This is a genomic window from Streptomyces sp. MAI_2237 (genome assembly GCF_054189285.1).
Window position 1 is genome coordinate 57,672 of the sequence record NZ_JAJPGQ010000004.1, and the last position, 113,634, is coordinate 171,305.

Annotated in this window: 104 protein-coding genes, 1 tRNA gene and 8 pseudogenes (1 of these 113 cut by a window edge); 51 read left to right on the forward strand and 62 right to left on the reverse strand. The window is 70.1% G+C overall.

Features of this window, described 5'->3' with window-relative positions; genetic code table 11:
- The 10 genes from LN251_RS27335 to LN251_RS27380 all read left to right on the forward strand — a co-directional run.
- Positions 1-242, forward strand: partial view of a hypothetical protein gene (locus tag LN251_RS27335; protein ID WP_458246853.1) — the 3' portion only. The gene continues 88 nt to the left of window position 1, outside the view; the window shows 242 of its 330 coding nt (coding positions 89-330); its start codon lies off the left edge, out of view; its stop codon occupies positions 240-242.
- Complete coding sequence (locus LN251_RS27340; RefSeq protein ID WP_458246854.1) at positions 239-1,867, forward strand: MmgE/PrpD family protein; 1,629 nt, start codon at positions 239-241, stop codon at positions 1,865-1,867. Before LN251_RS27335 ends, LN251_RS27340 begins: the two co-directional genes overlap by 4 nt.
- Positions 1,868-1,928: 61 nt before the next feature.
- Entirely contained in the window at positions 1,929-3,128 is a 1,200-nt protein-coding gene (locus LN251_RS27345; protein ID WP_458246855.1) for a cytochrome P450, read from the forward strand.
- Positions 3,129-3,135: 7 nt separating this feature from the next.
- On the forward strand, positions 3,136-3,807 hold the full coding sequence (locus LN251_RS27350; RefSeq protein WP_458246856.1) for an HAD family hydrolase: 672 nt from the start codon (positions 3,136-3,138) through the stop codon (positions 3,805-3,807).
- A gap of 139 nt (positions 3,808-3,946) precedes the next feature.
- Positions 3,947-5,407, forward strand: coding sequence for an MFS transporter (locus LN251_RS27355; protein ID WP_458246857.1), 1,461 nt, complete (start codon positions 3,947-3,949; stop codon positions 5,405-5,407).
- On the forward strand, positions 5,404-5,919 hold the full coding sequence (locus LN251_RS27360; RefSeq protein WP_458246858.1) for an SRPBCC family protein: 516 nt from the start codon (positions 5,404-5,406) through the stop codon (positions 5,917-5,919). Before LN251_RS27355 ends, LN251_RS27360 begins: the two co-directional genes overlap by 4 nt.
- A gap of 60 nt (positions 5,920-5,979) precedes the next feature.
- Positions 5,980-6,630, forward strand: coding sequence for a GDSL-type esterase/lipase family protein (locus LN251_RS27365; protein WP_458246859.1), 651 nt, complete (start codon positions 5,980-5,982; stop codon positions 6,628-6,630).
- An 88-nt stretch (positions 6,631-6,718) separates the two neighbouring features.
- The gene (locus LN251_RS27370; RefSeq protein WP_458246860.1) at positions 6,719-7,564 is read left to right on the forward strand and encodes a thiolase family protein; all 846 of its coding nucleotides are present in this window, start codon (positions 6,719-6,721) and stop codon (positions 7,562-7,564) included.
- Between the two features lie 127 nt (positions 7,565-7,691).
- Positions 7,692-9,275, forward strand: coding sequence for an acyl-CoA carboxylase subunit beta (locus LN251_RS27375; protein WP_458246861.1), 1,584 nt, complete (start codon positions 7,692-7,694; stop codon positions 9,273-9,275).
- Positions 9,276-9,638: 363 nt separating this feature from the next.
- Complete coding sequence (locus tag LN251_RS27380) at positions 9,639-10,403, forward strand: AfsR/SARP family transcriptional regulator (protein WP_458246862.1); 765 nt, start codon at positions 9,639-9,641, stop codon at positions 10,401-10,403.
- 36 nt (positions 10,404-10,439) lie between these two features.
- On the opposite strand, the gene LN251_RS27385 is transcribed toward LN251_RS27380, so the two are convergent.
- A complete protein-coding gene (locus LN251_RS27385) occupies positions 10,440-11,450 on the reverse strand; it encodes a bifunctional lysylphosphatidylglycerol flippase/synthetase MprF (RefSeq protein ID WP_458246863.1) in 1,011 nt (336 codons plus the stop codon).
- Positions 11,451-11,623: 173 nt separating this feature from the next.
- Between LN251_RS27385 and LN251_RS27390 the strand changes: the two genes are divergently transcribed.
- From LN251_RS27390 to LN251_RS27440, 11 genes are read left to right on the forward strand one after another with little or no spacing between them, the layout of a single operon-like run.
- Positions 11,624-13,312, forward strand: a complete 1,689-nt coding sequence (locus LN251_RS27390) for an aldehyde dehydrogenase family protein (protein ID WP_458246864.1) — start codon at positions 11,624-11,626, stop codon at positions 13,310-13,312.
- A gap of 40 nt (positions 13,313-13,352) precedes the next feature.
- The gene (locus LN251_RS27395; protein ID WP_458246865.1) at positions 13,353-14,489 is read left to right on the forward strand and encodes an acyl-CoA dehydrogenase family protein; all 1,137 of its coding nucleotides are present in this window, start codon (positions 13,353-13,355) and stop codon (positions 14,487-14,489) included.
- A gap of 8 nt (positions 14,490-14,497) precedes the next feature.
- On the forward strand, positions 14,498-15,796 hold the full coding sequence (locus tag LN251_RS27400) for an aspartate aminotransferase family protein (RefSeq protein WP_458246866.1): 1,299 nt from the start codon (positions 14,498-14,500) through the stop codon (positions 15,794-15,796).
- Positions 15,783-16,298, forward strand: coding sequence for a type II toxin-antitoxin system RatA family toxin (locus LN251_RS27405; RefSeq protein WP_458246867.1), 516 nt, complete (start codon positions 15,783-15,785; stop codon positions 16,296-16,298). Before LN251_RS27400 ends, LN251_RS27405 begins: the two co-directional genes overlap by 14 nt.
- The gene (locus LN251_RS27410) at positions 16,298-16,789 is read left to right on the forward strand and encodes a hypothetical protein (protein WP_458246868.1); all 492 of its coding nucleotides are present in this window, start codon (positions 16,298-16,300) and stop codon (positions 16,787-16,789) included. The genes LN251_RS27405 and LN251_RS27410 overlap by 1 nt, the downstream gene beginning before the upstream one ends.
- Entirely contained in the window at positions 16,780-17,349 is a 570-nt protein-coding gene (locus LN251_RS27415; RefSeq protein WP_458246869.1) for a flavin reductase family protein, read from the forward strand. The genes LN251_RS27410 and LN251_RS27415 overlap by 10 nt, the downstream gene beginning before the upstream one ends.
- Complete coding sequence (locus LN251_RS27420) at positions 17,346-18,329, forward strand: VlmB-like protein (RefSeq protein WP_458246870.1); 984 nt, start codon at positions 17,346-17,348, stop codon at positions 18,327-18,329. The genes LN251_RS27415 and LN251_RS27420 overlap by 4 nt, the downstream gene beginning before the upstream one ends.
- Positions 18,326-19,405, forward strand: a complete 1,080-nt coding sequence (locus LN251_RS27425; protein WP_458246871.1) for a fatty acid desaturase family protein — start codon at positions 18,326-18,328, stop codon at positions 19,403-19,405. Before LN251_RS27420 ends, LN251_RS27425 begins: the two co-directional genes overlap by 4 nt.
- Positions 19,402-20,406, forward strand: a complete 1,005-nt coding sequence (locus LN251_RS27430; RefSeq protein WP_458246872.1) for a beta-ketoacyl-ACP synthase III — start codon at positions 19,402-19,404, stop codon at positions 20,404-20,406. Before LN251_RS27425 ends, LN251_RS27430 begins: the two co-directional genes overlap by 4 nt.
- Positions 20,407-20,451: 45 nt before the next feature.
- Complete coding sequence (locus tag LN251_RS27435; RefSeq protein WP_404145393.1) at positions 20,452-20,694, forward strand: acyl carrier protein; 243 nt, start codon at positions 20,452-20,454, stop codon at positions 20,692-20,694.
- A complete protein-coding gene (locus tag LN251_RS27440; protein WP_458246873.1) occupies positions 20,691-21,929 on the forward strand; it encodes a beta-ketoacyl-[acyl-carrier-protein] synthase family protein in 1,239 nt (412 codons plus the stop codon). The genes LN251_RS27435 and LN251_RS27440 overlap by 4 nt, the downstream gene beginning before the upstream one ends.
- 69 nt (positions 21,930-21,998) lie before the next feature.
- On the opposite strand, the gene LN251_RS27445 is transcribed toward LN251_RS27440, so the two are convergent.
- The 4 genes from LN251_RS27445 to LN251_RS27460 form a co-directional block, all read right to left on the reverse strand.
- On the reverse strand, positions 21,999-23,114 hold the full coding sequence (locus LN251_RS27445) for a ferritin-like domain-containing protein (protein ID WP_458246874.1): 1,116 nt from the start codon (positions 23,112-23,114) through the stop codon (positions 21,999-22,001).
- Between the two features lie 40 nt (positions 23,115-23,154).
- Positions 23,155-24,093 (reverse strand): diacylglycerol/lipid kinase family protein, encoded by a 939-nt coding sequence (locus LN251_RS27450; RefSeq protein ID WP_458246875.1) that lies wholly within the window; start codon positions 24,091-24,093, stop codon positions 23,155-23,157.
- A gap of 88 nt (positions 24,094-24,181) precedes the next feature.
- Positions 24,182-24,272: transfer RNA gene (locus LN251_RS27455), tRNA-Arg, on the reverse strand.
- 592 nt (positions 24,273-24,864) lie between these two features.
- Entirely contained in the window at positions 24,865-25,989 is a 1,125-nt protein-coding gene (locus tag LN251_RS27460) for a S8 family peptidase (protein ID WP_458246876.1), read from the reverse strand.
- Between the two features lie 267 nt (positions 25,990-26,256).
- Between LN251_RS27460 and LN251_RS27465 the strand changes: the two genes are divergently transcribed.
- The gene (locus LN251_RS27465) at positions 26,257-27,000 is read left to right on the forward strand and encodes a hypothetical protein (protein ID WP_458246877.1); all 744 of its coding nucleotides are present in this window, start codon (positions 26,257-26,259) and stop codon (positions 26,998-27,000) included.
- Between the two features lie 1,063 nt (positions 27,001-28,063).
- Here the strand turns inward: LN251_RS27465 and LN251_RS27470 are convergent.
- From LN251_RS27470 to LN251_RS27490, 5 genes and pseudogenes are all read right to left on the reverse strand, one after another.
- Positions 28,064-28,261 carry a hypothetical protein gene (locus tag LN251_RS27470; protein WP_458246986.1) on the reverse strand — a complete coding sequence of 66 codons (198 nt, stop codon included), beginning with the start codon at positions 28,259-28,261 and terminating at the stop codon, positions 28,064-28,066.
- Between the two features lie 361 nt (positions 28,262-28,622).
- A pseudogene (locus LN251_RS27475) lies at positions 28,623-28,763 on the reverse strand (TetR/AcrR family transcriptional regulator); the annotation flags it as partial.
- A 40-nt stretch (positions 28,764-28,803) separates the two neighbouring features.
- Positions 28,804-29,490 carry a class E sortase gene (locus tag LN251_RS27480; protein ID WP_458246878.1) on the reverse strand — a complete coding sequence of 229 codons (687 nt, stop codon included), beginning with the start codon at positions 29,488-29,490 and terminating at the stop codon, positions 28,804-28,806.
- Positions 29,483-29,653 carry a hypothetical protein gene (locus tag LN251_RS27485; protein ID WP_458246879.1) on the reverse strand — a complete coding sequence of 57 codons (171 nt, stop codon included), beginning with the start codon at positions 29,651-29,653 and terminating at the stop codon, positions 29,483-29,485. The genes LN251_RS27480 and LN251_RS27485 overlap by 8 nt, the downstream gene beginning before the upstream one ends.
- 19 nt (positions 29,654-29,672) lie before the next feature.
- Positions 29,673-30,755 carry a glycosyltransferase gene (locus LN251_RS27490; protein ID WP_458246880.1) on the reverse strand — a complete coding sequence of 361 codons (1,083 nt, stop codon included), beginning with the start codon at positions 30,753-30,755 and terminating at the stop codon, positions 29,673-29,675.
- 563 nt (positions 30,756-31,318) lie between these two features.
- On the opposite strand from LN251_RS27490, the gene LN251_RS27495 reads away from it, so the two are divergent.
- Positions 31,319-31,669 (forward strand): DUF6233 domain-containing protein, encoded by a 351-nt coding sequence (locus tag LN251_RS27495; RefSeq protein WP_458246981.1) that lies wholly within the window; start codon positions 31,319-31,321, stop codon positions 31,667-31,669.
- A gap of 32 nt (positions 31,670-31,701) precedes the next feature.
- On the opposite strand, the pseudogene LN251_RS27500 reads toward LN251_RS27495, so the two are convergent.
- A pseudogene (locus LN251_RS27500) lies at positions 31,702-32,915 on the reverse strand (RNA-guided endonuclease InsQ/TnpB family protein).
- A gap of 38 nt (positions 32,916-32,953) precedes the next feature.
- Here LN251_RS27500 and tnpA point away from each other — a divergent pair.
- Positions 32,954-33,313: pseudogene (tnpA, locus tag LN251_RS27505) on the forward strand (IS200/IS605 family transposase); the annotation flags it as partial.
- Positions 33,314-33,533: 220 nt separating this feature from the next.
- Positions 33,534-33,941, forward strand: coding sequence for a hypothetical protein (locus tag LN251_RS27510; protein WP_458246982.1), 408 nt, complete (start codon positions 33,534-33,536; stop codon positions 33,939-33,941).
- 580 nt (positions 33,942-34,521) lie between these two features.
- Here LN251_RS27510 and LN251_RS27515 read toward each other — a convergent pair.
- The 8 genes and pseudogenes from LN251_RS27515 to LN251_RS27550 form a co-directional block, all read right to left on the reverse strand.
- Positions 34,522-35,121 carry a TetR/AcrR family transcriptional regulator gene (locus LN251_RS27515; protein ID WP_458246881.1) on the reverse strand — a complete coding sequence of 200 codons (600 nt, stop codon included), beginning with the start codon at positions 35,119-35,121 and terminating at the stop codon, positions 34,522-34,524.
- Between the two features lie 136 nt (positions 35,122-35,257).
- A complete protein-coding gene (locus LN251_RS27520) occupies positions 35,258-36,271 on the reverse strand; it encodes an NADP-dependent oxidoreductase (RefSeq protein WP_458246882.1) in 1,014 nt (337 codons plus the stop codon).
- Between the two features lie 74 nt (positions 36,272-36,345).
- Positions 36,346-37,245 (reverse strand): alpha/beta hydrolase, encoded by a 900-nt coding sequence (locus LN251_RS27525; protein WP_458246883.1) that lies wholly within the window; start codon positions 37,243-37,245, stop codon positions 36,346-36,348.
- A gap of 74 nt (positions 37,246-37,319) precedes the next feature.
- Entirely contained in the window at positions 37,320-38,135 is an 816-nt protein-coding gene (locus LN251_RS27530; protein ID WP_458246884.1) for an oxidoreductase, read from the reverse strand.
- A 355-nt stretch (positions 38,136-38,490) separates the two neighbouring features.
- Positions 38,491-39,730, reverse strand: a pseudogene (locus LN251_RS27535) (IS256 family transposase).
- Positions 39,731-39,936: 206 nt separating this feature from the next.
- Entirely contained in the window at positions 39,937-40,323 is a 387-nt protein-coding gene (locus LN251_RS27540) for a pyridoxamine 5'-phosphate oxidase family protein (RefSeq protein ID WP_458246885.1), read from the reverse strand.
- 324 nt (positions 40,324-40,647) lie between these two features.
- Positions 40,648-41,820, reverse strand: a complete 1,173-nt coding sequence (locus LN251_RS27545; RefSeq protein ID WP_458246983.1) for a PP2C family protein-serine/threonine phosphatase — start codon at positions 41,818-41,820, stop codon at positions 40,648-40,650.
- Positions 41,821-42,552: 732 nt separating this feature from the next.
- A pseudogene (locus LN251_RS27550) lies at positions 42,553-42,924 on the reverse strand (ATP-binding protein); the annotation flags it as partial.
- Between the two features lie 929 nt (positions 42,925-43,853).
- Here LN251_RS27550 and LN251_RS27555 point away from each other — a divergent pair.
- Entirely contained in the window at positions 43,854-44,318 is a 465-nt protein-coding gene (locus LN251_RS27555) for a DUF5994 family protein (RefSeq protein WP_458246886.1), read from the forward strand.
- 61 nt (positions 44,319-44,379) lie between these two features.
- Here the strand turns inward: LN251_RS27555 and LN251_RS27560 are convergent.
- Together LN251_RS27560 and LN251_RS27565 are read right to left on the reverse strand one after the other, a co-directional pair.
- Positions 44,380-44,901, reverse strand: a pseudogene (locus LN251_RS27560) (ATP-binding protein); the annotation flags it as partial.
- A 147-nt stretch (positions 44,902-45,048) separates the two neighbouring features.
- Positions 45,049-45,333, reverse strand: a complete 285-nt coding sequence (locus LN251_RS27565; RefSeq protein ID WP_458246887.1) for a hypothetical protein — start codon at positions 45,331-45,333, stop codon at positions 45,049-45,051.
- 423 nt (positions 45,334-45,756) lie between these two features.
- Between LN251_RS27565 and LN251_RS27570 the strand changes: the two genes are divergently transcribed.
- The 8 genes and pseudogenes from LN251_RS27570 (at position 45,757) to LN251_RS27605 (ending at position 52,579) form a co-directional block, all read left to right on the forward strand.
- Complete coding sequence (locus LN251_RS27570) at positions 45,757-47,373, forward strand: sulfatase-like hydrolase/transferase (RefSeq protein WP_458246888.1); 1,617 nt, start codon at positions 45,757-45,759, stop codon at positions 47,371-47,373.
- Positions 47,374-48,024: 651 nt separating this feature from the next.
- Positions 48,025-48,102: pseudogene (locus tag LN251_RS27575) on the forward strand (transposase); the annotation flags it as partial.
- A gap of 106 nt (positions 48,103-48,208) precedes the next feature.
- A pseudogene (locus LN251_RS27580) lies at positions 48,209-48,590 on the forward strand (DUF5994 family protein).
- Positions 48,591-48,970: 380 nt separating this feature from the next.
- Positions 48,971-49,174, forward strand: a complete 204-nt coding sequence (locus tag LN251_RS27585) for a cold-shock protein (RefSeq protein WP_014145516.1) — start codon at positions 48,971-48,973, stop codon at positions 49,172-49,174.
- Positions 49,175-49,524: 350 nt separating this feature from the next.
- Positions 49,525-51,018, forward strand: coding sequence for a DEAD/DEAH box helicase (locus tag LN251_RS27590; protein ID WP_458246889.1), 1,494 nt, complete (start codon positions 49,525-49,527; stop codon positions 51,016-51,018).
- Between the two features lie 45 nt (positions 51,019-51,063).
- Positions 51,064-51,468: a CBS domain-containing protein gene (locus tag LN251_RS27595; protein ID WP_458246890.1), complete on the forward strand. Its 405-nt coding sequence runs from the start codon at positions 51,064-51,066 to the stop codon at positions 51,466-51,468.
- A 49-nt stretch (positions 51,469-51,517) separates the two neighbouring features.
- Entirely contained in the window at positions 51,518-51,826 is a 309-nt protein-coding gene (locus LN251_RS27600; protein ID WP_458246891.1) for an SCO5918 family protein, read from the forward strand.
- Positions 51,827-52,375: 549 nt separating this feature from the next.
- Positions 52,376-52,579 (forward strand): cold-shock protein, encoded by a 204-nt coding sequence (locus LN251_RS27605; protein WP_055495910.1) that lies wholly within the window; start codon positions 52,376-52,378, stop codon positions 52,577-52,579.
- Between the two features lie 359 nt (positions 52,580-52,938).
- Here the strand turns inward: LN251_RS27605 and LN251_RS27610 are convergent, their stop codons facing one another.
- From LN251_RS27610 to LN251_RS27635, 6 genes are all read right to left on the reverse strand, one after another.
- On the reverse strand, positions 52,939-54,624 hold the full coding sequence (locus LN251_RS27610) for a ribonuclease J (protein ID WP_458246892.1): 1,686 nt from the start codon (positions 54,622-54,624) through the stop codon (positions 52,939-52,941).
- A 758-nt stretch (positions 54,625-55,382) separates the two neighbouring features.
- Entirely contained in the window at positions 55,383-55,604 is a 222-nt protein-coding gene (locus LN251_RS27615) for an acyl-CoA carboxylase subunit epsilon (RefSeq protein ID WP_458246893.1), read from the reverse strand.
- Positions 55,605-56,072: 468 nt separating this feature from the next.
- Positions 56,073-56,411, reverse strand: coding sequence for a MerR family transcriptional regulator (locus tag LN251_RS27620; RefSeq protein WP_458246894.1), 339 nt, complete (start codon positions 56,409-56,411; stop codon positions 56,073-56,075).
- Positions 56,412-57,230: 819 nt separating this feature from the next.
- Positions 57,231-57,812 carry an ArsR/SmtB family transcription factor gene (locus tag LN251_RS27625; RefSeq protein ID WP_458246895.1) on the reverse strand — a complete coding sequence of 194 codons (582 nt, stop codon included), beginning with the start codon at positions 57,810-57,812 and terminating at the stop codon, positions 57,231-57,233.
- A complete protein-coding gene (locus LN251_RS27630) occupies positions 57,809-58,144 on the reverse strand; it encodes a hypothetical protein (protein WP_458246896.1) in 336 nt (111 codons plus the stop codon). The genes LN251_RS27625 and LN251_RS27630 overlap by 4 nt, the downstream gene beginning before the upstream one ends.
- A gap of 496 nt (positions 58,145-58,640) precedes the next feature.
- Positions 58,641-59,075 carry a hypothetical protein gene (locus LN251_RS27635; RefSeq protein ID WP_458246897.1) on the reverse strand — a complete coding sequence of 145 codons (435 nt, stop codon included), beginning with the start codon at positions 59,073-59,075 and terminating at the stop codon, positions 58,641-58,643.
- A gap of 294 nt (positions 59,076-59,369) precedes the next feature.
- Here LN251_RS27635 and LN251_RS27640 point away from each other — a divergent pair, with 294 nt between their 5' ends.
- From LN251_RS27640 to LN251_RS27650, 3 genes are read left to right on the forward strand one after another with little or no spacing between them, the layout of a single operon-like run.
- Complete coding sequence (locus LN251_RS27640) at positions 59,370-59,696, forward strand: PadR family transcriptional regulator (RefSeq protein ID WP_458246898.1); 327 nt, start codon at positions 59,370-59,372, stop codon at positions 59,694-59,696.
- Entirely contained in the window at positions 59,693-60,049 is a 357-nt protein-coding gene (locus LN251_RS27645; protein ID WP_458246899.1) for a DUF1048 domain-containing protein, read from the forward strand. The genes LN251_RS27640 and LN251_RS27645 overlap by 4 nt, the downstream gene beginning before the upstream one ends.
- A gap of 1 nt (position 60,050) precedes the next feature.
- Positions 60,051-60,377, forward strand: coding sequence for a DUF1048 domain-containing protein (locus tag LN251_RS27650; protein ID WP_458246900.1), 327 nt, complete (start codon positions 60,051-60,053; stop codon positions 60,375-60,377).
- 261 nt (positions 60,378-60,638) lie between these two features.
- Here LN251_RS27650 and LN251_RS27655 read toward each other — a convergent pair whose 3' ends face one another.
- From LN251_RS27655 to LN251_RS27670, 4 genes are all read right to left on the reverse strand, one after another.
- Positions 60,639-61,310, reverse strand: coding sequence for an alpha/beta fold hydrolase (locus tag LN251_RS27655; protein WP_458246901.1), 672 nt, complete (start codon positions 61,308-61,310; stop codon positions 60,639-60,641).
- A 189-nt stretch (positions 61,311-61,499) separates the two neighbouring features.
- The gene (locus LN251_RS27660) at positions 61,500-63,140 is read right to left on the reverse strand and encodes a serine hydrolase domain-containing protein (RefSeq protein WP_458246902.1); all 1,641 of its coding nucleotides are present in this window, start codon (positions 63,138-63,140) and stop codon (positions 61,500-61,502) included.
- Complete coding sequence (locus LN251_RS27665) at positions 63,137-65,002, reverse strand: alpha/beta fold hydrolase (protein ID WP_458246903.1); 1,866 nt, start codon at positions 65,000-65,002, stop codon at positions 63,137-63,139. The genes LN251_RS27660 and LN251_RS27665 overlap by 4 nt, the downstream gene beginning before the upstream one ends.
- Before the next feature lie 834 nt (positions 65,003-65,836).
- Positions 65,837-65,971, reverse strand: coding sequence for a hypothetical protein (locus LN251_RS27670; protein WP_458246904.1), 135 nt, complete (start codon positions 65,969-65,971; stop codon positions 65,837-65,839).
- A gap of 94 nt (positions 65,972-66,065) precedes the next feature.
- On the opposite strand from LN251_RS27670, the gene LN251_RS27675 reads away from it, so the two are divergent.
- Complete coding sequence (locus LN251_RS27675; RefSeq protein ID WP_458246905.1) at positions 66,066-66,542, forward strand: hypothetical protein; 477 nt, start codon at positions 66,066-66,068, stop codon at positions 66,540-66,542.
- Between the two features lie 254 nt (positions 66,543-66,796).
- Here LN251_RS27675 and LN251_RS27680 read toward each other — a convergent pair whose 3' ends face one another.
- Together LN251_RS27680 and LN251_RS27685 are read right to left on the reverse strand one after the other, a co-directional pair.
- Positions 66,797-67,621, reverse strand: a complete 825-nt coding sequence (locus LN251_RS27680; RefSeq protein WP_458246984.1) for a helix-turn-helix domain-containing protein — start codon at positions 67,619-67,621, stop codon at positions 66,797-66,799.
- A 121-nt stretch (positions 67,622-67,742) separates the two neighbouring features.
- A complete protein-coding gene (locus tag LN251_RS27685; RefSeq protein WP_458246906.1) occupies positions 67,743-68,588 on the reverse strand; it encodes a hypothetical protein in 846 nt (281 codons plus the stop codon).
- A 230-nt stretch (positions 68,589-68,818) separates the two neighbouring features.
- Between LN251_RS27685 and LN251_RS27690 the strand changes: the two genes are divergently transcribed.
- On the forward strand, positions 68,819-69,031 hold the full coding sequence (locus LN251_RS27690; protein WP_450444371.1) for a hypothetical protein: 213 nt from the start codon (positions 68,819-68,821) through the stop codon (positions 69,029-69,031).
- A 993-nt stretch (positions 69,032-70,024) separates the two neighbouring features.
- On the opposite strand, the gene LN251_RS27695 is transcribed toward LN251_RS27690, so the two are convergent.
- The 6 genes from LN251_RS27695 to LN251_RS27720 form a co-directional block, all read right to left on the reverse strand.
- Positions 70,025-70,570 (reverse strand): hypothetical protein, encoded by a 546-nt coding sequence (locus tag LN251_RS27695; protein WP_458246907.1) that lies wholly within the window; start codon positions 70,568-70,570, stop codon positions 70,025-70,027.
- Between the two features lie 150 nt (positions 70,571-70,720).
- Positions 70,721-71,329: a hypothetical protein gene (locus LN251_RS27700; protein ID WP_458246908.1), complete on the reverse strand. Its 609-nt coding sequence runs from the start codon at positions 71,327-71,329 to the stop codon at positions 70,721-70,723.
- An 11-nt stretch (positions 71,330-71,340) separates the two neighbouring features.
- The gene (locus tag LN251_RS27705) at positions 71,341-72,576 is read right to left on the reverse strand and encodes a helix-turn-helix domain-containing protein (RefSeq protein WP_458246909.1); all 1,236 of its coding nucleotides are present in this window, start codon (positions 72,574-72,576) and stop codon (positions 71,341-71,343) included.
- Between the two features lie 653 nt (positions 72,577-73,229).
- Complete coding sequence (locus LN251_RS27710) at positions 73,230-74,228, reverse strand: hypothetical protein (protein ID WP_458246910.1); 999 nt, start codon at positions 74,226-74,228, stop codon at positions 73,230-73,232.
- Positions 74,225-74,800 (reverse strand): RNA polymerase sigma factor, encoded by a 576-nt coding sequence (locus LN251_RS27715; RefSeq protein WP_458246911.1) that lies wholly within the window; start codon positions 74,798-74,800, stop codon positions 74,225-74,227. Before LN251_RS27715 ends, LN251_RS27710 begins: the two co-directional genes overlap by 4 nt.
- 813 nt (positions 74,801-75,613) lie before the next feature.
- The gene (locus LN251_RS27720; protein ID WP_458246912.1) at positions 75,614-76,342 is read right to left on the reverse strand and encodes a Crp/Fnr family transcriptional regulator; all 729 of its coding nucleotides are present in this window, start codon (positions 76,340-76,342) and stop codon (positions 75,614-75,616) included.
- Between the two features lie 111 nt (positions 76,343-76,453).
- On the opposite strand from LN251_RS27720, the gene LN251_RS27725 reads away from it, so the two are divergent.
- From LN251_RS27725 to LN251_RS27760, 8 genes are all read left to right on the forward strand, one after another.
- Complete coding sequence (locus LN251_RS27725; RefSeq protein WP_458246913.1) at positions 76,454-77,170, forward strand: hypothetical protein; 717 nt, start codon at positions 76,454-76,456, stop codon at positions 77,168-77,170.
- A 94-nt stretch (positions 77,171-77,264) separates the two neighbouring features.
- Positions 77,265-78,020: an adenylate/guanylate cyclase gene (locus LN251_RS27730; protein WP_458246914.1), complete on the forward strand. Its 756-nt coding sequence runs from the start codon at positions 77,265-77,267 to the stop codon at positions 78,018-78,020.
- Positions 78,021-78,130: 110 nt separating this feature from the next.
- Positions 78,131-78,499: a molybdenum ABC transporter substrate-binding protein gene (locus LN251_RS27735; RefSeq protein WP_458246915.1), complete on the forward strand. Its 369-nt coding sequence runs from the start codon at positions 78,131-78,133 to the stop codon at positions 78,497-78,499.
- Positions 78,500-78,598: 99 nt separating this feature from the next.
- Positions 78,599-78,778, forward strand: coding sequence for a hypothetical protein (locus LN251_RS27740; protein WP_458246916.1), 180 nt, complete (start codon positions 78,599-78,601; stop codon positions 78,776-78,778).
- On the forward strand, positions 78,775-79,341 hold the full coding sequence (locus tag LN251_RS27745; RefSeq protein WP_458246917.1) for a hypothetical protein: 567 nt from the start codon (positions 78,775-78,777) through the stop codon (positions 79,339-79,341). Before LN251_RS27740 ends, LN251_RS27745 begins: the two co-directional genes overlap by 4 nt.
- Positions 79,342-79,458: 117 nt before the next feature.
- Positions 79,459-79,725, forward strand: a complete 267-nt coding sequence (locus LN251_RS27750; protein WP_458246918.1) for a hypothetical protein — start codon at positions 79,459-79,461, stop codon at positions 79,723-79,725.
- Positions 79,726-80,048: 323 nt separating this feature from the next.
- Positions 80,049-81,005, forward strand: a complete 957-nt coding sequence (locus LN251_RS27755) for a hypothetical protein (RefSeq protein ID WP_458246919.1) — start codon at positions 80,049-80,051, stop codon at positions 81,003-81,005.
- Positions 81,006-81,326: 321 nt separating this feature from the next.
- Positions 81,327-82,184, forward strand: a complete 858-nt coding sequence (locus LN251_RS27760; protein WP_458246985.1) for a helix-turn-helix domain-containing protein — start codon at positions 81,327-81,329, stop codon at positions 82,182-82,184.
- Between the two features lie 13 nt (positions 82,185-82,197).
- Here LN251_RS27760 and LN251_RS27765 read toward each other — a convergent pair whose 3' ends face one another.
- A complete protein-coding gene (locus LN251_RS27765; protein WP_458246920.1) occupies positions 82,198-82,539 on the reverse strand; it encodes a DUF397 domain-containing protein in 342 nt (113 codons plus the stop codon).
- A 670-nt stretch (positions 82,540-83,209) separates the two neighbouring features.
- Here LN251_RS27765 and LN251_RS27770 point away from each other — a divergent pair.
- A complete protein-coding gene (locus LN251_RS27770) occupies positions 83,210-83,446 on the forward strand; it encodes a hypothetical protein (protein ID WP_458246921.1) in 237 nt (78 codons plus the stop codon).
- 823 nt (positions 83,447-84,269) lie between these two features.
- Here LN251_RS27770 and LN251_RS27775 read toward each other — a convergent pair.
- From LN251_RS27775 to LN251_RS27795, 5 genes are all read right to left on the reverse strand, one after another.
- Positions 84,270-84,626, reverse strand: coding sequence for a DUF3099 domain-containing protein (locus LN251_RS27775; protein ID WP_458246922.1), 357 nt, complete (start codon positions 84,624-84,626; stop codon positions 84,270-84,272).
- A gap of 86 nt (positions 84,627-84,712) precedes the next feature.
- The gene (qcrB, locus tag LN251_RS27780) at positions 84,713-86,389 is read right to left on the reverse strand and encodes a cytochrome bc1 complex cytochrome b subunit (RefSeq protein WP_458246923.1); all 1,677 of its coding nucleotides are present in this window, start codon (positions 86,387-86,389) and stop codon (positions 84,713-84,715) included.
- A gap of 278 nt (positions 86,390-86,667) precedes the next feature.
- On the reverse strand, positions 86,668-88,179 hold the full coding sequence (locus LN251_RS27785) for an FAD-dependent oxidoreductase (RefSeq protein ID WP_458246924.1): 1,512 nt from the start codon (positions 88,177-88,179) through the stop codon (positions 86,668-86,670).
- Positions 88,180-88,626: 447 nt separating this feature from the next.
- A complete protein-coding gene (locus LN251_RS27790) occupies positions 88,627-89,196 on the reverse strand; it encodes an NADPH-dependent FMN reductase (RefSeq protein ID WP_458246925.1) in 570 nt (189 codons plus the stop codon).
- Positions 89,197-89,228: 32 nt separating this feature from the next.
- Positions 89,229-89,849, reverse strand: coding sequence for a cupin domain-containing protein (locus tag LN251_RS27795; RefSeq protein ID WP_458246926.1), 621 nt, complete (start codon positions 89,847-89,849; stop codon positions 89,229-89,231).
- A 404-nt stretch (positions 89,850-90,253) separates the two neighbouring features.
- Between LN251_RS27795 and LN251_RS27800 the strand changes: the two genes are divergently transcribed.
- The gene (locus LN251_RS27800; protein ID WP_458246927.1) at positions 90,254-90,496 is read left to right on the forward strand and encodes a DUF6059 family protein; all 243 of its coding nucleotides are present in this window, start codon (positions 90,254-90,256) and stop codon (positions 90,494-90,496) included.
- A 174-nt stretch (positions 90,497-90,670) separates the two neighbouring features.
- Here LN251_RS27800 and LN251_RS27805 read toward each other — a convergent pair whose 3' ends face one another.
- The 4 genes from LN251_RS27805 to LN251_RS27820 form a co-directional block, all read right to left on the reverse strand.
- Positions 90,671-91,087, reverse strand: a complete 417-nt coding sequence (locus LN251_RS27805; protein WP_458246928.1) for a HEAT repeat domain-containing protein — start codon at positions 91,085-91,087, stop codon at positions 90,671-90,673.
- A gap of 178 nt (positions 91,088-91,265) precedes the next feature.
- Complete coding sequence (locus LN251_RS27810) at positions 91,266-92,030, reverse strand: SDR family oxidoreductase (RefSeq protein ID WP_458246929.1); 765 nt, start codon at positions 92,028-92,030, stop codon at positions 91,266-91,268.
- A 64-nt stretch (positions 92,031-92,094) separates the two neighbouring features.
- The gene (locus tag LN251_RS27815) at positions 92,095-93,579 is read right to left on the reverse strand and encodes an FAD-dependent monooxygenase (protein WP_458246930.1); all 1,485 of its coding nucleotides are present in this window, start codon (positions 93,577-93,579) and stop codon (positions 92,095-92,097) included.
- A gap of 247 nt (positions 93,580-93,826) precedes the next feature.
- Complete coding sequence (locus tag LN251_RS27820) at positions 93,827-95,020, reverse strand: FAD-dependent monooxygenase (protein ID WP_458246931.1); 1,194 nt, start codon at positions 95,018-95,020, stop codon at positions 93,827-93,829.
- Positions 95,021-95,318: 298 nt separating this feature from the next.
- Here LN251_RS27820 and LN251_RS27825 point away from each other — a divergent pair, with 298 nt between their 5' ends.
- Positions 95,319-96,095 carry an alpha/beta fold hydrolase gene (locus tag LN251_RS27825; RefSeq protein ID WP_458246932.1) on the forward strand — a complete coding sequence of 259 codons (777 nt, stop codon included), beginning with the start codon at positions 95,319-95,321 and terminating at the stop codon, positions 96,093-96,095.
- Positions 96,096-96,243: 148 nt separating this feature from the next.
- Here LN251_RS27825 and LN251_RS27830 read toward each other — a convergent pair whose 3' ends face one another.
- From LN251_RS27830 to LN251_RS27850, 5 genes are all read right to left on the reverse strand, one after another.
- On the reverse strand, positions 96,244-96,993 hold the full coding sequence (locus tag LN251_RS27830) for an SDR family oxidoreductase (RefSeq protein ID WP_458246933.1): 750 nt from the start codon (positions 96,991-96,993) through the stop codon (positions 96,244-96,246).
- Positions 96,990-98,498: an FAD-dependent monooxygenase gene (locus LN251_RS27835; RefSeq protein ID WP_458246934.1), complete on the reverse strand. Its 1,509-nt coding sequence runs from the start codon at positions 98,496-98,498 to the stop codon at positions 96,990-96,992. The genes LN251_RS27830 and LN251_RS27835 overlap by 4 nt, the downstream gene beginning before the upstream one ends.
- Positions 98,495-100,003 (reverse strand): 3-carboxy-cis,cis-muconate cycloisomerase, encoded by a 1,509-nt coding sequence (gene pcaB / locus LN251_RS27840; RefSeq protein ID WP_458246935.1) that lies wholly within the window; start codon positions 100,001-100,003, stop codon positions 98,495-98,497. The genes LN251_RS27835 and pcaB overlap by 4 nt, the downstream gene beginning before the upstream one ends.
- The gene (locus tag LN251_RS27845) at positions 100,000-102,018 is read right to left on the reverse strand and encodes an FAD/NAD(P)-binding protein (protein ID WP_458246936.1); all 2,019 of its coding nucleotides are present in this window, start codon (positions 102,016-102,018) and stop codon (positions 100,000-100,002) included. The genes pcaB and LN251_RS27845 overlap by 4 nt, the downstream gene beginning before the upstream one ends.
- Positions 102,019-102,828: 810 nt before the next feature.
- Positions 102,829-104,298 carry an MDR family MFS transporter gene (locus LN251_RS27850; protein ID WP_458246937.1) on the reverse strand — a complete coding sequence of 490 codons (1,470 nt, stop codon included), beginning with the start codon at positions 104,296-104,298 and terminating at the stop codon, positions 102,829-102,831.
- Between the two features lie 438 nt (positions 104,299-104,736).
- Here LN251_RS27850 and LN251_RS27855 point away from each other — a divergent pair, with 438 nt between their 5' ends.
- Positions 104,737-105,789 (forward strand): transcriptional regulator, encoded by a 1,053-nt coding sequence (locus tag LN251_RS27855; RefSeq protein ID WP_458246938.1) that lies wholly within the window; start codon positions 104,737-104,739, stop codon positions 105,787-105,789.
- Positions 105,790-105,824: 35 nt separating this feature from the next.
- Here LN251_RS27855 and LN251_RS27860 read toward each other — a convergent pair whose 3' ends face one another.
- From LN251_RS27860 to LN251_RS27895, 8 genes are all read right to left on the reverse strand, one after another.
- Positions 105,825-106,292, reverse strand: a complete 468-nt coding sequence (locus LN251_RS27860; RefSeq protein ID WP_458246939.1) for a hypothetical protein — start codon at positions 106,290-106,292, stop codon at positions 105,825-105,827.
- A 78-nt stretch (positions 106,293-106,370) separates the two neighbouring features.
- On the reverse strand, positions 106,371-106,952 hold the full coding sequence (locus LN251_RS27865; RefSeq protein ID WP_458246940.1) for a hypothetical protein: 582 nt from the start codon (positions 106,950-106,952) through the stop codon (positions 106,371-106,373).
- Positions 106,953-107,023: 71 nt separating this feature from the next.
- Complete coding sequence (locus LN251_RS27870; protein WP_458246941.1) at positions 107,024-107,782, reverse strand: response regulator transcription factor; 759 nt, start codon at positions 107,780-107,782, stop codon at positions 107,024-107,026.
- 166 nt (positions 107,783-107,948) lie between these two features.
- Complete coding sequence (locus LN251_RS27875; RefSeq protein WP_458246942.1) at positions 107,949-108,353, reverse strand: GNAT family N-acetyltransferase; 405 nt, start codon at positions 108,351-108,353, stop codon at positions 107,949-107,951.
- Positions 108,337-109,623 (reverse strand): adenylosuccinate lyase, encoded by a 1,287-nt coding sequence (gene purB / locus LN251_RS27880; protein WP_458246943.1) that lies wholly within the window; start codon positions 109,621-109,623, stop codon positions 108,337-108,339. Before purB ends, LN251_RS27875 begins: the two co-directional genes overlap by 17 nt.
- A gap of 100 nt (positions 109,624-109,723) precedes the next feature.
- The gene (locus LN251_RS27885) at positions 109,724-111,223 is read right to left on the reverse strand and encodes a glutamine synthetase family protein (protein ID WP_458246944.1); all 1,500 of its coding nucleotides are present in this window, start codon (positions 111,221-111,223) and stop codon (positions 109,724-109,726) included.
- Between the two features lie 4 nt (positions 111,224-111,227).
- Positions 111,228-112,628: an amidase gene (locus tag LN251_RS27890; protein ID WP_458246945.1), complete on the reverse strand. Its 1,401-nt coding sequence runs from the start codon at positions 112,626-112,628 to the stop codon at positions 111,228-111,230.
- 57 nt (positions 112,629-112,685) lie between these two features.
- A complete protein-coding gene (locus tag LN251_RS27895; protein WP_458246946.1) occupies positions 112,686-113,552 on the reverse strand; it encodes a hypothetical protein in 867 nt (288 codons plus the stop codon).
- Positions 113,553-113,634 lie beyond the last annotated feature (82 nt).

Below are 113,634 nucleotides of genomic sequence, written 5' to 3' on the forward strand. Positions count from 1 at the left end.
GGGGCCCCGGCCGGGTGGCACCGCTGGAGGAGGCCTGCATCGCCTCCGTCGAGTGCGCGCTGCAGCTCGCAGCGGCCGCCGAGCACGCCGAGCGGACGCCGGACGACGAAGGGCTGGGCCGTCAGGCGCGCGAGGCGCTGGCCGCGGCGCGCGCCTCCGTCCTCGCCGCCACCTGTGCGGTGCGCTCCATCGAGGACCGCAGGCGCGGGCTTGCCGGTCGCCTTCCGGGGCGCGAGCGGTGAGCGCCACGAACCCGGTGGGCCCCGGCCGGAGCGAAGAAGCCCGCAACGATGAGGCCCTCGGCACACCGATCCCGGGCGCGGACGTCCCGAGCACCGATGGCACAGGCCTGCCGCTGGCCCGGCAACTGGCCGCCTGGGCCGCGGAACTGCGCCACAAGGACGTACCCGAGCGGATCCTGGACTACGCCACCAGCCAGGTCATGTCCCATCTCGCCGTCGTGCGGGCCAGCTTGAGCCATCCCCTGGGGCGCAAGCTGGTCCGCGCCTTCGGCGGCCCGCTGTCGAGCGACCCCTACCGGGCGGCGCAGGCGATGGCCGGCCTGTCCTCCTGCCTCTACTACGAGGACAGCATGTACGCCGGCCATGTCACGCATGCCTCCGTGGGCGTTCCGCTGGCCTTCCGCGCCGCCCAACAATTGGACGGCCGCGCTCTGTTGACCGCAGTCGTCGCCGCGAACGAGTGTGCCGCCCGGGTCACCGCCGCCGCCGTACTGGGCCCTTTGCGGGGCCAGGGGACCTCCTACACCCAGCTCGTCGGGGCGGTGGCGGCCCGGCTGCACGGAGCGGGTGAACCCGCCGAACGGTGGGCGGACGCCTGGGGGCTGGCCCTGGCCATGCCCCCGTGGCCGCTGCGGCGTGCGCTGGTGGGCAGCGACGCCAAGGTCCTCTCGGCGGCGGCTCCGGTGCGGACCGCCCTGGACGCCTGCGACGCCGCGGCCGCGGGGCTGCGGGGCGCGCACGACATCCTGGAGCACCCGGGGGGCCTGCTGGCCAAGTTCGCCCATGTGCCCTCGCCGGAGACCGTCACGGCCGGGCTGGGCAGCCGCTGGCACACCGAGACGCTGACGTTCAAGATGCACCCGGCCGGCGCCTACGTGGACGCGGCCGTCGACTGCGCCGCACAACTGCACGCCGAGCTCTCCGCCGAGGAGATCCGAGGGATCAGGGAGATCGTGGTCTCTGCCGCCCGGCTGACGCTGGTGATGGACCAGGAGGGCGCCCCCTACATGGACCGCGAGCGGTCGCCCATCATGGCGCTGAACGTCAGCGTCGCCTACAACGTGGCGACCGCCCTGGCCACCGGCTCCGTGCTGCCCGCCGATCTCGCCGAACCGGCGCTCGCGGACCCGCTGCGCTGGTCGCTGGCGGACCGCGTGCGGCTGGAGTACGACGCCGCGCTCAGCCGTCAGGTACTGCGCGCGACCGCGCCGCTCGGCGAGGCGCTGCGCCAGGCCGGGGAGCGGGGCCGGCAGTGGCTCGCGGACTTCATGGGCCCCGCTCTGGCAGCGACACCCGAGGTCGTGGGACCGCCCAGCGGCACGTTCCAGGACGCGGGCAAGGCGGTGGGCGCCCGGCTTGACATCACCCTGCACGACGGCCGGGTCCTGACCGCCTCGTGCGAGCGGCCGCGCGGCTCGGCCGGGCCCGCCACCAGGGCCACCCACCGCGACCTCGTCCGCGAGAAGCTCACGGCGTCGGGCTCCTCTACCGAGGTGGTCGACGCACTCGGCGACCTGGCCTGCCTGGACGCAGCAGAGCTCGACGCCCTCGTCGGCCAAGCACTGTCCGAACCGCTGCCCGCCTTCGGCGCGCTCGTCGAATCCGACCCGCGGCACGGTCCGTGAGCGACCGGGAGACGCCCGGGTCCCACCACGGACGCCGGGTCTCAACGAAGGAGTGAGCACGATGCCCGAGCACACGCCCAGGTTCACCTACCCCACCAAGCGCACCGATCCGCTCGTGCCCCCGGACGTGTACGCGCAGGCGCTGCGCGAGGAGCCGGTGTGCCCGATCACCCTCGCCACCGGCGACCCCGCCTGGTTCGTGGCGCGCCACGAGGACGTCCGTATCGCCCTGTCGGACCGGCGCTTCAGCCGGGAGGCGCTGTTTCGTCCGGGAGCCGCGCGGGCCCAGGTCGTCGAGCCGGATCCGAACAGCATGCTCACCATGGACCCGCCCCGGCACACCCGCCTGCGCAGGCTGGCCAACCGGGCGTTCACCGCGCAGCGGGTGGACCGGCTGCGCCCCTACATCGAGTCGGTCGCAGCTCAGCTCCTGGACGCCATGGAGGCAGGCCCGGCCGAGGCCGACCTCGCCGCGGTCTATGCACGCCCCCTGGCGCTGCGGGTGATCTGCCGGACCCTGGGGGTGCCGTTCGAGGACTACGACCGATTCGGCGCCTGGTCGGACCGGTTCATGTCGCTCACCAAGTACCCGCCCGAGGAGATCAACCGGGCGAACGCCGAGATGCGCGAGTACTTCGCGCATCTGATCGGCCTGCGGCGGGCGGACCCCGGCGACGACCTGATCAGCGCCCTGGTGGCCATCCACGACGAGGAGGGCGAGCCCACCGAGGAGGAGATCGTCGGCCTCGGCGCGCTGTTGCTGCTCGCCGGTCACGACACCACGGTCACCGTGCTGTGCGGAGGCACCGCGACCCTGCTGGGCAACCCTGATCAACTGGCCCTGCTGCGCGAGGATCCCGGGCTCTACCCGGACGCCGTCGAAGAGGTGATACGTCTCAACGGCCCCGGCGGCGGGACCTCGATCCGCATCACCACCAGCGACGTCAAGCTCGGGGGCACCGTCATCCCCGAGGGCTCCGCGGTGCTCGCCTCGGTCGGCACCGCCAGCCGTGACCCCGAGGTCTACCCCGATCCCGACCGCTGCATCATCCGGCGCGAGCACCGCACCCAGGTGGCCTTCGGACCGGGCCCGCACTTCTGCATCGGCGCGGGTCTGGCCCGGGCCGAACTCGCCATTGGGCTGCGCGCCTTGTTCGACCGGTTTCCCCGGCTGCGGCTCGCGGTGCCGACGCACCAGCTGCGCTGGAAGGACTTCGCGGCCCTCGGCGGCTGGGAAGAACTTCCCGTCGCGTGGGGCTGAGCCCTCCATGGCGTTGCCGGCGGCCGCGTTCTTCGACGTCGACGAGACGCTGATCGCGGTCAACAGCATGTACCGCTTCCTGCGCCACCACTTCCAGGTCCGCGGCCGGTCGCGTGCCGCCTTCGAGGAGGCGGTGCGCGGGCTGCGGGTCCTGGCTGAGCGCGGTGCGCCCCGTGCCGCCGTGGCCCGTGCCTACTACCGCCTCTACGCCGGACAGGACGCGCGCGAGCTCGCCGCCCAGGGCCGCGACTGGTTCGAGCGCGAACTGCGCTCCGGGGAGTTGTTCCTGACCGCCACGGTGGACGCGCTGCGCGCGCACCAGCGGCGGGGCGAGCGCGTCGTGCTGGTCTCGGGCTCCTTCGCCGCCTGCCTGGACCCCCTCGCCCAACGACTCGGCGTGGACGCCGTCCTGTCCGCCCGGCCCGGGACGGTCGGCACCATCCACACCGGCGCGGTGGACGCCACCATGATCGGTGAGGAGAAGGCCGTCGCGGTGCGCACCCTGCTCCGGGATCTGGGCCTGCGCGGCGAGCACTGCCACGCCTACGGCGACCACGCCTCCGACCTGCCGATGCTGCTCGCCGTCGGGCATCCGGTCGTGGTGGGGCCGGATGCCGTGCTGGCCCGGCACGCCGAGGCGGGCGCCTGGCGCCGGCTCCCCGGTGCCAGGCCGGCATGACCCGCGCGCGGCCGCCCACGGTCGTTTTCCGGACGTCGTGCCGCGCTCGGCCGACTACGTCGCAAACCTGCCAGCGCCGCACGGCGAAGTCTTGTGAGAGTAAGAGTCGTCCAGCGAAACGACGAAGGGCTGAACACTCATGGACCGGAGCCCGGATCCGGCCGCGACGCGGCCGAACTACCCGGTGGTGGTGACGCTCGCGGCGGGTGCCATCTTCCTCTCGATCCTCGACGCCACCGTGGCCAACCTCGCGGTGACGGACATGCACGGCAGCTTCCCCGACGCCTCGGTCACGGATTTGACCTGGGTCATCTCGCTGTATGCCATCGTGTTCGCCTCGTTCCTGGCGCCCGCGGGGCGCCTCGCGGACGTGCTGGGCCGACGTCGGCTCTACGTCGTCGGCATGGGGCTGTTCACCGCCACCTCCCTGCTGTGCGCGGTGGCCCCCGGCCTGCCCGTGCTCCTGCTCGCGCGGGCCCTGCAGGGCCTGGGCGCGGCGGCGATGATCCCCGCGTCGCTGGCCCTGGTCCTCGCCGACGTGGCGCCGCAGCGCAGGGCGGCCGCGATCGGGCTGTGGAGCGCAGCCGCGTCCGCCGCCGCGGCCGCCGGTCCGAGCCTCGGCGGAATCCTCATCGACACCGTCGGCTGGCGCTCGGTGTTCTTCATCAACGTTCCCCTCGGCATCGCGCTCCTGGTGGGCATCAGAGTGGTGCGCGCCTCCGTCCCGACCGCGACGGGACTGCCCGACGTGCTGGGGACCGTCCTGCTCGCCGCGGGCACCGCACTCGTCGTGCTCGGGGTCACCCAGGGCCCCGACTGGACCTGGGGCGACCCCCGGGTGCTGGGCTGCCTCGCGGGCGGCCTGATCCTGCTCGTCCTGACGCTGGCACGGGCCCGGCGCCACCCCCGGCCCGCCCTGCAGACCCGGCTGTGGGGCAGCAGGGTCTTCGCCCTGGCCAACCTCGTCTCGCTCTTCTTCGGCGCCGCCCTGTACGCGTGGCTGCTGATCGGGGCCCTGTTCCTGGTGGACGTCTGGGACTACTCCAGGATCGTGGCGGGCCTGTCCATGAGCCCGGGGGCGGTGCTCTCCGCCCTGGTGGCGGCTCAGGTCGGACGCTCCCTGAGCCGGCGCAGCCCCCATCTGGTGGTCCTGTTCGGCTCGTTGACCTGGGTGGCCGCCGGCCTGTGGCTGGCGCTGACGCTCTCCTCGCACGCCGCTTTGTGGAGCATGTGGGTCCCGGTCGGGCTGCTGGCCGGCGCCGGGATCGGCGCGGTCAGCACCGGGGTGTCCAGCGCCGCGGCGCTGTCGGTGGAGCCGGCCGACTTCGCGGGTGCCACCGGGCTGAACATGGCGGTACGCCAGATCGGCGGCGCCCTGGGCATCGCCGCGCTGGCGGCCATCTTGTCCGTGCCCGCCTCCAGCGAGGCGGCCCGCTACAGCCATGTGGTGTTCTTCAGCTGTGCCACGGCCACCGTTGCGGGCCTGCTCGGCCTGGGGCTGGCCGCACGAAACCGTCCGGCGCCGGCACGCACCGGGCAGGACGCCCGGCAGGCGGCCGCCGTCGCCGAGGCCGCCGGCGGGCCGGGAGCGGAGCTGTGACGCCGGACGCAGCAGTGCGGGCCCCACGCGAATGGGCGGTCCAGGAGAGCGTCGTCGTCCGTGCACCGGCCGCACGCGTCTACGCCACCGTGGCCCGCATCCGCGACATGGGCCGGTGGAGCCCCGAGTGCTGGGCCGTCCTGTCCCGGCACGCCACACCCCGCACGGGCGACCGCTTCTGGGGCTTCAACCGCCGCGGCGCCTGGGTGTGGTTCACCTCCTGCCGGGTCGTACGGGCCGAGCCGGACCGGGAGTTCGCTTTCAAGGTCACCTCCTTCGCCCTGCCCATCGCCCTGTGGCGCTATCGCGTCATCCCCCACCCTGACGGCGTCGAACTCGTCGAGCAGTGGGAGGACTTGCGGCGCGGCCGCGGTGCCAAGGCAGCCGAGTTCCTCGGCCAGGCCTTCACCGGGACACCTCCGCAGGAACGCGCCGGCGTCAACAGGGCCGGCATGCGCACCACTTTGCACCGCATCGCCCGCGCCGCCGAGGAGCGGGGAGGGCATCGGTGACACACCGCCCGAACCGGCTTCGAACAGGCCCTGGCAACCCCCCATTTCCAGGAGAGCACCGTGACCGGCACCTCCCAGAAAGCACCCCACGGACCGGATCAGCGCGGGAAGGACACGACGTCCCTGGACCGCGTCCCCTGGCGGCGGTTCATCGTGCTCGGTGACATCGGCGCGCGGGGCCTGGTCCCCGGCCGCGGCGCCGGCACACCGTGGGCGGACCGCGTGGCCGAGACACTGCGGTCGATCCGGCCCGACCTGGCCTACCTCAACCTCGGCCGAAGGGGCCACACGGTCGCACAGGTCCGCGCCCGCCAACTGGCCCAGGCGCTGGCCTTCCGCGGCGATCTGGCCGCCGTGGTGGCGGGCGGTCACGAGGCCTTGACGGACCCCTTCGACGTCGACGCGGTGGAGGCGGAGCTGCACCGGATCGTGGGCCCGCTGCGCGACTCCGGCGCCGATGTGATCACCATCGGCCTGTACGGTCCGCGTCTGCTGGCACCGGCGGCCGAGCAGCGCTGCGGCGGCCTTCAGCAGCGGCTGCGGCTGCTGGCCGAACGCACCGGTGAACTCGCCCTCAAACGAGGCGCGGTCCATGTCGATGTGGCCTCCGACCACAGCGGCCGGCGCACCGACGTCGACGACCGTGACGTCGCCGGCGCCGTCATCAGCCGTCTGGTGAGCCATCTCGCCTCGGGACGGGCCGCCGCCTAGGAACGGTGGTTTCCCGCCTCCCCGACGTCCGCGGCCGGAAGCGTCCGGTTCCGCGTCCCCTCCCCTCCCGGCCGAACGGTGGGCGCGCATGCACGAATCAGTGATCCTCGCGGGAGCGTGCACGCCCGGTGGAGATCTCTTCACCGGGCTGGGAACGGTGTGCACCAACGTCCTCGAGGCGATCGTCATCGAAAGTGCGCTCGACCGGGCGCAGGTGTGCATCGCCGACGTGGACTGTCTGATCACCGGACACACCCATGCACGCCGGACGGCCCATCGCGCCTGTCTTCCCGACCGCGTCCCGGTGATCTCGGTGAGCGCGACCGGCCCGTGCAGCCTGCACCCGATCGCACTCGCGGACCGGCTCATCCGCAGTGGGCAACGACAAGTCGTCGTCGTCAGCGGTGTGGACCTGGCCCTTGCCGGGCCGGATCGGGACGAGCACCCCACGCCGCAAAGGCGCGCGGCGGCCGGCGGACTCGTCCTGCCTCGGGACATCGCCCGGGCCCTGGGCCCGGGCGCCCTGTCCGGTCTCGGCGGCCGCGCGGACTGCGCGGCCGCCGTCGTCCTCATGCGCCGCTCCCGGGCCGAACGCCTCGGCCTGCCCTGGCTCGCCAGGGTGGTGAGCGCCCCCGGCACAACGGGCGGACCGAGTCCGTCGTCGTATCAGGACGCCGAGCGTGCCGTGAGCCGGGCCCTGCGCCGGGTGCCGGCGAAGCCCCCGAACCTCAGCCTGGTCCGGGTGGGAGCGCAGCCGGCCGACGGCCCGCAGCAGGAGGGGCCCGCCCCACGCCGTGTGTTCGACACCGCCGGAATGCGGACGGCTCTGCTGCTGGCGCGCGTCCTGGCTCGGCAGGGGCACGGCCTGATCGCCCTGGGCACCTGGGGAGACCATCCGGCCGAGGCGGTCGTCGTCTCCTCCGGTGCGCCCTAGGGGCCGGCGGCACGGCCCCCCTGGGCCGCACAGTGCGGTTTCCGTGCGCTGAAGCGCGCATTTCAGCGGGCTATCAGCCCACTCTGCGAGATTCCGGCCACTACTGCCGAAGGTCGGACGGATCCACATGGGAACCTCTGTTGATGAAGCCGTAGGGAACAGTGATTACAGCGGAAAGCTGTCCGAACTCCGCGACATACGGGACCGGTTGCTCAATGGCCCGGACGAACGGGCGACCCGGGCACAGCGGGCGAAGGGAAAGCTCACGGTGCGCGAGCGCCTCGACGCTTTCCTGGACCCTGGCTCCTTCACCGAGATCGACGCGCTGCGCAGACACCGCGCAACCGTCTTCGGAATGGCCGGCAAACGACCGCACACGGACGGCGTCATCACCGGCTGGGGCACGGTGCACGGCCGCAAGGTCTTCGTGTACGCCCACGACTTCCGCATCTTCGGCGGGGCCCTGGGCGAGGCCAACGCGGAGAAGATCCACAAGCTGATGGATCTGGCCGCAACCACCGGGGCTCCCCTGGTGAGTCTCAACGACGGCGCCGGAGCCCGGATCCAGGAAGGCGTCTCGGCGCTGGCCGGGTACGGAGGCATCTTCCGGCGCAACACCCGCAACTCGGGGGTCATCCCGCAGATCAGCGTGATGCTCGGCCCGTGCGCGGGCGGCGCCGCCTACTCCCCCGCGCTGACGGACTTCGTGTTCATGGTGCGCGGCACCTCACAGATGTTCATCACCGGGCCGGACGTCGTCGAGGCGGTGACCGGGGCCCGCGTGACCCATGACGAGCTCGGCGGCGCCCAGGTACACGCCGCGACCTCCGGGGTGGCCACGCTCTGCTACGACGACGAGGAGTCCTGCCTCGAGGACGTCCGCTTCCTGCTGACCATGCTCCCCTCCAACAACCAGGAGCCGCCCCCCTGGGCGCCGGCCGGTGACCCGCCGGGCCGCCGCACCGAGCGGCTGCTCGAACTCGTTCCCGTGGACCCGGGCCGCTCCTACGACATGCGCGCCGTGATCGGCGAGATCGTCGACGAGGGCGAGTACTTCGAGGTGCAGCCCGCCTGGGCCGGCAACGTCGTGTGCGCCCTGGCACGGCTGGACGGCCACGTCGTGGGCGTGGTCGGCAACCAGCCGGCCGTCCTGGCCGGCGTGCTGGACATCCACGCGAGCGAAAAGGCCGCCCGATTCGTGCAGTTCTGCGACGCCTTCAGCATTCCCCTGGTCACCCTCGTGGACGTACCGGGCTTCCTGCCGGGCCTGGACCAGGAACACCAGGGCATCATCCGGCACGGCGCGAAGCTGCTGTACGCCTACTGCAACGCCACCGTCCCCCGTGTCCAGGTGATCCTCCGCAAGGCGTACGGGGGTGCGTACATCGTGATGGACTCGCGGTCCATCGGCGCCGACATCTCGCTCGCCTGGCCGACGAACGAGATCGCGGTCATGGGCGCCGAGGGCGCGGTCAACGTGATCCATCGCCGCGAGATCGCCGACGCCGCGGATCCGGCAGCCGTGCGCGCCCAGAAAATCAAGGAATACCAGCGCGAACTCATGCACCCCTATTACGCCCCCGAGCGCGGTCTGGTCGACGACGTCATCGATCCCGCGGAAACCCGGTCCGCGCTGATCCGCTCACTGGACATGCTCAGGACCAAGCACGCACCGCTGCCTTCCCGCAAGCACGGAAATCCGCCGACCTGATCGCACGACATCCTCGGGAACCCCACGCCATGAACGGAATCAGACGATTTCAGACATCCGCATTCCGTCGACGGCGGTCACAGCCCTGCGGAGCACGAGGTTGACCTGCGCCGGTCCGCCAGACCCGCCGACAGGCCGAACGAGTCCGCAGATTCCCCGGAACCATTTCCCGCCATGATCGGCGCAACAGCGCGGAAACATTACCCGGACACGGTTGAATCGGGCACATTGATCACTTAGGCTCGCCAGGAGGCGAATTAATGTTCGAAGCCGCCGCTTTACACCGATGAAGGTCGAGGCAACCTCATCTTCACCCTTCGGTTGCCCTCCGCCGTCACATCGCAGATACGGGGGAACAGCAGAATGCAAGTAAAGCTGCTCGGGCCATTACAATTGATCGAGGAGGGTGTTTCCATAGAAATTCCGGGAGAAAAGCTCAGGGCCATCACGGCAGCCCTGGCCCTCACGCCCGGCACCCCGGTGCTCGCCGCGGACCTGCTGGACGAGCTCTGGGGGGACCGCCTGCCGAAAACGGCGGAGAACTCCCTGCAGTCCCACATCGCCCGACTGCGTCGCATCCTGGCGCGCCAGACCGGCAGGCCGAGCACGCGGGACCTCATCCGCACCACGCACTCCGGCTACGTACTCGACGTCGATCCCGAAGACGTCGACGCGCTCTGGTTCACGCACACCGTGGAAATGGCGAGCCAGTACGTCGGGAAAGATCCCGAGCGCGCCATCGAACTGCTCTCCGCGGCGTTCGCCGCCTGGCGGGGCCCGGCGTTGCTGGACGCGGGAAACGGCATGACGTGCCGCATCGCCTATGCGCGCCTGGAGGAGACCAAGCTCATCGGCCGGGAGTTGTTCATCGCCGCCCAGCTCAAACGCGGCCGGCATCAGCAGGTGATCCCGGAACTGGAACAGCTGCTGACCCAGCACCCGCTGCGGGAGCGTTTCGGCGAACAACTGATGACCGCCCTGTACCGGTCCGGCCGCCAGGCGGACGCCATCAGCGTCTACCGTCGCGTGCAGCACAACCTCTCCGCGGAACTGGGGATCGACCCGGGCCCCGGAATGCAGAGAAAGCTCAAGGAGGTGCTGCAGCAGGAGGAGAATCTCCTGAGGTGACAGGGCCGCCGCGGTGACGCCGTGGACGGTGCGGGCTCATACCGACTTGGTCACCCGCAGTATGTGCCATACCGCGGCCAGACTGGCACCGCCCTCGAAGGCCAGGTACTCGGGCAGCACCAGGTGCGGCCCCCACTTCTCCTTGTACGCCAGCTGACTGGCGGCCGGATAGACCGCCTCCCCCTTCTCGGCCAGGAGCCTGAGGAACTTGCCGGTCAGGGCGCTGCTCGGCGTCAGTTCATGGGAGGCGTCCAGGCCGGTGAACGGAGTGAAGCCGAAGTGCAGCCACTCGGCCTGCTCGCGCGAGAAGGTCTCCAGCGCGGTGGCGTTGACGGCCTCCATCACCCCCGGCGGCGCGTCGGGCAGACGCCGGCTCAAATCGTGCAGCCAGCCCGGTCGTGACCCGTAGGCCGGTGCGTAGGAGATGTAGGCCACCGGGCGGCCCTCGAGCGTGCCCAAAAACAGCCGTCGATACTGCTGTACCGGCCCGCCGATCTCGCCGATCAGGAACTCGATCTCCTTGACGTGCCGCCCCTTGCCACGCAGCCAGGCCGCGTCGATGTCCCGGACGCTCTCGCGGTGGTCTGCGTAGGCGACCTCCGCCACCTGAAGACCACCGCGCCGGGCCCGGGAGATCTTGTTGCGGAGCTTCATGAACCGCGAGCCGCGGAGCGTGAATTGTGGAAGGTGCACCGCGTAGGAGGACCCCACCTGGTTGAGGGTGAATCCGTTTGCCGCGTACAACTCGGCGTCCGAGCGCTGCAATTGGATGCCCACGATACGGCGCCTGCGGTCTCGGGCGTGCCGCTTGAATTCCTGGAGCACCGCCGCCTGCCGGTCGCGGGGGCCGAAGACACCGCCGAACTGGACGAAGAAACGGCCGGCTTCCCGGTAGGTGACGAGTTCGCCCCCGTCGCCGATGAACAACCGATTGCCGGCGTTCAGTGCAAGGAAGGAGCTGGGGTTCTCCGCGTACTTCTGCACGGCGGCCAGAGCTGCCTGCGCAGCCTCCTCGCCCTTCGGTGAATTGTCTGGCACCTGGCTCACCCTCCACCCCTCCCGTTCGCCCGACAAAACCTCGCACAAGGTAGGCGGGACCTGCCGCATCCCGCTGACGTCGAGGTATCAGCCGGCTTTCAGCCGCTTGTCAGAAAGCCCTGTGAGGATCGCCGACGCGGCCTTTTCGGCAGCTGGTCCGGTTGCACACCGAAGGAGTGAGCGTGGGCAGTACGCAGTTGTCCCGTACGTTTTCCCAGCGCCCGCATCAGCGCGGCACGCGCAGGGTTCCCGCACGGCTGCGCACTTATCAGTCCTATGTCGGTGGACAGGAAGTGCCCGGCGGGGACTGGGTCTATGTACTCGACGCCGATTCCCTGCTGGACGACGTGTTCGCGAATCTCACCCTCAAACGCAAACTCGAACAGGGACGCATCGCACCCGACGACCTGCCGGCCACCGTCGTCGGACGCGTCGCCAAGGCCGGCCGGGACACGGTGGAACAGGCGGTCGAGGCCGCCGCCGCGGCCGCCCCGGCATGGGGCGCCATGCCGGGGCACACCCGGATCGACACGGTGGGCCGGCTGCTGCACGCCCGGCTGTCCGAGCACGCCGAGGACATCGCCGCCATCCTGGTCGAGGAGGGACACCCGCTGGCCCTCGCCCGATGGCAGGTGTCCGGCATGCTGGAATGCTTCGGCGCGGAGTCGATCGGCTTCTACCGCGCCCAGATGCTCCAGGAGTTCCACCGCGGCGAACGCCGCCTTCAGGTGCGGCGCCAGCCCGACGGTGTGGTCTGCCTCAATCCGCCGCAGAACGCCCCCCTGTCCAGCGCCCTGCTCGGCGTGACGGCGCTCATGGGCGGCAACGCGCTGGTGGTACGCGCGCCGCGCAGCGCGCCGCTGGGGGTCATGTACGTCATGCAGGAGATCGTCGCGCCGGTGCTGGCGGAGGCCGGCGCCCCGCCGGGAACGCTCAACGTCGTCTGCGGCGACCCGGCCCCGATGCTGAACTGCTGGCTGGCGCACCCCGCGGTGAACGACATCATCTACTTCGGCAGCAGCGACAACGGGCTGAAGTTCGAGGCCCGTTGCATCGAGGCCGGCAAGAAGCCGATCCTCGAACTGGCGGGCAACGACGTCGTCACCGTGTGGAAGGACGCCGACGTCGAGCTCGCGGCGGAGGCCCTCACCGAGAGCTTCTACGGCTCCGGACAGCTCTGCATGATCCCCAACCAGGTGCTCGTGCACCCCGACGTCGCCGACGACCTCGTGCGCCGGCTCGTCCGGCAGATCGGCCACATCCGCCCGGGTCACCCGTGGGAACCGGACGTGCTGCTGACGCCGGTGCTGCGCAACGAGAAGTTCTTCTCCTGTCTGAAAGACGCGCGCGACAAGGGTGCCGAGGTGGTCTGCGGCGGCTCCGCGATGCAGCTGGACGAGACGCGGGACCCCAACGGCATCTTCCTCGAACCGACCGTCGTCGTGGTGCGGGGGGTCGAGGGGGCCCGCGAACTCGACGCCGTACGCCATGAGACCTTCTTCCCCCTGCTCCCCCTCATCGTCGCCGACCCCGCCCCGGACCGCGAACTCCTCGACACCTTCGTCGAGTTCGTCAACTCCAGCCACTACGGGCTGCGCAACTCGCTGTGGGCGCAGGACGACGGCGTCGTCGAGGAGTTCGTCACCCGGGTCCGCAGCGGCGGCCTGCTCAAGGTGAACGACTCACACATCGGCTTTTTGCCCTACCTGCCCACGCACGGCGGCACCGGCCTGACGGGCGGCGTCTTCGGCGAGGCCAACTACCCCATCCTGCGCACCTCCCACCTGCAGGGCGTGAGCATCAGCTCCGGCTCCAGGCCCCGGGACGCGGTGTTCGGCGCCTGGCAGAACCTCGTCGCCCAGCGCCCCTGACCGGTCGCGCACACACGGACGTTCACAAGGAGACGACCTCATGCGTTCGATGGACACCGACCGGCGCGTCTGCGAGGAGTTCCTGCCCGACCTGCTCGGCGAGCTGGAGAAGGTGCCGCTCGCCGACCTGGAAAAGCCGGGCAGCCCGGCCATCGACCTCTTCCGCTCCCACGCCGGAGCGGGACTGGTCATCCCCAAGACCTACTCGGGAAGTGGGGCCACGCCGCTTCAGGCGGTGGCCGTCACCCGCGCACTGGCCGCGGCGGCCCCCTCGCTGGCGGTGGCCACCACCATGCACCACTTCTCGGTGGCCACCCTCTTCTCGCTCGCCGACAGCCTGCAAAGCAGCGGCGTCGAATGGGCCCTGCTGGAGGGAATCGTCGAACAACGCCTCCTGGTCGCCTCGGGGTTCGCCGAGGGGCGTCCGGGCCGCGGCATCCTCAGCCCCACGGTCGAGGCCCGGCCGACGAAGAAGGGCTACCTCATCAACGGCTCCAAGAAGCCGTGCAGCCTGTCCCGTTCGATGGATCTGCTCACCGCCAGCGCCGCGCTGCCAGGCGACGGCGGCACCAGCGACATGGCCGTGCTGCTCGTGCCCCGCGAGGCCGAGGGGCTGACCGTGGAGCCGTTCTGGTCCAGCTGGGCCCTCGCCGGCGCGGAGAGCGACGAGGTCCGCCTTGCGGACGTCTTCGTCGACGAGCAGCAGGTGATGCGCACCGAACTCGGCGAGCAGGGCGAGCTGGACGAACTCCAGACGGTCGGCTTCATCTGGTTCGAACTGCTCATCACCGCCTCCTACGTCGGCATGGCGGGCGCGCTGGTGGAGCGGGTCCTGGCACGCGGCCGCGGGACGAACACCGAACGGGCCGAGCTGCTGACCCGGTACGAGACGGCCTCCCTGCTCACCGAAGGCACAGCGCGCATGATCACGGACGGGGCGGTCGGCAACGCCGGCCTCGGGCGGGCCCTGGTGGCCCGCTACGGGGCGCAGGACGCGATCCGCGCGACCGTGGGCCAGGCCGTGGAACTGCTCGGTGGTATGGCGTTCATCGGCTCCGGCGACATCGCCTACCTCGCGGCCGCCTCACACGGGCTGTCCTTCCACCCGCCGTCGCGTTCCAGCTTCACCGAGCCCTTCCTGGACCACGCCGACGGCCGGCCGCTGCGCCTGACATGAGGAGCGTCATGACCACTGTCACGCCGGCGCAGAGCCCCGGACGCGCGGAGATCGGCCACCTGTACCGGACCCGGCTGAGCAAGGGCCGCGCCACACTCGGCGAGCTGCTCGGCGGCGAGCTGGAGACGGAGTCGCAGGGCGCCTGGGTGAGCACCGCCTCCGGCCGGCGGCTGCTCAACTGCAGCGGCTACGGCGTGCTCCTGATGGGCGCCCGGCATCCCACCGTCGTACGCCATGTCACCGACCAGCTGCACCGCAACCCCGTCGCCACCCGTGTCCTGCTCGAACCCCAGGCGGCGCTGGCCGCCGACGCGCTGGTGGCCAAGGTCCCCCGGGGGCTGGAACGGGTCCACTTCGCCTGTTCCGGAGCCGAGGCCGTCGAGACCGCCATCAAGATCGCCCGCACGCTGGGCAAAGACCGCCTGATCTCCACCTACGGCGGCTACCACGGCAAGACCATGGGCGCGCTCAGCCTCACCGGCAAGGAACTCTTCCAACAGCCGTTCCGGCCGCTGCTGCCGCACACCACCCATGTCGCCTACGGCGACACCGAAGCCCTGGAGCAGCGGCTCGCCGCAGCGTCCGGCCGCGCCTGCGTGGTGATCGAGCCGGTCCAGGGCGAGGCCGGTGTGGTGCTCCCGCCGCCCGGCTATCTGCGCACGGTCCAGCGGCTGTGTCAGGCCCACGACGCGCTGTTCGTGCTGGACGAGATCCAGACCGGCCTGGGCCGGCTGGGCGCGTGGTGGGGCGCGGACCTGGAGCACGTGACGCCGGATGTGCTGCTGACGGGCAAGGGCCTGGGGGGCGGGATCATGCCCGTCTCGGCGGTCGTCGCCACACCGCAGGCGTTCACCGCCTTCGACAAGGACCCCTACCTGCACACCTCCACGTTCTCCGGGATGCCGCTGGCGATGGCCGCCGTACGCGGTGCCCTCACCGCGATCGAGGAGGAGGACCTGGTCGCCCGGGCCCGGGACCTCGGTACCCAACTCCTCGACGCGATCGGCCGCATCGCCAAGGAGCACTTCGGCGATCTCCTGCGGGAGGTACGCGGCTTAGGGCTGCTCCTGGGCATCGAGTTCGCCGAGCCCGGGCCGGCCGGAGACCTGCTGGTCGAGCTGATCCAGCAGGGTGTGGTCGCCAACCACTCACTCAACTCCCATCTCGTGCTGCGGCTCACCCCGCCCGCCGTCCTCAGCCCCTCGGACGTGACGTTCTTGCTCACCGCGTTCGACCGTGCCTGCCGTGCGCAGGCTGCTCGCTATGTCCCGACTCTCGAAGGTGGCGCATCCCATGCGCAGCGTTGACGTGACCATCAGCGTGCCCGGCATCGCCCCGGACGCGGTGTACGACCGGGTGCGGGAGTTCGCCCGGTATCCGGACCTCGCACCCGTGGTGCGCTCGGTCACCGTGCACGACATCAGTGACGCGGAGGAGACCAGCGACTGGGAGGTGTACTTCCGCAACGGCATCCTGCGCTGGACCGAGTCCGACCGCTTCGACCAATCCGCGCTCACCATCACCTTCGCCCAACTCGACGGCGACTTCGAGTCGTTCACCGGCACCTGGCGGATCTCCCGCTGGGGCGAGGAGGTACGCGTCGGCTTCGACGCGGAGTTCGACTTCGGGATCCCCAGCCTCGCCGGAATCCTGGACCCGGTCGCCGAGCGCGTCATCAGGGAGACGATCGCCCGCGTGGTCCTGGGCCTGTTTCCCGAGGGCTCGGTGGTGGGCGACGAGGTCCTCGCCCGCACCGTCGCCGAGCCCGCCCGTCCGGTGACGGCCGCCGCCGTGGCACAGGGGGTGTGATGGACACCAAGAACCTGTTCATGACGCCGGTGACGGCCCGTCTGGTGCGCGCCGAGTACGCGCTCGGTCTCCTCGTGGCCGTCGTCTTGTTCTTCGTGCACCTGGGCCAGGTGCGGTGGGTGCCCGCGGTGGCCCTGTTCCTCTACATCGACCTGATCGGCTACATCCCCGGGGCGATCCAGTACCACCGCCGCAAGGAGCAGCTCAGCAAGGTCTACTACGTCCTGTACAACGTGATGCACTCCATGGTCACGCAGGGTCTGGTGGCGCTCGCCTGGATCTGGCTGTGGGGTCCCGAGTGGGCCCTGCTCGCCCTGCCCATCCATCTCTTCGGCGACCGCGCGCTGTTCGGCAACTTCCTCAAGCCGTTCGGCGTGCACTTCGAACCGGAGCCGCATCAGGCCTACCGCCGCTTCCGCAGCGAGTACGAGGCGGCGGGCAGCGCCTGCGAACCGGACCCGCACAGCGTGGGCTCGCCGTCATGGCCGTAGCCACCCGTCGTCCCTGCACGGCCTCCCCCGCCGGCGTCGACGCCGAGACCGTAGGCGTGATGCGCCACTTCGCCACCGGGGTGACCGTCCTGACCTGCGGGCTGGGCGAGTCGGCGCAGGGCGTGACGGTCAGCACCTTCAGCACCGTTCCGGGCAAGCCCCCGATGGCCTGTGTGGCGTTGCGCAGCGGCAGCCGCGCTCTCGCCGCGATGGCGCAGAGCCCGACCTTCGTCGCCAACGGTCTCGCCGCCGAACAGGAGGCGCTGGCACGGCACTTCGCCCGCCGCGCCCGGCCCAGCGGGCTCGACCAGCTGCCGGCTCAGGCATGGCTCGACGTCCGCACGGACCAGGTGCCGCGGCTGCGCGGCGCGATCGCCTGGCTGGAGTGCCGACCCGAGCTGACCGTTCCGTTCAGCGATCACGAGCTGCTGATCGCCCGCGTCGTCTCGGCCGTCCACCGCGGCGGCACTCCGCTGATCAACTTCGACGGCCAGCTGCACTGCGGCCCTTTGACGCCCACCATCCGCCCAGGGGAACGGGACGGAAAGGACACCTCATGACGACACCGACACCACCGGCAGCGCCGCCCGCCGGCATCCCGGCCGAGGCGGACTGGGACCGTGCACCCTCCTTGCTGGACGGGGCCGAGAGCCTCGAGCTGACCCCGGCCGTATGCAATCTGCAGTACTGGCTCAACGCCGTGCCGCACGGCACGCTGCGCGGCCGGGTCCTCGGCCACGATCCCCACGTGGCGCCGCTCGAGGTGGTCACCAGGCCGGGACCGCTGAACAGCGCGCTCACCCAGGAGCTCGCCTACCGGTCCGTCGCCGAGGAGAAGGCCACCCGGGCCATCGGCTACCTGACGGCACTCGCCCCGGACAACGACACCATGGAGTTCTACGCCACCCAGCTCATCGACGAGGCCCGGCACGCCATGGTGTTCCGCAACCATCTGCTCCACCTCGGCATCGCCTCACACGAGTTGTTCGCCACGGTGGCCCGCCTGTCGGCCGACGACCGGGACCGCATCCTCGTCCCCCTGGAGGATCTGGGGCTGCGGGTGCTGCGCGACGAGCGCGACTTCATCGGCGGCGTCCTGGTCCTGACCGTTCTCGTCGAGGGCGTGCTGGCGCCGGCCGCCGAGCTCTCCGAGCGCAAGTGGCGCATCTTCGATCCCGCCGCCGCCGACATCGAACGAGGAGCGGGCATCGACGAGATCCGGCACCTGACGGTGGGCAGCGCCATCGTCCGCGACCACCTGCTGCGCCACCCCCAGGACAAAGGCCGGCTCCTGGAGCTGATGCAGGAGGGCTACGCCCTGTGGGAGAAACTGCCCACGACCGAGCAGCTGATGCGCCGTGAGGAGCTGTTCCAGCAGGGCGTCGAGGAACACCGGGACCTGCTGGGCGACTACGAAATCTGGCCCGGCCGGCGCCTGGCCGACACAAGCGCGCAGGAGCGACTGGAGACCGGGCACGCGTGGGCCGAGCGCATGCAGCGCACCAGGCTCGCCTACATGGGCCTTCAGGAGGCGATATGAGCGCCCTGGACAGGACCCCCCATTCCGCGGCGCCTCCCACAGGCGGCACCGCCGACCTGCAGGAACTGACCCAACTGGTGCGCCAGGCCGGCCACATGGACCCCCAGCCCCTCTACTACACGATCAAGATCCTCGCGAATCTGCTGCTCCTCGCCGCCGGCTGGACCCTGTTCGCGCTGGTCGGCGACAGCTGGTGGCAGCTGGCCGTGGCCGTCGGCCTCGCGGTGTGCTTCGGCCAGACGGACCTCATCGGGCACGACGCGGGCCACCGGCAGATCTTCCGCACCCGCCGGGCCGGTGACGTGATCGGCTACACGCACGGCAACCTGCTCACCGGAGTGAGTTTCGGCTGGTGGGTCGGCCACCACACCAAGCACCACAACTACCCCAACCACCTGTCGCTGGACCCGGACATCCTGCGCCGCCAGGTGATCTTCGATGCGGCGGACCGCACCAAGCGCACCGGATCGGCCGGCCGGTTCATCGTCCGCCACCAGGCGTGGATGTTCTACGTGCTGATCCTCATGGAGGGACTGCGCCTGCACGCCTCCGGCTACGTGGCGGCGCGCAAGGGCGCCCTCAAGCGGTACGTCCTGCTGGACCTGGGATTGCTGACGCTCCATCTGGCGGTCTACCTCACCGTGGTGTTCACCGTGCTCTCCCCCGGCATCGGAATCGCCTTCGTCGTCGTCCACCAGGCGCTCTTCGGCTTCTACATGGGTCTGATGTTCGCGCCCAACCACAAGGGACTTCCGGTGCGCGACGGCGAGCAGGAGGAACTGGACTGGCTCACCCGGCAGGTGATCACCTCGCGCAACCTGGTGCCCAACCGTCTCACGGACTTCTTCTTCGGCGGCCTCAACTACCAGATCGAGCACCACCTGTTCCCCTCCATGCCCCGGCGCAACCTGCGCCGCGCCCAGCCCCTGGTGAAGGACTACCTGGTGCGCAACGGGCTGCCGTACGCCGAGGAGCGGCTGCTGCGCTCCTACCTGGACGTCGCCGGCTATCTCGGCGAGGTCAGCGAGGAGGTCGCCGCGCTGGAACGCAACACCGCGGTCCAGGGGGCACGGTGAGCGCCGACGCCGCGGTGCTGTGCGGCCTGGGCACCTGGCTGCCGCCCCACGCGGTCACCAACGACGACCTGGCCCGCGAACTGGACACCTCGGACGAGTGGATCCGCAGCCGCACGGGCATCGGCGTCCGCCATGTCGCCGACCCGGCCACGGCCACCTCGGACCTGGCGGTGGAGGCGGGCCGGCGCGCGCTGAAGTCCGCCGGGTGCGAGGCCGTGGACGCCGTGCTGCTGGCCACCACGACACCGGACCACCCCTGCCCGGCCACCGCGCCCCTCGTGGCGGACCGGCTCGGCCTAGGCACGGTGGCCGCCTTCGACGTGGGCGCGGTCTGCACCGGCTTCCTGTACGCGCTGGCCGCGGGCGCCGGGCTGATCGCCGCCGGCACCGCAGGCAGCGTGCTGGTGATCGGCGCGGACATGTATTCCAGCATCCTGGACCCGGCCGACCGCTCCACCCGCGCCATCTTCGGCGACGGCGCCGGCGCCGTGGTGCTGCGCGCCGGATACGCGGACGAGCCGGGCGCCCTGACCGCGCCGGTGCTCGGCAGTGACGGCTCCGGCAGCGAACTCATCATCGTCCGCGCGGGCGGCTCCCGCGAGCCGCTGCACTCGCTCACCCGGGGACAGGGAGACCCGTACTTCCGGATGCAGGGCCAGAGCGTCTTTCGTAACGCCGTCGAGCGCATGGCCGACGCGTCGCTGACCGCGGCGCGGCGGGCCGGCTGGTCGGCGGGCGAGATCGACCGGCTCGTCGCGCACCAGGCCAACCTGCGCATCCTGCACGCCGTCGCGGACCGTATGCGGCTGCCGCGACAACGGTGCCCCGTCCATCTCGACCAAGTCGGCAACACCGCGGCCGCCTCCGTTCCCCTGGCCCTGGCGCACGCCGTGACGTCGGGCTGCCTGGAGCCCGGGCACCGCACCGTCCTCACGGCCTTCGGCGGTGGCCTCACCTGGGGTGCCTGTGCCGTCCGCTGGCCCGCGATCACCCCTGCGTGAGACCCCTCCCCTACCCACCCGCACCATCCGTGTGAGGAGCACACCATGAGCGACACCTACGACCGTCTTGTCGGCCTGCTGGCCAAGGGGTTCGGCATCGAGCCGGGCGAGGTCGCGCCGGAGAACACCTTCGAGGAGCTGGAACTGGACTCGCTGGCGCTGGTGGAGCTGACGCTCGCGGCGCAGGAGGAGTTCGGCATCACCCTCACCGACGACGATCTGCACGCCAAGAACACCCTGGCCGAGGCGGCCGGCGTCCTGGACGCCAAGCTGGTGGCGCTGCGATGACCTCGGCCGACGGCCGGTTCGACGCGGCGGTCACGGGCATCGGCATGGTAACCCCCGCGGGCCTGGGCACCCAGGCGTCCTGGGAGCGCATCACGGCGGCGGACGGCACGGCCGCCCGGCCCGTGCCCGCGCTCGCCGAGATCCGCGCGCGCATCGGCTGCTCGATCCCCGACTTCGACCCGGCCGCCGCGGTCGGCCGGCGCAAGGCCTGGCGCCTGGACCGCAGCAGTCAGCTCGCGCTCGCGGCGGCCGCCGAGGCCGTCGCCGACGCCGGACTCGATCCCGCGACCTGGGACGGCGCCCGGGTCGGTGTGGTGCTCGGCAGCGGCATCGGCGGAGCCGCGTCCTGGGAGAAGCAGCACCAGATCCTGCTCGACCACGGCTCGCAGAAGGTCTCCGCCCTGCTGATCCCGATGCTCGCGGTCAACATGGCGGCCGGCTACATCGCCATGGAGATCGGGGCCCGCGGGCCCAACTTCGTGACGGCCACGGCCTGCGCGTCCGGTGCCACAGCGGTGGGCCAGGCGCGCGAACTGCTGCGCAGCGGGCGCTGCGACGTGGTCGTCACGGGCGGCACCGAGGCCTGCCTGATCCCCTCGATCATCTCCGGCTTCCAGCAGATGGGCGCGCTCTCCGAACGCCAGGACGAACCCGCCGCGGCCTCACGGCCGTTCGACGTGGACCGGGACGGCTTCGTACCCGCCGAGGGCGCGGCCGTCCTGGTCCTGGAGCGGCCCGAGAGCGCGCGGGCCCGCGGCGCCCGTATCCGCGCCTGCGTCAGCGGATACGGCGCCTCGGCGGACGCCTACAACGCCACCGCCCCCGAACCCAGCGGCGCGGGTGCGGAGTTGGCGCTGCGGGCGGCTCTCGACGATGCGGGGCTCGCGCCGGAATCGGTCGACCACGTCAACGCGCACGGCACCTCCACCCCGCTCAACGACCTGATGGAGGCCAAACTGATCCGGCGGGTGCTCGGCGAACGCCCGTCGGTGACGTCGGTGAAGGGGGTCACGGGCCACTCGCTGGGAGCCGCCGGCGCGATCGAGGTGGCGGTCACCGCGCTCACGGTGGAGAACGGCCTCGTCCCGCCGACCGCGAACCTGACCAGCCAGGATCCGGAAATCGACCTGGACGTCGTCGCCAAGGCGCCGCGGCCCGCGGACGTGCGGGTTGCCGTCAGCAACTCCTTCGGATTCGGCGGGCAGAACGCGGTGGTGCTGCTGACCCGCCCCTGAGACGCGCGCACCCCATGCGGCTGGGCCGGACCCGATCGGGTCCGGCCCAGCCGTCGTCGCCTCGGGTGCTCAACCGTCGCCGGCCGTGTCCAGCCGTCCCTCGGCGATCGCGTCGTCGACCTCGCGGGTACGCGCCTGAAGCTCGCGGCGCTCGGTGTCCAGCGCCTCGGCCTGGGCCTCGTCGGCCTCCATGAGCTTGAGCAGGTCACGGTCCGCCATCTCAAGGACGCCCATGTCGGCGTAGGCCTGCTGGACCTTGGGACCCCACAGCCCGATGTCCTTGACGCAGGGCACGATCCGGGTGAAGAGCCGTGAGCGGAAGGCCTGCATGCGCGGGCCCCGGTTCATGTACTCCATGCACTCCTTCATGTCGAAGCCGAGCGTCTCCCAGACCTCCTGCATGCGCAGCCGGTCACGCATCAGGTAGCAGCCCTCGACGACGAAGTCCTCGCGGTCGGCGATCTCCCGGCTGGTCAGTTCCTTGTAGTAGTCCCGCAGCGCGAGCCGTCCGAAGGCCACGTGCCGTGCCTCGTCCTGCATGATGTAGGACAGGATCTGCTTCGGCAGCGGCTTGTCGGTCTTGTCGCGGAGAATGCCGAACGCCGCGAGCGCGAGACCTTCGATGAGGACCTGCATCCCGAGGTAGGGCATGTCCCAGCGGGAGTCGTTGAGTGCCTGCCCCAGCAGGGTCTTCAGGTGCGGGCTGATGGGATAGCTCATCCCGATCTTGTCGTGGACGAAGCGCGTGAACAGCTCCGCGTGCCGTGCCTCGTCCATGACCTGGGTCGCCGCGTAGAACTTGGAGTCGATGTCCGGCACCGACTCGACGATCCGTGCGGAGCAGATCATCGCCCCCTGCTCGCCGTGCAGGAACTGGCTGAACTCCCAGGCGGCCATGTGCTGGCGAAGCTCCTGCCGCTGACGGGCGTCGAGCCGTGCGTACTGCCGCGAGCCGTACAGCGCGAGGGTGTTCTCAGGGGTGCCGAGCACGTCGTACGGATCCACCTCCAGGGACCAGTCGATCCGCTTCGTGCTGTCCCACTGCTTGTCCTTGCCCTTCTGATACAGGCTCAGCAATCGCTCCCGATCCGTGTCGTACTCCCAGGTGAACGTGTTCCGCCCCTGCATCGGGAACGACCAGGACGTGCTGGTGTCCGTGTGCGGGATGCCGGCGGTACCGCTCATGAGCAGTCCCCTTTACGTGGTGTCGACGGTGACGGTGCGGTCAGGAAGGCCCGGGCGGGCAGAGGACCGGCAGCGCCGCCGGGACGACGTCGAGGACGTAGCGCGTCCGTCCGCGCAGAACCTCGCCGTCCCGCTCGAAGGTCAGCGCAGCGCCGTCGGTGCGTTCGATCTCGATGCGGCGGCCACGCCGGTAGAGCACCTCGGGCCGCTCGACGTGACGGCCCTCGCGGGTCAGCCCGGGCAGCGCCGCGGGGTCGAGGGCGCTGGTGACCACGCAGACGTCGAGCAGGCCGTCGTCCAGTACGGAGTGGGGCAGCACGAGAAAGCCGCCGCCCCGGTAGCGTCCTCCGCCGACGTTGGCCAGGATCACTCCGCCGTCATGGATGACCTCGCCGTCCACGGCGACGCGTGCGGGGTGCGGCGCGAAGTCCTTGAGCGTGCGGGCCACCGCCTCCTGGTAACGGGCGCGGCCGGTGAGCCGGGTGAGGCCGGCCGCCGCCTCCAGGGCCTCGGCGACGAGGCCGGAGCAGGCACCGAGCAGGACGGTCTCCTGGGTCTCCTCGATGCGTGCGGTGTCCAGCAGCCGCACGGGGGGCCGGTCGGGGCCGAAGGCCAGGGCGAGCGACTCGTGCCAGGAGCGGTCCTTCCACACCTCCTTGTAGAAGGAGTTGCCGGTGCCGGCCGGAATGCACAACAGGGCCGGGCCGCCGGGTCGCGGCTCAGCCCCGGTGGCGGTCAGGAGTCCGTGCGCCACTTCACTTGCGGTGCCGTCACCGCCGACCGCGATCACGGCGTCGACGCCGTCCTGTGCGGCCTTCGCGGCGAGCGTGCGGGCGTGCCCGGGATAGGCGGTGCGGACCACGCTCACGTCGGCGACCAGTGCGCGGCACGCGGCGGCGATGTCGGCGACGGCCATTGCCCCCGCGCCACCTGCCCTGTCGTTCGCCACGATCACTGCGGTGCCTGCCCAGTGGCTCATGCTTGCTTCCTTGTCCGAGTCAGGGATGGCCGAACGGGCGTTGCGGCATCGGGAGCCGTCCGGTGCCGGCGGGCATTGCGCTGCTGGGCGGAGAGAGCAGGATTCGAACCTGCGTGGGGCGTGAACCCCTGGCCGGAGACGAACTCCGGCCCCCATTGGGCCGCTATGGGAATCTCTCCTCGCCGGCCCTTCCGGCCGACAGCAAGACCATGGCAGTCCCCACTTGCAGCCCGCTGAGACGGCGGTCTCAGCGGGCTGCCCGGCTCACTTGATGTCCACCTCCGCCCGGTCAGTTCTTGAGCACCATCAAGCCGCAATCCCAGCCGATCCGCTCAGCGATCACCTCGCCGGCATCTCGGCCACTGCTCGACCGCGTCCACGATCGAGTCCTTCGGCGCCCGCTGGTACTTCGGCGGTGCGCGTCCGCGATTGCCCTGCGGACGGTGTTTTACGTGACACGGCCGGTCTGCTGGGTCTGGCCTCAGGGACAGCGGTGGTGCTCGGCGCTGCGCGCGTATGGTTCCTGCCGCTGGGGCGGACGCTCGGCGCGGTGGTCTTCTGCGGCACGGGTGCCGCGGGCGAGGCACTGACCTGGCAGACCCCGGCAGCCGGGAGCCGGCCCGCGGCCGTGGTCGCGGCGGTGCTCAGTGTCGTGGGTATCGCCGCGTGCCCGACCGCAGTCACGCGGACGCCCTCGCCCTCGATGTCGCGGCTGTCGAACGGCGGAAGGGAAACGGTTGGTGACCGTACGACCGGGTCGGCTCGGGCAGGTCACAGGCCACCGGTGTTGAGCAGCCGATTGGGAGTGTCGGAAGGGACCCCGCGCAGGACACCGCGGGTGGCTGTGTGGTCGAGCCAGACGTGGACCTCGTTGGCCGTGGCGTGGGGGTGTGCTGACAGGTACAGCGCGATCACGCCGGTCGCGTGCGGCGCCGCCCAGGACGTCGCACCGTCGTTCTCCGTGGTCGTACCGCCGCCGGCGAGGGCGGCGGTAACCTTCTGGCCGGGGGCGTACAGGTCCACGCACCGTCCGTAGCCCGATCCGTAGGAGCCGCTGTCGCGCCACGCGCGGTCGTTCGAAGTGGACGCCGCCACCACGATCGTGCCGGGGACGCCGGCCGGGGAGTGCTTGCAGGCGTCGTCATGGAAATTGCCGGCCGAGACTACCGTCGGAATCCCCGCGTCGACCATCTTCTTGACGGCGGACTCAAGGGCCGTTGACCGGTGGTCGAAGTTGAGCGACATGTTCACCACCGCAGGCTTCTGGGCATGCGCGGTGACCCACTTGACCGACTTCACCACGGCCGCTTCGGCCACGGCCGGTGAGCCGCCGCCCTCGCTCTCGCACAAGATGCCCTGGACTCGTACGAGTTCCGCCTTGGGCGCCACTCCGTACTTCGCCCCGCCGATGATGCCCGCGACGAACGTGCCATGGCCCATCCCACCTTCGCTGAAGCAGTCACCGGAGTCCTTCGGGCCCACGAAATCGGCGCCGAGGTGGGCGCGTCCGCCGAACTCCTTGTGGGCGATGTCCATCCCGGTGTCGATCACGTAGACGTGAACGCCCTTGCCCGTGGCGGTGGTGGTGAACTTCCCGTTCAGCGGCCTCGACCGCTGGTCCAAAATGTCGAGGTTCCACGGCACGTGCCGGGTGATGGGCGACGCCCCGGTCTGCGCGACCCCGGACAACGTCCCCACGCTGCCGGCAGCCGTCAGCGCCGAGCCGGACGACGACCCGTCCTCGGAAGGCGCCCAGGACTCGCCCCGACCGTGAGCGGGGAGCTTCCTGCCGCTGCCTGCGGCCACCGCGCCGGCCTCCCCGCCACAGGCCGAGGCCCCGAGCACCGTCAGCATGGCCACCGCCATGAGACCGGCCTTCGCAACGTTCCGCGTCACAACGTCCCCCCGAATCCCCGCTTCGCTCACAGTCAGCGCACAAGACGGTCGCAGAGTGCGGGCGGTTCCAGCGGGCGTGCGGGGGGTCGGTGACATCATCACTCACAGCCACATTGGCACCTGTGCTGATCGGCATGGTCGTTCGGCGCGAGGGGTCTCCGCTCATCTTCGATCTTCACTGTGCGAGGGGTCTCAACGTCTTCGTGAAGGACCCCGATAGGATGCGGCGCTCAATTCGACCGTGATCAAGCATGGAGGGGGCGCGGGATGCTATTGACGTGCCGGATTTGTCGTCAGCAGGGAGTTGCTTTCGACGGGATCAAAGGACTGTGTCCGGAGTGCCAGCACAGGAGCGACGCGGCGAAGCCGCCTCAGCGTCGCGGGCGCAACGACAAGGCGGCGTTGCTGGTCCAGTCCAAGGTGAGCCCCGGGCGGGTCTCGCTGTCGGGCCCACTGCTTGTGGTGCTGGCTGCAGCCACCGTTGCGATCGTCAGCGAAACGGTTCGATTTTTCGCCGAGCGTACGCGGGCCCATCAATGGGCCTTGGCCGCTGCTCACCGCAGCTTTGACCAGCAGGCTCTGCACAGCGCACTCCAGACGATCAACACCACGAACATGTTGCGCTTCGTCGCTTTCATGGCCGTTCTGTATGCCTACCAGCGGTGGGTGCGTGCCGGCCACGCGAACGCCATGACACGCAGCGACATCGGGCTGGGATGGCTGCGGGCCCTGCCCGGCGGCCGCGGAGTCGTCTGGATCTACGGCGCGTGGTTCCTGTCGGTTTTCGCCGCGCTCTACGTCTCGTTCGTGGTCAACTCCGACCTCCAAACGCCCGGCGATTACGAGACCGCAGCGGACGTCGACGCCGGCTACAGCCTGGTCCGCATAGTCCTGGCCCTTCTACTGAGCGTGTTCGTCGTGCGATTGACCCTTGGGCTGAACAAGCTGCTGGCCACGCCGCAGACGACGCACGTGACCGGCCGGCCCATCGAGCTGCAGACCAGCGACTGAGGAGTAACGTGCCATGTCTGGCGCGGGCGGCCGGGGAGCGCGGCGGTGTTCCGCCAAGGTGCAGTTCCACCACCCGCACCGCAGCTTCGTCTCTCGCACTCAGCCCGCCGAGCGACTGCCCTGTGCAGCGCACATCTGATCGGCCCACGCCGGCCCTGCGAAGGAGGCGGCAGTGGACTTGGGGAACTCCATGTCGGAGAGCTCTTCGTCGATCACGGCAGCGCCTTCGGCGCGCACCGCCACGCGAGTGTCCAGGGCCAGGGCGCACGGCGTTGATCAGGTCGTCGGCGCGGTCACCGGCAAAGTCACGCTGCGGGGTGGCCAGGTCGTTCGAGTGGACGACGGGCTCGTCGACCAGGCGACGCAGTCAAGGCCCCCTGAATGCAGAGGTCCTTGGCCCCCGCCGGGGGCCGGTGCAACCGATCAGGGACCTTTCGTGTTCGTCCGTGGCTTGCGACCATACGATCATCGTGCCCGGTCTCCGTGCACGATGCCGTTTCCCAGCGGGACTCCGGTCGAGAAGTCGCTGGCCAGGAGAAGCGAAGCGAGTTCTCCTGCCGGCATGCCGGGAACTGAGAGGTGCGCAGCGGTGCCGTAAGCATGCGTAGCGGCCTGGATTCCCCTTTCCCCGGCGATGGACCCCGCGCGACCGGTAGGCGACGTGGATCCTCACCAGCGCCGGAGACTTCCCCGCAGGACGGAGAAGCTGAGCCAGGAACGGCAGCCTTGATTAGGCGTCAGCTGCAGTGCTGCGCGGGGCCCGCGTCGAGCGCACTCGATACGGGCCCCACCCGCATGTTCGGCCCTCCGGTACGCCTCGTCCGCGAGCATGGAGCAATCCCGCGGGCGTGGGGACGACCTCGTCCACGTCAGCTCTTCCCGCAGCTCCTTCGAGCAACCCCCGCGGGCCGCCAGCGCAGCGGGCCACCAGCGTTTTGCCGTCTTCCATGATCGGAGTTACACCCGGCGTACCGGGACGTTCGCCGAGGTGCGGACGAGGCCCGAGCTGGAGAATGAGTCGCTTGAAGCAGCAGCACAGGCCCTGCACCAGGCACATGAGGCACTACAGGAAGCGGTCCAGCAGCGCGTCCAGTCCGGTGGCCAGAGCGTCGGGGCCACCCGGTTCCGCCAGGGCAGGGGCAGTCGTGCGGAGCGTGGACAGCTCCTGGAAGGGGATGCGGTAAAGACCGAGCCGGAATGCTGGGTCTGGTTCGTTGGGGTTGTCCACCATGGCCCGCAGTTCCACCGACACGTATCCCAAGACCCAGGCCCGTGAAGGCGCGCCAGATTCGGGCGGAGTGCGCCGGGCCATATCCGGCCTCCCGAAGCAGGGCGAGCACACGCTCGTGATCCCTGAGAATGGGCGGAGGCCTTCGGGCCAGCGGCACTCTTGTCATGCGGCTGAAGATGAGCAGCGTCCCCTCGGGATGGTCGAGGCACACCTGGTAGGTGGCGAGCGCAATCCGGTGCAGTTCGGCCCGCCACGCTGGACCGGAGCCGGCCGCAGGCCGCCCGGCCGCGAGATGATCCTCCAATTCCACGTAGAGGGCCTCCACCACGCCGTCCAGCAGCGCGTTCTTGCCGGGCGCGTAGTGGTACAACGACATTGCTTCCACGCCGAGTTCGGCGCCCAGGCGGCGCATGGTCAGCGCCGCCAGCCCTTCCCGGTCGACCAGGTCCAAAGCCGCGGTGAGCACCCGTTCGCGGCTCAGACGGCCCTGAGGGCCGTCCGCGGTGTCGCCCGTTTGCGGACCGTGTGTCATCACCTGCCTCCTCGCTCAGCGGCGGGCGCCATATCCGGGGTCAGGGTGTGTCGAGTTCGCCCCAGACGACGAACCGGTGGACGTAGGTCCCGTCCCAGCCACGGTCCGTGCAGGTGATCAGGGTGATGCGTGCCTTGTCGGGCCGGGCCTGCGGCCGACCCGGCACAGGAGCGACGACGCCGACGTCGGACGGCTCGACTACCTTGGTCCGGGTGACCCGGTAGGTGTACGTCCTCCCGTCCCGCTCGACCCCCAGCGTGTCCCCTTTACGCAGGTCAGGAAGACGGTAGAAAGGCTGCCCCCATCCGGTCCGGTGGCCCGCGACGGCGAAATTCCCCTTCTGCCCCGGGCCGGCGGTTCCCGGGAAGTGTCCGGGGCCCTTGCGCAGGTCCCCGGGAGAAACGCCCTCGACGACCACCGGGGCGAAGCCCGGGCCGAAGCGGGGCACGCGCAGCACCGCGAACGCCTCTCCGACGCGTGGGGTGGGCTGATGCGGCCGGTCCGCCGGCGCGGCGGAGGGCGGCTGCCCGAGTTGGTGCCGGAGCGACTGCTGCGTGTGGTGGTATGCGCCGTCGGCTTGCTTGTCCCGCAGGAGTGCCAGGCCCCCGAGGACTAGGCCCGTGAGGATGAGGCCGACGCCCAGCAGGCGGATCAGTAGTCTCGTGGAGGCTCTCGGGTCTCCGGTGGGGCGGGGGCCGTGGCCCCGCCCCGGCGTGGTGTCAGCCATCGTCGGTCTTGCGGGGGACCAGCCGCAGGGCGGCGCATCCCGCCGAGACGAGAACGAATGCGACGATCCAGAACCAGACGCTGCCGGGGCCTCCGGTGGTCGGCAGCAGGCCTGCCCCTCCCACCCCAGCGGCCGTGGTGCCGGCGCCTATGTAGTTCGCCATTGCTCTTCCCTTTCTGTAGTTACCAACTGCGGTCCCGGCGCAGCGCAGTGTCCACGAGCGCACGGATGTGGACCCCCTGGAGAAACAGGTCGTAGAACCACTCGGGAATGACCAGCACCGAGGCTATTGACGCCCGCCAGCCCCTGGATTTGACGGTGATCGCACGCTCGATGGCGTAGAACCCGCTGAAGGCGATCCAGAACGGGGCGATCCGTATCCCGGCGCCCATGGCGAGGAACCAGATGAGGGAGCCCACATAGACGGTTGACACTGACGCCCCGAGGAAGGCGACGATCTGGCGGACCCAGCCTTCTGCGGTGTGGCGAGTGAGGCCGTAGTCGATCAGATTTTCCAGCGCGCCCCGCTTCCAGCGCAGCCGCTGCCTGGCCAGGGATCTCCACGTCTCCATGACTTCGGTGGTCATGGTCGCGCGGGAGGGTGCCACGATGCGGTAGCGCAGGTGCTTGAGTGCCAGGGTGAGTTCGTTGTCCTCAGTAAGCGCCTTGGTGTCGTACACCCCGCCGGCAGAGGGCACCCGACCTGTCCTGCGAGCCCTGAGCACGTCCTTGAGGGCTCCGACCCGAAACAGGCACGCAGTACCCGTCAGGCACAGCACTTTGCCCCGTTTGCGGGCGGTGTCCCGGGCGTACCGGGCGAATTCGTTGCGCTGGAAGGCCCCGCACAGCCAGCCGCCGGGCCGTCCCCGGAAGTTCCCGCCGACGGCACCGTAGCCCTGGACCATCTTCCGGCAGGTCACTTCGATGAAGTGCGGATCGAGGTAGGTGTCGGCGTCCTGGATGAGGACCGCATCCTCGTCAGAGAGCAGCGGCAGCAGCCGGTCGAGTGCCCCGTTGAGGTTGCCGGCCTTCTTGTGCCGGTTGTCTACCGAGTGCCAGACCTCGGCCCCGGCCGTGAGGGCGATCCGCTCAAGCTCCGTTGTCCGCCCGGGTTCCTTGTGCGGATCGAGCGTCACGATGATGCGCTCGGCGCGGTACGTCTGCCGTTGCAGCGCCTGCAGCACCTGGGGAAGCGAGTCCACCTCCCGGTAGGCCGGAACCAGCACGACCACGCGGGGAGCTTCTTGGGCGGACGTCTCGTTCATGGCGTACTCCGCGGCCGGGGACCTCGCTTCTTCTTTTGTAAGTTTACGTTGTACGCGTATATGCGCAACTTGCGATTTAGGGGATCAAGAAGGCGACGGCTACGCTGACGCTGGGCCTCGGCGCCGGCCAGCCAGCGGCGGCCGCAGTGCTGGCCCTGTGACCGGCGAGCAGCCGCCCACTACCGCCGGCCGTCGGGCGCCGGCTACCGCCTCCGGCTGCGGATACGAAGCCACCACCGTGCACCTACGCTCAGCCCCGGGCGCCGGATACACCTCCCTCGACTCGGTCCCGGGCGCCGGATACACCTCCCTCGGACTCCTACGGCCCGGTGACCAGATGGACGTTCCCCACAGCCCAGCCAGACGGCTGGTGTCGTACCTTCCGGCCTGCAGGCTTGCCCCGGCTGGGCAGCAACGCGCCACTGGGGCATCTCCGGGTGGCTCAGGAAGGCGATCTTGTTGGTGTCCCAGCCCGGCAGGACACGGAGCAGGGTGAGGTAGTAGTCGCGGCTGGGTAGATTGCGGCCGCGCAGGGCCGCACTGATCCCTGACTCGGACAGGTGGTGACCGCGGGATGCGCGGGCGGCCATCTCGCCGTAGGCAAGCGGCGCCGCCCCGTCGACCGCGACGAAGCCCGCCGCCTGCTCACCGACGGCCTGCGCGCGTGCAGTCACTGCTGGCCCGAGGCCCGGCTGGACATCGGCTTACCGACGAGCCGCGCCGCCGTCGCACGTCTCGAACAGTCGTACTATCTCGCCCGCGATCCTCCCGTACGGGCGACTCGCTGCGCCTCCGGCCGCACCACGAGAAATGACGTCACCTGGACCGGCCTTGCTCGTCGTATGGAAGGAGTGACGGTGCGGGGTGGTGCTCGAAACTCAGGTGCGGACCGGTCTGGCACCTCGGCAGGGTGACTCCTCCCCCACCTAAAGGTGGGGGCTTCTCGCTATGCCAGGTTGGCGTTGCGACGGACCAGCCCGGCCCGTAGAACGTTCAGGGCGCCCACCGTGTCGGCGTGCGCCAGGTGGCCGCAGCCAACGCAGTGGAACGTCTCCTGCGTGGGCCGGTTCTCCGCGCTGACGTGCCCGCATTCGGGGCAGGTCCGGGAGGTGTTGCGGGGGTCCACGGCGATCACCGTTCGTCCGGCGCTTTCAGCCTTGGCGTGCAGGATCGTCAGGAACACCCCCATCCGGCATCTGAGATCGAGTGGTTGAGTCCGGCCTTCGCGGCGGACCCGTTGGGCAGGAAGCTGCCCGGCGTCTCGGGGTCCGGCTTCGGCACGGGGGCCCTGACCATGTTTCGGATCTTCAGATCCTCGTGCGCTATCAGGTCGTGGTCCCGGACCAGACCGAGCGCAATCTTGTGGGCGTGGTCCAGGCGCTGGCGGCGCACCTTGCGGTGAAGGTCGGCGACCCGCTGCACGGCCCGCTGATGATTCGCCGTCCGCTTGTCCCGGCGCACGCGCCCGAACCGGCTGAGCCTGTGCTGTGCAGGTTCGAGCTTGGCGGCTGCCTTCGAAGCATGGCGTGGGTTCTCGACGTGCTCACCGTCGGAGGTGGTGAGGAACGAGGCGATACCCATGTCGATGCCGACCACGGACCCTGTCGCGGGGAACGGTTCGGGCTGGGCCTGCTCAGCGGTCAGGACGACATACCAGCGCTTGCCTTCGCGCTTGACGGACACGGTCTTGACCGTGCCGACCACGGGCCGGTGCTGGTTGACCTTGACGTGCCCGACGCCCTGGAAGCGGACGCGGGTGACGGGATCGTGCGGGGTGGAGTCCCAGCGGCAGCCGTCCCCGTCTTTCGGGAAGTCCACCGTGTCGAACCAGTTCACGCCCCTCAATCGGGGATACCCCGGCTTGTCCCCGCACTTCACGCGGCGGAAGAACGCGGCGAACGCCTTGTCCAGGCGGCGCAAGGTCGCCTGCTGCGACGAGAACGACCACCGGCCCTGGCGCTCCGGGTCGAAGGCCCGGATGTCCTTGAGCTGCGCGGACTGCTGCCCGTACTTGATCGAGGACTTCGAGGCGTGCCGGTAGGCGTCACGGCGTTCCTGCAAGGCGCCGTTGTAGAGCGAGCAGTGCTCGCGCAGCATCTCGCCGAGCGCGGCTTGCTGGCCCACGGTGGGCCGCATGAGGAACTTGTACGCACGGATCAACCGACCCACCCCCTTCCCGATCAGCCTCCAAGACCCTACTGGCGTATGTCAGCGCGCTGGGTACCAAACCCCAACATCCGTACCGACGTGGCGCCTTCGACGACACGATGCCGGAGCGCTGCGCAGAGATCATGCGCGAGGTGTGCGGCAGCTTCAAGGCGGAGCTGAAGGATTACATACCTCTGCTGATCCATTACCCGCCGGAGATCGCCCTGTCCAAGCTGATCAACACTCTCAAGGGCGTCAGCTCCCGATACCTGCGGGCCGAGTACACCGGCCGCATCAACCGCATCGGCACGGGGTCAGTGTTCTGGCCCCGTTCCTACGTCGCAGCCTCGTGCGGCGGTGCACCGCGCACCGTGATCCGTCAGTACATCGAGCAGCAAAAACGTCCGCTCCAGAATGCACGTCAGAGCAGTCTCAGGATGCGTTTCCCTCCCCGGCTGAAGCCGGGGATACCCACGCAAGATCAGAGATGGTCACCCGGCCATGGCAGGGGCTTCGGCACGAGCCCGGGTTGTACTTGCGCTCCAGCTCCCGCATCGTCATGCCGGCCCGGAGCAACTGGACCTCCGCCAGGCCGTCCTGATCGGCCAGTCGCTGGGCGGTCATACCGCGATGCTGACCGCCGCCGGGCATCCCGACCTCGTGCGCGGGCTCGTCCTTGTGGAAGCCGGGCCGGGACGGGCAGATCCGGATGTTCCTGCTGAGGTCGGCCGATGGCTCGGTGCATGGCCGGTCCCCTTCCCGTCGCTAGAGGCCGCGGCAGCGTTCCTTGGCGGTGGCCCGGTCGGTGAGGGCTGGGCCGCCGGACTCGAGGAACGGGGCGGCGCATGGTGGCCGCGCTTCGACCGCGACGTGATGGTCGACTCCCTGACCGAGAACACCCAGCGTTCCTACTGGGACGAGTGGACAACCCTCACTGCCCGACGCTGGTCCTGCTCGGCCAGGCCGGCATCATCGCTCCGCAGGAGTGCAGCAGGAGCGTCGCAGAGGAAGTTAGCTTCGTCGACGGCGACCGTCTGATCACCCGGCTGTGCGGCCGCACCGTCTGGGCAGCGTGTCGCCGTTGTGCGCCAGCAGGCGGGCCGGACTCGCACGCGCCGCATCACCACCGCCACGTTCTACGCCTTCGTTGAGACCTCTTCAGCGTCTCCGAAACGAGAGTTGCACTGCCGCCCCGGCCAGACGGTCGACGCCATTTGGGCAGGTGCGGGAGGACCCGGCCGCCCAGGATCCGGACATGCTGGCCACTCTCGTAGCGTTTGCTGCTCGTGGCCCTGATCAAGCTGCCGGAGCACGCTGGGCAGCCGCACGCGGCTGCAGCGACGAGGCCTGGGCCACTGTGACGATCACCCTGGCCGGCCTCGGAGACAGCTTCGCCTGAAGTGGGTAGAGCGCCTCGGCGAAGCCGACCGCCGCGAGCTGTCCCCGTTGGACCCACGTCAACCCTACGGCCGCCTCGAGCTGGACATGAGCCACCGGCTCGACCTCCACCCGGCCACGGTTATCCCCAGCCAGCGGGTGGATGCTCGGCAGACGGCACCTTCCCGGGAGAGCACCGGGCAGTGATAGGAGGGCACCTCGTCCCCGTCGAACAGCACCTTCAGCCGCCAGTAGCCGGTGGTTGTGCGCTGAGCAGAGTGAGGGCGTTGCGGATGCCCTCTTCGAGGAGCTCGTCGGAGAGTCGCCGGTCGGCCAGGGCGCGGGAGAGCTGCAGCGTCCCGACCATCATGGCGTAGACGCTGAGGGTCTTCGTGCGCACCGAGCGCGGATCGGTGGGCGCCAGGCGAGCGGCGATACCGTCGATGACGGCGAGCACGCCGTCGGTGTACGCCTGCTTGGTCTCGTCCGCGCAGCGCCCTACCTCGTCGAGGAGTGCGGCGGAGGGGCAGCCGTCGTCGGGACTGTCGCGGTGCTGGGGCGACAGATACCACCGTACGATCTGCTCGATTCCGTCGATCCCGGGGGCCGCCTGCTCGATGACGTTCGCGTACTGCGTGCGCAACTGGTCTGCGACCGCGGCGGCCACGAGGTCGTCCTTGGATGCGAAGTGGGCGTAGAAGGCGCCGTTGGTCAGTCCGGCGTCCGCCATCAGCGTTGAGATGCCCGAGCCGTCGATACCGTCCTTCTTGAACCGGCGGCCGGCGGTCTCGATGATCCGCTGCCGGGTCGCCTGTTTGTGTTCTTTCCCGTAACGCGCCACGCGCTCGCTCCTTTGTGCGCGGGAAGGGTCGCCTGCCCTCCGCCGGCTTCGCCATCGTATGGGATTACGAACGAACTCCAATGGGATGCGGCCGGCATCCGGAGCATCGCCACGCCTTCTTTGCGGCCGGCCCGATTCAGTCGTTGCCGGGCGCCATCGAGATCACGACCTTTCCGGCCGTGGTACGCCCCTGCTCGACGTACGCCATCGCTTCGAGGGTCTGACCGAAGGGGAAAGTGCGGTCGATGACCGGGCGGAGCCGTCCGTTGTCGTACAGGGCACCGAGTTCGCGGAGCTGGGTGCCGCTGGCCTGCATGAAGAAGAACTCATAGCGCACGCCCAGGGCCTTGGCCTGCTTGCGCACCTTTCGGCTGAGCGCGTTCATGGCCATGCCCAGGAACGAGGGGGCGCCGAGTTGCCTGGCGAAACCGGCGTCCGGCGGGCCAGCGACGCCGAGGGCCAGACCGCCCGGCTTCAGCACGCTCAGCGACTTCTCGAGGTTCGCCCCGCCCAGGGAGTCCAGCACCAGGTCGTAGCCGGACAGCACCTTGGAGAAGTCCTCCTTGGTGTAGTCGACGACGATGTCGGCGCCGAGGGTGCTGACCAACTTCTGGGTGCGGGTGTTCGTGGTCGTCGCCACCGTGGCGCCCAGGTGTTTGGCGAGCTGGATGGCCGTCGATCCGAGGCCCCCGGCACCGGCGTGAATGAGCACCTTCTGACCCGGCATCACGTGGGCGCGGTCGACGAGGATCTGCCGGGAGGCCAGTGCCACCAGGGGCACCGCGGCCGCCTCGCCAGGGGTGAGGGACTGCGGCTTAGGTGCGACGTCGTCCTGGTCGATCGCGATGAACTCGGCGAAGCCTCCGATCCGCAGGTCGCGGGGACGTGCGTAGACCTCGTCGCCGACGGCCACGTCGCGCACGGCGGACCCGACCTGCGTCACGGTGCCGGCGATGTCGTGGCCGAGCACGAAGGGCAGCTTGTACTTCAGGAGTCGTTTGAACTCCCCGTTGCGGACCATCTTGTCCAGCGGGTTGATGCTGGCGGCGCTCACCCGGACCAGGACGTCGCTGTCCTTGACGGTGGGCTCGGGAACGTCTGTGGCGCGCAGGCCGTCCTTGCCGTACTTCTCGACGACGAATGCCTTCATGTCAGCCATCTCTTTGTGTGATCTTCTCGGTTGCCTTCTTGGCGGACGATGCGCATGTCCGGGCGGCTTCCACGTCAGCTGCCGAGGTGCCGGCGAAGCCACTGACCCATCTGCCCGATCGCCCGGTCCACCTCCGGCACGCGCCCCGCACCGAGGATGAACGAGTGCTGGCCCCCGGGCAGCGGGCGGACTTCGGAGGGGATCTTGAAGTCGGCGAGTCGGCGGCCGAAGTCGGCGCCCTCGCCGGCAAGCGTCTCGCACTCGCCGTAATGCAGGGATGTGGGCGGCAGGCCGGTCAGGTCGGCGTTCACGATGCTGATGTCGGGGTCGGCGAAGTCCACGCCGGGGTCCTGCAACCAAGCCGCTCGGAACTGCTCGAGGATGTCCCGGCTGAGCATCTTGTCGTGTTTCTCGTTGTCGTCCACCTTCGGGTTGCTGATGGTGAGGTCGGTCCACGGCGAGATGCTGACGATCGCCCCGGGGGTTGCCTCACCCTTGGCGAGCAGGCGCAGCGGCAGCGCGACCGCGAGGGTGCCTCCAATGGAATGGCCGGTACTGCCGATGTTCCGCGGCTCGTAGCCCTGCGCGAGGAGCCAGCGGTAGGCGGTCTGGGCGTCGTCGATCTGCGCCGGGTGGGGGTGCTCGGGTGCCAGGCGGAAACCCACGACGAGTGAGCGGGCTCCGGCTGCCTTGGCGATGTGGCCGGCGGCCTTGCGGTCCGACGCAATGGAGGCGGCGAAGTGGAAGTGGAGCAGCGCCTTGTCAGGGTCGGCGCCCTCAGGGATGACCCACAGGGCGGGGACGCCGTCGGCGTCCACGTCGGCGTAGGTGACGCCTTCCGGCTCGGTCGATGCCGAAGCATGTGTGTCGACGATGTCGCGGACGACGGCCAGATCGAGGCCCGGTGTCGACGCCTTCGCACGCACGCTTTCGAGGAAATGTGCGAACTGCTGTGCTTCCGTGCTGATTCCCATGGCGCTGCTCCTTGTCAGGTCAGAGCTGACCGCGCCTCTCGCGCGCCCTGCAGGTCGATGAGCCGGGTACGACGTCAGCCGGGCATCCGGTTGAACTTGCGGATCTGCTTGTCGAAGATCCCGGCGGGGACGAGACGTCGCGCGGTGGTGATGCGTGAGGCGAGCGGTCCGGCGGTGTAGCGCAGCTTCGGCTTCGCGGCGGTGGCTGCCGTGACGATCTCCTTGGCGACGACGGCGGGGTCGTCGCCGGCCTTCATCGCCTCAGCGACCACCTCGTCGAAGACACGCCGCCGCTCCGCATACAGCGGCAGCGGGGTGTCGGGCTGCGCGGCATTGGCATCGAAGGCGGTCCGGGTGTAGCCGGGCTCGACGAGCAGGACGCGGACGCCGTGCTCGCGGACTTCGTGGTCCAGGGACTCTGAGTAGCCCTCGATGGCGTGCTTCGCGGCGACGTAGAGGGCCATGTAGGGCTGTGGGATGACGCCGAGGACGGACGAGAGGTTGACGATACGTCCGTGGCGCTGGGCGCGCATGTGCGGCAGGACGGCCTTCGTCATGCGGACGAGACCGAAGAAGTTGAGGTTGAAGAGGCTCTGGGCCTGGGCGACGGAGTTCTCCTCGGCGGCGCCGGCCGAGCCCAGACCGGCGTTGTTCACGAGGACGTCGATCCGACCGAACCGTTCGATCACTTCCTGGACGGCGGCGGTGACGGATTCGTCACTGGTCACGTCGAGGTCGAGGAAGGTCACACCGGCCAGCAGGGTCAGTCCCGAGGTGTTCCGCCCGGTTCCGATCACCTCGAACCCGGCTGCGGCGAGGGCGCGAGCGGTTGTGTTACCGATCCCCGATGACGCCCCCGTCACGAGTGCTACCGGCCGTTGTGTCGCCATGACGGACTCCTCGAGCAATTGAATTACGATCGTTTACCTTACGGTCGTAATACTATGATGATGGTGAGGGGTATGGCAAGGAGTGCGGCCCCGGCGGCCACATGGCCGAGAACCTCCGGCTTGGCGTGGGTCGTCGACGACGGCCTGCAACGCCACTCCGAAGGCTCAGAGCGCCACGCCGTGACGCAGCCCGCGCGGCACGCACCATCCCGCCGTCCCGACTGTGGCAACTCAGTGATGTCGGCACCGTCGCCACTTGACTAGCCATTCGGCAGGTGCCGATAACCCCCTGCTCCAGCCAGGCGAAGCATCGACTCATTGGTCTTGCAGGGTCATGTCCCGCGGGGTGGTGTAGTCACGGCAGCTGTTTGGGTTCCGGTTGTGGGGTGATCTGCGGTTCGGGTTCGGTTGGTTTGGTGGTGAAGAGCTCGGCCGTGGAGGCTTCGGAGAGGTGGCGGCGGTCGAAGACCTGCCACTCGTCGTGGAGTTCGGCCAGCACCGCGGCGGCGAGCCGGTCCAGGGCGGCGGGGTTGGGGAAGACCTGGACGACGTCGGCCCGCCGTTTGATCTCCCGGTTCAGCCGCTCCAGCGGGTTGGTCGACCAGATCTTCTTCCAGTGCGCCGGCGGGAAGTCAGCGAACGCGGTGATGTCGGTGGCCGCGTTCAGCAGCATCGTCTTGACCTGCGGGAACTGTCGTCCGAGCATGTCGGCGACCACGTTTAGCTGGGTGCGCACTTGCTCTCCGGTGGTCTGCGCGAAGATGGTGCGGATGGTGGCGGCGACCATCTCCCCGGATCCCCTCTCGATCACCGAGAACACGTCCCGGACGAAGTGAACCCGGCACCTTTGCCAGGCCGCGCCGAGGAAGACGGTGCGGATCGCGGCCACCAGACCGCTGTGGCTGTCGGAGATGACCAGCTGGACGTTCTCCAGGCCACGGGCTCGTAAGGACCGCAGGAACTTCGTCCAAAACGGCTTCGACTCGCTGTCACCGACCATCAGCCCGAGGATCTCGCGGTGCCCGGTGGCGGAGATGCCGGTCGCGACGACCACGGCCTGGGAGACGATCCGGTGATTCACCCTCGCCTTGCAGTAGGTGGCGTCCAGGAAGACGTAGGGGAAGACGGTGTGATCCAGCGGCCGTTCCTTGAACGCGGTCAGTTCCTCGTCCAGCTCACCGCAGATCCGCGAGACCTCCGACTTGGAGATCCCGCTGTCCGCACCAAGAGCTTTGACCAGGTCATCGACCGAGCGCGTCGAGACACCGTGCACATATGCCTCCATCACCACGGCGAACAGCGCCCGATCGATCCGCCGCCGACGCTCCAGCAGGGACGGGAGGGCGCGCACCTTGGGGATCTTCAGGTCCAGGTCGCCGGCCTACGTGGTCAGCAGCCAGCCTCTCCCGGTGGCCGTTGCGCCAGGTCGTGCGCGTCTCGGAGTGCTCACGCGGCGCGGCACCGATCACCTCGGTCGCCTCCGCCTCGATCAGCTCCTGCAGGATGCGCTCGCACACCACCCTGATTGCTTCAACTCCATCGGCCCGACGTAGTGACTCCAGCAGCCGCATCAGCTCAGACTGGGACAAGGCCATCGCGTGCTCCTCCGGTTGAACTGGCCGTTCACCAGGGAGACTTGCGGGATGGCCTGCCCTTGTTCAGGGAGCATGCACCACCAGCAGGTGCACGCCCCGGGCAGACACCCGCGCGTTCCGGGACCCTACCGGCTACACCACCTCACGGGACGCGATCGACCTTCCTGCGCGATTCGCTGGGACGACGAGGGGAGAACCAGCGCTAGTCAGTGGGTGAGGCGGAAGCCGGTGACGAGATCAGACTGGATACGAACGATCTCATCGACATCCCGGTCCGTCCACGGCACCAGTAGCGCCCGGTAGCGAGCGGCCTCCCACTCCGCGGTGACCAGGCGGGCCCGGCCGGTGACCATCACGCTCCACCCGGTACGGGTGTACGGATCGAGGTCGTCGGCCTCATAGACCACGACCTCGTCCACAGTCGTGTGGCGGGCCAGCGCCGATCCGGGATGGGTGCGGATGACGACCGTGTCGCCATCGACGAGATGATTCACCGGACGGATGACCGGCAGCGCCTGCCGGGTGAAACCGACCCGCCCGAACGCAACACCGCCCAGCAGTTCCAGGCACTCCTCCCGGCCCAGTTCGATCATCCGAGCCGCGCGGACGGCGGCTGCGGGTTCGCTTTTCATGGCCGCTCCCTCAAGACCGCGGACATACCACTGAAGCTTCAAGGATGCCCGTCGCGGGTCGGCGCAAGGCAGGGCCCTTCGGGCCCGCCGGTTCGCCATCCGGCCGCCCACCGCGCCGCTGATGGTCCCGCCCCTCGATCTTCAGCGTCGATCCGCCTGCCTACCGCGCGGCCGACGGCACCGGATGGTCCTATCGATCGTGGTCAGAAGCCGGCGCCGTCGACGGACTGGTGCTCGTTGCCCGCCGCCCCGCTCCAAGTACCGTGCCGTCCACTTTGGTCATAGCTACCGCTTGGGACGTGCGGCCGAGGCTTGCCGAGTGTCCGCACCAGAGCTGACGTGTCGCTGGATCTCCTGAGGGCCGTGCCAGTCCAAGCACATCGCGGTGGCATCGTCTTCGAGCTGGCCACCGGCAGCGTCCAGGACTGCGGTCGTCAGCGTCAGCGCGGCCTCCCGCGGGTGCAGATCCCGGGTCTTCGCCAGCAGGGCGGGCAGGTCGATCTCCTCCCCGTGATGTTCGAGCATGCCGTCGGTCAGGATGAGTAGGCGGTCACCGGGGCGCAGATCGAGGTCCTGCACACGGTAGGAGTGGGGCACACCCACGGAAAGCCCGAAAGGGTGGTCCACCTCGCAGGGGATCGTCTCGGCAATCCCCTCACGCATACGCAGTGGCCACGGGTGACCGGCGTTGACGAGCTGGGCCCGCCCGGTGTGGAGGTCGATACGCAGCAACTGCCCGGTGGCGTGACCGCGGCCGTGGTCGGCCAGAGCCTGGTCGGCCTGGTGGGCCTGCTCGGCCAGGCTGGCTCCTGCCCGGCGGGCACCGCGCAGAGCTCCCACCAAAACCGTGGCTGCCAGGGCGGCGTCGATGTCGTGGCCCATGGGATCGGTCACCGACACGTGCAAGGTGTCGCGGTCGAGGGCGTAGTCGAAGGTGTCGCCGCTGAGGTCTTCGGAAGGCTCCAGGCTCCCGCACAGTGTGAACTGTGCAGCCTCGCATGACAGTGACGCAGGCAGCAGCTGGTACTGGATCTCGGCCGCCAGGGTGGGGGGCCTGGAGCGTTTGCCCCAGGCATACAGGTCGGTGAAGCGGCCGTTGGCGATCACGACGTAGGCCAGCACGTGGGCAGCTTCCCCAACCGCGTGAAGGACACCTTTGTCGGGAGCGGCCGGCAGGAGCACTTCCAGCAGCCCGATGGCATCACCCCGGTTGGTGACCGGCGCGATCACTCGCTGTCCCTGGGCAGTCACCTCCTGGTGCAGGCGCTGGGTTCGGATCACCTTTTCGTAGACGCTGCCCAGCATCGGGATTCGCTCCGCTTCACGCCCCCCGTCGGCGGCACCGGCGGTGGACAGTCGTGCCACCGCTTTCCCTGTCAGGTCCACGATGAGGAAGGAGACCTTTCGGGCCTTGAATCGCCGCCGCAGGTCCTCCGAGACCACATCGACAGCCTCCACCGGCGCTGCCCTCTCCGCTGCCGTCAGCAGCCAGGGAAGCTCACTACGCCCACCACTCACGATCGCACCTTCCACCGCCCCCTGCTATCAGCGTGGGCACCGTCACGGTGAGCGTCAATGCGTGGCTGTCAGCGTGTGTGAAGACGGTCGATATGAGGCAACTTCGGAGGCGGAGGCCTCACAACTGCTCTGGCACGAGGCTGTACGGGAGTCCGGCCGCATCCGCCCGCTGCGAGGCAGCAGAGCCGAGACTCTCACCGGCTCCGGTCGCTTCGACGGGCCAACGTCTCATGAGACACGGCACAGTCTGGAGGACGACGGCTTCAGCGCCCTGCTGTCGGTCCGTGCCGGCCGCGCAGCGTACTGCACTCGCGGCCCGACACGGACATGACACCAGCGCCCCCGAAATCCTGGCCGGCGCCTCTCCCCTGCCCGATCAGACACCCCTGGACGTTGAGTTGGTCGTGTGGTCGAGCGGACGGCTCACGGCGGCAGGCCGAAGCCGAACACGGCTGCCGACGCCGGACCGGGGCGTCAAGGTCTGTATCGGGCACCAGGCGCCCGCCCATCCAACTCCATGCTGGCAATTGCCCGCCGCCGCCTCATCGACCGCTGCGAAACCCGACGAATCCTGCTGCCCCCTAACGGCCGATTGGGAGCAGACCGCCTCTTGGGAGAGTCCCACCGCCGTCCGGCCTCCCGCAGCCCCCAGCCCACCTGGAGGCTGCGCTGTCAGGCGGACAGCTCGGTGTGGAGGCGGATCGTGGTACCCGCCTGGGGGGTGGAACGGATCTCGACGAGATCGCAGACCTGGTGCACCAGCCACAGTCCTCGTCCGCCGATCTGCGTGGAGTTGGGCCAGGAGCGGCCTGCGAGGGGATCGCTGATGTAGCCGGCGTCACGGAACTCGCACACTAGGCGGTTCTCCTCACCCCAGGTACGCAGCACACCCTGGCCGCCGCCGTGCTGGATGCTGTTGGTGGCCACCTCTGTCGCGGCGAGATTCAGTTCGCGCAGTCGCAGGCCGTTCAGCCCGAGCGCGTGGGCACAGCCTGTGATCTTCTCCCGCAGGGCGGGCAGGTCACCGCTGGTGTAGACGAACTCCCCCGTCCGCGACGAACGCACGGCTGCGGTCCCACACATCGTCCGCGGGACCCAACACCTGCAAGACGTGATCGCCAGTACCGACTTCATCGAGCGTCGTCAACACGCGCGTCGCTCTCATCACGTCCCCCCCTCGCATCCCGTAGGCCTACCCTATGAGCCAGCCCGTAATGGTCTTCTGGTTGCCTCGGGGACGGCCGCCGCATGGCTTGCTGATCTATCCAGCGACGAAGCCGCGGCCAGTCCAGCGTCCTGGCGACAGCGATGCCGTCCGACTGGCGGCCTGACATGCCTGGCGGTCATTCGGCCGTCAGATGCGCTGGACCCGTACGGTCCCCATAGGCATGCACCTGGCCAACATCGGCAGTCGCTCAGCGTTCCTCGTCATGGACGAGACCCTCCGGCCTACCTTCGTCGCCGGTGAACGCAGCTTGTTGAGCGGGTCTTTCCCGCAGGGCCGCTCGAGGAGGCGTACCTGGTTGATCTGCTGGTGGCCGTCGCCCATGACCTTGCGCGGCATCACCGCGGCCGGCCGCGGTGAGCGGTCCCCGACCACTGTTTGGCCGGTCGCGGAGGGGAGGCTGAAGCGGGGGGCCTGGGCACCGCTGGTCAGGGTCCGATCGGCCTGTCCGGAGTTCGGCGAGTTCCCGCCCGGCCCGCTGCATGATCTCCCGGACGTCGTCGGGGATCTGCTACTGGCGGGCTTCGTAGAAGGTGCGCAGTTCGGCGTCCCTGGTCAGGCGCTCAAAGGCTCTGGCCAGGGGCATTGCAACGCCCGTGGGCCCATGCGTGCGCGATTTCGGTGAGTTCGCCGGGAGTAGGCTTGTGGACACCGAGGGCATTGCGTGCGTCGGCGGCCATGTCGGTGCCGTTCTCGGTGAGCAACAATGCCGGGCCCGCCAGACTGGGCCCGGGGGCAGGTTCACGTCATGGAACCGACTGCCGATCGTTCCGCGCGTCCTTCCGCACTGCTGCCGGTGCGGCTTTCCCTGGCACCGTATGCAGTCGTCCCCGGCGGACTCGATGGAGCATGGTGGCCCTACTCTCACGATCTCGCCGAAGAGCTGCCCCTTCTGGTGGAAGCGATGGACGGGGTGGGCACCATCACCAGGGTTATTCTGGGGATCCAGCTGTGGCCCCGTATTCCGCACCGGGTCGCGGTCGGCAGGGGGTACGTGACCGCCGGGTGGTCCGTGACCGGCCAGGAGCAGAACGTGATCTTGCTCTGCTCCTATCGCGACGGGTTCCGCACCCTGCTCGTCATTCCGCCCACGACGTCAGCCGACGCCGCCGACTGGCTGATGAACACGCCCGTTCCGGTCGACGGCAGCCGCACCGCCACCGAACTGCTGGCGATCGCGGCAGCTCGGCCCGAAGCCACTGATCCGCTGTGATCGGGAAGCGGCCGCCAGACCGCCCCGTCTCCCGGGCGGGTGCGCCAGCGGACCGGCCTGTTCAGCCGGCCTCGGCCCGCTCTGCCTGCGCCTTGGTGTGAGCGAGGCGGCAGGACTCGGTACCGGTCTGGATGATGGCGCCGTTGAAGGTGAGCCGGTTGACAACGGCCGCGCAGAGCCGGGGATCCGTGAAGGTCTTCGTCCACCCGGAAAACGACTCGTTGGAGGCGATGGCCACGCTGTTCGTCTCCGCACGCTCCGTCAGAACCTGGAACAGCAACTCCGCGCCGCGGCGGTCAAGTTCCCCATAGCCCAGCTCATCGCTGCATAAAAGATCGACACGGCCGTAGCAGGCGATGGTCTTCGACAGCTGCTTCTCGTCCGCGGCCTCGACCAGCTCGTTGACGAGTTTCGTGGCCAGCGCGTAGCGGACCTTGAAGCCGTTTATCGCCGCCTCGGTGCCCAGCGCGATCAGGAGGTGGGACTTCCCGGTGCCGGAGTCGCCGATCAGGCAGAGCGGCTCACCGTTCTTGCCCCAGTCGCAGGTGACGAGAGTGTTGACGGTGGCCGGATCGATTCGAGGTAAGCCTCGCCGGAGCACAGGACAAACTCGCCTTGCTCGATGCCGAGCAAGGCCGCGCAGCAGACCGTCGACTTGGGAAATGCCCCCTTCGTCGGCCTCGCCGGAGACACTTCTACGGTCGACCACCCGTGACAGGGCGGGACTCCGTCAGCTCTCCGCTACGTGCCCGACCTCCCTGACGACCGCCCCGACCCCGGACACGGCGTGGTGGATGGCCCCGCCCGCGAGGATCAGGGCGCCGAACAGAATCCAGCCGCCCGGGCCGCTGATGACTTGAAGGTCCCAACCGGACGCCGCAGGGTTCTCCGTCGGCCCGCGCAGTATCTCCCTGGCGATGTGTGCCAGGCCGGCCGTGGCGCTGGCGGCTCCGGCAAGCACCAAGCCGGTGACACCGATGGCGAACCACTCCGCTGTCCCGGAGATCTCTCCCATCGTTCCCGCCTCCTCGCCAGCGCGGGAACCCGGCGCCAGGCCGCCGACCTCGCCCTTCGCCAAAGGCTCCGGACCTCTGCGCCAGTCGACACCGAGGAAATGCACCAGCGGCATGCGACGTCGCAATCGCCTCAATTGCTCACCGCGGCCTACCAGAGCCCGGCGGAGGAGCGCCGCCCGGCTGACGGTGAGCCCCACAAGCCTGCTGCTTCTGATCGGCGTGGAGGTCCCCTGCTCCGGACTCCGGGTGTGCAGTCAACCTGCGGTTGGGGTTCGACGCGCCGGGCGCGGTTCTCACCTGGATGGTCCCGCCCGGATGTGTCACGCACAGCAGCTCACACAGACCGCACCTAGAGTCAAAAACAACAGATCATGGCATTCGTCCGGATTCGGACGGTTCAGGTGTGAAGGGCGGGTAGCCCCGTGGTGCGTCGTCCCAACATCTTGCTGATCGTCACCGACGAGGAGCGTGCCGTCCTGCCCCGGGCGCAGGGGTACTCGCTGCCCGCCAGGGAGCGGATCGCCGCCCGCGGTGTCACCTTCGACCGCTACTTCACCGCCTCCGCGCAGTGCAGCTCGGCGCGGTCGGTCCTCTACACCGGCCAGCACCTGCCGCTGACCGAGATCTACGACAACGACAACATGCCCTACATCCGCCCGCTCGACCCGGGTCTGGGCACGCTGGGCACGATGCTGCGCTCGGCCGGCTACTACTGCACCTACCAGGGCAAGTGGCACCTGTCCAACGCCTACGTCTCCCCGCAGAACCCGGCCCCCACCACGAACGCCCTGGAGCCGTACGGGTTCAGCGAGTTCAACGACTGGGGCGACATCGACGGCGGCGCCTGGGCCGGGCTGAAGCTCGACCCGGTGATCGCCGGGCAGGCCGTGCACTGGTTGCGCGACCGCGCTCCGGTCGTCGCGGCGCAGCAGCCGTGGTTCATGGCGGTCAACTTCGTCAACCCGCACGACATCATGAGCTTCGACTACGGCGGCCGGCCGCAGGTGCAGCTGCCGCCGGTGCTGGCCCATGCGGTGCGGATGAAGGCCGCCGCCGACATTCCGGTCTACCGGCGCCGCTGGGACTTCGACCTGCCCGCCAGCCTGCACGACGACCTCTCCGGCGCAGCCCCGGCGATCACCGAGTACCAGCGCATGACCGACACCGTGTTCGGGCCGGTGGCCTCCGACGAGCACTGGTACGACGGCCTGAACTTCTACCTCAATGCCCTGCGCGACGTCGACCGCAGCATCGAGCACGTGCTGGACGCCCTCGACGCCTCCGGTCAGGCAGGCAACACCGTCGTGGTCTTCACCGCCGACCACGGCGAGATGGCCGGCTCCCACGGCCTGCGGCAGAAGGGCAGCCTGGTCTACGACGAGAATCTCCACGTCCCCCTCGTCATCGCCCACCCCGACCTGAGGGCCGGCGTGCGCACCGATGCCCTCGCCTCCGCGGTCGACCTCGCCCCCACCCTCCTGGCGTTCGCTGGTCTCGACCCGGCCGAGACCGCGACCCACCACCCCGCCCTGAAGGGCCGCTCCCTTGTCTCCGCACTGCACGGGGGGCAGGTGCGCGACGGCGTCCTGAGCGCCATCGAGTCAATCATGATGCTGGACGCCGACTTCTGGTTCGAGTTCGCCGACCCCGACGCCCCCCGGCGCATCGCCGCCGGCGAGCTGCGCCCGGACTGGACCAAGCGGGGCTTCCTGCGCGCCTGCAACGACCACCGCTACACCTTCGGCCGCTACTTCGCACCCCTGACCCCGAACCGGCCCCACTCCGTCGACGAGTTGTTCGCCCACAACGACGTCGTGCTCTACGACCGTCAAGAAGACCCCGCGCAGATGCGCAACCTGGCCGCCGACCCCGCACACCGCGACCTGGTCACCCGCTACAGCGCCATGCTGGAGCAGTTGATCGATGCGGAGATCGGCACCGACACGCGCGCCTGGGTCACCGAACGCCCACGCCTGCTGGGCTGGCCCACCTGGCACGGCGACACCGAACCGGCCGCCCACGCAGCCCCGAGGCGCTGACGGCAACGCACACCGCCCGGCCCGCCCACCCCGGCAGCGCCAGCAGCAGCCGACTCCTCCTCCGCTCCGGTGCTGGCGAGCTGGGCGAGGCGATCTCCTGGTTCCGTCGGGCCGCCGACGCCGGGGGCGCCGTAGCTCTGCATGGCCTCGCCAGGTGCCTCCTGGTCACCGGGAATCCGTGTGTGGTGGAGGAGGCGCTGACGCACTACCGCAGGGCGGCGAACCTCGGCCGGGTCGATGCGCGTTACAACCGCCGCACCTCAAGGGCGCGGGGGCCGAGCCGCGCTTCGAGAAGGCGGCCGCTGCGGGACACCGTGACGCCGCAGTCCATCTCGCCGGCATCCGGATCGAACGCGGCGACGCGACCCTCATCGTCTCCGAGCTGGTCATCAACGCCACGCGGCACGGCGGCAGCTGTCGTCTGTACCTGCACGTGTCCGGTACCCAGGTGAGCATCGAGAGGTACGACGGCAGCCTCGGCCGACCCGGTGTGCGGCCTCTGGCGACGTGGAGTGAGAGCGGGCGCGGGCCTGGCCGCGGTGCGGTGCCTGGGCACGCGCTTCGGCATCGATCCGGTCGACGGAGGGGGCGACAGAGCGCGTGCAGTGCCGGCCCTGTGAACGGACCGGACATCGCTCCCCCACCCGCTGCGTCCACCTGCTGGTGCACTATCCGCCGAAGGTCGCCCTGTCCAAGCTGATCAACTCCCTCAAGGGCGTTCTGAGACGCGTTCCCTTCCCCGGTTGAAGCCGGGGATACCCACGCAAGATCAGGGATGGAATACAGCACAACGCCCACCGAAGCCCCGCTCGTGGACGAGGGGCACGCCTATCGCATGCCCCTGCCCCGTCTGGCCCTCACCCCCGGCGCCGGCCACGGCCCGCTGGACGGCGCATGGTGGCCGCGCTGTGACGCGCTGGAACTGGAACTGCCATCGCTCGTCGCCGCGTTGGGGTACCACAGTACGCGTCACCGTGGACGCCGCCCAATGGCCCGACGTACCGCACAAGGTGATGGCACCCGGCCGAGTGATCACCGTGGAGCCGACGGGTTCTGCGGGTGAGGAGCATGTCGTCGTCCTGGATTGCCGTGCCGTCGGGCGCTGGGTGCTCCTGGTCGTTCCGCCGCGGTCATCCGTCGGCGCAGCCGCACGGTTGATGAACGCCGCTGCCGATCCTGCGCTCCGCCTCGGCGTGAGCGCGCTCCTGACCTCCTGAGGTGGCAGATATCTGTCATCTCGAAGGGAGAATTTAAGGCGGGCAGAGGAAATTCTCCCTTCCGCACCGGCAAAACGGAGTGCCGCAGCGCCCCGAGTGGGTCAAAATCTGTGTTCGCGAAGTGAGACTTTGCCGGACCGCGTGGTGAGGGTTTTTGTCGCACCGCGTCGAGCAGAATTGCGTTATGCGCACGGGCCGTTCCAGTGTGCTACTGTCAATGCGAGTTGCAGTTGTGGTTCCCGAAACTTCAGGTGCCCCTGCCCGGTTCTGCCGGGTGGGAGCACTTCTGTATTTCCGGTCATTTCCGGCGGGGTAATCATCGCGGCGACGCGGTGTCCGCGCAGTGCGGATTCCGATGTACTGCCCCAAGGAGATATGACATGGCTGCTGGTACCGTGAAGTGGTTCAACGCGGAAAAGGGCTTCGGCTTCATCGAGCAGGACGGTGGCGGCGCTGACGTGTTCGCCCACTACTCGAACATTGCCGCGCAGGGCTTCCGTGAGCTGCTCGAAGGCCAGAAGGTCACCTTCGACATCGCGCAGGGCCAGAAGGGCCCGACGGCCGAGAACATCGTTCTCGCCTGACGCTCACGCACAATCTGTAGCTGGGGCCCGCATCCTTCGGGGTGCGGGCCCCAGCTGCACGCGTCTCCTGAGCCGGTTTTATCCGCGGGAGACGCGGAGGAATCTGCAGTCGCAACACACGCGACAACGCGACTCCTCCTTCAGGCGCGCAGGCGCATCCTGCAAGCTGCACCGCAGTCGACGCCCGGAACTCAGGGCCTCCATTGCTTCCCCCCTTTCAGCATATGTGCCCCGGAGATTTCCGTCGGCCAGATCTGCTGTCTTTTGGCATCGGTCCATACTTGTAATTCTTCGTGCCGCTCACCGCAGCGGGAATTCCTTGATATGTGCCGCATCGAGGAAGGTTCCGCATGAACCGCACCCGCACGAACGACCGCTCCGCCCGCGCCCGTAGGGGCAGTGCCGACGCCGGAAAGGGTGGCAGCCGCTTTGCGACGCAGGCACCGCCCCGTTCCGGCGGGCCCGCCCGCTCTGGCGGTTCCGGCCGCCGGCCCGCCGCGGTGCGCGGTGAGTTCGCGCCGCCCAAGACGATCACCCCCGCACTGCCCTCCGTCGAGGCGTTCGCCGATCTCGGCATGCCCGCACAGCTCCTGGCCGAACTCGGCAAGCAGGGGGTGACCGTGCCGTTCCCGATCCAGGGAGCGACGCTACCGAACTCCCTGGCGGGCCGTGACGTCCTGGGCCGCGGGCGCACCGGTTCCGGCAAGACCCTCGCCTTCGGCCTGGCCGTGCTCGCCCGTACTGCCGGACGGCGTGCTGAGCCCCGCCAGCCGCTGGGGCTGATCCTGGTACCGACGCGTGAGTTGGCCCAGCAGGTGACTGATGCGCTCACGCCGTACGCCCGTTGTGTCGGGCTGCGGCTGGCCACGGTGGTGGGCGGGATGTCGATCGGCCGGCAGGCCAGCGCACTGCGCGGCGGGGCCGAGGTCGTCGTCGCGACGCCCGGACGCCTCAAGGACCTCATCGACCGCGGCGAGTGCAGGCTGAACCACGTGGACATCACGGTGCTGGACGAGGCCGACCAGATGGCCGACATGGGTTTCATGCCGCAAGTCACCGCACTGCTCGACCAGGTGCGTCCGAAGGGGCAGCGGATGCTGTTCTCCGCCACCTTGGACCGTAACGTCGACCTGCTGGTGCGCCGCTATCTGACCGACCCCGTCGTGCATTCGGTCGACCCGTCGGCCGGCGCGGTCACGACGATGGAACACCACGTCCTGCACGTCCATGGCGCCGACAAGCACGCCGCTACGACCGAGATCGCCGCCCGCGACGGCCGCGTGATCATGTTCCTGGACACCAAGCACGCCGTCGACCGGCTGACCCAGGATCTGCTCAACAGCGGGGTACGGGCCGCGGCACTGCACGGCGGCAAGTCGCAGCCGCAGCGCACCCGCACACTGGCGCAGTTCAAGACGGGACACGTCACCGTGCTGGTGGCGACCAATGTCGCGGCGCGCGGCATCCACGTCGACAACCTCGACCTGGTCGTCAACGTCGACCCGCCGACCGACCACAAGGACTACCTCCACCGCGGAGGCCGCACCGCCCGCGCCGGCGAGTCCGGCAGCGTCGTCACACTCGTCACACCGAACCAGCGCCGAGGCATGGTCCGCCTCATGTCGGACGCCGGAATCCGGCCGCAGACCACCCAGGTCCGTTCGGGAGACGAGGCCCTGAGCCGGATCACCGGAGCCCAGGCCCCGTCCGGCATCCCGGTCGTCATCACCGCACCGGTGGTCGAACGCCCCAAGCGCAGCGCTACCTCCCGAGGCCGACGCCGCCCCTCCTCCGCGACCCGGCGCACCCCCGCACGCCAGTCCGGCTTCGGCGCGGTGGCCTAGACCTTGGTGATCAGGAAGCCCGCCCATCTCTGCAGGAGGCACCCTTTGACGCTGGTTCAGACACAGTCCCTCCCGGCGGACGCCGACCCCGCGCACAGGACGGCGGTCGAGGTCATGGACGCGGCCGGACCGCAGGTCTGCGACGACATGAGCGTGGAGGTGGCGCTGGCCGTCATGGCCGCCGCCCGCACGGTCCGGCTGGTCGTCTGCGACCAGGACGGCGAGTGCACCGGTCTGGTCACCCATGCCGAACTCGCCGCCGTCCGTGACAGCTCCGACTACACGGACCGTGTTCGCCTGAGCGACATCCTCGGCGACCACGGTACGTTCGCCTCACCCGTGACCACGATGGCCGAAGCCGAGCAGGCGATGCGCGCCCGTCGTCTCGGTGCCCTGCCGGTGGTCGACGAGCAAGGCAGCGCTCTGGGCGTCCTCGCCCTCTCCCACTGAAGCTCCCACCCCCGGTCGGACCGTTCTCCCCTTCTTCCTGTGAGGCCACATGCGCTGCGTCATCGCCCGTTTCCCCTTCGAGCTCACCAAGGGCGGAGTGCTGGAATCGATGAAGGGCGTCAAGCCCGAACCGGTCACCGGCGAATCAGTGATCATCGGCCGTCGCCACTACCCCGTCAAGCAGGTCGGCCAGGTCATCACCCGCCAGGACCGCCGTGACTTCAGCGCCGCCGAAGTCCTGCGGGCCATGGCTCAGCTCGGCTTCACCTGCCGCGCCGTTCCCAAGGCAGCACCCCTGGGCATTCTCAGCCCGATGCAGCACGCCTCCGCGATGCTCGGCACCCCCGTGACGGTCTGACCGGGTAAACAGGCACGAGCCGACATCCGACCAGCAGTGTGGGCCCGACCGGTACGCCGGCCAGGCCCACACCGCGTGCAGCAGATTCTCGTCGCCGTCGCGCAGTGGCCGGAACAGCTGAAGTCACCCCTACTCCAGACGTCGACGTCCTCGATCGCAAACCCGTACATCCCACCCGCATCCGGGATCCCCAGGGTGCCCTGCAGGATCCAGGCGACAGGGAAGTGCAGGTACATGGAGGCCGACGGCCCATCCTGCTTCGCGAGCGAGCCGAAGACCCGGTCGCACTCCACCCGGGCGATGACACCAACGAGGAGTTCATATGCCCGTCGGCCTCGGCACAGCACGCACGGACTACACGGCGTGATCATTTCTGTGGTGACACGGCGTGCGGGCGTGTAGCGTCTGTGCCAGCTGTCGTGGTTCGGAATTCCCTCTTGCCCACGCCTGTGGTGTGGGCGTTTTGCTGTGCTGTGCCGCAGGAACCAGGGCGATCACCTCCGTCTGCCACATGGAGTGGGAGGCGTTCATCGACTGGAAGGCATGATCATGGCTACGGGAACTGTGAAGTGGTTCAACGCGGAGAAGGGCTTCGGCTTCATCGCTCAGGATGGCGGCGGCCCCGATGTCTTCGCGCACTACTCCGCGATCAACTCGACCGGCTTTCGTGAGCTCCAGGAGGGCCAGGCCGTGACCTTCGACGTCACGCAGGGCCAGAAGGGGCCGCAGGCCGAGAACATCAACCTGGTCTGACCTCGCAGACCTGCCCGCGGGATCGCGCACGCGGGCGTCCGGTGGCCGCCGCGCACGCAGGCCGGCCCGCCCGGACGAAGACGCCTGCTCTCGCGCCGACGTGAACAGGGTCAAGGGCCGCGCAGCCAATGCTGCGCGGCCCTGCTGTTGCGGCACGGGGCCGGTCACCCCGCGACGTGGGGCCCGGGCAGTTTCCCTGCGTCCCACCTGCGGTCCGCATCCAGAACGCGCCAGGGCGGTATCCCCGATCCCGGAGCCACAACTCCCCCTGACGAGACTCCCGTTGCCTCGCGGTTTCGCGACCACGATGGTGGCGGGGCCGCGGCCGGAAACCAGGGGTCGTGCTGCCGGGCCGGGGCTCAGGCGTCGATGATGACGGGGATGATGAGCGGCTTGCGGCGGTGTGTGCGGAACGCCCAGTTCGCCACGGCGCGGGCGACGAGTTGTTCGAGCTGGCGGGCGTCCCCGACGCCTTCCTCGGCGGCGGTGGCCAGGGTCTTCTCGATGACGGGGATGACCGGCTCGAAGGTGGCGTCGTCGTGGACGAAGCCCCGGGCGAGGAAGTCCGGGGCCTCGGCGAGGGCGCCGGTGTCCGCGTCGACGATCGCCACCACCGTGACCACGCCTTCGGCGGCGAGGGTGAGGCGGTCCTTGAGGGACGCCTCGGTGGCGCCGCCGACTTCCATGCCATCCACGTAGACGTTGCCGGCGGGGACCTTGCCGGTGATGGATGCGCGCCCGTCGACCAGGTCGACGACGACGCCGTCCTCGGCGATGACGACCCGTTCGGGATCGACGCCGGTCCGGATGGCGAGGTCGCCGTTGGCCCGCAGGTGGCGCCATTCGCCGTGCACGGGCATGACGTTGCGGGGTTTGACGATGTTGTAGCAGTAGACGAGTTCGCCGGCGCTGGCGTGCCCGGAGACGTGCACCTTGGCGTTGCCCTTGTGGACCACGTGGGCGCCCCACCGGGTGAGTCCGTTGATCACCCGGTAGATGGCGTTCTCGTTGCCGGGGATGAGGGAGCTGGCGAGCAGGACGGTGTCGCCCTTGCCGATGCGGATCATGTGGTCGCGGTTGGCCATCCGTGACAGCGCGGCCATCGGCTCGCCCTGGGAGCCGGTGCACACCAGGGTGACCTTGTGGTCCGGGAGTTTCTCCAGTTCCTTGGTGCTCACGACCAGGCCGGAGGGGACCTTCAGATAGCCGAGGTCACGGGCGATGCCCATGTTGCGGACCATCGACCGGCCGACGAAGGCGACCTTGCGGCCGTGCTGGTGGGCGGCGTCCAGGACCTGCTGGATGCGGTGCACATGGCTGGCGAAGCTGGAGACGATCACCCGGCGCGGCGCGGTGCGCATCACTTGCTCGATCGCCGGGTTCAACTCCCGCTCGGAGGTGGTGAAGCCGGGTACTTCGGCGTTGGTGGAGTCGGTGAGGAACAGGTCCACGCCCTCCTCGCCCAGGCGGGCGAAGGCACGCAGATCGGTGATGCGGTCGTCGAGAGGGAACTGGTCCATCTTGAAGTCGCCGGTGTGCAGCACCATCCCGGCCCGGGTGCGGATCGCGACCGCGAGACTGTCGGGGATGGAGTGGTTGACCGCCACGAACTCGCAGTCGAAGGGCCCGAAACCGCGCCGGTCTCCCTCGCGCACCCGCACCGTGCGCGGCCGGATGCCGTGCTCCTTGAGCTTGGCCTCCAAGAACGCCAGCGTCAGCTTGGACCCGATGACGGGGATGTCGCGCCGTTCGCGCAGGAGGTACGGCACGCCGCCGATGTGGTCCTCGTGGCCATGGGTGAGGACGATGCCCACGACGTCGTCCAGCCGGTCCCTGATCGAGGTGAAGTCCGGCAGGATCACGTCCACGCCGGGCTGGGTCTCCTCGGGGAACAGCACGCCGCAGTCGACGATGAGGAGCTTGCCGGCGTGCTCGAAGACGGTCATGTTGCGGCCGATCTCACCCAGGCCGCCCAGGGCAATGACCCGCAGCCCTCCTTCGGGAAGGGGTGGGGCGGCTTTCAGTTCGGGGTGCGGATGGCTCATACCCCTGACGGTACCCGGAGAGCGGGACAGGATGATCCATGGCCCGTGTGAGCCGACGACCGCTCGATATGACCCACCGGGTGAAGATCTACTGGTATCCGTCTCATCTGCCCCCTGCCCCAACTCAGGAAGGCAGCCGCGGCCCCGGACGCCAGGGGCGCTTTGCGGGGCGCGCGGGCCATGAGCACCTCGCCTATGAGCACAGAGAAAACGCAGGGCAAACCGACAGCCCGGCATGCGCTCACCTGCGGCACTCCCAGACAGAGGTATCGCACGTGGGCGGGCCAGCACCGCCCCGGTCCGCGCGGATGGCGGTCCTCTCACCGTCGATGAGACGGCCGGCCGCAGCAGCTACACCGACCGGCAGATCCACGCCCCGGCCTCGCACTGCCCGGCATCGAGTCGGCCTGAAGGACCGCGCAGCAGGTGACGGACAGCGGTGCCGATCAGGTTGTTCTAGCTCAACACGCTGATGTCGAGCAGCAGCCACTGCGACCAGCCCTCCCCCAGGCCGTCGCCGCTCGCCGGGTCGAGGTTCCAGGGCGGAAGCTTCGGACCAGTGGCCTGTCGTGGGTGCGGGGTCGGAGCTGTAGGCGGCCTACACCGCGGCGATCACTGTTCGAACGTATCGGTCTCGGCACCGTGCCACTCCTGGCGGCGGCACGGCGCCCCATGCCTGACTCTGCTGCACGCCCAAAGTCGGCTCACCACGACTCGCACCGGCCGCCGTGAGGATCCAAGCAGGGCCTGGCACAACGTCACGTGTTCGAAGGGCCTGCGCGGTGGCGCCACGAGCCGGGCGGCTGATACGGCCTCACACCATGAACCCACCGAGCGCGTCGGCGGCAGTCGAGAGCATTTCGCTCGTCAGTGGTGTTACTGATCGCCGTGATGACCGTCAGCAACGCCGCAAGTTCGTCGGCGTCGGGCGCCCCGCGCACTACGCGAATCAGCTCGGCCGATCCGGTTACGGTGAACATGCCCTCACCGTGCGCTCGAACGGACCCCCTTGCAGTCGCACCTACGCCGTCCGGGTGAAACAGCCCTGTTGTCCCAGCAGACACCCGCACTGTTCCGGCGTAGCAGACAGCTTCACACGGCGCTGGTTCAGGCGAGCACCCACCGCAACGGCCACCGTCACCGTGAGCACCGCCACCGGCAGCATCACCACGCGCAGCCGCTCCCACCCCGGCGCGGCCTCCCAGTGCCCACCAGCCGACCCGGCACGCACGCCGCCGTTACCGAACAGGACCTCGCACTGCCGGCAGGCCCCAGCTGTTCCCTCCAGCCAGTACGCGCCGCTCAGCTGAGCGAAGACCACATCGTCGCCCTCATGCCGTACCGCATCCACACCCGGTTAACGACCCGCTCCGCCGGCAGGCAACGCCGGACATGGTGGATGCGAAAAGCGGGGCTCACTGCCCCGCCCGCGGCCGGTGGCTGCCCGTTCAGGCCGAGGTCGGCTCCTCGCGGCCCTGTGCGCGTAGTTGTTCGTTGATGCGCTGGGCTTCCTCGAGTTGGTCTTCGAGGATGATGATGCGGCAGGCGGCCTCGATGGGAGTGCCTTGGTCGACGAGTTCGCGGGCGCGGGCGGCGATGCGCAGCTGGTAGCGGGAGTAGCGGCGGTGCCCGCCTTCGGAGCGCAAGGGGGTGATGAGGCGGTGTTCGCCCAGGGTGCGCAGGAAGGCGGGGGTGGTGCCGAGCATCTCGGCGGCTCGCCCCATGGTGTAGGCGGGGTAGTCGTCGTCGTCCAACGGGGTGACGGCGCGGGAACTGCCAGGGGGCATAGACCTCTTCTTTCAACGGACGCGTCGAGGGGCCCGGACGCCATAGCGGCGCCCGGGCCCCGAGCTTTCAACACCATCTACCGGCCTGCTGCGCCGGCCTTGTGTATCCGCAGGTTCCGCCTGGGAGGGCGGGGCTGCGGGGATCGCGGATGCGTGACCGGGGACCACCTTCCAATCCGGGGCCTGCGGTACCCGGGCGGGCTACTTCCTTGCCCGGGCGATCCTGATGGCGTCTCGCTCCTTACCTTCGGTTACTCGGCTGTACTGCTGGATACCACGGGTACTGCTCACGGGCCCCTCGCGGGGCCGTGTCCTTCTTGACCTGCCGGCACGGCAGTTCGTGTCTGCCGTGCCCTCTTCGACTTCCTGAGTACGAGCAGAACAGTACCCCCTGCGACACTCCAATGTCTACTGCCGCCATGAGAGGTTTTCTCCACGGCCGGCACTTGGACTTTTTACGCAGGTACATCCAGAAGAGTGTGGTCCCGGGTGAAGCCCGGGCCTGGTGATCGGGGTGAGCAAGGGCGATCACGGCTTCGGTCGTCGGCCTCCGACGGCCGTTGCCGGGCTCCTTGCGGGCACGTTTCCCCCAAGGTGTGGCGGTCGCGAACGGCGCTATGCAGCGGCGGCTGTTGCCCTGGGGGTGGCCGCCATCCGTAGGCCGACGTCCACGAGGGCCCAGCCGAGACGGGTACGGAGATCCCGCGGGGGGCGAGTCGCTGCGGCGAGACGGTGTTCATCGGCTTCGGCGCGGAGTTCGGTGGCGCGGGCATGGTGCAGGGCGAGGTGGTTGTCGGGGTGCATCGGGGTTCTGGCCTTTCACTCCGTCGTGAGGGGGAACGCGTGCGTGTGGATGCGTACCTGGGCGCTGTCGATGTCGTCGTCCGTGGCCCGGTCGCGGTAGGTGTCGATGAGGGCGTGCATCTTCTCGACGAGTTCCTGGGTCAGTTCGGGGGTCAGCCGCAGCGTCGCGCTGCTCATGTCCCAGGTGCGGTTCCATTCCTCCGGCCACGTCTGGCGGTTGCCGAGCCAGGTCGACAGGTCCCGCGTCTGGGTGGTGGCGACTTCGTGGAGGTACATGTCGGCGGCCCCACGCACGTCCGGGCTGGCGTCGGTGAGGAGTGCGTCGTCGAAGCGCAGGCCCCTGTGGGCCGCCTTCCACCACCGCTCCCGGCCCTTGCCGCGCTCGGGGGCGTCCTCGATGAAGCCGTGCAGGGCGAGCTGTCGCAGGTGATAGCTGGTCGCACCGCTTGATTCGCCCAGCTTGTCGGCGAGTTGGGACGCGGTGGCGGGGCCGCCGAAGCGCAGGGCGTCCAGCAGGCGCATGCGCAGCGGGTGTGCGAGGCCACGCAGGGATCGAGCATCGAGATTGCGGACCTGCGCATCGTGGGGCTCGTTCATGCCCGCAAAGATAGCGATGCAAAGGAAGCATTGCAACGTATTCTTTGCATCTTGTGCAGGGGTGATCGCGCCTCGGGGCGTTTTCGCTGGTTAGCCGGGCGCACGGTGCTGCCGGCAGCGCGCGTGGCGAGTTCGCCGGATCGTGTGAGGGAGGAAGCGTGCGCGGCGATCACGGTGGGACCGCGGTCGTCGGCCGGCGTGGCGACGGAGGCGAAGGAAGCGTGCGAAGTGATCACGGTGGGGCCGCGGTCGTCGGCGACGACCCGCGCACCGGCCGAGTGGCCCTGCGCGTGGCCGGTCTCGATCGTGGCTCCCAGGCCCAGGGCGAGCACAGTAGCGACGATTCCGACGAGACCAGCCGACCTGCACCCCATGACGTATCCCCTTTACGTGGTATCCCCGGTTTTTCCCGGTTCCTCTTCCCGACACCACGCACTCTCCCGACCCCCGTTCCCGGACCGTTCCCCCGGCGATACCGCCTCCCGGGCGGGGCCGGGAAGGCAGGCGGTATCGGCAGGTGGGAGGGGGTATGACGGCCCGCGAGGGCATGCTTGGCCGGCCCCGGGCGCAGGGGATGGACGGGGCCGACGGGGCGAGGCGGCGGGCGGTGGCGGGTATCCCGGTCCCGTGGCGGGGCGCGGACGGCCTTATGGGCACCCACCCCGATGGGAGCCCCACTCGATTGCGGCTGTGCGGGGATGCTGCCGGGCGCGGCGGGCGGGTCCGCAAAGCGGTACCCGATGCCCCCCGAGGTCCGATGCCCCGCCTCCGGGAGCAGGCTGCCCCGGCGTGCGGCACCGCTCCCCCGCCCCCGCTGGGCACGGGCCTTCAGTCCCGGCCCAGCACCGGCTCGCGGGCATACACCGTCTCGCCGGCACCCAGCCGACAACTGACCACGCGCGGACCGCGTTTGGTCAGCACGACGGTGGTCCAGGCGCGCCCGGAACCGACGTCCGCCAGGTCCAGCAGTGCCCGCACGGTCGAGCGCAGTGCCGCCACCTCGTCCTCGCTCGGCCGCTCCCGACCGGTCCGCAGCGAGCCGGGGCAGCGTCGCGGGACGATGTCCACGACCGTGTGCATGCTGCTGTCGCTCACCGTCTCGACGCTGAACTCGGGGCCCTCCCACGGCTCCTCGTCCGCGTACGGCACGGGCGGCGCGGCCCCGTCGCCCTCGGCCCACCGTTCGACGGCCGACAGGTCTTGCAGAATGCGGCGCAGCCCCTCGGCGACGTCGATCCGGTCCGGCGGATGGGGATGCTTCATCGGAGACTCCTCCTGGAGAGAACTACTCCAGCACCCTGGAGCCTGCCGTTCCCGTTCGCGTCCCGTCCGGCTCCTGTCCGAGCCGGCGCAGAAGAAGTCCGGCTTCCCCTCGCATTCCGGCCCGAGGCTCTCCCCATCGCCGGCAGTGAGTGGCCGCCGCTGCCGCGTCTTGCCCCTCACCGACGACCCCCTTTGCGCCTGGTGGAGACGCCGCCACCCTCAGGTACTCGGTGATACCGTATAGCGGTACTCGGTAGCACGTAGTACTTCCTGGGCGCTGAGGAGCATCCCGCAATGGACGACCTGACGGAGATGTTGAAGGGCACGCTCGAAGGATGCGTGCTCGAAATCATTGGCAGCGAGGAAACCTACGGTTACGCCATCACTCGCCGGCTCAACGATCTCGGCTTCACCGACGTCATCGAGGGGACGGTGTACACGATCTTGCTGCGGCTGGAGAGGAACGGGCTCGTGCAGGTGACGAGACGTCCCTCCGAGGTAGGTCCGCCGCGCAAGTTCTACACGCTCAACGAGGCCGGACGCGAGGAACTCGCACGGTTCTGGGCGAAATGGCAGTACCTCTCATCACGCATCACCAGGCTTAAGGAGGGCGGGAGATGAACTTCTGGGAGAAGGCCACAGGCAGCGACCTCACCAAAGACTGGAAGGCGTTCAGAGCCCGGGTTGAAGCTCTGCCGGACGACTACCGGGAGGCATGGGACCAGATCGTCGCTCACCTCTTCCCTTACGGGGACTTCACCGGCCGCAACCTGACACCGATCCTCGATTCCGCCCTCGGGCTGCTCGAAGTGTCGGCAGTCGACGGGCAAAGCATTCACGAGGTGCTCGGCGACGACATCCAGGGCTTCTGCACGGCGCTGGCCGGCGGGGCTGGGGCTCGCACTCATCGCGACCGGTGGCGCGAGCAGTTGAACAGGAACGTCGCAAGGAAACTGAACCGGCTGGGAGGCTGACGTGAGCATCCAAGACATCATCGAAGGCAAGAAACAGTGGCGAGCGCATGTTGCCCGAGTCAAGGCGCTGCCGCCGGACTACCAGATCGTCTACAAGGAGATGCAGAAGTACCTGTTCAAGGTCGGACCGGTCAGCCTGTCCGACGGGCCCCTCCTGCCTGAAATCGTCGACTTCTTCGAGGAGGGTGTCGCCGAGGGCAAGGGAGCTGTGGAACTCATCGGCACCGACGTCGCTGCGTTCTGCGACGACCTGATCAAGGACTCTCCCACCTACGCGGACGCCTACCAGGTATCCATCAGCGCAAAACCGGGCGCAGACGAGAAGTAACGTTTGCCGCCTCACGTCCTTCGGCGTCACCCGTCCGAGCGATACGTTCGCCTCGGCGCAGCGCAACGCGACGAGACAGCAGGCCATTTGGCTACCGGGAACTGCCGCAGCTCCTGTTCATGCCGGTTTCGCGCACCCGAAGAACTGGAGGATCCTCACCGCACCGGCCCCGCTGCGCCCTCCTCGTGCCGACGAACCTCGGCACCACCACTGCCCGTTCAACTGCACGGCAGATGAGGACGTTCGCGCACCGCGTCGTGGCTATTCGCCCAGCAGAAGGATCTCCAAGAACTCCTGCGGGGCATCCCTGCAGATGTCGTGGCCGCTGTCCAGGGTGTGGACGCGCCAGGTCGGGTCGTTGGACAGCCGGTCGCGCACGGCGGTGAAAGGCGTGCCGTCCCACCCGGACAGATACACGTAGTCCCGGGTCTTGACGTCACGCAGGCCGGCCCCGTCCAGCCGGATCCGCTGGAGGAAGGAAGCCAGGGGATGTGCGCTCACCCGCGGGTCGCTGCCGGGCCGCGGCTGGACCGTGTAGCCGTCCGCCGCCGCGGCGTCCAGGAACAGGCTGCGGTAGGCATCGGTGGTCAGGTCCCAACAGGACTGGCCGTCCTCGGGGACGTAGGCGTCGCAGTAGACCAGGCGGCGCACCACGCCGGAAGGGGCGCGGTCGGCGGCACCGGTGATCACCATGCCGCCGTAGCTGTGCCCGACGACAACGGCGTCGTCGGCCTCCTCGGCGGCGAGTACGGCGAGCACGTCGTCGATGTGGGTGTCGAGATTGACGTTGGCGGCGTACAGGTGGGCGCGGTCGCCGACACCAGTGGGGGTGACAGTCAGCGCCCGGTGTCCGGCGGTGCGCAGCCGGTCGGCCAGGCCGGAAAAGTACCAGCCGCCGCGCCAGCCGCCGGGAACGAGAACAAAGGTCGTCATGCAGGCATGAACGATGCCCACCGGACGCTGATTCCTTCACGGGCATGGGGAGTTGCGCGAGTCCTGCTCGTCCTGACGCGGAGCGGGGGTGCGTCGCCCGTCGTGCTTAAGGTCGCGCTCCAGGCGACTGTCGCCTTCGGCGCCCAGGGCGGGCGTGCCCTGGGCGCACCGTTGTGCTGGGCTTGAGGGTCATTGGGTCTGGTGGCGGTACAGCCGTCCGTGGTTGCGCCACCAGAGCACCGTTCCGTCGGGTCCGCGCACGAAGTTGGAGCGGGTGCCGATCGGTTGGCCCTCGGCGTCGAGGTCGAGTGCGAAGTCCCGCTTGTAGAAGGCGGCTCCCAGCTCGGTGCTCTGGTCCTTGACCGAGTCCTCTTCTTCTTGGGAGGCGGCGTCGTTCTGGCCGGCCGGGCCATGGGCGGTCTGGGTGGCGTGCAGCCGTCCGTTGCGACGGGTCAGTTCCATGACGACGTCCTCGACGGCGCCTTCTTCGTTGATCCGCTGGGCCATGTAGCGGCCCTCGTAGGGCTTGAGTTCCACGCTGTTCAAGGTCTCGGCTGTGGCGGGCAGGTTGGTGACACCGGCGTACCGGCTCAGGGCCCAGTCGTCGGTGAACAGCTCGTCCCTGAGCCGTGTGCCGCCTTCCGAGTTGGTCAGCAGGGTCAGGGCGAAGCCGCGGCTGGGCACCATCAGGAAGCCTGACATCTGGCCCGGCCAGGTCCCGCCGTGCTGCACGATGCGCCGCCCCTGGGCACTTGGGCGCAGCATCCAGGTGACGCCCATGCCGTCGAGCTCCACGACCAGCGTGCCGCCGGGGCCGGGCCTGGAGCGCATCTCTTCCAGGGATTGCCGGCTCAGCAGGCGTGTGCCGTCGGGGGCGGTGCCCTCTCCCAGGTGGAAGCGGGCCCAGCTCAGCTGGTCGCGCACGCTGGAGATCAGGCCGCCGGTCGGTGCGAGGCTGCGTGGCTGGGGCCAGAAGGACGGCTCCAGTACGGCTTTGCCGTCGACGACGTTGTGGGATGCCGCGACGTTGAAGCCCACGATCTCGTCGCTGGAGAAGCGGGTGTGGCCAAGCCCCAGCGGATCGATGACCAGGTCGCGCACGGCCGCCTCGTAGGTCTTGCCCGTCACCGCCTCGACGATCCGGCCGGCCACGCACAGTGCCGCGTTGTTGTAGGCGAACACCGTGCCGGGCTCGGTGAGTTGGGGAAGGCGTGCCATGGAGGCCACGAAGCGGGCCAGTGCGTCGTCGCCCTGGCCGAAGTCCTGGTAGTCGTCGCCCAGCCATCCGGCACTGTGGTTGAGCAGCTGGCGCACGGTGACCTGCGCCGAGGCGAAGGGGTCGGCCACCGCGAAGTCGGGGAGGTATCGGCGCACCGGGGCGTCCAGCTCGACCTTGCCCTGCTCGACCAGCCGCATCAGCGTCGTGCCGGTGAAGGTCTTGGTGGTCGAGCCGACCCGGAAGACGGTGTCGCCGTCGACCGGAACCGGATGGTCGACATTGGTGACGCCGTAACCCCTGATGTACTCCTGGCCGTTGAGGAGCACACCGACTGCCGCACCGGGGATCGCGTATGCCCGCATCGCCTCCTCGATCTTGGCGTCGAGGGCACTGAACAGGGGGTTTTTGGTGTCGCCCGTGCCGCCCCCCTGGGGAGCGGATCGCGGGGACGCGGCCGCCGGTGGCGCGGTTCCCAGCGAGACGGTCGCGCAGCCGACGGCGGCCGCGGTGCTCAGAAAGCCGCGGCGGGACCACCGTGGGTGCCCTGGACGTTCAGGCGAGGCGGCAAAGCGCTGGGGGCCGGAGCCGGCTGACAGCAGATCTTCCGTCACTTGCCGGCTCCCTCGCTGCCGATGGCGAACGGCGCCGGTTTCACGGTGTTCACGCAGCGGGTGTCGGGGTGCTCGGGGTCGTCGAAGAAGGAGGTGATCACCTTCGACCCGCAGGGGGTGTCGTACGCGCCGTGGGCGACACCGGCCAGCGTCACCACGGTGGAGCGGGAGAGGGTCCGGGCCACGTAGCGCCCCCACTGCGCCCCGGTCTGGGCGTCGAAACTCCCGGAGATGGCAAGGGTGGGAATGCTGCTCGAGGTGACCTCGCGCACGGAGTCGGGCGCCTTCGGCACGTTCCAGGCCTGACATGCCTGGCGCAGGAACGGCAGCTGGGGCGCCTGGGCCAGGACCGAGCGAGGGAGCTCGGGAAAGGCCTGCCGGCCCTTGGCGAGCTGCTCCTGGGGGCTCTCGAACGGAACCCATTCGCTGCACCACACGCTCAGCGAGAACCCGTGGGCGAACATCCCCTGCGAGCCGGGAAGCCAGGCGGACGCCCACTGCTGGGCGATGCGCTCGGGCCGGCCGTGGGCCAGCTCGTCCACGCCCACCGCGAAGGTCTCGGGGGCGTGACTGGCACGCACCATCCAGTTCAGCAGCGCTCCGCCGTCCAGGACCACCTTCACCCGCCCGACCTGCGGCACCGTCACCTGCGTGGTGACCGGATGGGCCTCCAGCTGACGCACCATGCGCAGGTAGGTGGCGCCGATGTCCGGGTAGTGCTGCCGGCAGGAGGGCTGCGCCGCGCAGGCGCTCACGATGTTGTCGAACGACTCCCTCATGCTGCTCCACGTCCACCCGGGCGTCGCCACGGACGGCGGTACGACGCCGTCGACCGTCACGGAGCGGACGCCTTGGGGGAACATGCGCATGTAGGTCAGGGCCAGTTGGGTGCCGTAGGAATGCGACAGGACGTTCCACTGCCCGATTCCCAGGGCCTTGCGCAGGTCGGCCGCGTCGGCGGCGTTCTCGCTGGTGTTGTAGGCGGCCAGGTCGATGCCCTGGGCCGCGAGGCGGTCGTGGCAGCGGGCCGCGGCCTGGGCGTAGAGGTTGCCGGTGGAGGGTGCGTCGTAGAGGAGGTGGACGCGTTCGCCGTAGAACCGGTCGATCTCCGGACACGTCAGCGGCCGCTCGGACGAGTACGTCCCGCGCTGGGACAGGACGATCAGATCGCGGTCGCGGTTCAGCCCCGCCTCGGTCAGTCCGGCGATGTCCGCCAGGGCGTCGGCGCCGGGCCCGCCGGTGAAGAACACGATCGGATCGGCGTGCGGCGCCGGGGATGCGGAGCGGACGCGTGCGACGGCCAGGCGCAGGGTGCGCAAGGACGGGTGGGCCCGGTTCTCCGGAACGACGAGGAAGCCGCAGCGGGTTTCCTTGAGCTCTCCGTACGTGGTCGGGCAGGCAGCGGGCACGAAATGTGACGGCTGCGCCCGTGCCGCCTGGGGTGGGGGCAGGGTGAGCGTGGTGCCGGGGAAGATCCAGTGGCCGCGGTCGCTGGAGGGGTATCCGTGCCGCAGGGCCTCGTGCTCGATGGTCTGCCGGTTGAGGGCGTAGACGCTGTCCCACCGCATGGCGTTGCCGAGGGTCTGCCGGGCTATGTCCCACAACGTGTTGCCGGAGGCAACGGTGTGCGTCCCGGCATTCCCGGCGCTCGCGTCCGCGGGCCCGGACTCACCGGCCGGTCGGCCCGGCGACAGGCCGGACTGCGGCCGGCTCGCCCGCGGGGAGGTGCCCTCCCCCGCTGCGGGTTTCTGCCGGACGGCGGCCGGGCCGGGCGCGCCGTGGGCCGGGGCCGCGCTGAGCATCGTCAGACCGGCCAGGAACATGGCGGCCGCGGCAGCGGTGCCGCGATTACGTATGGGCATGTCGTCCTTCCCAGGCGGTGCCGGCGGCTGTGCGCCGGCACCGCCGGACTCGTCACACAAGGGGCGGGGGCGTCAGAGGCCATCCTGCAAAGGGGCTTCGTGCCCCGCACCGCAGCAGGCCCAATGGGGTCAGTCACGCGGCCGCCGACCCGGACGGCGGGTGAGGGTCGTTTTCTGCCCGGGGACGGCCGCGGATGGAAAGGCTCTCCTGCCCGCTTCGCGGAAATCCCCCATTAGCACCATCGAGGCCACCGAGGTGTCGTGAATCGATCCCCGCCGTGTGCAGAGGGCTGCTCGTGGAGGAGCGCGGGTGCCGGGACTCTTGCAGAGCCCCGGCGTTCACCCCGGGGGTGAATGGGTCTCAGGCCTGCTCTGACGTGCACATGAGAGCGGACGTTTCCGCTGCTCGATGTACTGGCGGACGATCGCCGACGGTGCACCGCCGCACGACGCGGAGAGACGGCGTTGGCCAGATATGCGCAGGGGGCTGGGTCGCGGATGCACTGCTGGTGGCGCCCGGCTGGGCGCAGTCGGCCTGGATGAGGATCTGATCTGCCCGGCCAGGAAGCTCGGCTGCGGGTGCGGGGCGCGGTGCCGCACCTTCGCCACCTTGATCAGGAACCAGACATTCCGGCATCACGAACCCGCCAGACAGGAACGCGTTGTTCGCATTGGATCTCTTGACATGCGGGCTGCCCCGAGAGCAGCTCCACCTGGGCCAGGCCCTTGGGCGTCAGGTGCACGATCCGGGACCGCTTGTCCGTCGGGTCGGGGGAGCGGTCGATCCAGCATGGCCCGGCTGCGCGCCAGCTGGGGGTTCATGCGCATCGCGCATCACAGACGCGTCGTCGCCGTGGCCGTGACCACGGCGGCGGCGATGCTCACGCTCGTCGGCACACCGGCGCACGCGCAGCCGTCCTCCCCGGCCGCGCCGTCGCCGTCGCCGTCGCCGTCGAACAGCGACACCACGGAACTCGCTCCTCTCGGACCATCCGCGCACCTGGTGGTATGCGCACCGCACCTGACAGGCTGCTTCCCCCTCACAGGAAAACAGGAGTGTGCTGTGGAACGTCGACGCCTCTTGGCCGTGGCGGCCGCTCTGGTCGTCGCCTCCGGCTGCTCGTCCCAGGACGATGAGGCCACACCCTCACATCCGACATCCTCGTCCTCGAGTTCGGCATCCTCCGACGGGGCCCGCAAGGCCGTCGATGCCTATGTGGACGCCCTGAACTCCCGCAGCGCCGCCGATCTGATCGCCGTCGGCGGTGTCGAGGACGAGAAGTGGTCGAGGCAGGAGGCCGCGCAGATCCTCGCCGACCGGGGCGGGCGCGGATGGAAGGTCAAGGATGTCCGGATCGAGCACGACATGGGCCCGGACACCGGCTCGGCACGCCTCGTGGCCGAGGACCGGGCGGGCAAGCCGATGCGGGACACCTTCACCGTGATGCGGCAGAGGGGAACGTGGCACCTGGTGGTCTTCACTCACCAGCCGACCGAGCCGGGCAAGGAATCCGCCTCAACGGACAAGCCAAGTTCCTGACGGCGTCGTCGGGGCGGCGTGTGCCCGGCTCTCGGAACACACGCCGCCCCGTGGACATCGGCTGCCACTCGCGGCGCCTGACACCGCGCCGGCAGGCTCTCTTGGTCCATATGCCGAGGTGGGCCACGCCGGTGGGAGTGCCTGCCGGAGTTGCGGTGGAGCCCGGACTCCCGCGCACTCGTGCCCGGGCGCAAGATCCGCAACCGTCACGGCTCCGACCTGTCAGCCCGCTGAGCCCGGCACCGCGATGCGGACTACGAAAGGCGCAGACGTCCGCGCAACAGCTCCCGGCTCTCCTCGGGCCCCAGGCTCTGCTGCTGGAGTTCCTCCAACACTCGCACGTACTGGTGGACCTCCTCGCGTCTGTCCAGGATGAGCGCGCTGGTGAGCTGTTCGAGATAGACGACGTCCGAGAGGTCGTCCTCCGGGAATCCGAAGACGGTGAAGGCCCCGCTCTCCGCGCAGTGGCCGCCGGAGCTGAACGGCATGATCTGCAGCCGGACGTTGGGCCGTTCGGACAACTCGATCAGGTGCTGAAGCTGGCCGCGCATGACGTCACGGCCGCCGTAGGGGCGCAGCAGGGCAGCCTCGTCCAGGACGACATGGAGGTCAGGGGCGTTCTCCCGGAAGAGGATCTTCTGGCGTTCCAGGCGCAGCGCCACACGTCGGTCGATGTCGGCTGCTTCGGCGCCCTTCATGCCGCGGCTGATGACGCCGTGGATGTAGGCCTCGGTCTGCAATAGCCCGTGTACGAACTGCAGTTCATACGCGCCGATGAAGGACGCGGCGCCTTCCAGGCCGACGTAGGTGGCGAACCAGTTCGGCAGCACATCCGCGTAGCGGTGCCACCAGCCGGCCAGGTTCGCCTCGCGGGCCAGATCCACGAGTGCGGCGCGCTCGGCCTCGTCCGTGATGCCGTACAGCGTCAGCAGGTCTTCCACGTCGCGTGCCTTGAAGCTCACGCGGCCCATTTCCATCCGGCTGATCCTCGACTCGGACGCGCGGATCACATAGCCCGCCGCGTCGCGCGTGATCCCCCGGGCTTCCCTAAGCCGCCTCATGTGCGAGCCGAGGAGCATGCGCTGCGCCACCGAGCCGGTGACACGAGCCTGATCGCGGGTGGTGCGCGCACGCAGCCGCTGGGCGCCCGGACTGCCGAGGGAGGAGCCCTCCAACAGGGCGTCGAAATCGTGACCGTGGTCAACCATGTTGTCCACCGCCTTGGTGCCGTTGCGACTTCTTCCGCCACCTGTAGAGCAGTCCCTCGATGACGCGGACCGACTTCTCGTCGAGCAACTGCTGGATCTCTTCCTGCGTGTAGTCGTCCAGGGTCAGGGCCACGACGGTCCGCGTCCTGGGGTCGGCGATGTTGTTCAGCTCCTCACGGACCCACAGCCTGCCCAGGACCTCCTCGGCAGTGCCGCGCGGGCTGACCGGGTTCTCGTACACCGCTTGTTGCCGTTTCAGGGACCGGCGTTGCCGTTCGGCGTCTGCGCGGTGCCTGCGGAATTCGTTGGGGAAGCTGTACAAACACGCGCCCATGAAGTACGTCGTGATGCTGGCGCCGCCCTCGAAGCTCCAGCCGCCTTCGACGAGGGCCTTTTGCCGGAAGCGGGGTAACGCGCGGGCGACGGTCATGCTGGCCAGTTCCTCCCGCACCTCGCTGTGGGTAGCCAGCTCCTCCAGGTCGAGCTCATGCGGGTTGAGACCGAAGCCGCGGTGGGCGACAAGCTGGAAGATGAAGCCGGAATGCATCCATCCGCGCAGGACCGAGATGCCGTAGCGGACCAGCTCCTCCACGAAGAGGTCGTATCGCGACCCTTGGAAGTCGTCCTGCGCGAGCAGGAGGAGGAGCTGTTCGTCCTTCAGTCTCCTGTCGACGTTCTGCTGCAGCCGCCGGCTCTGCCGTCCGTGCCGCACGCTCATCCGACGCAGATCGTCCTGGGACACCGGCGCATCCAGATCGCCCCTCTGCGACCGGCCCGAAGGTTGTAGGTTCCGGGCGTGCGCGGCCGCGGACTGACCGCCCGCGACGTCGCCCTCCATTCCCTCTCCCCTTCGGTTGTCTGTGCCGACCCTCACGCTCTGGGGTCCCTGCGCCGCTCCCTTCTACGTGGCGCCGGACGCCGCACCCCACGGACATTCTCAAGATCTTTCCGCTGGCTGTGGACGCGAAAGAGCCCCGTGGGGCAGCGGGCCGGCGGGCACGTACGAGCCGACATCCGCAGCAGAGAACCCTGCGGAGATCTGCCGCACCAACACCACGGGAGAAATCGATGAGTTCAGGCCGCAGCACCCGTCCGGACCCGGCCGAGCCGGGGCCGTTCATCACCCTGCACACCGCTGTCGTGCTCCTGACCGCGGTCGTCATCGGCCTGGCCGTCGCAAGCCTGTCCCACCTCAACGGCGCCTCCCTGGCGGGTGCGGCCCTGGCAGGTCTGCTCAGCACCGGCGGCAGCGTCCCCGTGCTCCGTCACCTCATCAGATGACGTCAATCGGCTCCCCGCAAGGAACATGGTGTCTGCCGTGGGGTGCGTCTCCGGCCCACCGCCGTCCGTGACGCTGCGCAGTTGGCGTGGCGGCCGGCCTCCTGCCCTTGCAGGAGTCTCGCCGCGCTTCTCATCGGCGTCACGGATCGTGAACACCTGGGTGGCGCAGAGAGAAGGCAAGAATTGGCCTTCTTTCCTCGCCCGCGATACGGCAGCCATAACCGTCGCCATCGGCGTGATGCTCGAATCTTCATTGCCCTTGGACTCGGGGCTGACGGCACAGGGCAATCGGACAGGAGTTCTCTGGTCGAGCAACCTCATGATCGAGCTGATGCTGCACTTCCGGTTCGGCAACCCGCGGTTCAGAGCCATCCGCCCCCCCGACAGCTCGCGTCGATCAGATCTCGTCCATCAGGTCGCTGGCAATGGCGGGTGCGATTCGGGCGATCTCGTCGAGCAGCCGGGTCGGCTTGCCACTCAGAGACGGCGGCGAATCGGATCTCTGCCGGTGCCGGGGGCCCTGACGCTCTGCGCGTTGGCCTGTGTCTTGGCGTCAGGCATTTGCCGCCCCATCCGATCTTCTCCGTGGTGATCTTGCGCGGGCTGTCGCCGTGGCCGCCTCCAGCAAGTCAATCAGCTCATGCGGGGAGCGCGAGACTTTATTGACCCACTTCATCGTGCTGTACGACGTCGATGAAGAATTGATCTGCGCCACGAGGGGAGGGCTGGCACCCGATCTTAGAAGCCGTCATGGGAGAGGATCTGGTGTTCGTCCATGTGATCTGCCACGCTTCAATCTAACCGGCTGGCATGTAGGGGGAGATGTCCGTGCCGAAGGAACCCTCGTGCACTGCACGCGACCTGGACAAGGCCGCCCTGGAACTCTTGTGTGCTGCTCGGGACTTGCGCAAAGCCTGTCGGTACAACAAAGCGCAAGACGAGTTGGCCCGGCGTGCTAGGCGGGCACGCCGGCGACACACTGCCGTCAAGCCTCTACGGGACCGACTCGAGGAAGCCGCCAAGAGCCTCATGTGCTGCCTCGGCGTGCCCTCGGGCGGGTTTTCGGAAAACCAGGCTGCAACCAAGGAGGGTTTGAAAGAGGACCACTTGATCGGTGCCTGCCTTACCCTCGCCATCAGTCTCCGTTCCGGCGTGTGGCAGTTCGCCTATCCCCGAGACGACCCCGGCAAGCCTCGACAGGACGGTGAGCCCCTGGCGCCGAACGAGGACGTCACCGCCGCTCAACGCGAGCTCCGTGCATGGGGTTATATGGGCCATCACCTGGAGGACCTCGCCCTGCACGTGGTGACGGGCCACGCCGTCCCTGGCGTCGGTGCTCTGACCGGCATGCTGGCGGAAGGCATCGTCAAGAGCCGACAGGACGCCGTCGATTCCCTCGTCGCCACTGTTCGTCGAGGGTTTGGATTCGGGGATCTTGATTGCGGAGGCACCGATGTCGGCCCGCCCAAGCGAACCCCGCCCCTGAGCCCGCCCCAGAGGTTTCCGCCAGACCTTCAATAGGGGTGCCGGCTCCTGCATGTTCTCCCATTCCAGCCGTGCTGGCCCAGGGCCGGGCTGCCGCGCCGGTCCCGCTGGAGGACGCGGTCGCACTGTCCGGCTCCCTGGACCTGGTGCTCGACCAGCGAGAAGGTCCAGGAGGCCCGGCGGCGAACGCAAGGAACGCGCCCGTTAGGGGTGTCCGACCCGACCTAGCCGACCTGAAGCAAATTCCTGTGCCGTGTAGTCGTTGCCCCGGCCAGCCTCCATGATGGCGTCTGCGAAGCTGACCGCACGCTCGGCGGCGAGGCGGCCGTGGCGAACCATATGAGACAAGAACTTGTGCACGCTGAACGGCACGCACCCGTGGTGGCGGGACTCGACGCGGGCGTTGTGGTCCTCGCACAGGAAGTGCGGGGTTCCCCGTTGCATCCTTTCCGTCAGGGCCATGATCACGGATTCGGCCCAGTGCTCAAAGGGATCCTTCAAAGGCCGTCCACCGCGGACGATGTCTTGGATCTCCCGAACGCGTACGGCGGCGACCTTGTCGCTGGTGTCCAAGATCGTGCCAAGCCAGTCGAGTTGGCCCAGAGCAGCGGCAGCCAGGCTTTTGACGTCCGGCGCTCCTTCTTCGGCCAGGCGGTCCAGCTCGTCGTACACGACGTCGACGAGGATGTGATGCTGGGCTCCGATCTCCCCCTGGACTACGCTGCGCAGGTCGTCATGGACGGCCAGGGTGAGCAGGGCGGAGGTGTCGATGAACCAGACGGCGGGCTTTTCAGGCGTGGGCGGCCTCACCACGCCGGCCGGGTTCAGGCGAGCACCTCAGCTTCCGGCTGCATCACGTCATCCCACAGTGCGTCGTCGTCCTCACGCTGCAAGAGCGTAGCAACCACGCCCAGTCCTACCTGTTCGTTTCGGGCAGCCTCCACCGCGGCCCCCAGGAGGCGCTCGGGGGCACGGACAGTTCGCAACGGGCTGATTCCCGCCCCGGTGGGCGCCACAGAGGCGTGACGCTCCACCAGTTCGCTCACCACTTGCCGGCGCAGTTGCTGCCTCTGCTCGGCAGTGATCAGGCCGAGGTCCAGCAGTTGGTACAGCAGGGCGGAGAACGACACGCCGAACTGTTCCATCAGCGCGACCAGGCTGCGTTCGGTGACGCGTCCGGCACTCAGCCACGCAAGGGTTTCGCGAATGCCGTCCTCCGGCATCAGCAGGTGACCGGCAAAGGCGTTGACGCGCTTCTCCGCCAGGTCGTTGGCGTACATGTCGCGCTCGTCCTCATCGATCACATCCCGGGTGTCACCGAGGAGATGATGCCCCAACTCGTGCGCCAGAGTGAAACGCACGTGCCCTTGGGAGAAGTCGGTGGAGGCGACGATCAATTGCACACCTTCGCCGTGCACACACAGGCCGTCCGCTTCCTCACCCAGCGGGGATAGTGCGACATCGACGCCGAAGTGCCGCTCGACGAGGCCGGGCAGATCTCCCAGTTCGTAACAGCCCAGGCCGAGTTCTTGGCGTGCAAACTCAGCCAACCGCCTACCCTGGCGTTGCGCCTCTGCGTGGTTGCGGGGCGCGGGCAGACGATTGCGGGCAAACTCCAGTACGCGCTGCCCGGCCGCGGTCACCACGGACGAGCGCGTCTGTACGCGTTGGGCGAGGACGTCCTCGACCTCGAGCAGTTCCAGCGCCCGGCGCTTGGCATTGTTGTCCCCGTCCGGATCGCAGTCGGCCGCCAGCCGGTGAGCCATCGCCAGAGTCGGCCGAGACGGCTGGCCGAGCAGATGGGCCACGGTCACTCCCAGCGCCTGCGCAAATTTCGGCAGCTCACGGACACTGACCTTGCGCCGGCCGTTCTCGATCTTCGAGATCTGGTCCTTGCCCAGACCGACGAGACTGCCCAGGGCCTCCCCGGTCAGAGCCCGCCGTGAACGCGCATGGCTCACCCGTCGCCCCACATCGGCAGGATCTACGGAATTGGTGAGGCCAGAGTCCACAGGCAGCAGCGGGCCGAGGGCCGCTTCGCCGCTCAGGACATCTCCCATCGCGCGCCTCCTCTCACAGGCAGTCTCGCGGGTAGCTCCAGACCAGTATCCCGCCCCAGCCCCAGAATCGCAACTATTCCTACAGGCTAGTTGCTATGCAGGGTGGGGCTACCCGTACAGACACCGACCGATATCCAGGCATCCGGGATCCGAGAAGGCCAACTCCCTCATAATCCGATGCGGCAGAAGCGGTACGGTCGGCAAATTGCAGACCTTGGTGACTGGGCGCGATCGCATCCCGTCTCGGTTTGGGACCCTGCTGCTCTGACCCAGCAAGCCACCACGCCAGCCTGCTATGGCGTCTCGATCCGGCCCGGACGCGGCTTTCGACGCTGCGGCCGCGTGGCCTTGGGATCAGTCGACGAGACATGCGCCCGATTCGCAGGCCGACGCCCACGAGGGCGGAGCCGAGACGGGTGGGGAGATGCTGCATCGGGCTGTGGTCCATCGCTCCGTTATGAGGCGGAAGGCGTGGTGTGGATGCGTACCTGTGTGGTGTCGGCGCCGTTCTCGTCCGTGTCAGGGTCGCGGTAGGTGTCGATGAGCGCGTGCGGTGCACCCTGGAGATGAAGGGCTCCGCCGTATTAGGACCGCACATGCGAAGGAGACCCTCCCTGCGTGTCGACTCGATCATGCACACCGAGTTCCCGGTGCTACACCTCCGCATGGAGCACTGAGCCGGATCCTTCCGCGGCAACGACGAGAATCCCCTCTTCCTCGTCACAGGGCAGTGAGGCGCGGCGCATGCGAATCTCCCACTGTGGTGGCCACAGCGTGGTGGCGTCCCAGAGGATGCCTTCCAGGAGCAGTCCGTCGAGCTGGGCACCGGTGAGGTCCGCGCCGATGAAGTCGTTGCTGGCCTGTTCGACCTCCGCGACGGCCCTCGCCAGTGCGTCCGCCTCCTCGCAGCTGCGGGCCAGATCGTCGATGAGGTCCTGGGTGACTGCGTTGACGCCGAACAGGTAGGAGCGGCCGGCCGTTTCGAGCGCGGCGACGGTGGGGGCCACCTCTTCGTCGAGGAGCTCGCGGATGCTGTGGAGTTCACCGGCCAGTCGTTCCGCCGGCCCGGCAAGGACTGCCTCGACAGCACCGAGGTAGTCCATCTGGGCGGCGCCGCTGGCAGGCCGTGGGGGTTGGGGCAGCTGGGACATGCCCTCCAGCTGTGTGCGCAGCTGGTCCAGTACGACGTCGGCGGAGCCCAGTGGCTGGGTCGCATCGCTCAGGAGGTCACACAGATCTTGGACCATGCGCACGGCGGCACGCAGGGCTTTGGCCAGGTCCTGCGGCCAGTAACGCTGCACCAGGCGCAGGGCTTCCTCGCGGTATTTGACGCGGATGGCGGCAGGGCGGCGGGGCAGCGTTACTCGCCCGGCCGGGTGAGGCTGCGGTGAGCTGTTGCGCTGGTTGAGGGCGTCGCGGGCGTCTTGGGACAAGCGGCGATCGACGGCGGAGCCCAGGTTGCGGTGGGTTGCGGCCAGGAGACGGTCCAGTGTGAGGTCTGGGGTGCGCAACTCGGGCGGGCCGCCCTGGGCGTTGATGCGGTCGTTGATGGCGACGCCCAGCTGGTCATGGACGGCCGCCAGCAGGTGATCGAGCGCGATGTGGCGGGGGTCGCCGGGCTCGTTCGCCGTGCGGGACTCGCGGCCCGTCATGTCTGCCCCCTCCCCTCGGCGGCGTGGCCTTGCAGGCGCAGGCCTTGTTTGAGGGCGGCTCGAGCGCGGGCGAGGTTCTGGCGTACGGCGGTCTGGGTCGTGCCCATGGCGCGTGCGCTCTCTTGGGTGGTGAAGCCGTCCAGATGCCAGGCCATCGCGGCGCGTTGTTTGGCCGGGAGTTGGAGCAGTAAGGAGATCACCAGGCGCTCCTCTTCTCCGAGTTCGGCGGCGTGAGCCGGGGTCTGCCAGCGCAGGCTCAGCTGCGGCTCGGGCAGGTCCGCACAGCTCTCTTCGAGTTTGACCTGCTGGCTCACCCAGGATCGCCAGGCGACCTTGCGGAGCCAGGCGCGGGGGTGGGCGATGGCCACGCCCGGGGCGCACATCTGCGTGAAGGCGTCCTGCGCGGCGTCCTGAGCCTCGTTCCAGGACGCTCCCTGCAGCAGAAGGAACCGGACGAGTGCCGGATACTGCTGGTCGTGCAATGCCCCGGCAAGCTGGATTCCGGGCTGCGGTTCAGTGGTTGCTTCCAGAGGCTCGGCAAGGCCGACGTCAACGCTGAGGGCGTCCTCCACGGCCCTCACCCCCCATCCGGGCGGCCGGCCCCAGCTGGAGACGCCGGCCGCGTCGGAGGGCCGATTCCTGCCCCGTCAGGCAGCGGAGCCTGTCGGTCCGTGCCGTCTCGGTGATGAGGGCTATCTCCACCGAGGTGGTCAACTGCCGCGACGCGATCTTCACGACGGCGTTCACGACGCTGACGGCCACGGTCACCACCGCTCCGGCAATCACAGGCTCCATGCCGCACCCTTTCCACGGGAGATGCGTGTCGGTTGATCCTCACGCACCACAACAGTGCTGATTCTTCCCGGAGTTGTGACATTCGCCTGGTCACGAAGGTGCGAACGAGACGACACGCCACAACGCCGGCCTGCACGCCCACGAACGCACGCGTACCTCGCATCAGCAATCCGGGGTACCGCACGGGAGGCCCGATCTGTGGGTGGTTCTCCTGCGTCGACCGGTCCTCGGGGACCCACTTCGGTCGTCGGGCGGGCAGGAGGGGTCGTGACATCGGCAGGGTGGCGGTCAGGGGACCGTGTTGCCCCCCGGGGGGAGGATTTCGCTGGGTCTCCAGCAGGATCGGGTGGCGGGCTCAGGTGGTGTTCGGGGCAGTGCGGGGCGGGCGCCGCGCTGTTGGCGCCCGCCCGCCTGCGCCACAACCACCGCCACACGCGGGATGACGACTCCGCCCACCAGCGCCGACGGCATCTGCCGCGGGGAGCCCGGTCCGCCGCCGTCCGTGAAGCTGCGGCGGTCGCGGCGCCCGGCGCCCACTTGGCGCTCCGTCCATCGTCCCGGCGTGAACGCGGGCGGGACGGCGACGCACGTCACGGCATGTCCGTCGGAGTCTCCCGGGTGTCCGTGGGGGTGTCCTGGATGTCTGTGCCGAACGCGTGCCGGCGCAGTCCCTCGGCGTCGATGACGACGATGCGGGACCTCGCCGGGGAGTCGTCGAGGAAGCCCCGTGCCTGCAGCTCCCTGACCCGCCGGCCGGCCGCCTCTCGGCCCATGCCCAGCCAGTCGCCGAGATCCTCCTGCGTCACCTCCCGGATCTCGATACCCAGCTGGGTGCTCACTCCCTCCGCCTCCGCCAGCCGCAGCAGCAGCCGGCTGAGCCTGAGCCGGGCGGGGGCGCCCGCGATCACGATCCGGTGGTGGTCGGACTCCTTGAGCCGCGTGCACACCGTCAAAAACACCTTCCGCAGGATGCCCGGATGCTCCGTGAGCAGTCCCTCGAACGCCTCGCGCCCGTACCAGCGGACGTAGGTCTGCGTCAGTGCCGTGACGGTCGCGTTGCGCGGGCCGCGGTCCAGTAAGCCCATCTCGCCGACGAGTTCACCGCCCCGGCGGGTGGCCAGATAGGTCGTACGGTCACTCTCCCCGTGCCACAGCACCCGGCATCTGCCGCTGATGATCAGGGCGGCCCGGTCGGCGGCGTCGCTCTGCCTGAAGACGGTCTCACCGGGTTCGAGCGGGAGCCGCGGGAGCCGCCCGACCCGCTCCATGGCCTTGCGCTCGTCGGCGTCGAGGGTTTCCCAGAAGGTCTTGTACGTCACCCGAGACAGCGTCTCGAAACAGGGCCGCGCAACGAGGCACTTGCATCCTTTTGATCAACTTGATGCTGCTCTTATGTGGCCTGTAGGCACATGAGTAGACAGGTATGACAGATGCCCGGATACCAGGGGTCGTCGCAAGGCCGGAACCCGTTGCAGGGACAGGACGCGCACGGCGGACAGAACCAGGTGAACATCCAGTCGGGACGCGACACCAGCATCCGGCGGGGTGCGGTCGTCGCCGGCCGCGACGCGCATGTCGGTGACGTCGTGGCCGGTGACAAGATCACGATCGTCCAGAAGGCCAGGCAATGGGCCATCGCCAATCCCCTGCTGGCGGGTGGCGTGGCGGTCGTCGTCCTGTCCGGCTCGATCTGGACCGGGGTCTCCCTCGGCTCCGACTCCGGCGTCGACACATCCGTGGTGACCGAGCCGGGTCTCAGCGGCGCCCTCCACACGGTCGAGCAGATCCGCGTCGCCGAGCGCCTCGCAGACGCCCCGTCCTGGTGCATGCTCGCGCAGCCCGGTGACAGCACCTGCGAGACGACGATGACCTCGTCGTTCGCCACGAAGGCTCCGTCGTACCGGGACCGTGTCGACCAGGTCGGGATCGGCGCGCCCGAGACGAACGGCACGGGCGCCCAGGTCATGTTGAGCTGGCAGGGCCGCAAGCAGGGCACGGTGCGTCTCGTCCAATCCGGCGGGCGCTGGCAGCTCAACTCCACCGACTACGGGCTGCTGAAGCTCTGCGGCGCCGGGGTCTTCCTGTCGCTGGTCGACGCGCGCAGCCAGGAACTGAAGTGCGGCATGTTCCAGATCCCGACGACCTAGCCCCCGCCGCCCCTGCATCCGCTCCCCTCACGCCCCCGGTCCTCCGCCTTGCCCGTGGCCTCGCCTCCGGGCGGGCCCAGCCACCGAAAGTGACATGCCTGTGAGCAGCCACGCCCAGCAGTCCCATCTGCTCTTCGCCGACATCAAGGGGTTCAGCTCGCGCAGCGACCGCGAGCAGTTGCGCAGCCGGGAGGACCTCTACGCCGAACTGCGCTCGGCGTTCGGCGACGAACTGTGGGACCTGTGCCCGCACGAGGACCGCGGCGACGGTGTGCTGATCGTCATGCCGCCGGCCCTGCCGGTGGAGACCCTGTTCACCACTGTGCTTCCGCGGCTGGAGCACGCGCTGGGTTCCCGGCGGCGCAGCGACCCGCTGCTGCGGCTGCGGATCGCCGTGCACGCCGGCGCGGTGCACCGCGACAGCCACGGCTTCGCCGGGAACGCGGTCAACTACGTCTTCCGGCTGTGCGACGGGGAGCCGTTGCGGCAGGCGCTGGACGGGGCCACGAGCGACACCGCACTGCTGGTGTCCGAGGCGGTCCACGACTCGGCGGTGCGCGCGGGGCTTCCGGGCGTGGAACCCACGACGTTCCACGCCGTCGCCTTCCAGGTCAAGGAGACCCGTGTCAGGGGCTGGCTCCACGTGGCCGGGGACAACGCCTGCGCGATGCGGATCGCGCGGGAGTCGGCGGCCGCGACAAACGAGGAGCGCGCCGAGGACCGGCGCGGCGGGGTGTCCGTCAACGCGGGCCGCAACGTGCACATGAACGGCGCGGTCGTGGCGGCGGGCGACGCCCACGTGAGCCTGCCGTCCGAACCGCGTTCCCGCTGGTGGCGCGGCGGCCGGTAAAGCCCCGGACCGGCCGGGCCCGGAGCGCGCACGGCAAGAACCGCCAGACCAGCAGGACCAGCAGGGCTGGTCCAGCAACAGGAAAAACGACAACGGAACGGAGACAAGGAATGACCCACCATGTCCTGGCCGCACGGCGTATCGCGGTGGCCGTGGCGGCCGTCGGGCTGTTCATGCTGACCGCCACCGCGTGCGCCACGGGGCCGACGTCCAAGAAGGAGGTCTGCGACCAGTACGACTCCCTGAGCGAGCGGATGGGGATCGGGCGCGTGTTCGGCAACCCGGTGTTCTCGGCCGCGGGCGACCTCGCGGACGTGGCCGACCGCTACGAGGGCCCGGAGGACCTGTCCTCCGACGCGAAGCAACTGCAGAGCATCTCGGACTCCGACTCCACCAACGGCCTGGAGCTGAGCAACGCCACCACGAACATCGCCACGCTCTGCGGCCACCCGCTCGGGATGGGCACGTCCTTCCCGTGACCGGTCACGGACCGGCCGGTGAGACGCGAGGACCGGCAAGGCGGGCACCGTGCCGCTGCCGGAAGAGATCGAACAACGACGACGAGGACGGGGAATCGGTTGAGTGTCGACAAGGTACTGATGGGGGCGGGCACCGCCCTGTTCGTGGTCATGGCCGCGATGCTGAAGGTGGGCACGACCGACCTCGGTCTGTTCATCACCTACGGGGTGCTCGCCATGGTCGGCGCCGGCACCGCGGCCGCGGGCAGGAAGATGCGCGACCAGAGCCGCGGCCGGTGAACGGGACGTCGCCCGGCGAGCCGGGAGGGATCCCCGGGCCGCTGCTCGGCGTCCTGGCGCTGGCAGCACTGATCGCTCTGGCCGTCCTGTGGGGGAAACTCACGGCCTACACCCGGGCGAAGGCCAAGCAGCACGTGTTCGCCCGGCGCGACCACCGCGACGGACAGCGACTGGTCGCCGAGGAGGTGCACTTCACCGTCGCGGCCGGCGTGCCGGAGATCCAGCAGGCGGTCCTGTCGTCCGTACGACTCGCTCCGGGGTGCCCGGCCCTGCTGGCCGACGCCTACGTCCTGGAGACGACGGACACCGAGATCGTCGTTGCGTACGGCAGCGCCCTGTCCCGCCGCAACTTCACCGCGTCCCTCGCACTGCGCCCGGCCGGAGCCGCCGGCACGGACGCGGTCTGGGGCATCCGCACCTGGACCCTGTCGGACGGTGTCACCGACGGCGTGAGCGTCATGCGCCGCCTGCGGGAGGACGTCGAGATGGCCCTGCGCGCCCTCGACCCGGCCCTCCACCACACCATCCACCACCGGCACGCCCGGACGCAGTCCGGAACCTGACGCGGACCCGGACTCGCCGGGCTCTTCCGGCGCCGCCGACCGGGCCGGCTGCGCCCCGTGGACCCCGCCCGATAATCCCGGCGGGGTCCCGCACCCTGTCCATAGAATCCCGCCCCGATGAAGAGACGCGTGCAGTTCACCGAGCAGGTCGTGCGATTCCGTGACTACATGCCGGCCGAGGACCGGGAGAAGTTCCTCCGGCTCGTCGACAGGATCGCCGCCGACCCGGAGGACGCCGACACCCATCTCGCCTACACCAGCGACACCGTGACACGCGCGGCCTGGGAAGACCGGGTGATGGTCCACTACGTCGTGACGACGTTCTTCGTGGTCTTCATCGAGGTGGACATCTACGACGCGTCTCGCGGCTTCAACGAAATATGAACGAACACAGGCACCAACGCCCCGCGCCACGCACGGCTTGCTTCCGCTCCGAGAGCCTCACCTGGCACGCACAGGGCACGGTGCCGCAAGGCCCCTGCTCCCGGGTGATCACCGTGCCACATGCTGTCCGGCATGCCGTTGACCTCCGTCAGACCTCACTCTCCAACCCGACTGTGGCGATACGGACGGCTGTTGGCCGGACCGGCATCGCGCCGGCCGTCGAGCCGTCCGGGTGTTGCACCGGAGCGCGCCGCCCGCGGCGGGGACGGGGCATCCCTGTGTAACCCCCCACATTGACGGACGATAGGCACTGGATATCAGTCATGCTGTATGCGACGCCGTCCCTCCCGGCATTCGATGCGCGCGTGCTCGAAGAGATCGCCTCCATGCGCCGCGACCTGCGGCACGTCGTCCAGCAGCCTGAAGGGGACGGCCGCCCTCAGACGGTCGCTGACCGCATCGGCCATCGCAGCGTCCAACACCATCGAGGGCTACCCGGCAACGGGCGTATGTCACGCAGCCTGCGGACTCTCCTCATCGCCCGCCAGGGGGTGCTGGCCCCGGAGTTCTCCTCCGTCGAGGAATGGCTGGGAATGCCCGGTCACACCTGGGAGTACTACCAGGTGCTGCGCGAGGTGGGAGAACCCGTCTACTCTCCCGACCGCGACACCCTGCCCTGGGTCCGCTTCAACCTGCGCGCCTACCACGAGCAGTCCCAGCGCGTGCGGCACCGCGTCAAGCGCTCCACCGACGTCTGGCTCGCACTCGCCGAGCACACCGAACGCCTCCACCTCGCCGAACGGCAACTCACCGCCCTGCACGAAGTCGCCATGACCGGCCGGGTGCGCCGATTCCGCTACGTGAAAGCCGAAGCCCTGAGCAACCAGCAAGCCGTTCGCGACATCCAAACCCTCACCCGCACCGGCCTGTTGCCCCCCGTCGGCAACACCAAAGCCCGCCATTGCACCGTCGGCCCCGCCTTCCCCTCCGACGTCTTGGCAGCCGCCCAGCGCCGCCACACCATCACCAACCCCTACCAGGACGCAGGACAGCAACGCCCACCTCAACCCCGCCCACCACTCCGGCGCCCGCCCGCCTCGAGCCTCATGCCCCGGGCTCTGCCCACAACTAGGCGTCCGCGACCTGATGACCGCTCGTCCGCCCCGACAAGCTCGCAGGGCTGCATCGGTCGCGGAGAGCATCGCACGGCCCGAACAAGCCAGGAGGGCCGACGAGGGCTGACGCACCAGCAGCAGAAGTCGCACAACCACTCACGTTGAACTGCTGACGCAGGACGCTGGCGTCGTTCCGGTCAGAGTGTCCTCGCGTGCAGCACGTGTCTTGCCCTCCGGGACCGGGGGAAGGACTCTGCTACCTAGCACGACATCGTGTGGACGTCGGCCATGGTGAATCCCGTAAGCCAGCACTTGGGTGGGTGTCAGCTCAGTACGCTCGCTTCAGGCAGGCTGCGCGGTGCCATCAAGCACTGTGTGGGGAAGCTGTGTGCCGCCCGCCATCGACGGCATGCGTCTCACGAACGTCGTTCTCAGGGGCGTGCTGCTCGGGCGCGGGGGCTCACAAGGGGGGCGAGGGCTGTGACGATGTCAGAGAACCCGATGTTTCTTCGGCAGCGGCTGCGGGATCGGCTCAAGAAGGCCCGCGAAGCGGCCGGCCTGACGCAGCAGCAGGTCGCCGACGGTTTCAGTTGGTCGCCCTCGAAGGTCATCCGTATCGAGAACGGGAGGATCGGCGTCAGCGTCACCGACGCGATGGCGATGGCGGACGCCTACGGGCTGTCCCCCGAGGAACGGCAGGCGATCACTGCGCTGGCCCGGGCCGCTCGCCAGTTGCCGTGGTTCGCGCCCTACCGGGGCGTGATGACGCCGGAGCTGGAGGCCTACATCGCGTATGAGGAGTCCGCGCGGATCGTGCGGGCCTTCGAGCGCAACGCCATGCCGGGGCTGATGCAGACGGAAGAGTACGCCCGGGCGCTGCTGCAGACGATCGAGGGTGACCGTTCCGAGGAGACCGAGCGACGTGTCGAGTTGCGGATCCGCCGCCAGCAGATCTTGTCGGTCCAGGAGGCGCAGTTCTTCTTCATCCTGGATGAGTCGGTGCTGCGCCGCACCATCGGCGGCCGGGAGGTCATGCGGCAGCAGTGCGAAACCCTGCTCCGCATCAGCGAGTTACCGAATGTGATGGTCTATTACGTCCCGTTCAGCGCCGGCGCCTATCCCCTGTTCCGCACTCCGTACCAGGTATTCACCTTCGACGACAGCGATCTGGTGGCCTACCTGGAGACCACTGACGGCGAAGCGCTTTTGAATGAACGCTCACCGGGCCCGAACCGGAGAGGTATGGGCCCGGCCGACTACCTAGATGCTTTCCTCGAGGTGGAGCGTGGGGGATTCGCCAGGCCAATTTCTGAAGAAGTGCTCCTCGGCCAGGACAGCAACTAACGGTCGAAGTGCGTCAGATTTCGGTAATCGAATCTTCCGCTCGCAGCGATGCCGTGAAGCTCGTCCATGCAGTCGCACCGAAACCCAGTTGAGGCATGCGGTGGTCCTTCGAATCGCGCACGCTCAACCTCTCCCTCAAGGAGACCTCGACACAGGCACCCGACTCGCTGTGGGAACTCTTAACCCAGACGCCATTACTGTGGAGCACGTTTATCCCTTTTTCCGAGGAGCGACGGGGGTCATTATGGCGATCAGCCCGTCGCGGTGTGGCAACGTCAGCAAAACGACACCGGAGTGTCGCCCGAATGTTGGCGTGAGCACTGCACGCCCGAGACAAGATGTACGGGGGGTGCACGGCTGGACACGAGATGTGAGGCCGCTTTCCTGTGCGGGAGACTCGAATGAAGTCTCAGGCGCACAGCGCCCCGCGCGCGCCTGCGTGCGCGTTGGCGCTTCACGTTGGTTGGTCGGTGCGCCGGGTGGGCAGCATGGTGAAGCGTGCTCCCGGCGGGACCCCTTGCCAGCCGACCGAAGTGATCCCGTCCAAAATCCGCGAAGCAGGTCGGCAGGTGACCGACCGCAGCCACCAAGAATGCTTCAGCAGGAAACTCCATGCGCCGGTTTGCCACATGGCAGATTGGGGGACAACCTCCACAAGAACGGTCGCCGCACCGTCGGCCCTCATGGGTGGTGCGGAAGGGCGAGAGAAGCACTGGTGGAACTCCCTGTGGCAGCAGGCCGCCAAAAACCAAATAATCTGTTATGGCCCCGCATGCGTGCATGCGGGGCCATACGTGCATATGTAGCACACTTCGCGGCCCGCGATGAACAGCCCGCTCGAACGCCCGACCTATTCAACGAACACCCGTGCCCGGAGAGGCCCTCCGCAAGGTACGCAGCGTAGACCGGAATGGATTCATTCGCAGGCGGAAGGGAAATTAAAAGAGTGAGCCGGCTGCCACCGGTGCTTCTCACTCCTCGGGAGGAAAACTCCTGTTTTCCTCCCCGACCGCCCGGAGACCTTCATGAGCCAGTCTTCGCCTCCCGAGCCCCCTCCCACAACCTCCGACCTTGCTGCCCGTGAACCCGAGCGCCCCTCGTGGCCGCTGACGGCCCTGGCACTGATCATCGTCATCAGTGCCCTCACCTCCGCGGTCCTCACCATGGTCCTGGTAACCGATCACGCCGCTGCGGCCACCACCGCCGGACTCATCGGCACCACCGGAATCACCACGGCGGCCACCCTGCTGCGCCGCGCCTGAACCACCCGCGCCCGGGCCAAGCATCTCCCGGCGGGCTCGGGCGCCGGTGCGCTCCACGATCTAGCCGACGCATTTCATGGTTGCCTCATCCGCAACAGCGTTGGCCCCACGGGGCAGTGGCCTGGCGAAACGGACTTCACTGGCGGCTCGTCTCGGCGGCAATTCCGTTCTGGGTGGGTGTGGTTGACGCCAGCAGGCAGGACAGTGCGTTCTCGGGCGGGGTGACCAACGACTGGTTCACCTTGGCCTCGGCAGGCAGGCAGGCAGAGGGCACCATCGCGCGAACTTCGCCGACGCCCAGCCGGCACCGGCGTCCTCAACGGTCGGATTGGAAGTGTCGGAAGCGGGGCATCCGCGCGAAGAGTGGAACAGGTGACCGGCCTGCCGATGACGGCGCCAGGTCATCCCATGAGGCTCCGCGGCATCCCCCCGCCGCAGAGCCTCAGCACCGGCGGTCCTTGCGGCACATGGCACGAGAGGCTCCCCCACCTCGCCCCAACCGCAAGGGCCGCCGCCATAAGGTTCCGGAGCCGCCCCTGGAGCGACCTTGCCCGAAGGCCTGAGGGTGGTGGTGAGTTGTTCGAGGACTCGGTGTCCGTGAAGCGGCCCGCCTGACGCAGCAGTAGATCGTCGAAGGGGTCAGTGGATCGCCCTCGAAGGCTGTCCGTATCGAGAATGCAACGATCGTCGCCACTTGCGTGCTGGTGGGTGACGGCCGCTCGTGGGCTGTTGCCTGGCGCGTGGTAGGAGATCGCTGCGCCGGCCCGGGATCGCTCATGCCACCGGCGGGCGGGAGGAATCCTGAGCACAGGTGGGATGGCGGTCAGGGGGCCGTCGTTTGATCCGAAGGAAAGATCTTTGTGGGTTCCAGCAGGATGCGGGCGGTGGGCTCAGGTGGTGTTCGCGTCAATGTCGGTCGGGCTCCGCGCTGTTGGCGCCAGCCGGCCTGGGCCGCTACCACCGCCACGTAGGGGATGACGACTCCGCCCACCAGGGCCGAGACGGCCAGGATTCGCCAGCGGTCCCAGGTCAGGGCCATCGCGAGCACGCAGAGGGTGCGCACCACCATCGCTGTGACATAACGCCGTTGACGGGCGCGTACGTCTTCGGACAGGCCTGTGCGTGCGCTCGTGATGCTCTGCGGTCCGGATGCGGTGCGGGCTGGTGCGGTTCGGGTCATGAGACCTCCGTCGGCGTGCGGCGGCAGCGGCGCGGGTGACCCGGGGGGTCGGTCACCCGCGCCGCCTCACTGGGCCGTTGGCCGGGTCAGTGCAGTTCCGCCTCTGCGTCCGGGGCCTCGACGGGCGTGCCGTTGGCGGGGGTGGTGTGGTGGTTCAGGGCCTGGTGCATCTGCTGCGGTGTCGGCTTGGCGATCTGGTCGCCGTACAGCCAGCGCTGCAGCCGGTGGCGCAGCAGCTGCTTGCGCAGGTCGGGGTTGGGCACTCCCCCGCGTGCGGCGGGGGGAGCAGGCAGGGCCTGCTGGGGCTCGCGGGAGAGCAGGGTGTATTCGCTGTCGCGGTCGAGGCGTTCGTGGACCTCGACGAACTCGCCGTGCGGCAGCCGGCGGATGCGTCCGGTCTCGCGGCCGTGCAGGAGTTTGTCGCGGTCGCGCAGTTGCAGGCCGAGACAGATCCGCTTGGTGACAATGTAGGTCACCACCGGGACGACGAAGATGCCGGCCCGGACGACATAGGTGATCTGGTTGACCGACAGGTGGAAGAACTCGGCCAGGACGTCGTTGGCGCCGCCGAAGAACAGCACCAGGTACAGGGCGATGAAGGCGCAGCCGAAGGCGGTGCGGGCGGGCTGTTCGCGCGGGCGGTCCAGCAGGTGGTGTTCGCGCCGGTCGCCGGTGACCCAGGCCTCGATGAACGGCCAGGCGCCCATCAGCAGGAGCATGATCGTGGGCAGGATGACGGCGGGGACGATGACGCCGAGGTTGACGGTGTGGCCGGCGGCGGAGACTTCCCACGGCGGCATGGCCCGCAGGGCGCCTTCGAGGAAGCCCATGTACCAGTCGGGCTGGGAGCCTTGGGAGATTTGGTCGGGGCGGTAGGGGCCGTAGGTCCACACGGGGTTGATCTGGGCGATGGCGGCCATCGCGGCGAGGACGCCGAAGACCATGAAGAAGAAGCCGCCGGCCTTGGCCGTGTAGACGGGCACCAGGGGCTGGCCGACGACGTTCTTCTCGGAGCGGCCGGCTCCGCGGAACTGGGTGTGCTTGTGGTAGAAGACCAGGATCAGGTGGACGGTGACCAGAGCCACCAGCACGCCCGGGATCAGCAGGATGTGGATGCTGTAGAAGCGGGAGACGATGTCGGTGCCGGGGTATTCGCCGCCGAACAGGTACATCTGCAGGTAGGTGCCGACCAGGGGGATGGCGAGGGTGACGCCCTCGGCGATGCGCAGGCCGGTGCCGGAGAGCAGGTCGTCGGGCAGTGAGTAGCCGACGAAGCCTTCCAGGATGGCCAGGATCAGGGTCACGTAGCCGATCAGCCAGTTCATCTCGCGCGGCTTGCGGAAGGAGCCGGTGAAGAAGTGCCGCAGGGTGTGCGCGCTCAGCGCGGCGACCATGGTCAGGGCCGACCAGTGGTGCAGCTGGCGGATGAACAGGCCGCCGCGGACCTCGAAGCTGATCTTGACGGTGGAGGCGTAGGCGTCCGACATCCGTACGCCCTGCAGCGGGGCGTAGGGGCCGTGGTAGATGGTCTCGGTCATGTCCGGCTTGAAGAACAGAGTGAGCCAGACGCCGGTGATGAGCAGGATGATGAAACTGTAGAGGGCGATCTCGCCGAACATGAACGACCAGTGTTCGGGAAAGACCTTGCGGGTCAGCTTGCCCCATTTGTAGAGCGCGAGCCGGCCGTCCATCCAGTCGGCTATGCGCTCGCCCTGCGACGCCTTGTCGCGTGCCGTCGGTGACGCTTTCTCGGTGGTGCTCATCGCCGCGCGCTCTCCCCTCGCGTGCCCGGAAGCAGCTGGAACGGTATCGACGTGGGGCACGGCCGGACAACCGCGTTCGAGTCGGAGTCCGGTCTGAACTCGAGTGTTTCTCGAGCGAGTTGCGAGTCGTTTTCGAGCGCCCCGGCGCATTTCATGGGTAACAACCCTTTTCCTCGGGCCGAATTAATAGTGAGCGACCGCTTTTTGTGTCTCAAGTCGCCTGGCATGGAGGCTTGTTGCTCCATTCTTTTCATGCCTGGCAGAGTAATGCCCGGCATTTAGCGGCCCGTAAGGGGAGGTGCCGTTCGGCGCGGAAGGGCGGGCGCCGGGCCGGGGCGCCCGCCGGGGCCGGTGCCGGATGTGGTCGGGGCGGCGGGCTGGTGCCGGGGATCGGCGCCGGTGGTGGCGGGCTGGGGCGTGGGGGTGCGCGGGGTGCGGAGCTTGCCGCGCAGTCCGCGGGCCGGTAGCGCGGCGGGCGGGGCCGGGGCCCTCTGGAGGCGTTCGAGCAGAACGGTGGCGGCGCGGGGGTCTGTGGTCGCGGCCGTGGCCAGGCGGGCGGCGTGGCGCCGGCCGAGGCGGGCGCGCAGCCCCGTGGCCGCGTCCTGGTCGTGCAGGGCCCAGCTCGCGCTGCGTGCGGCCGACTGCCAGGCGGGGGCCAGGCGGTGGGCCAGGGCCCGGCGCAGCCGGTGGCCGACCCCGACGGCGGTGCCGTGGGCGGTCAGCAGCTGGTCCAGGACGAGGGCGCTGTGCACGGCGAGGGTCATGCCGTGTCCGTGCGCGGGGTCCAGGCAGACGTAGGCGTCGCCGATGACGAGGAACTGATCGGGCCAGCGGCGCAGCCGCTCGTAGTGGCGCCAGCGGTTCTCCACCTGGTGGCAGGCGTAGACGGGGCCGAGGGGGGTGGCGGCCCGGAGGGTGTCGTGCAGCAGGGAGTCGCGCAGGGTGCCCGCGGCGCGCAGCAGTTCGTCATGCCCGGTGGGCGGTGGCGTGCCGTCGCCGGCGGACAGGGTCACGCTCCAGCGGCCGCCCTCGATGGGGTGGAGCATGCCCTGGCGCCCATCGCCGGGCGCCGGCATGATCAGCAGGCTGTTCCAGTCGGCGATGTGTCCCACGGGCGGGGCCAGGACGGTGGAGGCGTAGGTGGTGCGGGTGCCGGACACCGTCTCCCAGGGCGGCTGGTAGCCCAGTTCGGCCAGCCAGCGAGGAGCGTGCGAGCCGCGCCCGGAGGCGTCCACCACGAAGTCGGCGGGGATCAGGCGCGGCGACGCGGCCACCTTCTGGTATGCCGTGCGGGGGCGGGTCCAGACGCCGACGACGGTGTCCTGCGCTCCGGGCTCCAGCGACAGGACGTCGTGCTCATGGAGGAAGGACACCTTCGCATCCGCCCGCAGCCGGTCGCGGACCACGGCGTCGATCAGGTCGCGGCCGGCGCTCAGTAAGGACAGGTCGCTGTCGAAGCGGGCCAGCCAGCCGCCGGGGCCGAGCACCAGCATGTCCTTGGACATCCGTACGTGGACCGCCCCGGCGTCGGTCAAGTCGCGGCCGATGCCGGGGAAAAGCTCTTCCAAACCCTGCAGGGCGGCGGTGGCCAGGGTGTGCGTGTGCCGTGCCTGGGGCAGGTGGCGGCGCCGGCCGGGGCCGCGGGGCAGGCGGTCGCGCTCGATGACGGTGACCCGGTCCATGAGGTTGGCCAGAGCCCGCGCCGCGGTGAGCCCGGCCAGACCGGAGCCGATCACCACGGCGTGGCCGTGGCCCCCGCCCCGGCGCCGTGCCGCCTCGTCCACGCTCATCTGGCCTGCCTCTCGGTGAGTGGTGGGTGCATCATGCGGCGCACGGTCAGGGGCGGGGCAGGGGCTTTCCGCGCCGGCGGTGGGGCACCGGGTGTGCGGCTCCTGCCATGAACCGGGCCGGGGACCGGCCGGGCTACGCCGTAGCGGGCCGCAACGGGCCTGGTGAGGGCGGACGAACGGCGTCGGCGTGCGGGGCCGGAGGCGGTCACGGGTGGGGGGCCGGCCGGAGGCCGGGCCTCGAGTGAGCGTCCAGGGGCCTGCGATGGGGGGTCAGGCGGGAATCGAGCGTCCGCTCGACACGGTGAGACATCCCGCGAGCCGGCCCGGGCCGGTCGTGCGCTGCGTCGAGCTCAGTGACGGTTCGGGCAAGCCTCTCCCGGCTCCGGCTCCGGACGACGGTGGCGTGCCGACAGACATGACCGCAGCCACAGCGGTCGCGGGCGGGTGCTAGGCGCGGACCGTCTTCAACGCGCGGGCCCAGGACTCCAGTTGGTCGAAGAGGACGGGCACGGACTCCTCGTGCTGCTCCCCCGGCTTGAACACCGACCAGTGCTCGAAGTCGGTGAACATCGAGAACGACAGCTGCTGGCGGACGTGGGCCATCTGCAGCTCGCTGGCGATCCCCCGCAGGTGCTCGATGGCACGCGCGCCGCCGAGGGTGCCGTAGGAGACGAAGGCCGCGGCCTTGTTGTGCCACTCCACGCACAGGTAGTCCAGGGCGTTCTTCAGCGCGGCGGGCACCGAGTGGTTGTACTCGGGGGTGACGAAGACGTAGCCGTCGTAGGCGGCTATCGTCCGGGCCCAGGCCGTGCTGTGGTCGTTCTGGTACTGGCCGCGGGCGCGGGCCGGCGGGACGGGCTCGTCCAGGAGCGGCAGCGGATGGTCGGCGAGGTCGATCAGTTCGTACTCGGCGCTGGTGCGGGCGCCGGCGCGGGCCATGACCCAGTCGGCGACGGGCTTGCCGTTGCGGCCGGGGCGGGTGCTGCCGAGGATGACGGCGATCTTCAGGTCGCTCACGGGGTGCTCCTTGAGGGTGGGGGCGGGGACGGTCATCCGTTGCGGGAGGCGGTGGCGGCCTCGTCCTTGTTGTCGTAGAAGCCGTCCTCGTGGATGGGCTGGACCTCCACCGGGCGGCCGTTGGCCTTCAGCCACTCCTCGCGCAGGCGGGCAGCCTCGTCGTCGGCCTGCGCGGCCGGCACCAGACGGCCGTCGGGGGTCAGGCGCACCGGCTTGTCGCCGGCCGGACGCCAGTCGAACCGGGCGGCGATCTTGAACAGGTCCTCCTGGGTCAGCGGGCCCCCGTTGTCCTTCTCGGCCTGCAGCGCGGTGGGGTGGTAGTTCTCGTAGCCGCCGGGCATGTGCAGGGTCAAAAAGTGCGCGCCCTCACCGGGCGGGGTGGCCCAGGTGTGGCGGGTGCCGCTGGTGATGTGGGCCATGGAGCTCGGGCCGAGTTCGACGACCTCGTCGTCGAGCTGCACGATGAGCTTGCCGGAGACGACGAAGTAGGTCTCCGTGGACTCCGCGTGGGTGTGCAGCGGGGGCCCGGACCAGGCGGGTCCCTGATGGGTCTCCACCAGTGACGCCGCTCCGTCGGTCATCGTGGTCGACAGGACGATCTCGAAGCCGCGGCGGCCCTCGGGCCGGTCTCCGGGGTGGACGATGTGCGTCATGGAGTCCTCTCTCGGTTCGCATGGCACGGTGTCCTCGATCTAACCGGCGGGCCAGGTGTCCGAGTGCGGGGGCGCGGGCGCAGTTGAACAGCGCCGGATGCCACTACCGTCCGCGCGCGGCCGGGCCCGGGAACCCGCCGGGTGCGGGCGGCCCGGGGCGCGGGGGCGGGGTGCCGGCGCCGGGCGGCGGGGTGTGGCCGAGGCGCCGGCGGTGGGGGTCGGGGAGGCGGGCACGCCGGGTCCTGAGCAGGTGTCAGGTGTGCATCCGGTGCGGGTCCGGTGGGAATGAGGCGGGGCGCGGGGCGTGCTGCGGTGGTTCTCGAGCGGATCTGCGGTGATCCTCGGCCGGGGCGCCGGAAGGTGGCGGGGACGGCTGTCGCCGCGACGACTGGAGGAGGTTGGCCGTGTGGAAGCTGCTGCGCCCACGCCGTGTGCTGCGTGAGATCTACCGGGTCCTGGTGGTGTACGGCACCCTCCACACCGGTCCCGAGCCCGGTGCGACGGTGGGCGCCCTGCGGCATGCCACCCCAACGCGGCCGATCGGCCCGCTGACCGGCCCGGCCGCGGGCCACCCCGAGCGGCTGTGCACGGAGGTGCCGCTGACGGCGCAGGAGCTCGAGCTGGCAAGGGAGTTGGGGCCGCGCTGAGGCAGGAACGGTACCGAGGCGGGGAGTTGGGTCGTACCGGGGCGGTACGGCCGTGCTCCGTGGGGTCCTGCGTCCGGGCGGCGGTGGCCGGTTGCGAGCCGGTGGTCGCGACGCGCCCCGTCTCCCTTGGTCGACGACCTGCATGAACCGGCCCGCAGGCAGGACGATGTCAGGTCAACGCCTTGTGTCGTCTGTCCATGTCGCGATGGCTGCGGCGCCCCGGCGAACCGCCTCGTCCGGGTCGCGGGCGAGCGTCCCGCAGGCCGCTGCGATGTCCGGCGGAGCGTCCGGTCCCGCGAGGGCGTCGTGCACGCCGGTCTGCAGCCAGTCAACGTGGTTGTCGTCGGCGTCATCGACCGCGAGAGCGATGAGCCGTACGGCGGCCGCCGTTCCCACCCTGGCCAGGGCCTGTGCCGTCTGCCGGGTCACGGCCGTGTCCTCGCCGTCCAGCAGCAGCCCCAGCAGTGCTCGCGCGGCCTGGGGAACCTCGGTGAAGGCGGCAAGGTCACGCCCGGCACGGACGCGGTGCGTCCAGGAAGCAGACGACGCCTCGGTCAGGGCCGCCTCCAACCTGCTCGTCATGTGGGGCATGCCCCGACCGTCTCATGCCCCACGAAGAAGACCGCACTTGGGGTCCCGGGGGCTGCGCCCGGTCCGTCTGCCGTTTCTCCGGTGCGCCGGAGAAGACGGTGTGTCGGTGTGCCTGGGTGGTGAACGCCGCTGCCGGGGCCCCTGGTTGGGTGTCCCGGCAGCGGCGGCGTGGTGGGGGTCAGGCCGCGGTGCGTTCGCGGACGTACTCTTCCCAGGTGCGCTTGCCGACGTCGTTGCCCTTCAGGGCGAGGTTGTCGCCGGCGCGGTAGGCCTTGCCGGCCTTGCCGGGCATGCGCATCGGCAGCATCGGGCGGCTCTTGCCGTGGGCCGCGAGGTAGCTGCGCAGCAGGTCCCCGAGCGGGTAGATCTTCGGGCCTGCCAGGTCGGGCACGCGGCCGACCGGCTCGCCCAGGGTCAGCTCGGCCAGGCGGGCGGCCACCTCGCGGGAGTCGACCGGCTGGAACTGCAGGCCGCCGGGGACCGGGATGATCGGCATCTTGGACATCTTCTGCGCCATCATCCACACGATGTCGTGGAACTGGGCGGCGCGCAGCATGGACCAGGGGATGCCGGCCCCGGTGATGATCTTCTCGGCTTCGAGCTGGGTCTTGAACCAGCCCAGCGGCATGGTGTCGGTGCCGATGACGGAGATGTAGACGATGTGCTGGACACCGGCCTTCTTCGCGGCGGTCACCAGGGTGCGGGCCACCTTGTCGTCGCCCTTGTTGGCGCCGGCGAGGTGCAGCACGGTGTGGACGCCGTGCAGGGCCTGGTCGATGCCCTGGCCGGTGAACAGGTCGACGGCGAAGTACTCGATGCCGTTGGCGGATTCACGGGGCTTGCGTGCCAGGATGCGTACGTCGCGGCCGGCCTGCTGCAGCAGGGGAACGACGTGGCTCCCCAGCGTGCCTGTGCCACCCGTGACCAGAATGGGTGCGGTCATCGCTCCCTGTTCTCCTCTTCGCTTTGGGGGTCTCGGACTCTTCCGAGGTCTTGGGGCTGGGACGCTAGAGGCCGGCGGCCACGCGGGCCGGTCCGAACCACACATCGAGCGCGTCGGTCAGGTCGCCGCTGCCGGGCGCCGCCCAGGCGACGTAGCCGTCGGGGCGGACCAGGACGGCCTCCAGCGGGTGCGGCGGGGCCTGGGCGGTGTGGGGTGCCCAGGTGCCGTGGACGGTGTCGACGCGGTCCGCCCAGCCGGCCGCGAGGGTGCGCGGCTCTTCCAGGCCGTCGGTGGTGATGAGCAATCCCCGGCCCTGGCGCAGCAGTTCGGCGATGCGGGTGCGTTCGCCGCCGGGCAGGTCGAGGGTGAGGTCGGGTGACAGGCGCCGGCCGAGCAGCGGGTGGTCGCCGGTGCAGGTGGCGTAGTGGACGCCGAGGCCGCTGACCATGCCGGCGAAGTGCTCGGCGGCGTTTTCGTCGTCCATCAGTTCGCGCAGGACGGCGCGCAGCGGGTCCATCTCCTGGCCGCTGAGGTACAAGGTGGTGGCGGCGTGGGTGTTGCGCAGCAACTGCTCGCCCAGGGGGTGGCGTTCGCTGTGGTAGGTGTCCAGGAGACTGTCGGGTGCGCGTCCGGTGGCGACCGCGGCGAGTTTCCAGCCCAGGTTGGCCGCGTCCTGGATGCCGGTGCTCAGTCCCCAGCCGGCCAGCGGCGGGGTGGGGTGTGCGGCGTCTCCGGCGAGTAGGATCCGGCCCTTGCGGTAGGTGGTGGCCAGGCCGGCGCCGTTGCCGAAGGCGGCCACCCAGCGGGCGCTGCCGTGGTGGATGGACTCGCCGGTCATGCGCTGCCAGGCGTCGGCGACGTCACTGAAGGTGGCGCCGGCGGGGTGCGGGGGCAGGCTCTTGTCGTGGATGAGGACCCGGTAGTAGCCGTCGCCGAGGTCGGTGGCCAGGATCATGTTGCCGCCGGGCACGTGCTCGCCGGTGGGCCGCTGGCGCAGCTCGATGCCCGTCACGTCGGCCATATACATGCCGCGTTCGGATTCCCAGCCCGGGGCCGGGATGCCGGCCAGGGTGCGGATGGTGCTCTCGGGTCCGTCGCAGCCCACCAGGTAGGCGGCGCTGTCGCGGTGGCGGCCCTGGGGGCCGTCGAGGATCAGTTCGACGCCGTCGGCGCTCTCGGTGAAGGCGACGGCGTGGTGGCCGCGGCGGACGGGGACGCCGAGTTCGGCCAGCCAGTCGGTGAGCATCGACTCGGTGCGTGACTGCGGCAGGCCGAGCACGCCGTGGTGGCTCTCGGCGAACCTGCTCAGGTCGTAGCCGACGCCGCCGAAGTGGCCGCGCTGGCCCTGGCGGAACTGGCCGAGCCGGGTCAGCAGGCCGCGCTGGTCGAAGATCTCGGCGACCCGCTTGGTGAAGCCCAGGGCGCGGGATTCGCCGGACGCCTCGGGCAGCCGGTCGTAGACGGTGACGTCGGCGCCGCCGAGTCTGATCTCACCCGCGAGCAGCAATCCGACGGGACCCGCCCCGACCACTATGACGCGAGTTTCCACTTACGTTCTCCCTACGAAACGTCGGAGACAAATCCGCTCACGACGTCGAGCGCCGATGCGCACCATCATGGCACGAACACTCCTGGTGCAATAGCCGCGCGAGCGGACTGTCACGGAATTCTACAAGCAGATCGAGTGCACTGAAGGGCCGTCCTCGAGTGCGTCTCGAGTGATATTCGAGTGACTTTCGAGTGGTATCCGATCGGTATTCGGCCATCGAATTCCGGGAGGCCGGAATTTGGGGGGGTCAGGCGGCGTTCTCGCCCGTCTGTGCCGCGGTGGGGACGGGGGCGTCCCAGTCGATGCGGTAGGTGAACTGCCAGTCCAGCGGCTCGGGCTTCAGGTCGCGCCCGTCGCGGCCGGGTGCGCCGGCCTTGCTGGCGTTGGTGCGGGCGGCCAGGGCGATGATGCGCTCCACGCGGGCCCGGCGCAGCGACTCGTACGCCGCGAACGCCTGACGGTGGGGCAGGTCGCGCAGGCAGCGCGCCAGTTGGACGGAGCTTTCGATGGCTTGGGAGGCGCCCTGGCCGGAGCTCGGGGAGGCGGCGTGCACGGCGTCGCCGACCAGGACCATCCGGCCGCGGCTCCACACGGGCACCGGCGGCATGGTCTCCAGCGGGCCGGTGATCAGCAGGTCGGCCGGGTCGGTGCGGGCCAGCAGGTCGGCGGCCGGGTCGCAGTGGCCGGTGAACGCGCGGCGCAGCGTCTCCAGCCACTGCCGGGGCGGGGTCTTGCGTGCTTCGGCCAGTGTCAGCGGCTGGGGGTGGGGCAGGTTGACGAACCAGCCGCCGGAGCCGTCGGCGTGCACCAGGTGGCCGAAGGAGCCGCCGGGGCCGTAGCCGACGTGGAGTTTTCCGTCCGTGGCGGGCAGGGCGGTGTCGGCCAGCGGGGCGGCGAATCCGAGCAGGCCGGCGTAGTGCGGGCGGGGTGCGTCCGGGTCGATGAGGGTGCGCACGGTGGAGCGGATGCCGTCGGTGCCGATGAGGATGTCGGCGCGGGCGGTGGTGCCGTCGGCGAAGCGGGCGGTGACACCGTCGCCGGTGTCCTCGGCCGCCACCAGCCGCTTGCCGGGCACGGTGCGCACGCCGCGGGCGCTCGCCTCCTCCTGCAGGGCCCGGTTGAGGTCGCCGCGCCAGACGAACCGGGACGGCGGCAGATCTTCGGGCAGGGTGATCTCGCCGAGGGGGGTGCCGTCGGCGGTGCGCAGGACGGTGCCCCGCATGGGGGTGCCGACACGGCGGACGACGTCGCCGGCGCCGATGGCGTCCAGTGCGCGCACGCCGTTGGGGGCGAGGCTCAGGCCGCCGCCGATGCCGTCGGCCGTCAGCTGGTAGGCCTCGTGGACGGTGGCCTGGATGCCGGCGCGTTGCAGGGCCATGGCCACGGTCGAACCGGCGATGCCGCCGCCGATGACCAGCGCGGTGCGGGTGTGGGAGGTCATAACTCCTGCCTTGGTTGATCGGGGACCGTCGACACGGCCCGCTCCGGGTCACTCGGAGAAATCGGGTCCGCGCATTTGCGCCGGTCCCCGCTTTTGCGGCCAGGGTAAAGGAGCCGGAACACGCCGACAACGGCCGCTCGAGCACGCCGGGTGTTCGACTGCGGAAATACCGAGGTTGCACATTTTCGCGGCCGGGTTCCATCGTTCAAGTTTTCCGCGTTGACCGCCCGCCGAATGCTTGAGTACTTTCCGGTCAGGATTGGCGGGAATTTCCCGACGGGTGGGACAGGAGAGTGTGATGCACAAGGTCGTATCGCGGGACGGCACCACCATCGCCTACGAAAAGGCCGGGCAGGGGCCCCCGATCGTGCTGCTCGGCGGCGGCTTTCGTGACCACACGGCCTTCGACACGCTCGTCCCGCACCTGGCCGATCACCTGACCGTCTACGCCTACGACCGGCGCGGGCGCGGCCAGAGCGGCGACTCCCCCGCCTACGCGGTGCAGCGCGAGATCGAGGACATGGAGGCGGTGATCGCCGACGCCGGCGGCCGGGCCGCGGTGTTCGGCGGCTCCAGCGGGGCGATCCTGGCGCTGCGGGCGGCCCTGGCGGGCGCGCCGATCAGCAAACTGGCGCTGCTCGAGCCGCCCTACCGGGTGCCGGGCTTCCGTACCCCGCCCGCGGACTTCGCCGAGCGCCTGGACGCGCTACTCGCCGAGGGCCGGCGCGGGGAGGCGGTGGAGTACTTCCTGGCCCAGAACGTCGGCTTCCCGCAGGCATGGATCAAGGAGTGGAAGGACAGCCCGCTGTGGCCGTCGAACGAGGCTCTCGCCCACACCCTGCCCTACGACACCGCCGTCATGGGCGATGGCCGGGTGCCGGTGGAAGAGCTGGCCGGCCTGCCGCTGGAGACGCTGGTCGTCAACAGTGACCACACCGGGGACTGGCTGCTGGCGGCCGCGAAGGCGACGGCGGCGGCCCTGCCCGGCGGGCGGCGCCTGGAACTGCCCGGGGTGTGGCACCGGGTGCTGCCGGAGGTGCTGGCGCCGGCGCTGGTGGACTTCGTCACCGGCTGAGACGACGGACCGGGGGGCGCCCCACCCGCGCAGGTCTCCCCCACCCAAGCCCTCTGGGGGCGCGAGCCGTTCGGCTTGCGCCCCCAGAGGGCTTCGCCACGCGCCCGAACCCGGCCCCGGGCGTCCGGGGCCCGGGTTCGGGTTGGGGTTACCAGGGGACGGGGCCGGTTTCGTCCTGTGAGGTGCCGGTGGGGCCGTCGGGGCCGAGCAGGGCCAGGCGGACGGCGGTGGCGGCGCCCTGGGCGGGTGTCTGATGGCCGCGGTGGCCGTTGATGTCGGTCGCGGTGAAGCCGGGATTGGCCGCGTTCACCTTGATCGGGGTGTCCCGCAGTTCCCTGGCGTAGGCGAGGGTCAGCGCGTTCAGGGCCGTCTTGGAGGACTGGTAGGTGACCAGGTTGTAGGCGCCGAAGCCGCCGTCCAGGTCGGCGTTGAGGGTCAGCGAACCCACCGTGGAGGACACGTTGACGATCCGGCCGGCCCGCGAGCGGCGCAGAAGCGGCAGCACGGCGTTGGTCACCGTCAGCACACCGAAGACGTTCGTGGCGTACACCTCGTGCAGGTGCTCGGCACTGGCGGTGCTGGGCTGGCCGGTGAAGGCTCCGGTGATGCCGGCGTTGTTGACGAGGATGTCCAGGCGGCCGTAGCGCTCGTCGATCAGGGCGGCGGCGTCCTTGACGCAGCCGGGATCGGTGACGTCGAGCAGCAGCGGGTGGGCGTCGAGGCCTTCGGCGGCGAGCAGGGCGGCGGCCGCCGTCCCGCGGCGGCTGTCGCGGGCGCCGAGGAGCACGGTCAGCCCGCGGGCGCCGAGCTGACGTGCCGTCTCCAGGCCAAGTCCCTTGTTGGCGCCGGTGATCAGCGCGATCCCGTCCCCGGGCGAGTGCGGGGTGGGCTCGGTCATGCTGCAATCACCGCCTCGCCGAACCAGCGGGCCAGCGCCTCGTCGAGGCCTGCGGGACCGTGGCCGGCCGGGGCGACCCAGGCGATGTAGCCGTCCGGGCGGACCAGGAGGGCGGCGGCGCCCTCGAACGGGTCCTCGCCGTCGGCGGTGTGCGGCGCGGCGGACACCACCTCCACCCGGTCCTGCCAGGGGGCGGCCGCCTGCCGTGTCCGGGCATCACCCGTCAGGTCCAGGACCACGCCGCGGGCGGCGTGCAGCAGCTGCAGGGTGCTGGTCTTGCCGCGCTCGCCGCCCTCGTCGACCAGGTCGACGCCCGGCAGGCGGCGTCCCAGCAGCGGGTGGTCGGCGCCGTCGGGCATGTCGTAGCGGATGTCCAGGCCGGTGACCATGCCGATCAGGTGCCGGCGGACCTCGGGCAGCACCGTCAGCTCGGCGAACAGCTCCCGCAGCGGCTGCATGGGCTCACCGGTCAGGTACAGGCTGCGCTGGGTCAGGGTGTTGACCAGGACCCGGGCGCCCACCGGGTGGCGTTCGTCGTGGTAGCTGTCCAGCAGGGCTTCGCCGGCCAGGCCCTGCACCGCCAGGGCCAGTTTCCAGCCGAGGTTGACCGCGTCCTGCACGCCCGCGCTCATCCCCTGCCCGCCGATGGGCAGGTGGATGTGGGCGGCATCTCCGGCCAGGAAGATACGGCCCTTGCGGTACTGCGCGGCCTGCCGGGTGGCGTCGGTGAACCGGCCGATCCAGCGGGGGGTGCCGGCGCTGATGTCCTCACCCGTCAGCCGCAGCCAGGCGGCGGCGACCTCCTCGAACGAGGGCGGGGCATAGCCGGGGCGGGGGGTGACGGCGGCGTCGTAGTAGGTGACGCGGAAGATGTCCTCGCCCTGCTGGAAGGCCAGGACCATGCCGCCGGCGACGCGTTCGCCGTTGGGCCGGGGCCGCACGGTGGTGACGCCCACGACCTCGGCGAAGGACATCTCGATGGTGGCGTCGTGGCCGGGGAAGTCGATGCCGGCCTTCTTGCGGACGGTGCTGCGTCCGCCGTCGCAGCCCACCAGGTAGGAGCCGCGCAGCCGGTCGGCCCCCGCCGGGCCGTGCACCGTCACCTCGACGTGGTCGTCGCCCGTCTGAAGGTCCGTCACCTCCCAGCCGCGGCGCACCTCGACGCCGAGTTCCTCGGCCCAGTCGTTCAGGACGGCCACCGTCAGCGACTGCGGCACACCCTTGGCGCCGTAGGAACCGCCGGGCACCTCCCGGTAGTCCAGGGGGACGCCGCCGAAGTGGCCGATGGGGATGGTGTCGAAGCCGCCGAACCGGCGCAGCAGGCCCCGCTGGTCGAAGGTCTCGATGGTGCGGGCGGTGAAGCCCAGCGCCCGGGACTGGTCCGTCGGCTCCGTCGACTTCTCCAGCACCACGCAGGTGACGCCGGCCAGCCGCAGTTCGCAGGCCAGCATCAGCCCGACGGGGCCGGCTCCGACCACGATGACGTCCGTGTCCACGCCGCTCATTTCGCTCCCAGGTCAGGGTGGGTGGGGGTGGCCCGCTGGCCGGCCAGGGCCCGGTCGACCAGTGCGCCGGCCGCGCCGGTGCAGCCGGCCGGGTCCAGCAGGGCGGCGAGCTCGCCGGGGGCGAACAGCCCCCGCAATCGAGGTAGTTCTTCCAGCACTTCGGCCAGCGGCCGCGCGGTGCGAGCGGCGTGCAGTGACGCCTGGGTGAGCAGGTCTTTGGCCGGCGTCCGGCCCAGCCGCAGGGCCAGGACGGCGCACAGCCGCTCGGAGGCGATCTGGCCGCCGGTCGCCGCCAGGTTGGCTCGCATGCGGTCCGTGTGGACGGTGAGATCGCCGATCAGTTCGGCGGCGGTGCGCGCGGCGCCGCCGGTCAGCCTCAGGCACTCGCGCAGCGGCAGCCACTCGGTGTGCCACACGCCGGCCGACCGCTCGTCCTCGCTCACCAGACACTGCGTCAGCACCTGTGCCAGGGCGGGCACTTGCAGCGACGCGGAGCGGATCAGAGTGGCCAGGACGGGGTTGCGTTTGTGCGGCATCGCCGAGGACACCCCACGGCCGGCGACCTGTCCCTCGGCCGCCTCGCCGATCTCGGTGCGGGCCAGCACCAGCACATCGGCGGCGATCTTGCCGAGCGCGCCGGTGGTGTGGGCCAGGGCGGCGCCCAGGTCGGCGATCGGGGTGCGCAGCGCATGCCAAGGCAGCACCGGCTCGGCCAGCTGCGTCTCCCGGGCGAACGCGGCGGTCAACTCCGCGACCAGGGTGGGGGCGTCGGTGTCGGCGCCGGCGTAGTGGAGGTAGCCGGCCAGGGTGCCGGCGGAGCCGCCCAGGGACACCGGGAGCCGGTCGGTGACCTGTTGCAGGCGGGTGAGGCAGTCCCGGACGAGGTGATGCCAGCCGGCCGCCTTCAGTCCGAACGTGGTGGGGACGGCGTGCAGGGCGAGGGTGCGACCGGCCATCACCGTGTCGCGGTGCGCGGCCGCCAGGTCGGCGAGCAGCTCCGCGGTCCGGCGCAGGTCACCGATGATGATGTCCAGGGCCCGCCGGGCCACCAGCATCGCGCCGGTGTCGAGGATGTCCTGGCTGGTGGAGCCGCGGTGGACGTACTCGGCGGCGTGTGGGGCGTCGGCGGCCACCACCGCCGTCAGCATCCTGATCATGCCGACGACCGGGTTGGCGGTCTCGCGGGCGGCTCTGGCCAGTTCCACCAGGTCCAGGTGTTCGGCGCGGGCGGCGGCGGTGATCGCGGCGGCGGCCGCCGCGGGCACGGTGCCGCAGTGCGCCTGCGCCCGGGCCAGGGCCGCCTCCGCGTCCAGCATCGCCTGCAGCCAGGCGCTGTCGCTGACCGCGGCCTCCACGGCGGTGCCCGCCCGCACCGGCGAGAGCAGACCGCTGTCGAGACCGGCACCCGCGCCGGAAGCCGGAACGGACGCGGCGGCGGGGGCGGATGCGGGTGTGGTGCTTCGGACGGCGGCCGGGGCGGCGGTGGGGCGGGGGGTGGTCGTCATGCCGCTGCCCTCGTCACGGTCGTCCCGTCCCGGCCGGGACGCTGCGAGGTCACGGGCGTGGACGCCGGTGCGGCGGCGGTGGCGGGCAGGGCCAGGGCCAGGGCCGCGGCCGCGATCGCGTCGGAGTCCTCCAGGGTCACCGAGCCGACGCCGGGCCGGATACCGGCCGCGGTCACCCAGTGCACGGACTCGGTGGGCACGCCGTAGGCGAAGCGCCGCGGGTGCGGCTCGCCGCCGGCGTCCAGCAGCTGGTAGGGGCGCCCGGCGACGGCGAGACCGCCGGTCTCGTAGGCTGCGCCGTCTTGTGCGGGGATGGTGTGGGGGCGGCACTGGCCGGTGCGCAGCAGATGGCGCAGCAGCGGGTCCGCGGTGCGCCGCAGGTCGATCTCCGGCAGCCGGCTGTCGATCAGGACGCTCGCGCGGACCAGGACGCCGGGGATGGTGCTGGTGGCGGTGAAGCGGGCGCCGTCGGGGCCGTCTTCCTCGGTGCCGATCCGCGTCCCCGGGCCCAGGATTTCCAAGATGCCCGCGTCCATCAGCGCGGCCATCTCCTCGATGCGCGAGGCCGGCGGCCCGATCGACAAGAACGCGTTCAACGGCGTGTACCAGCCGTCCAGTTCCTCACGGTGGGAGTCGCCGTCCAGGCCGCAGTGGTCAACGGCCAGGCGCACCTCGTTGCGCAGGTCCCGCAGCACGTCCAGGGCCGCTTTGAGCGGGCCGGAGACATTGCCCTGCCGGGCCTGGCGGACGTCGTCGTCGAGGTGGCCGCGCAGCCAGGTGCGGAAGTCGGCCAGGTCCCTGAAGATCCGGCCGGCATGGGGCCGGGCGATGCGGTCCCAGTCCCAGCGTGCGCCCGCCTCCACCGAGGCCTCGGCCAGCAGTCGCTCGCGCTGCGGGCCCGGCTCGGTGCGCAGGTAGCGGGCGGCGAACTCCCCCGCCCGCTCCACTCCCTGACGGTTAATCAGCAGGGTCTCGTAGTAGACGCTCTCCACTTCCCGGGCGATCAGCGGCCACAGGTCGGTGCCGAACCGGATCGGGGGACGGCCCTCAGCACGCAGCGCCGCGATGTGGGCGGCCGTCAGCAGCCGGGGCAGATAGCGGCCGTGGGCGCCCTTCTCGTTCTCCCCCCGCGCCTGATACGGCACCCCGCGGCGCGAGCCGGCATACAGGCGCGGTTCACGTCCCGAGGGCCGGTAGACCACCCGGCCGCCCACCCGTGCGAAGACGCCGCCCCGGCCGCGCGTGAACAGGGCCATGTAGTCGAAGAAGTTCAGGCCCAGACCGCGCAGCAGCACCCTCTCGCCGGGCGCGACCGCCTCGAGGTCGACGTCGGCGGGGTTGGCGGGCGCGAGGTAGGTCAGGCCGTGCCGGGCGGCGAAGCCGGACAGCTCCCGCTCCACCCCGCTCGCCACCACCGGCAGATGGCCCTGCGCCAGCACGACCGCGGACAGCCCGGTCAGCCGGGTGCCGTCGGCCAGGACGACGCTCTGCGCCCCGCCCGCACCGAGCGCGGCATCGCCGTCGTCCAGCGCAATGGCCCGCTGGCCGTGCACGCGGACCGTCACATGCGCGGCCGCGGCCGCGGTGACCCGCCGGAACACCCAGCTCAGGTACTGCCCGTACAGGGCGCGGGTGGGATAGCTGTCCGGTCCCAGGCCGCGGGCCTCGGCGAGCGTGGCGGCGTCCAGGTGGGCGCTGTCACCCGGCCCGAACTCGCCCGCAGCCAGCGCCCTGGCCCACTCATGAAGGCTGGGCCCCTCCTCCAGCGGGCCCTCGATGACGACGCTGGCGTCGGTGTAGAGCGTCACCTGGGAGGCGACGGTGTTCATCAGCAGGTGCCGGGACTGCGAGGGCCGCCACACCTGGCCGGGGCCGGGCGGTCCCGGATCGACCACGTGCACCACGACGTGGTCCCAGCGCGGTGACTTGCGTTCCTGCGCGCACAGCCGCTCCAGCACCGAAAGCCCCCGGGGGCCGGCACCGACGAGGCACAACTCGATACGTCCGCTGCTCACAAAGACACTCCGCTCGGCGTACGGGGGCGGCGGGCCGCGCCCCCGGGGGTCTGGGTGGCACTCCGGGCTTCCGGACAAAACGGCGGGACCGCCGCCGTCGGCGGTCCCGCCGAGGAGCCGGCGCACCGGCCGTCCCGTTCACCCCCGCGCGTACCGTTCACAGCGCCTCCTTCCTCCGCCACCGTCGGCCGGTGCGCTCAACCGGAACTCGGGTCCCGCTAGGAGCCGCCGGGCCCGGAGCCGGCCGGGGAGAGGCGGCGGGGCACCGGCCGGGCGGGGGGGGTACGGCAGGCCGTGGGCGGGGGTGCGGGAGCGGCCTGCGGGCAAGGGCGCGGGGACCGCCTCAGGCGGGGTGCGGGCGGCCCGTGGGCGGGGGTAGGGAGGCGGCCGTCGGCGGGGGTGCGGGAGTCGCCTGCAGGCAAGGGTGCCGGACTGCCGCAGGCGGGGTGTGGGCACGGTCCGGGACGGTGTGTTGTGGGGGTGGCCGCAACCGGGGGTGGGGCAAGCGTGCGGCACCTCCCGCAGTTGCCTGTTGGCTGGGCGGGAGGTGCCGGGTGGGCTGTGCGGGGTCTCCGCGGTCGGCCGTCGGTGGCCGGGCCGGGTGGGTTCGCCACCCGGGCGGCACGGCAGGTGGACCGGAGGCCGGGCGTGCCCGACGGTGGGGCGTCGCAGCCGCCCGGTCCGCTCCGGGCGGGTGCCAACCGGGTGGCCCCGCCGTGTCGGTTCGGACCGTTTCAGCATCGGCTGCCGTATTGGAGATCGCCTCGAGGAACGCTCAAGACGCAGAGCTGCAGCCGTGGTTGAGGCGGGTCAGAGTTCGGCGGCCGCGGGAGCGGCTGTGTGGCGCAGGGCGACCTCGCGCACCAGCAGGCCGGCCACCAGGGCGATGGCGCCGGCCGCCGAGCCGACGAGGAACGCGCTGTGCGTGCCGGCGGCGGTGGCGTACCGGTAGGCCTCGCGCACCGCGGGGCTCAGCCGCATCAGGCCGGACGCGTCGAGCTGGGCGTGGGCGAACGGTGGGTGGCCGGGCGTCCGCTCGACCATGACCTGCAGCACCCGGCGGTTGAACAGTGCCCCCATCACGGCAACGCCGAAGGAGCTGCCGAGCATGCGGAAGAGGGTGATGGCCGCGGAGGCCACGCCGATGTCCCGCAACTCCACGCTGTTTTGGGAGACGAGCATCATCACCTGCATCAGGCAGCCCAGGCCCGCGCCGAGCACGGCCATGTACAGCGCCGACTCGGTCCGGGAGGTGGTGGTGTCCATCCGGGACAGCAGCAGCATGCCGGTCAGCAGCAGGGCCCCGCCGGCGACGGGGAAGGCCTTGTAGCGTCCGGTGCTGCTGGTGATGCGGCCCGCGGCCACGGACACGACGATCATCGCGCTCATCATCGGCAGCAGCAGCAGTCCGGAGTTGGTCGCCGACGCCCCCTGCACCGTCTGCTGGTACAGCGGCAGGAAGAGCACCGCGCCGAACATGACGAAGCCCATCACGAAGCCGGTGACGGACATCAGCGTGAAGTTCAGGCTGCGGAAGATGTGCAGCGGCACCACCGGTTCGGCGGCCTTCGTCTGCCAGTAGACGAACACGCCCAGGCAGAGCACGGCCGCCGCGCACAGCGCGACGATGACGCGTGAGCCCCACGCGTACTCGGTGCCGCCCCAGGTGGCCACCAGGACGATGGCGGTGATGCCCGCCATCAGCAGCGCCGCGCCGGGATAGTCGATGCGGGCACGGGTGCGCCGTACCGGCAGGCGCAGCACCACCATCGCCATGGCCAGGGCGAGAACGCCGATGGGCAGGTTGATGTAGAACGCCCAGCGCCAGCCCAGGTGGTCGGTGATGGCGCCGCCGGCCAGCGGACCGCCGATCATGGCCAGGGCCATCACGGCGGCCAGCATGCCCTGGTAGCGGCCCTGTTCCCGGGGCGGGACCAGCTCGCCCACGATAGCCATGACTCCGGCCATCAGGCCGCCGGCGCCCAGGCCCTGGATGACCCGGAAGCCGATGAGCTGGCCCATGTCCTGGGACATGCCGCTGAGCGCGGAGCCGGCCAGGAAGATGACCACGGAGGCGAGGAAGAGATTCTTGCGGCCGTGCAGGTCACCGAGCTTGCCCCAGATCGGGGTGGCCGCGGCGGTCGCCAGGGTGTAAGCGGTGACCACCCAGGACAGGTGCTCCAGGCCGCCCAGGTCGCCCACAATCGTGGGCATGGCGGTTCCCACGATCATGTTGTCCAGTTGGGACAGGAGCATCGCGATCATCAGCGGGAGCAGCATGAGCCGTATGCTGCGCCCGGGTTTGTGCCCCGCTGTGGCCGCCGATTTCTCGATGGTTGTCGCCACTGTCGCTCACCTCGTTTGAGTCGGCTTGCCGTGCCGGCGCGGCATGGGGCCGCGCCCGCCGGCTGTGCTGGGGCCGCCCGGCCGGGGCGCGGCACCGCGCACGGTGAGCAGCACGCGAAGTCCAACAGGAGCCGCTCGATGGGCGGTGGTGGGCCGCTGGGGACGCCATGGGGCCCCGGCCAGGGCCCTCATCCGCGAGGCGAGCTGCGGTTTCGTGACGGCCTGTGGGGGTGTGCCGGGCCGCGGGCGTGGCGAGGGCGGTCCGGTGTCAGCGGGGTGTCAGCGGGGTGTCAGGGCGCGTTGCCACGGTCCGTCCCCGGGAGGCCCGGTTCGGGTTTCCCTTCTGCCCGGTTGCGCCCACAAGGAGTGTCGGTGTTGGACCCTCAGAACGTGCGCGTGTATCCCGAAGGGAGTTCGGAGCGGCTGCTGGCCATGCGCGACGCGCTGGGCGAAGCACCGGTGGAGCGGGTCCGCCTGGCCGATCTGACGGTGTCCTTCTCCCCGCGCTCGGGCGAGGTAGACGGCGAGTGGGCGCTGACCCTGGCTCAGGTGGAGGGCGGGCTGCCGCCGATCGTGGTGCACCGCTCCAGCCTGGCCGTCATCGACGGGCTGCACCGGGTGCGGGCCGCGCGGCTGAAGGGCCGCACCCACATCCCGGCCCGTTTCTTCGAAGGGTCCCGGCATGACGCGGTGCTGCTGGCAGTGGCGATGAACGTCGTGCAGGGCCGTCCGCTGTCGGTGGCCGACCGGGTGGCCGCCGCCGCCCGGATCGTCACCGAGCGGCCCCAGTGGTCGGACCGGGCCGTCGCGGTGATCGCGGGCCTGTCCGCGAAGAAGGTCTCCGAACTGCGGGCCCGGCTGACCGGGCTGCCCAGGTGCGAGCGGCGGGTCGGGCTGGACGGCCGCAGCCGGCCGCTGAGCACCGCACGCGCCCGGGAACTGGCCGGGGAGCTGCTGCGGGCCGACCCCACGGCCTCGCTGCGCACGATCGCCCGGCAGGCGGGCATCTCCCCGGCCACGGTGGCCGACGTGCGGGACCGGCTGTTGCGCGGCGACGATCCGGTGCCGCCGCGCCAGCGCGGTCTGACGGCCGCCGGGCGCAAGGCCCGTGAGGAGGGCGAGCAGGACGGGCGCCGGCGCACGGAGGAGACGCGGTCGGCCGGTGAGCTGTTCGCGCTGTTCGACTCGCTGCGGCGGGATCCCTCGCTGCGGCTGAACGAGGTGGGGCGCAGCATGCTGCGGCTGCTGGACGCGTGCGCGCTGATCGCCGGCGACCGACAGCGCCTGATCTCCAACCTGCCGCCGCACTGCGCCGACCAACTGGCCGATCTGATGAGCGGCTACTCCGACCTGTGGCAGCAACTCGCCGACGACCTGCGCACCGACGCCGAACGGCGCGAGGCCGGGTGGATGAGCGGCACCTGACGGCTCCCCTCCCCCACTGCCCGTGCCTGCCGCCGCTACGGCGCGCTGGAGCAGACGATCTCGGTCCAGATTGCCTGCAGGTCACGGCAGACAACGATGAGGGTGCCCTCCCGGCAGGCGATCTCGTGGCCGCAGCCGTCCCTGTGGGGCAGGATTTCGTCGAGTATCACCACCCCGAAGTCCCTGCCCGCATCGGCGTCGACGGGGCCGGCGGCAAAGCGGGACACCCCCGTGTAGCGGAGCAGCAGGTCCCGGTCGTGCTTCCAGCAGTTGTGCTGGAACTCGAGCTCCATCTCGGTGCCGCCGGCGCCCCGAACGGCCCGGAGCGTCAGGTCCTTCACACACCGTTTGCTGCGGAAGTCGAAGTGGTCGGCATCAGTGGCGAAGGCCCGGGCGCCGGGCGGCAGGTCGCCGGCGATCGACGGCAGGCGGCTCAGGTAGAAACCTGGGTCCAGGACTCCTGACACGTCGCCGACCTGCGCATCGACATCGACGTACTCCATCGGCCTTCGCCCCCGCTCATGACTTGCCCTCCTGACCCGGCGCATCGTCGCACCCCCGCCCTCGCCATTCGGTCCCCCTCAGCGCCAGCCGCCGTGCCGCGGCTGCGTGTGCTGCCCGAACGGTGGGGCGTAGACGTCGCCGTCGTCGGTGCTCACCAGGTAGTGGGGCACGGTTGTGGAGGCAGCCGTGTGCAGGCGGACGACGAGGTCGGCGGTGGGAAGGACTCGCAGCGACAGGGCCGCGGCCGCGCGAGCACGCTTGTGGGCGATCTGCGGGTCGGCCCGGGCCCGGGATCGCTCGAGGTGCTGGGCGGAGGTTTGCATGACCTGCAGATCGCCGCCCGCGGAGAAGCCGAGGCAGTCCTGCCACGCCAGCCCGATGATGATCTCCAGGGCGCCCGCCAGGTCGTCGGCGATCAGCCCGCCCGCCCCTTCGGAGTTGGCGAACACCACGGCGCGGCTGCCGTCCCGCTCGGGGCACAGCAGGTACGCCCCGCCGGTGAAATCCCCCGCGATCGGCTCCAGCGGGGTGCCCGAGGCGAGTTGGAGGCCGTCGCCGCACTGCGTGCGCCCGGTGTCGAACTCGAAGGACGTCCGGAGCAGTGCGTGGAGGTCCGGCATGTTCCGGATCCGGTCGAGCAGGCGGGCGCTTGAGGTCACGGCGGCGACGATAGCCGTTCCGTAAACGATCACCGGGAGGGCGGCGCGGGCCGCCGGCGTCGCGGGGTGCTTCAGGGGTGGCCGAGTTTGAATCCCACTCCCCGTACCGTCACCACCCAGGCGCTGTCGCCCAGTTTGCCGCGCAGGCTGCTGACATGGGTGTCGACCGTGCGGCGCGACCAGGAGTCGCCCCAGACCTGGCGCAGGAGCTGTTTGCGCGGGATGACCGTGCCGGGGTGGGCGGCCAGCAGGCTGAGCAGGTCGAACTCCTTGCGGGTCAGGGCGACTTCGGTGCCGTCGACGGTGACCCGGCGCGAGCCTGCGTCCAGGTGCAACGAGCCGTGGCGGATCTCCTCGACGATGGTCGGCTGCCATTGCGTGCGCCGCAGCACGGCCTCCATCCGGGCCATCAGCTCGCGCAGCCCGCACGGTTTGGTGACGTAGTCGTCGGCGCCGGCCTGCAGGCCCAGCACACAGTCCAGTTCGGAGTGGCGGGCGGTGAGGATGATGACGGGGACGCGGCTGAGGGAGCGGATGGTGCGGCACACCTCCAGCCCGTCGAGGTCGGGCAGTTCCAGGGCCAGCAGGATCAGGTCCGCCTCCCCGTACGCCTCGAGCGCGGCGCTGCCCTGGGTGACGGCGACGATCTCGTGGCCGTGCCGGCGCAGCTGGGGTATCAGCGGGTCGTCGACGTCGGAGTCGACCACCAGGATGCGCCGTGCCGCGGGTGGAGGGGCCGGTGCGAGCGCGGGCACCCCCTCGACCAGCCGCACCGGGTGCGGGGCGGGTGCGTGCAACGTCGGCAGCACCTGTGCCGTCGTCTGACTCATCGTGCCTCCCCCAGAAAGTCTTTCCTGCGCGCCCCGTGCGCGCGGCAGCGGTGGCAGGCCGGCCGGGCCTGCCACCGCGCTCGACCGTACGGTCAGCCGGTCGAGTCCGGCTGCCGCGGCGGACTGGACCGCGTCGAGCGGCCCTCGGGCAATGCCCCAGCGGCCGTCAGGGGTTGAGCACCCACGCCGAGGGGTGCTGGGTGAAACCGATGTGCGGGTAGTAGGCGGCGGCCGCCGGCGCCGACAGCAGGACGATCTTCGCGGTGGGGGCTTCCTTGCGGGTGGCGTCGATCAGGGCGCGGCCGATGCCGGAGCGCTGCTGGGTGCCGGCGACGGCGATGTCGGACAGGTAGGTGACGTAGGAGAAGTCCGAGACGCTGCGCGCGATGCCGATGAGCGTGCCGTCGGCATCGCGGGCGACGAGGAAGAGGTTCGCGCCGCGGATCATCGCCTCCATGCGGTCGCGGTCCTCGATGGGGCGGCGCTCGCCCAGCCCGGAGGAGCGGTACACCTGCAGTACCTCCTCCAGGTCCAGGGCGGCGGCGTCCACCCGCTCAATCGTCCAGCTCACGAAGGTTCTCCAATCGGGCGCGCACCACGTCGTGGTGGGTGAGGAATCGCTCGGGTTCGAGCGCGGGAAGGTCGATGCCCTGCTGGGCGAGGGTGGTGGCGAAGTGCTCGCCGGTGGCGATGGTGCGGTTGGCGGCGGCCTGCACCGAGCGGTAGGCGCGTTCGCGTTCGACGCCTTCGCTGAGCAGGTCGGCCAGGGCGGAGGAGCTGTAGATCAGGCCGTCGGTGGCGTCGATGTGGGCGCGCATCCGCTGGGGGTGCACGGTCAGGTACGTGACCAGTTCGGCCGCCCGGGTCGCCTGGAAGTGGGCGACGGACAGGCTGTCGGGCAGGATGACGCGTTCCACCGACTGGTGGGCGAGGTCGCGTTCGTGCCACAACGCCACGTTCTCCACGGCGGCGGTGGCGTATCCGCGCAGCAGTCGGGCCAGGCCGCACAGCCGTTCGCTGGTGGTGGGGTTGCGTTTGTGGGGCATGGCGCTGGAGCCCTGGTAGGCGCTGGTGCGCTGTTCCTCGACCTCGCGGACCTCGGTGCGCTGCAACAGCCGCATCTCCAAGGCGATTTGCTCGATGCAGGCGCCCAGTGCGGCGACGGCCTGCAGGAGTTGGGCGTGGCGGTCGCGGGCGACGACCTGGCTGGGCACCGGTTCGACGCCCAGGCCGAGCCGGTCGCACACATGGGCTTCCACGGCCGGGTCGATGAGGGAGTAGGTGCCCACCGAGCCGGAGATCGTGCCGACGGCGACGGCGTCGCGGGCGGCGGCCAGCCGGGTCAGGGAGCGGTCGACGGCGAAGGCGTAGCCGGCGAGTTTGTGCCCGAAGGTGGTGGGCTCGGCGTGGATGCCGTGGGTGCGTGCCACCATGACGGTGTCCCAGTGGGTGACGGCCTGGTCGGCCAGGGCGCGCCGTAGTCGGCGGGCGGCGGCGCTCAGCAGGTCGGTGGCGCGGGCCAGGGTGTGGCCCAGGGCGGTGTCGACCAGGTCGTAGCTGGTCATGCCGAGGTGGACGAAGCGGGCGGAGTCCTCGGGCAGCTGCTCGCAGTAGGCGGCGAGGAAGGACAGCACCTCGTGGTCGCGTTCCTTCTCGATCTCCGCGACGCGGGCGGCGAGCGGAACGGGGGCGCGGCGCATGTCGTCCAGGGCCGTCTGCGGGACGCGGCCGAGGCGGACCTGGGCCTCGGTCGCGAGGATCTCCACGGTGACCCAGGTGGCGTAGCGCGACTGGTCGGTGAACAGGTCGGCCATCTCGGGCAGGGTGTAGCGAGGAATCATCGTCGGCCTTCGTCCGTGGGCTGGTGGCGTGAAGGGGGGAAGGGGCCTGGCAGGGCGGCGCGTCCGTCGCCCTGCCGGGCCCCGGTTTCGGGGCGCTCCCTCAAAACGCCCCGAAGTATTCGCGCTGCTCCCAGTCGGTGACCTGGCCCGGTGTGGGGGCGGCGTGCACGGCCCAGGCCTCGAAGCGGCGCAGTTCGCTGTCCTTGAGCTGGGTCAGGCAGGCGGCCAGCGGTGCGCCGAGCAGCTGCTCGGCGCGTCCGGCGGTGAAGGCCTGGACGGCCTCGCGCAGCGACTGCGGCACCACTTGGCCGGGGCCGTCACCAAGAGCTTCGGCGGGGGTGGGGGTGGCGGTGAGGCCGTCGAGGCCGGCGAACAGCTGGGCGGCGATGTTCAGGTAGGGGTTGGCGCACGGTTCGCCCATGCGGTTTTCGATGTGGGCGGCGGCGCCGCTGCCGACCAGGCGGAGCATGGCGGTGCGGTCCTCCACGCTGCAGCCCACGTGGGTGGGGGCCAGGGCGTGTTCGGCGGCCAGGCGGCGGTAGCCGTTGACGGTGGGCACCGACAGCACGCACAGTTCGCGGGCCCAGGACAAAAGGCCTTCGGCGTAGGCCTTGCCCTGCGGGGACAGGCCGCCGGACAGGCCCTCGGCGGAGAAGATGTTGCGCCCGCCGGCGTCCAGGACGGACTGGTTCAGGTGCCAGCCGCTGGGGTCGGCGGCGTCCAGCAGCGGCTGGGACATGAAGGAGGCGTGGTAGCCGAGGCGGGCGCAGAACCGTTTGGTGGAGGTGCGAAACAGCAGCATCGCGTCGGCGGTGTCCAGCGCGGACATGGGGCTGAAGGTGGTCTCCACCTGGCCGGGACCGGACTCGTGCTCCATCGACCGCAGGGGCAGGCCCAGGTGCAGCAGGTGCTGGGCGAGGGGGTCGGTGACGGGGGCGACGGTGTCGTAGGCGGCGTCGAGGTTGAACTGGTAGCCGGCGTTGACGGCGGCGACCCGCGGCGCGCGTCCTTGCAGGCCGAAGCCGTTGCCCTGGTTGCCGGGTTCGTCGTCCAGGCGGCGGGTGAGGTACCACTCGACCTCCAGGCCGAGCACGGGGGTCAGCTGCCGGCCGGTGTAGCGGGAGACGACGCGGCGCAGCACGGCGCGGGCGGACAGCGGGTGGGGGGTGCCGTCGCGCAGGTACTCGTCGCCGATGACCCAGGCGGTGCGGGGGCCGGAGCCGGGCAGCACCTGGAAGGTCGTGGGGTCGGGGACGAGGAGGAAGTTGCCGGCTCCGGTGATCTCGTCGACGCCGATGCCGTGGTCGCCGAGGAAGTCGACGGCGACGGCGTGCCCGGTGTCGAACAGGAACGGGCCGGGGCTGAAGTTCATGCCGTTGCGCAGCACGGTGCGAAAGGCCGCCGCGGTCAGGGTCTTGGAGCGGGCCAGACCGTGGGGGTCGGCGAAGGCGACGCGGACGAGGTCGATGTCGTCGAGGGCGGCCTCGATGCGTTCGGCGGCCTCCTGCTGGGCGGTGTCCCACAGTTGGTGGTCGGTGACGAACGAGGGGCGTCCGACGCTGCCCTCCGCGACGGGGGCGGACCATGACCTGACATACATGGCTTCAGAGCGTCCTTTCGCCGGTGGTGACGGGGATGAGGTCGGCCGCGGGCGGCGCGGGCAGCGGGGCCAGCAGCGCCTCCAGACGGCGGGCCACGGTCAAAACGAGGTCGTCGGCGCCGACCGGGCCGACGAGTTGCAGGCCGGCCGGGAGCCCGGCGCGGGTCAGCCCGGCGGGCAGGGACACGGCCGGCTGCCCGGTCATGTTGTAGGGGTAGGAGGCGGGCGCCCAGGCCAGCCACGTCAGATCGCGGGGATCGGCCGCCCAGGCGGGGCCGATGGCGTCGGCGGCGAACGGCTCGACGGGCACGGTCGCCATGGCGAGCAGGTCGTAGCGGTCCATGACCGAGCGCAGCGTGGCGCGCAGGTTCTGGCGCACCTCCTCGGCCTGGATGACGCGGACACCGCTGAGGGTGCGCCCATGCCGCACGATTTCCAGCCGGCCCGGGTCGCACCACTGCTCCGCCTCGGGCGGGGTGCCGGCCGCCTCGGTGGCGGCGAGGATGTCGACGACGGCCGGGTAGAGGTTCTGGCAGCGCACCTCGATGTCCTCCACCCGGTGGCCCTCCTCCAGCAGGGCCTGTTTGCCCCGTTCGGTGACCCGGCGGATCTCCGCGTCGGTGCCCTCGTACTCGATCCAGCCGATCCGCAGGGCCCGCAGGTCGCGCGGGGAGTCCAGCGAGCCCAGCCCAGAGTCGGGGTCGGTGGGGTGGGGGCCTGCGATGACCTGGCCGAGCAGGGCGGCGTCGGCGACGCTCGCGGCGAGGGGGCCCTGGTGGGCGAGGCGGTCGGCGCCGTTGGGCCAGTAGGGCACGCGTCCGTAGGAGGGCTTGTAGCCGACGACGCCGCAGAAGGCGGCGGGGATGCGGATGGAGCCGGATCCGTCGGTGCCCAGCGCCCCTTCGCACAGGCCGGCCGCGACCGAGGCGCCCGCGCCGCCGCTGGAGCCGCCGGCGCTGAGCTGCGGGTCGTAGGGGTTGCGGGTGGGCGGTGCGAGGCGGCCGACGGTGGAGGCGCTCCAGCCGAACTCGGAGGTGGTGGTCTTGCCGACGACGACGGCGCCGGCCGCGCGCAGCCGGGCCACCGCGGGGGCGTCCTGGGCGGGGCGGGCGTTGGGCAGCAGCGAGCCGCGGCGGGTGGGCAGGTCGCGGGTCTGCAGCAGGTCCTTGATCGAGACGGTGACGCCCAGCAGCGGCTGGTCCCACCAGGCCTCCCGGCCGCGTTCGCGGATGCGGGCGTCGGCCAGTTCGGCGGCCCGCAGGGCCTCCTCGCCGGCGACGGCGACATACGCGCCCAGGGTGTCGCGCTCCTGGATCGCGGACAGCACCGAGCGGACGTGGTCGGCGACGGTGAGCTCTCCTTCGGACAGGAGCTCCTTGATGTGGCGGATACCGCGGGCGGTCATCAAGCTCTCCTTCAAGAGCGCTCAGGGTGCGAGGGCGGGCGGGGCCCGCCGTGCGGGTCAGGACGCACGGCGGGCCTGCCCGTCGGCCGCGGCCGAGGTGCCGCCGGCGATGGCCGACCAGTGCCAGGGGGAGTCGAAGGCGGTGACCTCCACGCTGTGGCCGGCCGCGGCCAGGGCGGCGGCCTGGGTGGTGGCCCGGGCCACGAACGCCGAGACCCGGTGCGCGGCGAGCAGGTCCTGCTCGTCGAAGGGGGTGCCCTCGCAGCGCAGCAGGCGCAGGTCGATGAAGCCGTTGAAGAGCCGTCCGTCGACCTCGACGGCCTGCGGGGTGCGGATGGAGAAGCGCACCTTGTTGTTGACGTGGCCGTGATGGTGCTGGTCGGAGTAGAAGGCGACGTCGGGGATGGTCGGCGGCACGAAGTGGTCGCGGGCGCCGACCTCCTGGGTGCGGGGCAGGTTGCCGGCGATGAAGTGCCAGGAGTTGTACTGCATGCGGGAGGACATCGCCCAGGCGGCGTCGGCCAGGGCGGCCGACGAGCCGCCGAAGTGCCGTGCGGCCTGGGGGTGGGGGACGACGCAGCAGAAGAACTGGGTGATGTCCCAGTCGCAGATCTCCTCCCAGCGTTGCGCGCGCAGCGCCGCCACCAGGTCGGGCAGGGAGCGCATGCCGCGGCTCATGGTGAAGTCGGCCTCGAAGACGTCGGTGGCGGCGGCGACCGTTTCGTGCACCAGGTGTTCCAGGCCGGTGCCGAAGGTGCCGTAGGGGGCGGCCAGCCAGTCGGGGGCGGCGGCGAGCTGGTCTCCGAGTTCGTCCAGGGTGGCGCCGGCCAGCGGCAGGACGGCGGCGAGCCGGGCGGCCATCGCCTCCTCGCGGGCCCGGGCCCGCTCGCCGGGGGCCGCGGCCACCCGCTCGATCTTGTGCATGAGCGCGCCGTGGATCTCCCGGTACAGCTGGGCGCCGTGGCCGGCCTGCTGGCGGCGCGCGCGCAGGGCGCGAGCCAGGTCG

Coding starts and splice junctions, on each gene's coding strand:
- LN251_RS27825 (WP_458246932.1), top strand. CDS start 95,319: ATGCACAAGGTCGTATCGCGGGACGGCACCACCATCGCCTACGAAAAG.
- LN251_RS27520 (WP_458246882.1), bottom strand. CDS start 36,271: ATGAAGGCATTCGTCGTCGAGAAGTACGGCAAGGACGGCCTGCGCGCC.
- LN251_RS27450 (WP_458246875.1), bottom strand. CDS start 24,093: ATGAGCCACTGGGCAGGCACCGCAGTGATCGTGGCGAACGACAGGGCA.
- LN251_RS27590 (WP_458246889.1), top strand. CDS start 49,525: ATGAACCGCACCCGCACGAACGACCGCTCCGCCCGCGCCCGTAGGGGC.
- LN251_RS27410 (WP_458246868.1), top strand. CDS start 16,298: ATGGACACCAAGAACCTGTTCATGACGCCGGTGACGGCCCGTCTGGTG.
- LN251_RS27530 (WP_458246884.1), bottom strand. CDS start 38,135: ATGGCGACACAACGGCCGGTAGCACTCGTGACGGGGGCGTCATCGGGG.
- LN251_RS27770 (WP_458246921.1), top strand. CDS start 83,210: ATGAGCCAGTCTTCGCCTCCCGAGCCCCCTCCCACAACCTCCGACCTT.
- LN251_RS27830 (WP_458246933.1), bottom strand. CDS start 96,993: ATGACCGAGCCCACCCCGCACTCGCCCGGGGACGGGATCGCGCTGATC.
- LN251_RS27445 (WP_458246874.1), bottom strand. CDS start 23,114: ATGAGCGGTACCGCCGGCATCCCGCACACGGACACCAGCACGTCCTGG.
- LN251_RS27510 (WP_458246982.1), top strand. CDS start 33,534: ATGCTGACCGCCGCCGGGCATCCCGACCTCGTGCGCGGGCTCGTCCTT.
- LN251_RS27775 (WP_458246922.1), bottom strand. CDS start 84,626: ATGACCCGAACCGCACCAGCCCGCACCGCATCCGGACCGCAGAGCATC.
- LN251_RS27795 (WP_458246926.1), bottom strand. CDS start 89,849: ATGACGCACATCGTCCACCCCGGAGACCGGCCCGAGGGCCGCCGCGGC.
- LN251_RS27725 (WP_458246913.1), top strand. CDS start 76,454: ATGCCCGGATACCAGGGGTCGTCGCAAGGCCGGAACCCGTTGCAGGGA.
- LN251_RS27890 (WP_458246945.1), bottom strand. CDS start 112,628: ATGACCGCCCGCGGTATCCGCCACATCAAGGAGCTCCTGTCCGAAGGA.
- qcrB (WP_458246923.1), bottom strand. CDS start 86,389: ATGAGCACCACCGAGAAAGCGTCACCGACGGCACGCGACAAGGCGTCG.
- LN251_RS27380 (WP_458246862.1), top strand. CDS start 9,639: ATGCAAGTAAAGCTGCTCGGGCCATTACAATTGATCGAGGAGGGTGTT.
- LN251_RS27690 (WP_450444371.1), top strand. CDS start 68,819: ATGAGTTCAGGCCGCAGCACCCGTCCGGACCCGGCCGAGCCGGGGCCG.
- LN251_RS27405 (WP_458246867.1), top strand. CDS start 15,783: ATGCGCAGCGTTGACGTGACCATCAGCGTGCCCGGCATCGCCCCGGAC.
- LN251_RS27625 (WP_458246895.1), bottom strand. CDS start 57,812: ATGAACGAGCCCCACGATGCGCAGGTCCGCAATCTCGATGCTCGATCC.
- LN251_RS27465 (WP_458246877.1), top strand. CDS start 26,257: ATGCTATTGACGTGCCGGATTTGTCGTCAGCAGGGAGTTGCTTTCGAC.
- LN251_RS27600 (WP_458246891.1), top strand. CDS start 51,518: ATGCGCTGCGTCATCGCCCGTTTCCCCTTCGAGCTCACCAAGGGCGGA.
- LN251_RS27705 (WP_458246909.1), bottom strand. CDS start 72,576: ATGGGAGATGTCCTGAGCGGCGAAGCGGCCCTCGGCCCGCTGCTGCCT.
- LN251_RS27750 (WP_458246918.1), top strand. CDS start 79,459: ATGAAGAGACGCGTGCAGTTCACCGAGCAGGTCGTGCGATTCCGTGAC.
- LN251_RS27645 (WP_458246899.1), top strand. CDS start 59,693: ATGAACTTCTGGGAGAAGGCCACAGGCAGCGACCTCACCAAAGACTGG.
- LN251_RS27835 (WP_458246934.1), bottom strand. CDS start 98,498: ATGAGCGGCGTGGACACGGACGTCATCGTGGTCGGAGCCGGCCCCGTC.
- LN251_RS27730 (WP_458246914.1), top strand. CDS start 77,265: ATGCCTGTGAGCAGCCACGCCCAGCAGTCCCATCTGCTCTTCGCCGAC.
- LN251_RS27735 (WP_458246915.1), top strand. CDS start 78,131: ATGACCCACCATGTCCTGGCCGCACGGCGTATCGCGGTGGCCGTGGCG.
- LN251_RS27400 (WP_458246866.1), top strand. CDS start 14,498: ATGACCACTGTCACGCCGGCGCAGAGCCCCGGACGCGCGGAGATCGGC.
- LN251_RS27440 (WP_458246873.1), top strand. CDS start 20,691: ATGACCTCGGCCGACGGCCGGTTCGACGCGGCGGTCACGGGCATCGGC.
- LN251_RS27685 (WP_458246906.1), bottom strand. CDS start 68,588: ATGGAGGGCGACGTCGCGGGCGGTCAGTCCGCGGCCGCGCACGCCCGG.
- LN251_RS27585 (WP_014145516.1), top strand. CDS start 48,971: ATGGCTGCTGGTACCGTGAAGTGGTTCAACGCGGAAAAGGGCTTCGGC.
- LN251_RS27375 (WP_458246861.1), top strand. CDS start 7,692: ATGGGAACCTCTGTTGATGAAGCCGTAGGGAACAGTGATTACAGCGGA.
- LN251_RS27895 (WP_458246946.1), bottom strand. CDS start 113,552: ATGCACAAGATCGAGCGGGTGGCCGCGGCCCCCGGCGAGCGGGCCCGG.
- LN251_RS27620 (WP_458246894.1), bottom strand. CDS start 56,411: ATGCCCCCTGGCAGTTCCCGCGCCGTCACCCCGTTGGACGACGACGAC.
- LN251_RS27870 (WP_458246941.1), bottom strand. CDS start 107,782: ATGAGTCAGACGACGGCACAGGTGCTGCCGACGTTGCACGCACCCGCC.
- LN251_RS27755 (WP_458246919.1), top strand. CDS start 80,049: ATGCTGTATGCGACGCCGTCCCTCCCGGCATTCGATGCGCGCGTGCTC.
- LN251_RS27480 (WP_458246878.1), bottom strand. CDS start 29,490: ATGGCTGACACCACGCCGGGGCGGGGCCACGGCCCCCGCCCCACCGGA.
- LN251_RS27805 (WP_458246928.1), bottom strand. CDS start 91,087: ATGCCCCACATGACGAGCAGGTTGGAGGCGGCCCTGACCGAGGCGTCG.
- LN251_RS27615 (WP_458246893.1), bottom strand. CDS start 55,604: ATGTTCACCGTAACCGGATCGGCCGAGCTGATTCGCGTAGTGCGCGGG.
- LN251_RS27785 (WP_458246924.1), bottom strand. CDS start 88,179: ATGAGCGTGGACGAGGCGGCACGGCGCCGGGGCGGGGGCCACGGCCAC.
- LN251_RS27655 (WP_458246901.1), bottom strand. CDS start 61,310: ATGACGACCTTTGTTCTCGTTCCCGGCGGCTGGCGCGGCGGCTGGTAC.
- LN251_RS27425 (WP_458246871.1), top strand. CDS start 18,326: ATGAGCGCCCTGGACAGGACCCCCCATTCCGCGGCGCCTCCCACAGGC.
- LN251_RS27860 (WP_458246939.1), bottom strand. CDS start 106,292: ATGGAGTACGTCGATGTCGATGCGCAGGTCGGCGACGTGTCAGGAGTC.
- LN251_RS27640 (WP_458246898.1), top strand. CDS start 59,370: ATGGACGACCTGACGGAGATGTTGAAGGGCACGCTCGAAGGATGCGTG.
- LN251_RS27350 (WP_458246856.1), top strand. CDS start 3,136: ATGGCGTTGCCGGCGGCCGCGTTCTTCGACGTCGACGAGACGCTGATC.
- LN251_RS27710 (WP_458246910.1), bottom strand. CDS start 74,228: ATGACGGGCCGCGAGTCCCGCACGGCGAACGAGCCCGGCGACCCCCGC.
- LN251_RS27525 (WP_458246883.1), bottom strand. CDS start 37,245: ATGGGAATCAGCACGGAAGCACAGCAGTTCGCACATTTCCTCGAAAGC.
- LN251_RS27345 (WP_458246855.1), top strand. CDS start 1,929: ATGCCCGAGCACACGCCCAGGTTCACCTACCCCACCAAGCGCACCGAT.
- LN251_RS27885 (WP_458246944.1), bottom strand. CDS start 111,223: ATGTATGTCAGGTCATGGTCCGCCCCCGTCGCGGAGGGCAGCGTCGGA.
- LN251_RS27435 (WP_404145393.1), top strand. CDS start 20,452: ATGAGCGACACCTACGACCGTCTTGTCGGCCTGCTGGCCAAGGGGTTC.
- LN251_RS27540 (WP_458246885.1), bottom strand. CDS start 40,323: ATGATCGAACTGGGCCGGGAGGAGTGCCTGGAACTGCTGGGCGGTGTT.
- pcaB (WP_458246935.1), bottom strand. CDS start 100,003: ATGACGACCACCCCCCGCCCCACCGCCGCCCCGGCCGCCGTCCGAAGC.
- LN251_RS27605 (WP_055495910.1), top strand. CDS start 52,376: ATGGCTACGGGAACTGTGAAGTGGTTCAACGCGGAGAAGGGCTTCGGC.
- purB (WP_458246943.1), bottom strand. CDS start 109,623: ATGATTCCTCGCTACACCCTGCCCGAGATGGCCGACCTGTTCACCGAC.
- LN251_RS27355 (WP_458246857.1), top strand. CDS start 3,947: ATGGACCGGAGCCCGGATCCGGCCGCGACGCGGCCGAACTACCCGGTG.
- LN251_RS27565 (WP_458246887.1), bottom strand. CDS start 45,333: ATGGGAGAGATCTCCGGGACAGCGGAGTGGTTCGCCATCGGTGTCACC.
- LN251_RS27820 (WP_458246931.1), bottom strand. CDS start 95,020: ATGACCTCCCACACCCGCACCGCGCTGGTCATCGGCGGCGGCATCGCC.
- LN251_RS27610 (WP_458246892.1), bottom strand. CDS start 54,624: ATGAGCCATCCGCACCCCGAACTGAAAGCCGCCCCACCCCTTCCCGAA.
- LN251_RS27680 (WP_458246984.1), bottom strand. CDS start 67,621: ATGCTCCTCGGCTCGCACATGAGGCGGCTTAGGGAAGCCCGGGGGATC.
- LN251_RS27665 (WP_458246903.1), bottom strand. CDS start 65,002: ATGCCCATACGTAATCGCGGCACCGCTGCCGCGGCCGCCATGTTCCTG.
- LN251_RS27485 (WP_458246879.1), bottom strand. CDS start 29,653: ATGGCGAACTACATAGGCGCCGGCACCACGGCCGCTGGGGTGGGAGGG.
- LN251_RS27395 (WP_458246865.1), top strand. CDS start 13,353: ATGCGTTCGATGGACACCGACCGGCGCGTCTGCGAGGAGTTCCTGCCC.
- LN251_RS27370 (WP_458246860.1), top strand. CDS start 6,719: ATGCACGAATCAGTGATCCTCGCGGGAGCGTGCACGCCCGGTGGAGAT.
- LN251_RS27695 (WP_458246907.1), bottom strand. CDS start 70,570: ATGCAGGAGCCGGCACCCCTATTGAAGGTCTGGCGGAAACCTCTGGGG.
- LN251_RS27850 (WP_458246937.1), bottom strand. CDS start 104,298: ATGCTGCTCCCGCTGATGATCGCGATGCTCCTGTCCCAACTGGACAAC.
- LN251_RS27490 (WP_458246880.1), bottom strand. CDS start 30,755: ATGAACGAGACGTCCGCCCAAGAAGCTCCCCGCGTGGTCGTGCTGGTT.
- LN251_RS27760 (WP_458246985.1), top strand. CDS start 81,327: ATGTCAGAGAACCCGATGTTTCTTCGGCAGCGGCTGCGGGATCGGCTC.
- LN251_RS27555 (WP_458246886.1), top strand. CDS start 43,854: ATGGAACCGACTGCCGATCGTTCCGCGCGTCCTTCCGCACTGCTGCCG.
- LN251_RS27415 (WP_458246869.1), top strand. CDS start 16,780: ATGGCCGTAGCCACCCGTCGTCCCTGCACGGCCTCCCCCGCCGGCGTC.
- LN251_RS27635 (WP_458246897.1), bottom strand. CDS start 59,075: ATGAAGCATCCCCATCCGCCGGACCGGATCGACGTCGCCGAGGGGCTG.
- LN251_RS27810 (WP_458246929.1), bottom strand. CDS start 92,030: ATGACCGCACCCATTCTGGTCACGGGTGGCACAGGCACGCTGGGGAGC.
- LN251_RS27420 (WP_458246870.1), top strand. CDS start 17,346: ATGACGACACCGACACCACCGGCAGCGCCGCCCGCCGGCATCCCGGCC.